This is a genomic window from Streptomyces sp. NPDC057486 (assembly GCF_042802415.1).
GTDB lineage: Bacteria > Actinomycetota > Actinomycetes > Streptomycetales > Streptomycetaceae > Streptomyces > Streptomyces yanii.
In genome coordinates this window covers 1-109,736 of the sequence record NZ_JBHVEE010000005.1, presented here as the reverse complement: position 1 = coordinate 109,736, position 109,736 = coordinate 1, and the positions used below count along the sequence as shown (strand labels likewise).

The window sequence follows — 109,736 nt, the reverse complement described above, 5'->3', positions numbered from 1 at the left end:
TCGGACTGGGAGGCGTGGCTGGAGCACCATCCGGACGTCAAGGAGCAGGTCCGGAAGGTGAAGTCGCGGCAGGGGCAGCTGTTCCACAAGGCGCCGTTCAAGCCGCTGGTGTCGTTCGCGTACATGTACGTCTACCGGCGGGGCTTCCTCGACGGGCGAGCGGGCTTCGACTTCGCGCTGGCGATGAGTTTCTACCGGTGGCAGATCGCCCTCAAATCCCGTGAGGGCAAGGTGGGGTGAGCCTCCCGCACCGTCTCCGGCGTCAGCGGGGCACGGCCTTCCGGCGGACCACGTCCTCATAGGTCCGCCGGAGGGTCTGTGCCACGGCCTTGATGGTGAAGTGCTCATTGACCAGCTGCCACGCAGCGTCCCCTGCTTCGGCGTTGGCCCTCGGCTCCAGGAGTTCGAGGATCGCCTGCGCGACCTTGTGGGCATTGGCCTCGTCCTCGCCGACCCGGCTGTCGATCACCCGGCCCGCCCCGGCCTCCGCCACATCGGGGCCCAGTCCGCAGGTACGGGTGATCACCACGGGCGTACCGACGGACATCGCTTCGAGGACCGAGACCCCGAGCGGTTCCTCGATCGACGGCAGTACGTACACATCGGCGCGCCGTCCGGCGGCGAGAACCTCTTGGTGGCCGAGCGGTCCCACATGGTCGAGCGACTCCAGCACTCCCAGTCTCGCGGCCAGTTCCAGCGTTCCGGGCAGTGCTCCGGTGTCCGGTCCTGCCAGTACGAACCGGGCATCCGGGTACTTCGCAAGGACTGCGGGCATCGCGGCGACGAAGTCCTCCGGGCGCTTGCGCTCCTGGATCCGGGCCAGGAAGAGCACCGTCGGCGGCTGCCTCGGGTCCCGGGCGGGCTTGCGCTTCTGCGGGCGCACGCCGTTGACCAGCCGTACCGTGCGGGTGAGCGGCACCGGGGCGGCCACGGCATTCACATCGAGGCGCTCCGTCTCGGTCAGGTGCAGCACCGCGTCGGCGCCGCGCAGCACCTTCCGGACCCCCAGCAGGTCGGTCAGCTGGGCGACGCGCTTCTCGGTCGGGTCCACCATGCCGTGTGTCTGGACGACCAGCGGGCGACGCAGGGCCAGCGCGAGGAGGGCGGCGGGCAGCGTCACCAGGTCGCGCATCAGATGGACATGGACGAGATCCGCCCCGCGCATCCTGCGCCGGGCGGCCAGCAGCAGCGCGCCCGATGTGATGCCACTGACCTCGAACATCGGCAGGAGGTGACGGGCCTGGAAGAGGTGGGCGGGCACGCCCTCGACCTCGCTCGGCAGCTCGCCGACGAAGCCGTCGCCGAGCGCCATGATCCGGGCGTCGTCGCCCTGGGCACGCTGGACCTTCGACAGGTTGAGCGCCACTCGGGTCGGACCGCCGAACGCATGGTCCGGAGTGTGCAGCGTGACGATGTGCAGGATCTTCACCAGAGTTCCCCTCGACCTCGGCCTACTCTTCACAGAGTAGTCATCCTGATTACCCCAAGTGGGTTGATTCGTTAGAGTGTTCACCGGTCCACGGAACGGGGGACGTATGACGTCCGTGCACGAGACGGCGCCGTCCGTACCGCTGCAGCGGGGTGGCGGTGGCCGGCGGATCCAGCCTCCGGCGAAGCCGATGTCCTGGGCGATGCTGTCGCGGGCACTGGCCGTGCCGCTCATCCTCGGCCTGGTCTGCTTCCTCCCCGCGGTGATCGCCGCCCAGCCGGGCACGGGCGTCCGCGACACCGCCTACTGGCTCCAGCTCGTCCTGACCTGCTATGCGGGTGCGCGGCTGGCCACGATGATCCTGTCCACCGGGCGGCGGCTGCTCCAGGGTGTCTTCTGGATGTTCGTGTACATCGCGATGGGGGTGGCTCCGTTCGCCCAGGCGGTCATCGGCCAGACGCCGACGCCGATGGTCGGGCCGCGGTCGGACCTGGTGACGGCGATCTCGCTGATCCTGGTGGGCTGCGCGGCGTTCGACCTCGGTGCGCTGCTGGCGTCCCGGCGACCGCTGCGCCGTCGCGCAGCGGTGCGCAGCGGGGGCGGCCCGGCCACCGCGCACCGGATCAGACTTCGGCTGCTGGTGCTGCTCGCGTTCGCCGCGAGCGGATACTACATCCTGAAGCTCGGCGGGCCCGCCATCTTCTTCACCAGCCGCCAGGAGATCAGCGCCACCGTCGCCGTCAGCTCGGTCGCTTCCCCGGAGTCGAACGTGGGCTCCGCCTTCCTCAAGGGCTTCGGCACGGTGCCCGCCCTGTTGGCGCTGCTGTTCTACACCCGTCGGCTGGTGACCTCGCGGCGGGCCCGACGCTCCCCCTCGACGGTTCTGGTCTGGCTGGGGCTCGCGATTCTCAACATCATCGTCAACAACCCGATCTCCAACGCCCGTTACTGGTTCCTGACGGTGCTGGTCTCGCTCCTCTTCACCGCGTTCCCGAGCAGCGCCGCGATGTACCGGTCGGTGCTGGCGACGGGGGTGATCGGGGCCCTGGTGCTGTTCCCGTACGCGGACCGCTTCCGGTACGACGACGCCGGGTACCGGCCGGTGCAGTCGTCGTCCGTCTTCGAACCGCTGGCGACGAAGGACTACGACCAGACGGTGATGTTCGCGAACACCATCTCCTGGGTCGACACCCGTGACCACACGTACGGGCGTCAACTGGTCGGCTCCGCACTGTTCTTCGTGCCGCGGGCGGTGTGGAGCGGCAAGCCGGAGGACACCGGCGTCCGGGTCGGCCAGTGGATGGGGATGAACATGACCAACCTCTCGGCGCCGCTGTGGACCGAGCTCTGGGTCGACTTCGGCGCGCCGGGGATGGTCGGCGGTCTCGCACTGATCGGGTACGCCGCCGCGCGCACCGACCGCCGTTACGCGCTGGCGGTCTCCCGGGACGGACCCGGCCCCGGAAGCGTCCTGGCCATCGCGGCGCCGCTGATCGCCGGGTACACATTCATCCTGCTCCGCGGACCGCTGCTGCAGTCCGTCGGGAAGCTGGCCATCGGAGCACTCTGCCTGCTGCTGGTCACGAGCTTCAGGGGCCGGGGCGGGCCGCGGACACGCTGACCGGAGGCTGCGCGGGTGCGGTGCGCCGGCGGAGCCCGGCCACCCGGATCCAGGTCGCCACCGCCTTGCAGACGGATCCCAGACACAGCCCCCAGGCAGCACCCGGCACGCCGCCGACCGCGTAGCCGCCCGCCAGGAACGCGACGGCAGCGAGCGAGAACACCACCTGGATGGCGAGAGTGGTCCGCGGGTCCAGCATCCGCAGCGCCAGCAGCCCGCAGGTGCCGACGGCCATCGCCGTGTACTGGCTGCCGGTCGCCGGCAGCAGTGCCGCCGCCGTGGGCCAGGTGTCACCGAGCAGATGGCGGCCCACACCGTCGGGCAGCAGCGCGAGCGCGGTGGCCCAGACCGCGGCGGTGGCGGCCAGGACCGCGGCCAGACCGGCGGTGGCGCGTATCCGGCGCCCCTCGGAGCCGAGCCGTCCGAGCAGGGGTGGGCCGAAGCTGGTGGCGGAGGTGAACAGCACGTTGAGCGGTCCGAAGAGCGTGGTCGCGCCACGCAGCGCGCCGACGACCAGGGGGTTGCCGAACACACCGAGCCCGAGAACGGAGAGCTGGCTGGTCGCGTTGCCCACGCCGAACTCGACCACGAACCGCCGACCGAGGTGTCCTCGCCGCATCAGGACCTTCAACCTCCGCTGCGTACCGGCGACGTGACGGTGCAGCAGGGCGGCGGAGAGCAGCAGCGCGGGCAGCGCGGACAGCCCCCAGACGGCGACGAGCCGTGCGGCCGGGGCGCCGTACGGCTGGACGGCCAGGGCGCCCAGCACACAGGCGAGCCGCAGCACGTCGCTCGCCAGCGCCAGGTGCGGCCGCTGCAGGGTGGAGAAGGCGTAGCGCATGGCGTCCTGTCCGAGCACGACGGGCAGGGCGAGCCCCAGGACCATCAGGGCGCGCGCGGTGTCCCCGGGCACGAACAGGCACACCGCGGCCAGCAGCGCGCCGAGGGCCGACGCGGCGAGGAGGGTGAAGTCGACCGCCGACCGGCAGGCGCCGCGCACCTCCTCGCCGGCGCCACGCCGCAGCACGAGCGGCTGTCCCGTGTAGGCGCCGGAGATGCCCAGCAGCACCGTGAAGACCAGATACACGGCCGAGAAGCGGGCGAAGTCGGCGACGGTGGAGAGCCGTGCGGCCGCCACCAGCACCAGGATGTTGGTGAGGGCCGCCACCCCTTGGTCCGCGACGGAGCTGACGACCGCGGTGCGTGCTCTCACCGACGCCCTGCGGAGGTGTCGAAGGCGCGCAGCCCCAGGGTTTCGGTGGGATCGCCGGTGTGTTCGGAGCCCTCGGGTCCACCGCGGCCGTCCTGGCCGTCCTGCCCCGGCCGGCCCCCGTCGGTGCGGCGCCTGCCGGACTTCTGGCGCGCCCTGCGCTCGAAGCGGCCACGCCCGGGATGCAGCAGGGTGCCGAGTACGGTGCCGCCCGCCGCGCCGATGATCTCGCGGATCCGTTCCAGGTCGCTGCGATGGACTTCGCGCGGGTCGCAGACCACCACGACGCCCTCGACTCGGTCGATCAGGGCGACGGCGTCGGCGTACGACAGCACGGGCGGCGCCAGCACGATGACCACCGAGCCGGGGCGGTCCCCCTCGGCGACGATGCGGCTGACGGGCGCCGAGGTCAACGCGCGCGGCACGTTGTCGATCCGGCGTCCGGCGATCAGGGTGAAGGCGCCGGAGCCGGGCACGTCCACGTTCGTACGACTGTCCGACGGCCAGGCGCGGTCGTCGCCCTCCGCGGCCCAGCGGGGCCTTCCCTGTACGGCGGGGCCGAGATCGCGGGCCAGGGACGGGGTACGGAGATCGGCCTCGACGAGGAGCACGTCACGGCCCATTTCGGCGAAGGCGGCTGCCAGGTTGACCGCGGCGGCGGTGGCCGCTTCGTTGTCGCCGCGCGGGGCTGTGACGAGGAGCCGTCGGCGCTGTTCGAACGACGGGTCGTAGGCGAGACGGAACGCCACCGCCCGGTATTCCTCGGCGAGCCTGCTGCCGCTTCGTCCGATGGCGAGCAGCGCCCCCTGGGAGCCGCGTTCCTTCGGCAGGGTGCCGAGCAGCGGGGCACCGAGCGAGCGGACCAGCTCCCGGGTGGAGCGAACCGCCGGGTCGAAGACGAGACGCACCCAGGACAGCAGCAGACCGAGCGCGAGTCCGACGACGCCGCCGAGCCCGAGCAGCAGGGGCAGTCCCGCCCCCGTGGGCTTCTCCGGTGCGACGGGCTTCTTGTTGAGATATCCGGGCGTGGTGTCCAGAGCGCGCAACTCCGATATTTTTCTGCTCAGTTCGGAGATCGCGACCACCAGGTTGGCTCGGGCGCTGGTCACGTCGTCACCGCTGGTCCCGGTCGACTCGCCCGCCAGCTTGTCGCGCTGTTCGGTGAGCGGCTTCAGCTGGGCGCGGTAGCCGTCGACCATATTGTCGATGCTGTTCTCGGTGCGCTCCCTGCGTATCTCCAGATAGGCGTCGGCGAGCGCCTCGGCCCGCTGCTTGGCCAGGGCGGGAGTGCGGGCGGTGTAGGAGAAGCGCAGCACGAGGGTGTTGGGCGGATTGGTGACCTGGAGACCGGCGAGCAGCTTCCCGACCTTCACCCGGTCGTCGCGCCGCACCAGGGTGTGAGCGGCAATGGTGCCCACCGCGTCGCTGACAGCGGTCTGCCGCTCGGAGCCGATGTTGATCCCCTTGTCGGCGGAGGCGCCGGTGGCGAAGGGGTCGGAGGTGGCGTTGCGGACGAACACCTCGCCGGTGGCCGTGTAGCTCGCCTCACTGCTGAGGGCGAGCCAGCCGCCGCCCAGCAGTCCGACGACCACGCCGACGGCGAGGAGTGCGCGGTAGCGCAGGAGTTGCCGGAACTGGTCGCGCAGCAGAGCGGGTTCGTCCTGCTCCTCCAGCGCGCGGATCGGATGCGTCATCGGCGTGGTCTCCCTTGTGGGTCTTCGAGGACCTCGGTGAGCAGGGCGTCGAACCGGGCGAGACCCGCTTCGCGGCTCAGGTGACGTGCGACGTACTCCGGCCCGCGGGCGCCCAATGCGTCAGCCTCCGCCGGTCCCTCGACGAGCTTGCGTATGGCTTCCAGCAGCGCGCCGGGATCCTCGGGAGCGACCAGGATCCCGGCGCCGGAGCGACGCACCTCCTGGGCGGTGCCGCCCTCGTCGGCCACCGAGGCGACGACAGGGCGGCCGGAGACGAAGTACGAGGTGAGTTTGGACGGCACGCTCATGTCGAGCACGGACGCGCGCTGTGTCACCGCGAGGACGTCCGCGGCGGCCAGGACATCGGTGAACTCGTCCGCACCGGCGGGCGGCAGGAAGTCGAGGTTGGACAGGCCGGCCGCGCGGGCGCGCAGTTCCTCGCGCTGATTGCCGTCACCCATCAGCGCGATGCGCACATCGGGGGCCAGTCGGGCCGCGTCGACGAGGACGTCGAGCCCCTGCTTGAGCCCCATGTTGCCGGAATGCAGCACCACCGGGGTGTCGGCGTGCCAGCCGAGCCGGGTCCGGGTCGCGGCGCGGTCGGCCGAAGGGCGCTGCACATGGCTCCAGTTGGGGACCAATCGGATGCGTCCCGGGTCGACGCCGTAGGCGGTGACCCGGGAGACGAAGCTCTCGTGGATGACGCCGACGAGGGAGGCTGAGCGGAGCGCGTACCGCTCGGCCCTCGCGGCGACGGCCGCCGCCCGGTCCCCGCCACGGATGCCGCTCTGCGCGGCGGCGGCGCCCATCAGGTCCTGTACGACGGGTATGTACGGGACCCGGTGGCGGCGGGCCAGCCTGGCGCCGATGACACCGCCGGCCAGGCTCGGCATCTGGGATACGACCGCGTCCGGCCGGGACCCGGGCGGTGCGAGCAGACCGTGCGCGAGCACGGTCGCCTCGAACGCGCCTCTGCGGAGGGCGGTCTGACGGGGCGGCACGTAGTTTCTCCGCCGGTGGACCAGCACCCCGGCGCGGCTCTCGGTAGTTCGCCAGACCCCCCGGTAATCGGCGTCCGTGCGCCAGGAAGGGTAGTGCGGCATGCCGGTGAGGACGTGGGTCTCCGCTCCGGACGCGGCCCAGTGCTCGGCGAGTTGTGCGGCGTACGGGCCGATTCCGGTCAGCTCCGGAGCATAGTTGGTCGACACCACGAGAAGCCTGCGGCGTGCGAACGGCTTGTCGCGATCAGCATGGGACATCGGACGATCACCTTCCCCCCGGTACAGCCTCTGTTCCCACGAGGGAACAACCCCAAAAGTGAGCTTATCCGTTCACGCGATGCGCAAGTGGTCTTCACAGTAAGGTCATTGCACCATCAGCACGGATACCGATATCCCGCAGGACCGGATGCCATGTCCGGATACCTGCGACCGGAACACGGACATCATGTTCACCGTGGGGGGAGAGAACGGATGGTGCACAGGGTCGGCTACGCGCCGGGGGTCTACGACCTGTTCCACGTAGGGCACCTGAACATCCTGCGGCATGCCCGCAGCCAGTGCGACTACCTCGTGGCGGGGGTCGTCTCGGACGAGATGGCCGCGCTCGCCAAGGGGCACAGGCCGGTGATCCCGCTGCCGGAGCGGCTGGAGATCGTCCGCAGTGTGCGCTATGTGGACGCAGCGTTCGTCGAGACCGTTCCCGACAAGGTCGAGACGTGGCAGCAGGTCAGGTTCGACGTCATTTTCAAGGGGGACGACTGGCGGGGCACGGAAAAGGGGGAACGACTCGAGCGCGACTTCGCCGAGGTCGGTGTGGAGGTGGTCTACTTCCCCTACACCGTGCACACGTCCAGCACCCAGCTGCGCCGGGCGCTGGACACCCTCGTCAGTCCGCCGCCCGGAGCGCTTTCAGCTCCCTGAACCACTTGACGAGGAACGCCACGAGGAACAGCGTGTGCACGACGGCGAGTGCGGCATAGCCGACACGGAACGCGGTCTCGTCGCCGTACAGCAGGAACACCAGGCAGAACACCCCGTAGTCGGCGGGGAGCAGCGCCACGGCCCGCACCCGGGACACCGGGGCCGGGGCCGTGGCACGGCCGGCCGGTGCGGGGCGGGCGGCCGCCTTGCCGAGCTGCTCGCGCAGCAGACCGGCGCAGAAGGTGAGCACCGCGACGAACAGGAAGCCCAGCGGCAGCAGCAGCCAGCCCTCGCCGGGCAGTTGCGCAAACCGGTGGAACGAGATCAGTACGGCGGTGTGTACGAGGATCAGCTTGGCGCAGTCCACGACATGGTCCAGCCACTCTCCGTCCGGCCCGCCACGTCCGGTCAGCCGGGCGAGCTGCCCGTCGGCCGAGTCGAAGGCAAAGCCGACGGCCAGCCCCGCGTACACGGCGAAGGCGAGCCCCCACGAGGGCCGGATCAGCGCCACCGACGCAACTGCGGTGAAAGTGAAGGCCGCGCTGACCAAGGTGACTTGATTGGGTGTCAGCCCGATCCGGTAAGCGCCTGCGGCAAGCACGCGTCCGGCCGGGCGGTTGACATACCGCGAGTAGAGCGACACACCCTTTGCGGTCTTTTGCGCGCCGCGCAATTCGCGCAGCACCGTGCCTGTGGATCCCATCCGCCCCCCAGCGTCCAGCCGTTCCCGCAGCGCCTGCGGAACACCGAAAGCGCTGCGGTCGGAGCCGCATCATGGCACGGAGAACCTCTTTCAGGTGAGCTCTCGCCCGGTCCCGGCCCGGCAGGCTGTCGGCTCAGGCGGGTGCTGACCTGCACTCCGGGTGGCCCCATCCGTTCGGATTCTTCGCGATCATATCCTTCGCCGCGTACGGCTTTCCGCAGTGGCAACGCCCGGCGAACTTGGCCCGGATGGTGCCCCCGGTGCGCGCGGGGCGTGCCGCGCCCGCCGTCTTCCTCTTCGCCGCCGCGCTGCTGCTCCGGCTCTCGGACGCCCTGGCCGGGGCGGGCGTCGGCAGCGGGGAACCGTGCGCCGTGCCGGCCGCCTGCTGCGTCACGGCGGCCTCGCTGGCCGCTTGGTCGGCAAGGGCGTTGAGCGGATCGCCGTCCACCTGATGGGCCGGCACATGGACGAGGCGGACGATCCGGCCGCTCAGCAATTCGTCGATGCGGACCACCAGCTCCTGGTTGGCCACGGGCTTGCCGGCCGAGGTCTTCCAGCCGTTCCGCTTCCACCCCGGCAGCCACTTCGTCACCGCGTTCATCGCGTACTGCGAGTCCATCCGGACCTCGGTCTCGACGGCGGGATCCGTGGCCTCCAGCAGCGACCGAAGTGCGGTGAGCTCGGCGACGTTGTTGGTCGCGGTGCCCAGCGGCCCCGCCTCCCAACGCTGCGGAGTCCCCTGCGCATCGGCCACGACCCATGCCCAGGCCGCAGGCCCCGGATTCCCCTTCGATGCCCCGTCACACGCGGCGATGATGCACTCGTTCATACCCCTGATCATGCCAGCGCGGATCCGGCCCACGACCCTATGGGCAGCCGGTAACGGAGCGTAACGGTTCGGAATGCGGTGACAGCCGGACGCTGGTTCTCTGAATGAGCCCGCTCTTCCCTACCGTCCTAGGAGTGACGATGAGCGTTGCAGGCGAAACCAGTGGCCGCGCCCAGGAGATGCGCGACAAGGCCCGGCATCTGACCGAGGCCGCGGAGCGCGCGACCGACCCGGAGCAGCGTCAGCGGCTCCAGGAGAAGGCGCGGAAGCTGCAGGAGCAGAGCGAGCAGCTCGGCAACATGGGCTCCGGCGACATGCGCCGGCCCAAGTAAGCAGCCGCACCGCGTGAACGGTCGGTGGCCTGCCTCTCTTCCATGAGTGAGTGGCAGGCCACCGGCCTCGCTTCCGTTCGGACACGGTTCAGACCCCGGCACTGCCGTGGCTGCGCGAAGAGCACGAATGCCGGCGGGCCCAGCGCCACCGCGGCGATCACGCCGTTGGACAGAACCTGGGCACGGCCCTCCAGCCGGCGCAGATCCTGGCGCGCGCGTGCAGCGCCTGCACGGCGGCGACACCGAGCGCGGCACCGGAGCCTCGGTGCTGGGGCGGCCCGGCGGCCTGTCGGTCGGCGTACCGGTTTTCGGCCCCTCCACGGGGAACGGATCCGGTGGGAACGGCTACCGGACGACGCACGCCACCGACCATACGGACGCGAGCAGTTGGCTGCTCGTCACCCCCGCATACAACCCGGGATCGGGTCCGCATCCCGGTACGCGTACCGCTGGGCCCGCACGGCAACCGGCTCCCCACCGAGGAGCGGACGCTCAGTCCATGACCGGCAGCGTGTAGCGGATCTTCTCCTTGGCCCGGCCGCCGAGACGGTCGTAGAACCGGATCGCTCCTTCGTTCCATGCGGGCGTCTGCCACTGCACCTCGGTGAGTCCCAGCTGCTGCGCCTCTGCCGCTACGGCATCCATGAGCAGCGCCCCGAGGCCCAGTCCCCGGTTGCCGTCACGGAGGAAGAGGCAGTCCATGTGAAGGTACTCGCGCCCCTCCCAGGTGGACAGTTCGGGCATGCAGGTCGCATACCCGACGACCTCTCCGTCGGCCCGCTCCGCCACGAGGCAGCGCAACCGCGGGTCCGGAGCGTCGAAGAGGAGCACCGCAAGCCGCTCGGCCAGGCCCGGGGACGGAGAGGCATCCTTCTCGTACGCGGCGTGCTCGACGGCTAGTTCGGCGATGCGCGGCAGATCGGCGGGGCGCGCGTGCCGTACGTGGGGAGCGCCGTTCATGGGATACCTCCGGTCAGGGTCAGGGCGGCTGTCCGATGGTGCGCCCATCGTCCAGGGCTGTCACCCGGCCGCCTCGCGCGGGTCGGGCACGGGCGCGAGGGTACCGACAGTCCTCGGACGCTCTGCGGACGACCGACGGGCGAGGGCATCATGCTGTCCATGACCTCGCACCCGTTGCTGGAGAAAACCGAGTTGTCCGCCCTGGAGCCGTATCTGGACCGTGTGGGGAAGGTCTTCACCGCGTTTCGCGAACAGGACTCGGGGTGTGTGTCCTACGGCGTACGGCTTGAGGACGGTGAGCGGTGGTTCGTCAAGGCGGCGGTCACGGAAACCGGCCGGCGGTCGCTCGACCGCGGGTGGGCCTTCCACCGGGCGGTACGCCACCCGGCGATCGTCCCGCAGCTCCACCGGATCACTGTGGGTGACAGGTGCGCGGTGGTGATGCCGTGGCATGAGGGCGAGGTGCTGTACGCGAGGCGCAATCGCTCCAGCCCCGACCGCGCCATCGCACGCTTCCGGGCGCTGCCGGTCACCCGGGTGCTCCACGCGTTCGAGCAGGTCCTGAGCGCTCATCTCGCCGTGGAGGACGCCGGTCAGGTGGCGGTCGACTTCTACGACGGTGCGTTGCTGTACGACTTCGCCCGGGACACGGTGCGCCTGATCGACCTCGACGAGTACCGGCCCGGCCCCTTTGTGCTGGCCGACGACCGGCTGCCGGGGTCACGGCGGTTCATGGCGCCCGAGGAATCCGTGCGGGGGGCACTCATCGACACGCGGACGACGGTGTTCACCCTGGGCCGTGCGGCTCGGCTTCTCCTGGACTCCGGGGACGATGAGCGGGCGTGGCGGGGCAGTCCGGCACAGCTGGCGGTGCTCGCGCGGGCCACCCGTAGGGATCCCGCAGAGCGGTTCGCGACGGTGCACCGGTTCGCCGCCGAATGGCGGACGGCACCCCATCCTGTGTCCTGAACCGGACGCCGATGAGTTTTCGGCGCTGAATGGGGCGCTATGGGCATACACACCCTTTCGGCAAGGAGACAGCGACGACCAGGAGGAAGTGGGCCACTACGGGAGCAGGCTCCGCGAAGGCTGCGAGGAAGGTCCTTGCGGGTGGCTCAACGACAGGTACGGCGTGTCATGGCAGGTCGTGCCGATCGTGCTCATCGACTGGATCGGCGACCCTGATCCCGTGAAGGCGAGCCGAGCCGCCGAAGCGATGATGACGATGAAGACGCTCGACATCGATGCACTTCAGAAGGTCCACGCCGGGGTTTGAGGGTCCACCGGGCGGTCGAGGCGTCGGGGTCTCCTCAGTGCTCGGTGACCGCGCGGGCCTGCGGTGATCCGAACACCTGGTGTCCGCCGCTGGCCAGCATGCGTACCTCACCGAGCTCGCTGATCTCCGCGCGGACGATTCCCGTCTCGTCCTCGTAGATGGGATAGCCGCCGGCCCCCTCTTTCGCGGTGCGCCGAACGATCACCGTGTCGTCCTCGACAGCGGACGCCTGAAATACCAGCTCATAACTTTCCGGGCAATCCATGGGTGGCTCCGGACCAGAATCGGCGGCTGCGAATGTCCTGCCTGCGTCTTCCATTGTCGCCCACAGCAGGGCGCCGTGCCTCAGGGCGACTCCGTCGTGGTCGAGAGTCGGCCTGCCGCCGAGACCTGGGGTGCCTCACCGCCGGTGGAGGACCGGACCGCTGATCGCCGGCTCAGGGTGCGGTGGCTCGCACCGCGATCACGGCGGCCCGGATCCCCGCGTCGTGCCGGACAGGCAGCACCGCGGAGTGCGCCTCGGTGGCAGGGGGCGGCCACATGCGCTGGATCCGGGCGGTGGTGGCCACCGCGGCAAGCCCGCCGTCTACGGTCGTGAAACGGTCAACGCCGCCTCCGCTTGCGCGAGCGTCGCCCGGTGACCGAAGAGTCCGGGCAGACCGCCGGAGTGCAGGAAGACGGTCCGCTGCCCGGGCAGCACGTCCCCGTCCTCGATCGCCGCGATCAGACCGGCCATCGCGCGTCCGGTGTAGATCGGGTCGAGCACGATGCCTTCGGTGCGGGCTGTCAGTGTCAGGGCGGCCATGGACTGCTCCGTCAGAGCGCCGTAGCCGTCGCCGACCTGGTCGAGCCGCATTCTCAGGCTGTCCGGCGCGCAGTCCGTACCGGACAGTCCGGAGACCAACGCGGACACGGTCCCGGCCGGGTCGGTGACGGCGCCGCAATGGACACCGATCACGCGGGCGGCGCCCAGTGGATCGACGAGGCCGGCCATCGTGCCACCCGAACCGACCGCTACGACGACGGTCTCCAGGTCGCGGGCCTGGGCGAGGAGTTCACGTCCGCACTCGACGTATCCGCGCGCGCCCAGCACGCTGGAACCGCCGAAGGGGATGACCGCCGGGACACCGCCCTGCCGTCGCAGCCCGGCGGCAACCTGCTGCGCGGTCGCGTCGAGTGCCCGGTCGCCGACGTCACCGGCCCATACGACCGTGGCGCCGAACAGACCGTCGAGTGCCAGGTTTCCGGATTCCGATGCCCCTGGTGCTCCCGCGAGTACGAGTACGACGTCGAGCCCCAGCCTGGCGCCGGCAGCGGCGGTCAAACGAGCGTGGTTGCTCTGTGGCGCACCCGTGGTCACCAGGACCGTGGCACCGTCGGCCAGGGCCGCGCCGCACGTCCACTCCAGCTTGCGTACCTTGTTGCCACCGCCACCGAGACCCGTGAGGTCGTCTCGTTTGATCCACAGGTCGTCCGCGCCGAGGCCGAGCGCACGGGCGAGCCGTGGCATCGGCTCGAGCGGGGTCGGCCACGTCCCGAACACGGCTCGCTGCGGTATGAAACTGTCCGGGGTCATGGCCACCGTCCTGCGTTCTGTGCCGTCGAATGTGTGCTCTGATCATGATGCCCGTCGCGGGGCTGCCCGCGCCTCACTGCAATGCGCGGGTCAGCACCCGGGTGAGCAGCCCTTCGAGCGAACGGCGGAGTGTCGCGGTGAAGCCGAGCCGCATGGATGCCGGGGCAGGGTCGGCTTCATGGGCGGTCGGCGCCGCGGGGGGCGGCTGCGCGTGTGGCCCTGCCGCACCCGCCACCATGGAGGTCGGCCGGGCGCACGGTCCAGGTCACCCGGGCAGCCGTCCCGTCCGTGTCCGGCTCTACCGCCGCTCGAGCGAGCCCCGGACGAATGCGGCCTGGCCGGCATGCTGCAGGTCGTCCGCGATGACGCTGATCAGCCGGACGCCGAGGGTGACCGGCGGCGACCAGGCCTCATCGACGATGCGGTCCAGGGACCTGGCGTCGAGCCCACGGATGAATTCGACGCTCCGCTCGTGGACCGCGTCGTGGTAACCGAGCAGCAGATCGGCCGAATCCACCTTCACGGACGCGACCTGTTTGCTGCTGTGCCCGTACCCGGTGGCTCCCCGCTCGAAAGGCAGGTCGAACCGGGAGGCCCAGTCCTGGGAGATCCAGACCTGCTCCACACCGAACGCGTCCGAGACATGGTCGTCCTGAATCCGGGTGAGGTGCCACACCAGCCATGTGATCGAGTTGGCGCCCTCGTCGAGCCGCACGTGCAGATCGTCGACGGACAGCCCCTCGACCGCCGAGTGCACCGATTCCTGGACTCGTGTGAACGCATCCGTCAAAAGGTCCGCGCTTTTCATGCGACCACCATCGCCGCTCCCCCACCCGGGCCCGGCCATCGACACGCCTCGACGAGCACCGCCGGTCCGGCGTCGGTCGTCCGGTCAGTGCCGTCCGCACCGGCGCCGCCGGCGCCGGGTCGTACACCCGCCTCCCCAGCGTGAATTCGCGCCCAGGAAGCCGATCCCGATGCCCAGCATCCAGGAGTCCTTGGCCAGCGGTACGCCGTTCTGCGTGGGTCGCAGGCTGCCGGACTCCCGCATTCCGGGGACCCGGAGGTACAGGCCGACCAGCCCGCCGGAGAACCCGGTCAGGGCGAGCCCGGCCAGTGGGGTCGAAACGAAGGGAGCGAGCAGTGTTCCGCCGACCGCGATCTCCGACCAGGCGAGCAGCCGGGTAAAGCGCCGTGCATCCAGCTTCTTCAGGAATGGATAGGCCACACAGGCCATGCCGTGCACGCCCGCGGCCGTCTCCTCGTCCGCTTTCAGTTTGCTCAACCCTGAGTTCAGGATGAACGCGCCGGTGGCAAGGCGCGGGGCCACATCGCGTGTTTCAACTTTCATGATCATGGGAGCCTCCGTCGATCAGCTACTCGGCCCCTCGTCGACCATAGCCAGAAGGCGGCACCGGCGCCTCACGGTGAGGTCCTCCCCCTCGGTGCCGGATCGCGCATGCCGCCGCTGCCCGGGCGCCCGCCGGTGCCGCACGGCCGCGTACCGCGCCTTCCGCCGTGCGCAGGAAAGCGGAGCCCCCGGGAGAACGACGTGTTCGCCGAGGCGAGTCGTTCGGGTCCGGGAGCTCCGCCAACCAGGGGGTACGTCATTTCGGGCCGTCGCGTGAGCCGGAGGCGCCTGCGCACCGGGACTTTGCGGCGAAGCCGCACGCCGGTGCGCAGCCGCGATCGACGCGTGCGGTCAGCCCGCGTTCTTGACGAACTCGGTGGTGTACGTCTTGTCGAGGTCGACCTTGGCGTTCTTCAGGTTCGGGTTGAAGGACTTCAGAACGCGCTCGACGGTGGCGGGGCCGTCCGCGGGCATGACGCCGTCCGTGGTGAACATGGGCAGCGTGCTCTTGATGGCCTGCGCGTAGAGAGCCGTGCCGCCGCCCTGCGCGTAGTCGGCGGGCATCTTGGCCGCGATTTCGTCGGCGCTGTGCGTCGACATCCACTTCAGCGTCTTGACGAAGGCGTTGGCCAGCTTCTGGACGGTTTCCTTGTGGCTGTTGACCCATTCGGTCTGCATGTAGAGGCTGGAGGAGGGGTAGAGCCCGCCGAGCGCCTGCTTGGAGCCTTCCGGGGTGCGCATGTCGATGAGGATCTTGCCGAGCTTCTTGTCCAGGATGGTGGCGACGGTCGGATCGGTGGTCATACCGCCCTGGATGGAGCCTTGCTGGAGGGCGGAGATGAAGGTCTGCCCCGCTCCCACCGCGACGGGTGAGAACTGATCCGTCTGGACACCGCTGCTGACGGCGAGGTACTTCGTCAGGAAGTCGGTCGAGGAGCCGATGCCCGTCACTCCGAGCTTCTTGCCCTTGAAGTCCTTCGCCGACTTGATCTCGCCCGCTGCCTGGTTGGAGACGATCTCGACTTCGCCGGGAGCCTGTGAGAACTGGACGACCGACTCGACCTGCTTGCCCTTCACCTGAAGGTCGAGGGTGTGGTCGTAGAAGCCGACGGTGCCCTGCACATCACCGGAGACCAGGGCCGTCTCGGCCTGGACGCCCGCGGGCTCGGTCAGAAGCTGGACCGACACCCCTTCGTCCTTGAAGTAGCCCAGGCGCTCGGTGAGCATCGCGGGCAGGTAGATGACCTTGTCGAGGCCGCCGACCATGATCTTGACCTTGACGTTCTTGTCGCCGGAGGCGGAGGTGGAGGTGGAGTTGTCGCCGCATGCGGTCAGCGTGGTCAGGGCGAGTGCGCCGGCGACGGCGGCGGCCGAGATCCGGGGGAATGTACGCAACTGGTTCACGTCCTTGTGAAGAAGCAATGGGATGTTCGGATGGCGTGCGGCGTCAGCGTGCGGAACCGGCGTCGGCAGGCTTCCAGCGGAAGAGCCGCTTCTCGAGGAAGGTCAACAGCCCCTCGGCCAGCAGCGCGACGATCGCGAGGATGACCATGGCGGCATAGACGCCGGCCGCGTTGAAGGTGCCCTGGGAAGCGGCGACCAGCAGCCCGAGACCCTTGGTGGCGCCGATGTACTCGCCGACGATGGCGCCGATGAGCGCGAAGCCGAAGCTCACGTGCAGGCTGGTGAAGATCCACGACGTGGCCGAGGGGATGACCACCTGGAAGGTGACCTGGCGGTTGCTGGCCCCCAGGATGCGGGAGTTGGCGACGAGGTTGCGGTCGACCTCCCTGGCGCCCTGGAAGGCGTTGAAGAAGACGGGGAAGAACACGAGGACGACCGCGGAGGCCACCTTCGAGGCGGGGCCGAGGCCGAACCAGATCAGAAAGATCGGGGCGAGCACGATGCGCGGCAGGGCATTGAGCACCTTGATGTACGGGCCCAGGACATCTGCGGCGAAGCGGATCCGGCCCAGCGCGATACCGAGCAGCACACCGGCGATCACACCGATGACCCAGCCGAGCAGCGCTTCGTAGAGCGTGTACCAGATCTGCTCCCACAGGGAGCCCTGGGCGGTGCCGTCGACGACCCAGGTGTGGATCTGGTCCCAGATCTTCGACGGCATGGAGAAGTTGAACGGGTCGATGACCGCGGTCCGGGCCAGCCACTCCCACAGCCCGATGACCGCGAGGAGCAGTGCGATCCGGCTGCCGAGCACCAGGAACCTGCGGTTGCGGCTGGCCCGCGCTCTGGCCTGGGTCCGCTCCGTCTTGGTCACGGCGGCGCTCGCGGTGATGGTTTCAGGCGACATGGAGAGCACCCCTCTCGCGGGTGATGCGAACCTCTTCGCCGAGCGAGGACCAGATCTCCCGGTAGATCTCGAGGAACCGGGGCTCCAGGCGCACCTGTTCGACCTTGCGCGGGCGGGGCAGGTCTATCTCGAAGACCTCCTTGACGGTGGCCGGTCCCGCAGTCATGACCACGACTTTGTCGGCCAGCGCTATGGACTCCTCCAGGTCATGGGTGACGAAGACGACGGAGGCGCCGGTCCCGGCCCACAACTCCAGCAGTTCGTCCGACATCAGGGCCCGGGTCTGCACATCGAGTGCGGAGAAGGGCTCGTCCATGAGCAGGATCTCGGGATCATTGACGAACGTGGCCGCCAGGGCGACACGCTTGCGCTGACCGCCGGACAACTGGTGGGGATAGCGGTCCTCGAAGGAGGACAGGCCGACCCGGGCGAGCCACTCCCGGGCGCGTTCCTTCGCCTCGGGCTTCGGCACGCCCCGGAAGCGGGGACCTGCCATCACGTTGGAGAGCACGGTGCGCCAGGGGAAGACCGCATCCTGCTGGAAGACGAAGCCGACCTTGTCGCCGATGCCGCGCACCGGCTCACCGGCCACCAGCACCTCGCCCTCGGTGGGCTCCTCCAGGCCGCTGACCAGGGTCAGCGTGGTCGACTTGCCGCATCCGGTCGGTCCCACCACGGCAACGAATTCACCGCGCCCAATGGTGAGGTCCAGATCTCGTACGGCGGTGTGGAGCGCCCCCGACGGAGTCCGGAACGCTTTGCTCGCGCCCCGCAGCTCGATGGCGGGGCTCGTTTCGCTGTTCATGAGGCGGGACGCTAGGTGCGCCCCGAGCGCGGCGGCACCCTTGCGCTCACAACTCCCGCTTCTGCCCATAACCTGCGGTTCTGCTCGTTCTGCTCACGCTCGCAGAACGAAAGCGCAACGAGGGCTAGTCAGAGGCGGCGGCGACGTTTACGTTGCGTTCACACAAGGCAAAACGGATCTTCGGGTTCCAGGCTGGCGGAAGGCAGAGGGCGAACACATGCGGATTCACTGGCCCCGCCGTGTCTTCGCGCAGGTCCTGCTCACTCAGGTGGCCATCACGACCGGGGTGGTCATGCTCGTCACCGGACTCCTCCTCGCCCCGCTCAGCCACCAGCTGGACGACCAGGCGATGCGTCAGGCCCTGTCCATCGCCCAGACCACTGCCGCCGAACCCGGACTGGTGCTCCACCTGACGAGCACCGAGCCCAGCCCCAGCGGTCCGGTGCAGGCCGAGGCGGAGCGGATCCGGCGGGCCACCGGTGCGCTCTACATCGTGGTCATGGACACCCGCGGGGTCCGCTGGTCACACACCGACACCCGACAGATCGGCAAGCACGTCTCCACCGATCCCAGCACGGCCCTGGCCGGCCGGGAGATCATGCAGATCGACGACGGAACCCTGGGCCGCTCCGCGCGCGCGAAGGTCCCCCTCCGCGACAGGAGCGGGACCATCGTCGGTGCCGTCTCGGTGGGCATTGCCTACGACAGCGTCCACGAGCGGCTGCTCGGAACCATTCCCGGACTTCTGCTCTACGCGGGGGCTGCGCTCGCCGCGGGTGTGCTGGCTGCCCTGGCCGTCTCGCGACGCCTGCAGCGCAGCACGCACGGACTGGCCTTCGGTGACATCTCGGCGCTGCTGGACGAGCGCGAGGCCATGCTGCACAGCATCCGCGAAGCGGTTCTCGCCGTCGATGCCCGGGGGCGGATCCGTCTGCTGAACGACGAGGCGCAGCGCCTGCTGGAGCTGAGCCAGGACGCCGTCGGACGCGTGCTGGGTGAGGTGCTGCCCCCGGGCCGTACGGCAGAGGTGCTGGCCGGGCAGGTCGACGGCGCGGACCTGCTCACCGTCTGCAGGGGACGCGTGCTGATCGCCAACCGCATGCCGACCGGTGACGGCGGCGCGGTGGTCACCCTGCGCGATCGCACCGAATTGGAGCTGCTCGGCCGCGAACTGGACTCCACGCACGGCCTTCTCGACGCGCTCCGCGCCCAGGACCACGAGCATGCCAACCGGCTCCACACCCTGCTCGGGCTGCTGGAACTCGGGAGGCACGACGCGGCGATGGAGTTCGTCGCGGAGGTGGCCCATGGGCACCGGGCATCGGCGGAGCAGGTCGCGGAACGCGTCAATGACCCTCTGCTGTCTTCGCTGCTGGTGGGCAAGTCGGCCATCGCCGCGGAGCGGGGCGCGTCGTTGCGCATCTCCCCCAGCACCCTGCTCCCCGACGTGGTGGTGGACCCGCGCGATCTGGTGACCGTGCTGGGCAACCTGATCGACAACGCACTGGACGTCGCTTCGCTCATCGAAGTGGAGCTCTTCGCGGAGGGCACCACAGCGGTCCTGCGGGTCAGCGACAACGGTCCTGGTGTAGCGCCCGATCTGCGCGAAAGGATTTTCACCGAGGGCTGGTCCACCAAGGAGTCCCCCTCGCATCGGGGCCGTGGGCTCGGCCTGGCACTGGTACGCCGGCTCGCGGAGCGTTACGGCGGCGTGGCCCGCGTCAGTGCCAGGGCCGGCGGTGGCGCGGTCTTCACCGTCGTCCTGCCCGAGACACTCGCCGTCCGGCAGCTGACCGAAGTGGGAGAGTTTCAATGATCGACGTCCTCGTGGTGGACGACGACTTCCGTGTGGCCGAGATCAACGCGGCGTACGTGGCCAAGGTGCCCGGCTTCCGCGTCGTCTCTCGCGCGCACACCGCCGCGCAGGCACTCTCCGTGCTGGAGCGCGAACATATCGACCTCATACTGCTCGATCACTATCTTCCGGACGAGACGGGACTGACGCTCGTACGGCGGCTTCGCCAACGCGGCCACACGGCAGACGTGATCATGGTGACGGCCGCTCGGGATGTCACGACTGTGCAGACCGCCATGCGCTACGGCGCCCTCCAGTACCTGGTCAAGCCGTTCAACTTCGGCGGTCTGCGGTCCAAGCTGGAGAGCTACGCCGCCCTGCGCCGCACTCTGGAAGGTGTGGGCAGCGGCCGGGGCGAGGCCGGGCAGGAGCAGGTCGACCAGATCTTCGGGGCACTTCGCACTCCGCAGGCCGTTGCGGCGGCGGGCCTGCCCAAGGGGCACTCCGCGCCCACCGCCGACGTCATCCGCCACGTCCTGTCGGCAGCCGACGAACCGCTGTCGGCACACGAGGTCGCCGTCCGCGCCGGATTGAGCCGCTCCACGGCCCAGCGATACCTCAAGTATCTGGAGAGCGCGGGTCGCATCAGCCTCAGTCTCAAGTACGGCGACACCGGCCGACCGGAACACCGCTACGCGTGGGCGGGGGCGAGCTGAGGACCGTGAGGTGCTGAGGCGTCCGGCACAGCACCATCAGCGGTGCTCGGGGCGGCTGCGGTGCCGGCGGAGATCACGCCGGCCGCTACCGGTCGGCCGAGGCGGTACCGGAGCCCCGTGACCGAGCCCGCCGGTCACGCGGGCAGGCGCGGCACGCTGTCGACCAGGCGACGTGTGTACGGGTGCGCGGGAGCGCCCAGCACCTGTCCGGTTTCGCCCTGTTCGACGATGTGGCCGCTTTCCAGGACGGCGGTGCGTTCGCACAGCGAGGCCACCACCGACAGGTCGTGGGAGACCATGACGAGAGTCAGACCCTGCTCCTGCTTCAACTCGTTCAGCAGGTCGACGACTTTGACGCGGGTCGTGACGTCGAGTGCGCTGACGGGTTCGTCGGCGAGCAGCACCCGCGGGTCGCACACGGTCGCGCGGGCAATCGCGATGCGCTGGCGCTGGCCGCCGGAGAACTCGTGCGGATAGCGCTCGGCGGCGTCGGCCGGGAGTCCGACCCGTTCCAGGGCTTCAGCCACCTTGGGCGCGGCCGTGCTCCGGCTGTCGATACCGAGGGAACGCAGTGGTTCGGACACGATGCTGCCGACGCGGCGACGCGGGTCCAGCGACGAGTACGGATCCTGGAAGACACACTGCACGCTGCGCCGGAAACGCCGCATCTGCTCGCGGTCGCGCGGTTTCAGCTCGGCGCCGTCGAACCGGACGGTGCCGGAGGTTGCCCGGGCGAGCCCGAGCAGCAGCCGCAGCAGAGTCGTCTTGCCCGCTCCCGATTCGCCGACGAGGGCGAGGCTGTGCCCGGTCTCGACGGTGAAGGAGATGTCCTCGACGACGGGCGCGGTGTGTCCGCGGTAGGCGAAGGAGACTCCGTCCAGCTCCAGTACGGGCGTCATCACGCGTTCCTCAGGTCAAGAGCCGATTCCAGCTGCCGCGCGCTCGACACCAGCGCCTTGGTGTACTCCTCACGCGGCTCCCGCACGATCGTGCGGACGTCGCCCTCCTCCACGGCGCGGCCGTCCTTCATCACCACGACGCGATCGGTCACCTTCGAGACGACCGCGAGGTCGTGGCTGACGAAGAGGACTGCCATCTCCCGTTCCCGTACGAGGGTGTCGAGCAGGTCGAGCATGTCGGACTGCACGGTGACGTCGAGCGCGGTGGTCGGCTCGTCCGCGATGAGCAGCTTCGGGTCGCATGCCAGTGCCATGGCGAGCGCGACGCGCTGCCGCTGCCCACCGGAGATTTCGTGCGGGAAGGCGCGCGCGATCCGGTCGGGCTGGGGCAGCCTCACCTGCTCCAGCGCGTCCACGACAGCCCGCTTCAGCTCGGCGCCCCTCAGCCCTCGCCTTCTGCCCAGCGGTTCGGCGATCTGCCTGCCGACACGCATCAGCGGATCGAGTGCGGTGAGCGGCTCCTGGAAGACGATGGCGGCGTCCCGGCCGCGTACGCCCGTGAGCTGCTTCTCGCTCGCGCCCACGATCTGGGTGCCGGCGAGTTCCACGCCGCCGCTGGCCGTCATGCCGTCGGGCAGCAGGCCGAGCACGGCGAGGGTGGTCAGCGACTTCCCGGAGCCCGACTCTCCGATGAGGCCGAGTCGTTCGCCGGGAGCGATGGTCAGCGAGAGGCCGTCGACGAGCGTGCGCCCGTCTGCCGTACGGATCCCGAGGTCGCGCACGTCGAGGATGTTCATGCGCGCCTCCGTCGGGCCGCCGGGTCGAGGGTGTCGCGCAGACCGTCGGCGATGAGGTTCACGCCGATGACGAGCAGGACGAGCAGGATGCCGGGGGCGAGCGCGCCGGCCGGGGCGGTGGTGAAGGTGGCCTGCGCCTCCTGGAGCATGCGGCCCCACGACGCGTTGGGCGGCGGCGCTCCCAGACCCAGGTAGGAGAGACCGGCCTCGGCCAGCACCGCGAGTCCGAACTGGAGGGCCAGGTTCACCACGAGCGTCGGCCAGATGTTGGGCAGCACATGCCCGGCCACGATTCGCGGCCACGAGGTGCCGGACGTGCGCGCGGCCGTGATGTAGTCCTGTGCCAGGACCCGCTTGACCAGGATCCGCACGAGCCGTCCCACGACCGCGCTCTGCGCGAGGCCGATCGCCAGCACGGCCGACCCCAGTGTGGCCGAGTGGGCGGCGACGATGAGCATCGCCAGCAGCAACGTCGGGAAGGCGATCAGGATGTCGAGGAACGCGGAGAGCGTGTCGTCCAGCCAGCCCTGGGCGAACGCGGCCAGCACCCCCAGCGTGACGCCGACCGCGGCCGCGATGAGGACGGAGCCCAGGCCGGCCTCGAAGGCGACGCGGGAGCCGGTCATCAGCTGGGTGAACAGATCACGGCCGAGCTTGTCGGTGCCCAGCAGATGTCCCGCGCCGGGGCCCGTGAGCCGTCCGCCGGACGTGTCGTCGGCGGCGTACGGGACCCAGAGGGCCGAGACCAGCGCCAGCAGAGCGATCAGGCCGGCCAGTACGCATCCGACGCTCAAGGTGTACGAGCGCTTCGTCGACCGCTTCGTCGACCGCTTCATCGAGCACCTCCCGAGAGCCTGCCCCGCAGCCGCGGATCGATGATCCGCTGCACGAAGTCGGCCGCGAAGCCGATGATCAGCACCGCGAGCGTCGAGACGAACAGCACGCCTTGGATCACCGGATAGTCGTGCTGCGCGATGCCGGTCGCGAGCAGGGAGCCGAGGCCGGGAAGCGCGTAGACCGACTCCACGACCACCGCGCCCAGCAGCGTGGACGCCAGCTCGATGCCGAGGATCGAGATCACCGGTACCGAGGCGTTGCGCAGCCCGTGCCGCCACATGGCCCGCCCGAACGACGAGCCCAGGGCTCGCGCGGTGCGCAGATAGTCGCTGTCCAGCACGTCGAGCGTGGCCGACCTGACGTAGCGGATCAGTGAGGCGCTCATCACGAGCGCGATGGTGATGACGGGCAGGGCGAGCGAGCGGACCGCCTCGACCGGCTGCGACCAGCCGTCCGGCGGGAAGCCACCTGCGGGGAGCCAGCCGGCGTTCAGCGCGAAGACGGCGATGAGGATCATCCCGAGCCAGAACACGGGTACGGCGATGCCCAGTTGGGAGACTCCGCTGAGCAGCGCGCCGTACCAGGTCCGGCGCCGGTACGCGGCGACGAAGCCGACCGGGACGGCGATGAGGACCGCCAGGACGAACGCCGTGAGCGTGAGCGGAACGGTGACGTTCAGCCGCGAACCGACCTCGGGCGCGACCGGCAGCGAGCTGACGAACGACGTACCGAGGTCACCGCTCGCCAACTGCCCGATCCAGTGGACGAACTGTTCGGGCAGCGGCTTGTCGGAGCCGATGGAGTGCCGCGCCGCCGCTATCTGCTCGGGGCCGGCGCCCACCGAGGTGAGCGCGTTGGCGGGGTCACCCGGCAGCAACCGCAGCAGCACGAACAGGACCACGCTCGCGAGCGCCAGCGACACCAGCAGGAAGGCGAGACGGCGCAGGAGATACCGCGCCATCAGCCCTTCTCGATGTCGTAGGCGAAGAACTGCGAGTTGAGGCCGTTGACCGGGTATCCCGAGACCTTGCTGCTCGCCACGACGATCTGCGGGTACAGGTACAGCCAGTCGCTGGCCGCGTCCTCGGCGGTCCTGCGGTTGACCTTCTTCAGCAGCTCGGTCTGCTCAGCCGTGCCGGAGGCCTGCTCGGCCTGCTCGACCCACTGCGTGACCTGCTTGTTGTCGTAGCCCCAGTAGAAGTCGGGGTTGCCGTACCAGACCAGGTCACGGTCGTTGACGTGTTCCTGGAGCGTGGCCGTGAAGTCGTGGTTCTTGTAGACCTTCGTGTACCACTCGTCCGGCGTGATCGTGTTGATCTTGACGGTGATGCCGACCTTGGCGAGCTGCGACTTGATGAAGGTCGCCGCGGTCGGGTGCGGGTCGTAGTTCGGGGTGTCGAGGGTGAAGGTGAATCCGTTCTGGTACCCGGCCTCGGCGAGCAGCTTCTTGGCGCGCGCCGTGTCGTAGCCGTTGACCTTGGTGAGGTCCTCGTACCAGGGGTCGGTGGGCGGCACCATCGAGCCGATGAGCTTGCCGTAGCCACCCCAGACCGACTCCAGCAGCTTCTTGTCGTCGATGGCCGCGGAGACGGCCTGGCGGACCTTGACGTCCGTGAACGGCTTGGCCTTGTCGTTGAACGCGAGCAGCAGCTTGGTCGTCGAGTTGCCGTCGTTGACCTTGTAGTTCTGGTTGTTCTTGAACTGGTCGAGGGCGTCGGGCGACTGCTCGCTCGTGACGACGTCCACGGCGTTGGTCAGGAGCGCGTTGTTGAGAGCGGTCGCTTCCTTGTAGTAGTGGAAGACGACCTGCTTGTTCCTGGCCGCGTCACCCCAGTAGTCGGCGAACCGGTCGAGGCTGAGAGCGGAGCCGCGGGTCCACTTGTTCAGCTTGTACGGGCCGGTGCCGTCCTCGCTCGTCTTGAGGCTCTTCGCGTCGGAGTTGATGATCCACACGTAGGAGAGGTTGTAGACGAAGGAGATCGACTTCTTCGACAGCCGGACCTTCACCGTGCGCGCGTCCGGTGTCTCGATGGACTTGATGACCTCGAGATTGCTCTTGCGCGCGGACTGCGAGTCCTTGGCGATCACCTTCTCCAGGCTGTACTTGACGTCCTGGCTGGTGAGCTCCTTGCCGCTGTGGAACTTCACGCCGTTGCGCAGGGTGAAGGTGTACGTGAGTCCGTCGCCACTGACCTTGTAGTCCTGGGCGAGCAGGTTCTCGACCTTGCCGTCGTCGGTGAGCTTGAACAACCCTTCGTACACATTGCCGTTGAGCGCCTCGGTGACGCCCTGACCGCCGCCGGCGGTGTTGTCGAGATTCTGCGGCTCGTAGAGCGAACCGATGTTGACCGTGGCGTTCTTGTCGTACGCCCCTCCGGCGGCGCCCCCGCCGCCGTTGGAGCCCCCGCCGCAGGCGGTGAGGGTCAGGGCGAGGGCAGCGGCGGTGGCGCCGCCGTACAGGGAGGTCTTCTTGATGCTCATGAGGAGTACGCGCTTTCGTGCTGCGATGCGGGAGTGCGGGGGTCGGTCAGTGCTGCGCGGGGAAGCCGTCGCGGAAGACGGGGCGCTTCTCGCCGGCCTCGACGGGCAGGTGGAAACGGTTCTGCCGCGGCGGCATCGGACAGTTGTACTGGTCGGAGAATCCGCAGGGCGGCACGAAGGCGCGGTTGAAGTCGAGAAGGACGCGGCCCTCGCCGATGTGGGTGACGAAGAGGAAGCGCCCGGCGCCGTACGTGGTGTCGCCGTTGGTGGGGTCGCCGAAGACGAGCAGCAGGGTCCCGTCGTCGTCGAAGGCGCTCAGCGTGTAGTCCCGGCCGTCCAGGGTGAGCACGATGTCTCCCGGCACGGCGAGGTCACGGGTACCACCGTTGTCCCGGATGTGCTCGAACCCCACCCGCCGGGCACCGGGCACCGGGGTGTACGAGGCCTCCAGCACCCAGGCCGGGTCGTACGGGAAGACGTCGGTGCGCTCGAAGTTCTGGATCGCGGGCGACTGCGCGTCCCAGAAGCGCAGGCCGTGCTCGGGGTCGCCGGTGACGAAGTCGGTGCGCTCGACTGTGGTGACGGTCACAGTCTCCGGCTGTCCGGCACGGGCCGCATCGAGGTCGGGGCGCTCACCGGCAGGGGCCCAGCGGGTCTCGACGAGAGCGAGGTTCCCCGCGGGCGAAGTGACCGAGCGGCGCCGCTCGGCGCGCCATGCCTCCCAGTCCGCGGCGGGGTCGGTCGGCTGATCCGGGACGGCGGCGTGGGACACGGCTTTACTCATTCACGTAGACGATCGTTGGCTGCCACACGTCGAATGTCACACTGTGTGAGGTTCAGCCCAAAGGACCTTCTTTATCTTCCATAAGGCGAACTAATGTCAAGTTGGACTACATAGTGAGACCGGGCCAGGAGGCGCAGGTCAGGCCCGGCCGTCGGCAGGCGGGCATCGAACCCGCATCGCCGCCGATGCCACAGCCACCCTCCAAGCCGACCCGATCGTCAGCGCGCACACACCGAGGGTGACCGGAGCCTCGCCCTCGTCGGTGCCGAACGCACCGACCGCCCGCCGCCCCCTCCGCGTCCGCCTCGACCGGCCCCCTTCCTCCCCGCGGCGCACCCAGATGCGACGCCACCCCCCTCCGGCGTTCCCGCCGGTGCGGAACGCTCCATCACCTGACGCACCATCAGGACGCTTGCTGCGCAACCTTCCGGAGGCAGGAGAGGGGTTGGTGCGCACACCCCCCGTGCGGGTGGGTCGGGAGCACAGGCGCAGGGGTAAGGGCGCAACGAGACGCGGCCCCGGGCCCGGGAAGCACGCCCCTCCCGAGGGGCGTCGGGCATGCCGTCACTGCCGGTACAAAGTCGGGCATACATCTCGCACAGCACGAACCATCCCCGCACGGGTCAGTGGACGCGTGGCAGCGTGCTCCGGCATGCGGCGTGCGGCCTGCCGGAGCACGCTGGATCTGAGGCTGCTTGTCCTCCCGACCGGCAGCCGGCCAGGAAAGGGGTGGCAGCCATGTTCGCGAGGCTGAGCACCTATCAGGGTTCACCCGTTCCTGCGGAGGGAGACCTGACCGCGAACTGGGAAGCGATTCTCGCGCAGATCCGGGAAGTTTCCGGCTTCCGGGGCGTGTACTACCTCGTCAACCGGGCCTCCGGGAAGGCCGCGTCCCTGACTCTGTGGGACGACGAGCAGGCCATGCAGGCCAGCGAGGACCGGGCCACCCGGCTCCGCGAGGAAGTCGCCCACAGGGAAGGCCAACGGGTTGTCTCGGTCGAGCGCTTCGAGGTGGGATTCGGCCACGTGGAGCCGTAGCGGCCGGCGGTCCGGATGTCGACCGCGCCGCACAGCCGCCGGGCCGGCACTCACGGGCGACGGCACGTGAAGGGTTGCACGAGCGCCTGGATCCGCGCCCGGTCGCGGCCGATTCGGGATCCGCTACTTCGCCGTCGCATCCGGGGAGCGACGCTGAGCCATTCGTGTTGTGATCGATGACGGAGGGGCAACGCTGTCGAGGACGGAGGAAATCATGGCTGCCAAGCTGCTAGCGCGAGACATCATGTCCAGTGGCGTGCAGTGCGTCGGTGCGCACCAGTCACTGTTGGACGTGGCGAAAATGATGCGCGATCTCAACGTCGGTTGCCTGCCCATCTGCGGCGACAACAACAGGCTCACCGGCTTGATCACCGACCGCGACATCGTCATCACGTGCTGCGCCGAGGGCGTCGACCCGGCGACCGTGCAGGCCGGGTCCCTCAGTGCCAAGGTCCACTGGATCGATGCCGCAGCGGATGCCTCCGAGGTTCTGACGACCATGGAGGAACATCAGATCAAGCGGCTGCCGGTGATCGACGTCCAGAGCGGCCACCGCCTGGTCGGCATGATCACGGAGGCCAATCTCGCGAAGAACCTGCGCGACGAACAGATCGCCGAGTTCGCGAGCCGCGTGTACGCGACCGCTTAGACCTCCGGCCGGTCCGCACACGGAGGCGATTCGCCGAACTTCGGAAGGAGATACCCCGAGGGTATTTCCCCAAGGTGCGCGTCCGCTCCGACGCATCGAGACGGCGGCGCGGCTGGGACAGACAGGTTGACGGCCACCGAGGGTCTGCTCGCGGTCCGTGGCAGTACATCCCCTGCTCAGTGGTAGGACTGTCCGAAGGTGGCGGCGGCGACCACGGAGCCGTCAGCGGCGAGCAGGTGGACGCCGGTGACCGGCGCCGCGCCGGCGGAGTAGGGCGCACCCCAGGCGCCGTAACCGTCCTTGCTGAGGGTGAAGGTACCGACCTGGACGGTGGAGCCGTCCGCCCGCTGAAGCTGGCACCGGACGGTGCCGGAGTGCCCGTCGGCCTTCACCGTCATGTACAGCCAGGGCGAGGCTCCGGTGTAGAGGAAAATCTGCCCGCGCGCTTCGCCCCTGTAGGTGAGTGGGGCGGTGAGCAGGTGCGACTGCACCGGAGAGACGATCGGCGCGACCGGAGCCGGACGGCCGACGGATGCGCCGAGCACCCAACCCCCGCCACCGACAAGGGCAAGGCCCGCCGCGGCTGCCGCTGCGGCGAGGGCGAAGCGCCGCCACCGTACGCGCCGGAGCGGCCGTCGCCCGGAAGACAGTCCCAGCCGGTCCATCACCCTGTCCTCGAAGCCGACCGGCGGTTCGCTTCCCGGGACAAGATCCAGCAGCGCGTCCGCCGTGGCCACCAGCTCGTGGACGTATTCGCGGCAGGCGGGACAGTGCTCCAGGTGGTCCATCGCCCCGGCCCGCTCCTTGGCGGGCAGAACGCCGAGCGCCAGCTCGGCACCGATCTCGCGGAGCTGCTCACAGGTGAATCCACGGGTTTCAGTCATCGTGGTCCGCCTGCTTGGTCGCGAGGGATGCGCGGAGCTTGCCCATGGCTGCCCTGATCCGGGTCTTGGCGGTACCGAGCGGGATCTTCTCGAAATCGGCGACCTGCTGAGCCGTCATCCCGTAGATGCCGGCCATCACCAACGCACGTGCCTGATCGCGCGGCAGCGCGGCAACCGCTCGATGCAGTTCCGCTGCGGTTTCGGCGGAGAGCGCCTGCCGCTCCGGCGTGCTGGTGACGGTCTCCATCATGTTCTCCAGGTCTGCGGGGTCGACTGGAGTGGCCTTGCGGGCGCGTACGGCGTCAATCGCAAGGTTATGCGCGATGGCCGCCAGCCAGGTGGGCACCGATCCCCGGCGCGGGTCGTAGACCTGAGCGTGTCGGCAGGCGCGCTCGAAGGTCTGCTGAGCGATGTCCTCGGCGAGCTGGACGTCTCCGACCACAGCGACGGCCACGCCGAAAACCCGGCGCTGGAACCGCCGAACGAAGGCCACGGCGATCTCGGGATCGCCGGTCATGAGGCCGGCCAGCAGCGCTTCGTCGGGCACCCGCTCCAGGGGAATGCCAATCCTGCGCATACTCCCTACGTAACACGAGCCCCCAGGGATTGCCTCCGCCCGACGGCCCTCGGCGCTGCCGAAGAACTGGGGCGGAACCCGGGTCGCCGGCCAGGTACCACAGCCTCCTGGCGCGAACACGCCGCGCCGGCCCACCCGGACCGGGCCGATCATGAACCCTTGGCCCGGCAGCACCGTAGGTAAGAAAGGCACGCTCCTACGAACGACAGTGGCCGACCGGTCCCAGGACCGGAAGGCTCGGCGGGCACCGGCAACGCCCCGGCGTGGCCCCGGTCCGCAGCCCCTGTCAGAAGCACGGCGGCGTCGGCCGCCTCGGACCCCTGGAGTCGTGATGACGTCTCGCACGACCCACCTCGCACTGCGTGGGACCGCAGCGTTCTGCGCCCTGGCCAACGCGGTGATCCACCTCTCGCTGGTTCCTTCCCACCTGAGGGAGATGCCCTACATCGGCATTCTGTTCCTGGTCGGCAGCGTGGTCATGCTCGCCGTCGCCGCAGCACTCGCCCTTCAGAGGCAACCGTTCGGCGCATGGCTGATCGGGGCAATCACCAGCATCGGCATGATCATCGGATTCCTGCTGTCCCGCACCGTCGGGCTGCCGGACTATCGCGAAGCCGGCTGGGAGCCGCCGTACGGCGTCCTGTCCTTGGTGGTGGAAGGCATCTTCGTTCTCACCTTTCTGGCCTGGCTCAGGGAGAGCGGCGCCGGGCGGGTTGCGGATCTGGGATCCCGGGAAGCTCCCCGTATGAAGGCTCCGCCTGCGCGGTTGCCGTAGACGGGACACAGCTCCGATCCGCCACCTCCGAGGCCTTCGTGGACTCCGCTCGCGTGCGAGAAGATGTTCATATTTCTTCCATTTTGCGAAGTTGTTACCTGCGCGGGTGGTGCGTCCCTGAACGCGGCCGTAGCGTCGATATCGGAACAACCCTTGCGAAGGGGCCAGCAGCACCGTCCGGCATCTGCTCCGGATCCGCAGATCGCGCCCCGGGGCGGACCAGGCGTACGGCTAAGGCCAGATGGGCTCGGAGAGAGACGGCTGGGAGCGGACATGCAGAGACACAAGCTGAAGGCAGCGGTATTGATCTGTGCCGCGGCGTCGCTCGCAACAGCGATCGCACCGGCATCCGCTTCCACAAAGACACGGTCACCCTCCGACGTCGTGATCGTCGACTGCTTCTCGCATCCTCAAGTACGCCCGAACGAGTTCTTGATCGCCTGCGGGGATGGCAACAGCATCCTCACCGGGCTCCGGTGGTCGGCCTGGAAACCCAATTTCGCCACGGGCCGCGGGCTCAACGTAGTGAACGACTGCCGGCCGTTCTGCGCCGCCGGCACGTTCCACTCCCATCCCGTGACCGTCAGGCTCGACCGCTCGGAGCCGCTGAAGAAGCATCCTCACCAGCGGCACTACACCCAGCTCCATCTCGTCTTCACCGACAGCAGGCCGTCGGGGATGCCGAGAACGGTGACATACCGACTCTGGACCTGACGGTTCTCCCGTCCCTTGGCCGGCCGTCCGCCGTGGCGCCTCTCGGACACGCCCCGAGGGGCGCCTCCCCTTTCCGCTCATCCGCGAACCCGTCGACCTCTGACGTCCCGGTCTCCTGCCTCGCACATCGCCCGCCCCGTTCATCGACCGACTCGGCATCATCGCAAGCGGCCGCCTGCCGTGTCAGTCGTCCTCCGGCCCAGCGATGTGGCGTCGCGGCTGGGGCAGCGCCGCGTCGAGGGCGGCGGCGAGTTCGGAAATCGTGGGCCTGGCAGCCGGATCGGGCCGCAGGCAGCTGTCGATGGCCGTGGCGAGATCACGCGGGAGGCGCCGGCGGGACCGGATGGGCCGAGCAGGTTCCTCAAGCTGCGGATACCAGTCGTCCTCGCCGCCCGTGTCGTCGCTGTCGTCGGTCCCGTCCGTGGTGACGCCGATGTCGAACGGCACGTGGCCTACGGCGACTTCGTACAGCGTTGCGCCGATGCCCCACACGTCGGCCGCGGCCGACAGCGGCCCGCCACGCGCCTGTTCGGGAGCCATGTAGCGGAAGGTGCCGATGCCCGGAGGTACGCTTCCGGGCGGTCGTGCGACGCTCAGGTCGAGCACTTTGGTGTGCCCGCAGTCGACGACGACATTGGCCGGCTTGAGGTCCAGGTGCAACAGGCCATGACCGTGGAGGTAGTGCATCGCGGAACACAGGTGCACGCCGAGAAGGGCCACGTCCGCGGCGGCCGGCCGGCGGCGCAACCGGCCGATGAGGTGGGCCAGCGTTTCGCCCGTCAGCGTTTCCATCACCACGAGCGGCTCGGGCGACTCGAAGGTCTCGTAAGCGCGGACCAGGTGCGGATGGGTGAATGTCCGGAGCCAACGACCCTCTCGCAGCAGCCGGTCGCGCAGCTGCTCCTCGTGGCGGTGGTCGGGGCGCAGGACCTTCACGACGCATCGGCAGTCCCGCTCCTCGCTCCAGGCGTCGTAGAGGTCGAGCCAGCCGGTCCGGGCCAGGTGCGCCAGGACCTCGTACCCCGGCGCGGGGATCGTTCCGGGCGCGAGGGGCGGAACCGGTCGGGACATGACGCGGCTCATGAGAGAACCTTCCGAGCGGGTGGGGAGACCGAGAGGGCCGGGACGGTCACTCCGTTCAGCCGGTGAAGCCGGGCGTAGGCCCCGTCGCGCAGGAGCAGGTCCTCGTGCGTGCCGCGTTCGACGACCCGGCCGCCGTCCAACACCACGGTGGAGGTGGCGTCGTGGGTGGTGATCAGATTGTGCGAGATGACGATGGTGGTCCGCCCGGCCATGAGTCGGCGCAGCGGCTCCATGATCCGGCGGCCCGACTGGGTGTCCAGGCCGGTGGTCGGTTCGTCCAGGATCAGTACGGGCGCGTCCCTGATCATCGCGCGGGCGATCGCGAGTCGCTGGGCCTGGCCGCCGGACAGCGTGCGGCCGCGCTGACCCACCACGGTGTCGTAACCCTCGGGAAGCAGCTGGATGAAGTCATGGGCGTCGGCGGCGCGCGCCGCCGCGACGATGTCCGCCTCTGCCGCGTCCGGGCGGCCGTAGGCGATGTTCTCCCGTACGGTGCCGTGGAACACGAGCGTCTCCTGCAGTACCACCGCGACGTTCTCGCGCAGCTCGGACAGCTGCAGGTCCCTGAGGTCGGTGCCGTCGAGGAGGACTGACCCCTGATCCGGATCGTAGAAGCGCAGTTGCAGTTTCCCGACCGTGGATTTTCCGGCACCGCTCGCACCGACCAGCGCCAGCGTCGTGCCGGGCGTCACATGGAACGACACATCGGACAGCGCCCACCGGGACGTACCCGGATAGCGGAAGGAGACGCCCCGGAATTCGATGTCGCCCCGTGCCCGCCCGACCCTCCGGGCATCGGCGGCTTCGACGACTTGGGGGCGCTGGTCGAGCAACTCGATGATCCGCTCGGCGGAGGCGGACGCCGCGTAAAACGTGTTGGTGAGGTGGGACAGACCGCGGATCGGACTGTAGAGGCTGCTCAGCAGCGCGAGGAAGACCAGCAGCCCGCCCAGCGTGAGCTGCCCCTGGGCCAGCTTCCATGTGCCCAGGCCCATGACGGCCAGCGCGCCGGTCAGTTCGATGACCTCGACGATGGGGCTGTAGACAGCATGGATGCGTGCCGAGGCCATCGCCGCGCGGAACTTTCCCACGCTCTCACGTGCGAACCGGTCTTCCTCGGTCTCCTGCCGGTTGTACGCCTGCACCAGCGCGATGTTGCCGAGCGACTCCTCGGCGATCGCGCTGATCGAACCGCTGCGCCGCCGCCACTCCCGCGATGCGGCCTTGATCAGCCGGGAGAAGCGGCGGGCCGCGCACCAGAAAAGCGGCACGATGACGAGCGCGAGGATGGTCAGATCCCACCTCAGGTAGAACAGCAGCCCCAGGAAGACGCCCAGCCGGATCACGTAGTAGAGGCCGTCCGCCACCCCCGAGAGCAGAAACGTCTCGACCGCGTCGACATCGCCCGTGATACGCGACAGCACGTCCCCCAGCCGCCGTCGTTCGAAGAACCCGAGCGAGAGGCCCTGGACGTGCCGGAACACATCCGACCGCAGGGCCAGCAGGAAGCGCTCGCTGACCCAGGTGGACGTCACGTCGTCGGCGAACCCCAGAACGCCGGAGCCGATGACGAGTCCTGTGTATGCCAGGGCGATCCAGAGAAAGGGACGCAGATCGCGCGGAACGAGGACGTCGTCCACCACGATCTTGAAGAGCCAGATCTCGGCCGCGTCGACGACGGGTCCGATCACGCTGAAGACGAGTATCGGAATGAGGAAGCGCCGGCCACCGCGTGTGCAGGGCCAGAAGCGACGGAACGCGTCACGCGGGGCGACCGGCGGCGCGGCGGCGACGACCGCGTCGGGATCATCGGCCACCGCCAGCAGCCGCCGCAGAACATGGAGCGAGACACGTCTCATGGACGCGTTCCTCAAGATCGTCGGCTGAACGGTCCAGGAGCCCCGGCCCGCTCAGCCGTCCTGTGCAGTCACCAGTGGTGACCGTGGTGGGAGTGACGACGATGGCGACCGTGATCCCTTCCGTGGTCGTCGAATCCGTGATCGTCGAATCCGTGGTCGTCGAAGTTCCTCGACGTCATGTCCCTCTTGTCGTTACGGTATTTCGCGGGGATGAGGTGACTGAAGATCGCCATGAGCTTCCCTCCTGAAGAGGCTTCCAGACGGGATACGCTCCAGAGCGCTTGCGGGATTGCCTTGTTCCAGATTTTCCTGCCCGGATCCGCCTGCCGTTCTCGCATGGACGGATACCGAGGTCCGTTGCCGTCGCCATGGCCACGTACCCCGGTCGCACCGCTCCCGGGCCCCATCGACAACGGAACTCCGGCGACCCCGACGGCGCGTCGACCCGGCTGCTGTTCGCGTACGGGCACCGCCGCCTTCGCGACGCGAAGGAAGCCGCGCTCGACCTCGCGCTGACGGAGCGCCAGATCGGTGCCCGCACCGCGATCCAGGTTCTGGGGCAGCTCCACGGCCACTTCGCCCCAAGCATGCTCGCCGCCCGTTTCGTCGCGATCGAGGACGCTTGCCGGAGGGATGAGCTCGCCGCCCACCACGCCGAGGTGATTCGAGGCGGACGTCCGTCGATTGCTCCGGGAGCGCTCCCCCGTCGGGACGGTTCTCCGGACTCCGGCCGAGCACCGATGCCTTCGTCCGGTGGAAAGGCCCCGCCGACCTGTGATCAGGCGGCCGGTGGCATGAGCTGCGACCTTTCGCCCGGCCCGCCGTCGGTCAGAAGCCGGGGGTGCTGTCGTCGCGGCAGGTGACGTCGGGCCGCGTGTTCACCGACCACATGTGCGTGCACTGCGGACACTGAAGGTGAACGACCGGCCCCTTGGTGGATATCAAGTAGCGCCAGTGATCAGCGCAGTTACGGCGGTCTGCGCAGGTCCCGCAATGGCGGGCGTCGTCGCAGACGGGGCAGGCCATCCAGGCACGGCGGGCCACGTCCGCCTGTGGGTCAATGGGCAGCCTCACGGCCCGGCTCCTTTCCCGGCAGGACACCGGCAGCCACCAGCAGGTCGTAGGTGCGCTGCTGCTCGGCGTCCAGGCCCGAGTAGAGCAGTGCGTACGCCTCGTCCTCGCCCTGGAGAACGGCGACCGGGTCCCAGTCGGGCCCGAGTGCGGCCATGACCTCGGCCCGACGCCGGGCTTCGTCCGAGGTCAGATCGATCGTGAAGGGTATGAGATCGGTGGGATCTTCCTTGTTCATGGCGATACTTCCGATGCGCTGATGGAATCCCACATGTACCAGGCGACCACAGCAACGGGGAAGGGTGACCTAAGTTGCTCTGGGGCGACGTAGCGCCCGGCCCATCGGCGAGGAACCCTCGGATCGGCCGACAGAGGTGGGGCGTTGCGGGCGCCGGAGCCCCGATGACCGACCCGGTCCACGTACAGCACTGTGACGCACTTCATGGCGCGCCTCACGGAATGGACTGCGACCCGGCCCTGGAGAGGTGGGGCCGACGGGCCGGGTCCGCCGGGGTGCTGTCACGTCGTGGCCCGGCGGTCAAGGCCCTCGGCACGGCGCCCGGCCGCGCACCGAGTGCGGAGCCCGGGACCGGCGCCTGCCCCACCCGCCGACACCCCTCCCCGAGGCAGCCCCGCGTACGGCGCCGTCCGGCAAAGCCCTACTAGACTTTCGCGACCGCATTCCCACCGGGGCCGGGCGGCCGCAGCCCACTCAAGGGGTGCGGCGCATGCCAACGCCATCACGGCTAAGAGCTTGCATATGCAAGGAATATGTAACTATCTTGACGCTTATGCAATCCTACACAATCGGGCAGGCGGCCCGTCTGTTGGGCGTGAGCCCGGACACCGCGCGGCGGTGGGCGGATGCAGGCCGGGTGGCCACGCATCGGGACAAGAGTGGACGCCGGCTCATCGACGGCAGGGATCTGGCCGCCTTCTCGATCGAGGTCGCCAGGACCGGTGGTGGCGAGGAGGACGCCTCGTACACCTCTGTCCGCAACGCCTTTCCAGGCATCGTCACCGCCGTCAAGCTCGGCGATGTCGCGGCCCAGGTGGAGATCCAGGCCGGGCCGCACCGGCTGGTCTCGTTGCTGACCCGGGAGGCCGTGGAGGAACTGGGCCTGGAGGTCGGCGTGGAGGCCACCGCCCGCGTGAAGTCGACCAGCGTGCACATCGACCGCACCTGAGCGGACACGTACGGACGGCGGCCGGAGGCCACGCGTCCACCGGGTGGGAGCGCGCCCGGCAGTGCGTCGACGGTGACGAGGTCACCGTGCGGCGCCGCGCCGGCTGCGGCGGACGAAAGGCCGGCACCCGCTCGAGCCCTCCCGGTCGTACAGGGCCATGCGGTCCGCCTGGCCCTGCGGGACGCCACCGGCGTGCGCTTCACGGAGCTTTCGCCGACCCGCGACCGGGTGTGGCCGGCCCCGGATGCGGTGGGCGTGGCGGCTGCGCGTCAGCCGAGAGCGAGCAGCCCCTCATGGAACTGTCGAAGCCCCACCGGGTTCGCCTCGCCGGTGTCACGTCCACGCCGTGTAGCCGCCGTCCACGCGTATCGCGCTGATGCCGCTGATGTGCCGGGCGCCGCAGCGGTCCTGTGGCAGCACGAGCTGCGGGCCGGCCCCGTCGAGCGGGGTGTCGTCGACGCTGGCCGCGAGCAGGACGGACGCACGGCCGAAGTCGGGGTCGATCTCCGCCCAGGACAGGACGGCGTGGTGGCCGTCCGCGCCCGTCACGGCGATCAGGAAGCGCAGGCGGTCCTTGCGTCGGGTGGGGTCGAAGGCGGGGCCGGCATCGGACAGGACATCGTGCAGCAGCGGACCTGCGAAGCAATGGTGCTGGATTCCGCTGGTGGCGCACTCGAAGCTCACCTGTACCCGGTGCTGGGGCCAGGCGAGCAGGTCGGGCACCGACAGCCGGGCCGGCCGCGCGAGGTCGCCGGACAGGGCGACCTCTGCCACCGGGTCGACGGCCGGAAGGGAACGACTCACGGGCTACCACCTCCCGGATGTCGATACCCGGGCAGCAGTCCCGTATAAACGCACATGCCCACCATCATCTCCAGACAGTCCAGCTCATGCGATGACACAGAAGACTTCCAGCTTGCATCTGCGGCAGTATGATCTGCACATGCACCTACCGGGTCGGGGAAGCAGCCGCCTCGATGCGAGCGTCGGCACACCGCGGCGCCGGGTCGGGGCGGACCCTTGCAGGCCGAGCGTGACGAGCTGGGCCGACGGATGATCCACAGGCCGGAACCGGCTTCCTGCGCCCGGGAGTTGCACCGCGCCGAGCGGACGGACAACGGAACCTCGGAGAGGTGTCGGCGCGGGTGGGGATCCAGCCCGGGCCGTTCCGGGTGGTGTCCGTCCTCAACCGGGACCCGGATGAGGAACTGGCGCCGGAGCCTGATGCTCCGGCGGTTGCCGTGATCAAGTCGACCCGATGGGTCGTCGAGAGGCCGCGGAAGAGTCCGACGGACTCTTCCGGAAGAAACCAGAGGGAGTAGACCCCGTGATGACCCGTTCCGCACGCCGGACCCGCCGGACCCTGCAGATGGCCGGAGCAGGCGCCGCTGCGCTGCTGGCACTGAGCGCCTGCTCCTCGTCCGACAACTCCTCGGCCGAGCCGGACTCCTCGGCGTCCGCGGACTCGTCGAAGAAGCTCTCCGGCACGGTGACCGTCTTCGCCGCCGCCTCGCTCAAGGAGAGCTTCACGACCCTGGGCAAGGGGTTCGAGAAGACCCATCCGGGTACGAAGGTCACCTTCAACTTCGGCGGCAGCGACACCCTCGCCGCCAGCATCACCGGCGGCGCCCCGGCCGACGTCTTCGCCGCCGCCAGCCCGAAGACGATGGCGATCGTCACCGACGCGAAGGACGCGGTCGGCACGCCGTCCACCTTCGTGCGCAACCAGCTGGAGATCGCGACCCTGCCGGGCAACCCCGACAAGGTCTCCTCCCTCAAGGACCTCACCAAGTCCGGCCTCAAGGTCGTGCTGTGCGACAAGACGGTGCCGTGCGGGGCGGCCGCGCAGAAGGCGCTGGAGGCCAGCAGGCTCGAGCTCACCCCGGTCTCGTACGAGCAGGACGTCAAGAGCGCCCTGACCAAGGTGGAACTGAAGGAGGCGGACGCCGCCGTGGTCTACAGGACCGATGTGAAGGCGGCGGGTGACAGGGTGGAGGGCGTGGAGTTCCCCGAGTCCACCGGGGCCATCAACGACTACCCGATCACGCTGCTCAAGGACGCGCCCAACGCCGACGCGGCGAAGGCGTTCATCGCGCTGGTGCAGTCCGCCGAGGGCCAGAAGGTCCTGACGGCGGCCGGGTTCCTCAAGCCGTGACCGCGCTGGACAGGTCCGGCGCCGCGGACGAGCTCCTCGCGGGTGGCAAGGCCCGCAGGGGCGGGCCGCGGCGCCGGCGCGTGCGGGCGGACGCCCGGGGCAGGGTGCCTCTGCCTCTTCTGCTGCCCGCGCTCGTCGGCCTGGCGTTTCTGTTGCTGCCACTGATCGCCCTTCTCGTACGGGCTCCCTGGCGCAGCCTGCCGGACCAGCTGACCAGCACGGAGGTGTGGCAGGCCCTTCAGTTGTCCCTGGTGTGCGCGACCGCTGCGACCGCGGTGAGCCTGGTGCTGGGCGTGCCGCTGGCCTGGCTTCTCGCGCGCACGGACTTCCCGGGGCGCGGTTTCGTACGGGCCCTGGTGACGCTGCCGCTCGTCCTGCCGCCCGTGGTGGGTGGTGTGGCACTGCTGCTGGCGCTGGGGCGCAACGGTGTCGTGGGGCAGTGGCTGGACTCGGCCTTCGGGATCACGCTGCCGTTCACGACGGCGGGAGTGGTTGTCGCGGAGGCATTCGTGGCGATGCCGTTTCTCGTCATCAGCGTGGAGGGCACCCTACGGGCGGCCGATCCCCGGTACGAGGAGGCCGCCACCACGCTGGGCGCCTCCCGCTTCACCGCGTTCCGCCGGGTCACCCTGCCGCTTGTCGCGCCGGGCATCGCAGCGGGTGCCGTGCTGGCATGGGCCCGCGCGCTCGGCGAGTTCGGCGCGACGATCACCTTCGCGGGCAACTTTCCCGGCCGTACGCAGACCATGCCGCTGGCCGTCTACCTCGCCCTCCAGAACGACCCGGCCGCCGCCATCGCGCTGAGCCTGGTCCTGCTCGCCGTGTCGATCGCGGTCCTGGCCGGACTGCGGGACCGTTGGATGACGGCCTCATGACCCGAACCGCCCGTGAGCCGCTCGCAGTCCGCCCGGAATCGCCGAGGCGCCGGACCGCCGGCGCTTCGATTCCTGTTCCCCCACCGCGCAACCGCTGGACGAACCCCTCATGACGGACATCGATGACGCCACGGGCAGCCTCCCCACCACGGACGCGTCCGCCGCGGGCCTGGACGCCCGTCTGGTCGTCAACCACGGCGCCTTCCACCTCGACGTGGCGCTGACGGCCGCGCCCGGCGACGTCGTGGCCCTCCTCGGGCCCAACGGCGCGGGCAAGACCACCGCCCTGCGCGCGCTCGCAGGTCTCACCCCACTCACCGGCGGTCATCTGCGTCTCGACGGCGTCGCACTGGACCGTACGCCGCCCGAGTCCCGTCCGGTCGGCGTCGTCTTCCAGGACTACCTGCTCTTCCCGCACCTCTCCGCCCTCGACAACATCGCATTCGGCCCCCGCTGTCAGGGCGCGTCCAAGGCAGAGGCACGCGCACAGGCCGCCGAGTGGCTGGACCGCATGGGCCTCGCCGACCACGCCGGCGCCAAACCCCGCCGGCTCTCCGGCGGCCAGGCCCAGCGCGTCGCCCTCGCCCGCGCTCTGGCCACCCACCCCCGCCTGCTGCTGCTCGACGAACCACTGGCCGCGCTCGACGCCCGCACCCGCCTCGATGTACGCGCCCAACTCCGCCGCCACCTCGCCGACTTCGAGGCAGTCGCCGTGCTGGTCACGCACGATCCGCTGGACGCCATGGTGCTGGCCGACCGGCTGGTCGTCATCGAGCACGGCCGGGTCGTCCAGGAGGGCACCCCTTCCGACATCGCCCGCCGTCCACGTACCGACTACATCGCCCAACTGGTCGGCCTGAACCTCTACAAGGGACTGGCCGAGGGGCACACCGTGCAGCTCGACCCGGGCCCGGCGATCACCACCACCGAGGATCTCACCGGCCCCGCCTTCGTCGCGTTCCCGCCCGGCGCAGTCACCCTCCATCGCGACCGGCCCACCGGGTCCAGCGCCCGCAATCTGTGGCACTGCGAGGTCACCGGACTCGAAACGCACGGCGACCAGATCCGCGCGGACCTCACCGGCGAGCTCCCCCTCGCTGCCGACCTGACCACGGTCGCCGCAGCCGAACTCGACCTCCATCCGGGAGCCCCGGTCTGGGCCGCGGTCAAGGCCGCACAGACGCACGCATACCCAGCCTGACGCAGCGCTCGTCCCAGCCGAGGCCGGGATCCCCGAACGCCGGGGATTCAAGGCCCGGCACATCCGTGACTTTCGGGCAGCCCCGACCTGCCGGGCACTCCGCCGCCCGCCACCGGCGCCGCCCCGTCCCGGATCGGGCCCACGCCACTCGTATGCAGTAGGGCGAGAGCCGTGTGCAGCTCATCGCCGTCGTATCGGGCCGGATCGTGCATGAGGAATGAAATCGGGCGGCGAGTGCTCCGCTCTCCCGACGCCGGGCCTCTGGCAGCGAGGACCCCCGGGCGCCGCCGAGAGTCGCAGCCGCGCCGACGTGATCGAGTTCGAGTGGCAGCCCGACGGTGAGCAGCAGAGACTGGGCAGCGGTTTGGGAACTGGACAACAGATCCCGACCTCGGAATTCCGGATTGCTCGCTCCGGCCATCGAAAAGCGCGAGTGTCGGGGCGCCGACCATCGTGACCGATGGCGCTCGAATGTTTCTCAAGGAGCTCGCATGGAGGAGAAATCCGTCGACGTCCTGACGCCCGGGTCGGATGAATCTGCGATCGACGAGCGCAGGTGCACCGGCCCGAGTACCGGCATCGAGACGAACCTCGCCGAATTGCTGGCTGACGTCATGGGCGTCGAGAGAGTTTCGGTCGACAGCCATTTCTTCGATGAACTCGGCGCCAACTCGTTGGTGATGGCTCATTTCTGCGCACGGGTCAGGAAAAGGACGGACCTCCCCTCGGCGTCGATGAAGGACATCTACCGGCACCCCACGATCCGAAGCCTGGCGACGGAAATCGCGGACGCCGCACCCACCCCTGCCGAGCCGCAGGTCCCGGTGTCGACCGAGGTGGTTCCCCCTGCCGGAACGGTCCGGTACGTCCTCTGTGGAACGCTGCAGTTCCTGCTTTTCCTGGGATATTCCTTCCTCGCCGGACTTTTTGCCGACCGAGGCTATGCATGGGTCTCCTCCGGCTCGGATGTGATCGGCATCTACCTGCGATCGTTCGTCTTCGGTGGCGTCGGCTTCGTCGGCCTGTGCACCTTCCCGATCGTGGCCAAATGGCTCCTCATCGGCCGGTGGAAATCACGCGAGTTCCCGGTCTGGGGTCTGACGTATCTGCGCTTCTGGACCGTCAAGGTGCTGATCCACGCCAATCCGATGATTTTCTTCGTCGGCAATCCCCTGTACGTGCTCTACCTGCGTGCCCTGGGCGCGCGGATCGGCAAGGGAGTCACGATCCTCTCCCGCAACGTTCCGGTCTGCACCGACCTGCTGACGATCGGCGCCGGCACGGTGATCCGCAAAGACTCGTTCTTCCTCTGCTACCGGGCACACGCCGGCCGTATCCGGACCGGCAGGGTCAACCTCGGCCGGGACGTGTTCATCGGCGAGAAGACCGTGCTCGACATCGACACGTCGATGGGCGACGGCGCACAACTCGGCCACACGTCCACGCTGTACAGCGGCCAGGTGGTCCCGGACGGCCAGCGCCGGCACGGATCACCGGCACAGCTCACGGAGCACGACTACCTGAGGATCGGGCCGGCCAAGTGCGGCACGCTGCGTCGGGCCGGCTTCGGTCTCCTCACCGTGCTTCAGCTGTTCTTCCTCTACGTGCCGCTGGCTGTCGGGGGCGCGTACATGCTGGTGACCCTGGTTCCGGCGCTGCACAACCGGCTGGGCCCGGGTGTTCTGGGGTTCACCTCGCCGGATCTCTACATCGACGCGCTGATCCTTTCCTTCGTGCTGTTCTTCGGCTTCGTCGTCGTGGGCCTTGCCGTCCTGTTCACCGTTCCGCGCCTGCTGAACCTGGCCGTCAAACCGGGCAAGGTCTATCCGCTGTACGGGTTTCACTACTCGGTACACCGGGCCATCGGGCGCATGACCAACATCAAGTTCTTCACCTGGCTGTTCGGGGACAGCTCCTACATCGTCCCCTATTTGCGCGGCCTCGGATACGACTTGTCCCGGGTCGAGCAGACCGGGTCGAACTTCGGCACGGAAGTGCAGCACGAGTCCCCGTATCTGTGCTCCGTCGGCAGTGGAACGATGGTCGCCGACGGGCTCTCCGTCATCAACGCCGATTTCTCGAGCACGTCCTTCCGGGTGTCCCGGGCCTCGATCGGGGCACACAACTTCCTCGGGAACAACATCGCCTATCCCTCAGGGGCCAAGACGGGCGAGAACTGCCTCCTCGCGACGAAGGTGATGGTTCCGCTCGACGGCGAGGTGCGGGAGGGGGTGGGCCTGCTCGGCTCGCCGTGCTTCGAGATTCCCCGGTCGGTCGAGCGCGACTCCCGGTTCGACCATCTCCGGGCCGGTGACGAGTTGCGCCGCAACCTCGCCGCAAAGAACCGCTACAACATACGCTCGATGATCCTCTTCCTGCTCGTGCGGTGGCTGCATTTCTTCGTGCTCACGATGCTCGGGCTGGCGAACGCCGATCTGTACGATTCCTACGGGCATGTACTGATCCCCGTGTTCCTGGTCTTCAGCCTTGGGTTCACCGCGGTCTACTTCGTACTGGTGGAGCGCGGTATCGCGGCATTCCGCGCGCTGCGACCGCAGTTGTGTTCCATCTACGACCCGTACTTCTGGTGGCACGAGCGCCTCTGGAAGGTGCCTGACAAGTACCTCGACGTCTTCAACGGCACCCCTTTCAAGAACGTGATCTGGCGGATGCTGGGGGTTCGGCTCGGCAGCAGGGTCTTCGACGACGGCTGCTACCTGACGGAGCGGACGCTCACCACCATCGGAAGCGACTGCACGCTCAATGCCGGAAGCAAGATCCAGTGCCACTCGCAGGAGGACGGCACCTTCAAGTCCGATCGCAGCACCATCGGCGCCGGCTGCACCCTCGGTGTGGGAGCCCACGTCCACTACGGCGTGACGATGGGCGACGGCGCGGAGCTCGCCCCGGACTCCTTTCTCATGAAAGGCGAGGAAGTCCCCCAGCACGCACGCTGGGGAGGAAATCCCGCCACGGAAATGCGAGATGCCCCCTATCAGCCCGAGGCACTGACGCAGAAGGTGTAGCAGCGCCGCCCTTGTCGGCGCCGAACAGCACGGTGGCGACGGTGAACGGAGAGGGACGACCAGATGGGAATGCACGTGCAGGCCGACCGGGAGTTCTGGCGCGCTGTGCTCGTCGCCGGTGAATTCACCGCAATACCGCGGTGGACGCTCAATCCGATGACGGGCGTCGGCGAACACGAGGCGACGATCCCGGACGACGTCGTGGCAGCGTTGGGCCGGCTGGCCGAGAACCTGGCGATGCCACTCGACTCGGTACTGCTGGCCGCGCACGCCAAGGTGCTCGCCGCGCTGTCCGGCGAGCACGAGGTCGCGACCGGTTACGTCACGGCGGAAGGCAGCCGTCCGCTGCCCTGCCGACTGACGACCGAACCCCCCTCGTGGCGGACACTGCTGCTGGACACCCATCGAGTCGCGTCAGATCTGCTGGCGCACAAGGACTTTCCGGTCGATGAGCTCAGGCGCGAACTGGACCTGGCCGAACGGTCGATGGAGACCGTGTTCGATCCGCACGGCTCGGGCGGCGAACTCGCCGATGACACCGTGCTGTGGGTGGGATTCTCGCAACGCCGCGGTCGGCTCGCACTGCGGCTGCGGTACCGGACCGACGCGCTCGACGCGGACTGCGCCGTCAGGATCGCCGCATACCACCTCACCGCGCTCGCACTGATCTCCGCCGATCCGGACGCCGAACACGAGCGGCAGAGCCTGCTCTCCGCCGACGAACTCCGCTTCCAGATCGAGGCGCTCGCCGGTCCGCGCCGGGAGCTCCCGGACCACCGGTTCCACGAGTTGTTCGAGCAGCGGGTGGCGGCACACCCGGACGCCGTCGCGGCGACCCACGGAGAGCGGCAGCTGACGTATCGGGAACTGAACGCGCGTGCCAACCGGCTGGCACGGGCCCTGCTGGCGCGGGGGCTTCGCCCCGAGGGTGTCGTCGCGGTGGTGACCGAGCGCAACCTGGACTGGATGGCCGCCGTGCTCGCGGTCTTCAAGGCCGGCGGCGTGTACCTGCCCATCGAGCCGCATTTCCCGGCCGATCGCCTCGCAACCATGCTCTCCCGCGCCGCATGCGAGCTCGTGCTGACCGAACCCGGCAGCACTTCCACGCTCGACCGGGCCCTCGAATCGCTGTCCGGGGTCCAGAAGCTCCTCGTCGGCGCAGCCTACGAGGAGAACCATGCCGACGACGATCTGGGCCTCCGCGTCGCACCGGACCAGCTCGCCTACATCTATTTCACCTCGGGGTCCACCGGGGAGCCCAAGGGCGCGATGTGCGAGCACGCGGGCATGCTCAACCACCTCTACGCCAAGATCGACGACCTGGGGATCGGCGAGGGACAGGTGGTCGCCCAGACCGCACCCCAGTGCTTCGACATCTCGCTGTGGCAACTGGTGTCCGGGCTCCTGGTCGGGGGCCGGACCCTGCTGGTGGAGCAGGAGGTGATCCTGGACGTCCGACGGTTCGTCGACAAGATCGTTGACGGCCGGGTCGCCGTCCTCCAGGTCGTACCCTCCTACCTGGACGTCGTCGTGTCGTATCTGACGCAGCACCCCCGCGAGCTGCCGGACCTGCGGTGCGTGTCGGTCACCGGCGAGGCGCTGAAGAAGGAGCTCACGCAGCGCTGGTTCGCCGCCCAGGCCGGAATCAAGCTGGTCAACGCCTACGGACTGACCGAGACGTCGGACGACACCAACCACGAGGTCATGGACCGCGTGCCCGACGGGGACCGCGTCCTGCTGGGTCCCGCGGTCAACAACGTGCACGTCTATGTCGTCGACGAGCACCTGACCCCGGTGCCGCTCGGCGCCCCCGGTCTGATCGTCTTCTCCGGCGTCTGCGTGGGCCGCGGATACGTCAACGACCCCGAGCGCACCCGGCAGGCCTACCTGGCCGATCCGCACCGTGCGGGCGCCCGGCTCTACCGGGGCGGCGACTACGGCCGCTGGCAGCCCGAGGGCAAGCTGGAGTTCCTCGGCCGCCGGGACACGCAGGTAAAGATTCGTGGCTTCCGGATCGAGATCGGCGAGATCGAGAACACCCTGTTGCGGGTGCCTGGTGTGCGCGACGGTGCAGTGGTGGTCACCGAGCGGGCCGACCAGAGCAAGCACCTGGTGGCGTTCTATTCCGGTCGGCGGCCACTCGAGGAAGACGTCCTGCTGGACCGGCTCGGTGAATCGCTGCCCGATTACATGGTCCCGTCGGCCTTCCACTGGCGGGAAAGTCTGCCCCTGACGGCCAACAGCAAGATCGACAGGAAGACCTTGCAGGCGCTCGCCGGAGAACTCGGCCTCGTCCAGGACGAGTACCGCGCACCGAACACGCCGACCGAACAGCAGCTCGCGGCCGCGTGGGCGAAGGTACTCGGCATCCCCCAGAACCAGATCGGACGGCGGGACCACTTCTTCGACCGTGGCGGCACATCGCTGTCGGCAGTGAAGCTGGCCATCACCCTGGACCGTGCGGTGTCCCTCAAGGACGTCACCCGTCACCCCGTCCTGGCCGATCTGGCCGGGCTGGTCGACGGCAGGTCCGCGCTGCGCTCCGGGCACTCCGGGCTGATTCAGTCACTGTCGGAATCGGACGGTACGCGGACCGCTGCCCTGGTGTGCTTCCCCTACGCCGGCGGCAACGCGGTGAACTTCCAGCCGATGGCCGGGGCTCTGCCGAGCGGCGGGCCGGCGGTCTACGCGGTCGAGCCGCCCGGTCACGACATGGCCGCCGGGAGCGAGCCGTTCGCGCCGATGGCACAGGTGGTCGAGCAGGTCGTCGTCGAGATCATCCGGCGTGGCCTGACCAGGGTCCTGCTCTGGGGCCACTCCTCGGGCGCCGCGTCGGCCGTGGAGACGGCCAGGAAACTGCAGGAGCGCGGGGTGGACGTCCAGCGGGTGTTCCTCGGCGCGCAGCTGCTCGGCAACGCCGCCGACCGGCGCGCCGGCATCACAGAGCTGACCGGGCGCAGCGACGCCGAGATCACCGGCATGCTGAGCGCGGGCGGCGGTTACCCCGAGCTCGGTGAGCTGGATGCACAGCACGCCGAGCGCATCGGTGCCGCCTACCGGCACGACTGCCTGTCCGCACACCGCTATTTCGCCGACGTCCTGGACAACCCGCCGGTGCCGAAGTTGTCCGCGCCGGTCACCGTGGTCGTTGCCGCCGACGATCCGAGCACCGCGGAGTACCCACGTCGCCATCGCGACTGGCAGCTCCTCGCCGATCAGGTCGACCTGCACGAACTCGCCGACGGCGGCCACTACTTCCTGCGTACCCGTCCTGCCGAAGCGGCACAGGCCGTGCTGCGCGCCGCCGAACTGCTCACTTCTCCGTGACCGGCAACTGAAAGGAACCGAGATGTCTTCCATATCCACGGCGTCGCCGCTCGACGTCGAACTCGGAACCGGCAAACCTCCTCTCCTCCGGGCCGAGGCCACCGGCGACGCGCCGAGCTGGGCGGCCGAGCACCGGGACGCGCTGCGCGCTGTCGTCGCCGAGCACGGTTCGGTCCTGGTCCGCGGCCTCGGGCTGCGCGACGTGGACGGGACCGGCGCCGTCTTCTCGGGACTGGCCACCGGTCTGATGACCGAGAAGGAGGTCTTCTCGCCCCGACGGACCTACTCCGACCGCGTGTACTCCTCATCGAAGTGGCCGTCGAACCAGCCGATGTGCATGCACCACGAACTGAGCTACACGCTCGAGTTCCCCGGCCTGATGATGTTCGCCTGCCTCGGCGCGCCCACCGCCGGCGGGGCAACCGCGGTGGCCGACTCACCGACCGTGCTCGATGCGCTGCCCGCCGACCTGACCGAGCGGTTCGAGCGGGAGGGCTGGCTGCTCACCCGCAGCTACAACGACGAGATCGGGGCCTCCGTCGCCGAGGCGTTCGGCACCGCGGACCGTGGCACCGTCGAGAGCTACTGCCGTGCCAACGCAATCACGTTCGAGTGGCAGCCCGACGGCGGACTGCGCACCAGACAGCGCCGCAGCGCCGTGGTGCGTCACCCGGTCACCGGCCGACGCTGCTGGTTCAACCAGATCGCGTTCCTCAACGAGTGGACGATGGCCCCCGAGGTGCGCGAGTACCTGGTCGACGTCTACGGCGCCGACGGGCTGCCGTTCAACACCCGCTTCGGCAACGGCGACCCGATCGGCGAGGACGTCGTGCAGCTGCTCAACAGCGTGTACGAGGCCAACACCGCACGCGAGCCGTGGCAGACCGGCGACCTGATGCTCGTCGACAATGTCCGCACCGCGCACAGCAGGGAGCCCTTCGAAGGACCGCGCGAGGTGCTCGTCGCCATGGCCGACCCGATACGTCTGGCCGACTGCTCGCCGACCGTCGAGGTGACCGCGGGATGACCACCATCGGTTCCACCGCCATGAAGTCCGCAATGTCCGCTCCGGTCACCGTGCCCCCGTTCGCCGTGATCTCCGGTGCCCAGGTCCAGCGCGCGCTGCACGGGCGCGAGAAACAGATCGTGGAGTTGGTCGAGGCCACCTACCGGGTGCACGGCGCCGGTGATTCGGTGAACCCGCCGTCGTACTTCCTGCGCTTCCCCGACCGCCCGTCCTCACGGATCATCGCGCTGCCCGCCTCGATCGGCGGCGAGGTGGGGGTGGACGGCCTGAAATGGATCTCCAGCTTTCCGGAGAACGTGACGGCCGGCATCCCGAGGGCCTCCGCCGTGCTGATCCTCAACGACCACGACACCGGCTACCCGTTCGCCTGCCTGGAAAGCTCGATCATCAGCGCCACCAGGACGGCCGCGTCGGCGGCGTCGGCGGCCGACTGGCTCAGCCGCAACCGGCCGCGACCGACGCGTGTCGGGTTCGTCGGGGTGGGCCTGATCGCCCGTTACATCCACACCTTCCTGGCCGGCACCGGCTGGTCGTTCGACGAGATCGGTGTGCACGACCTGTCCGCCGACAGCGCGGCGGGCTTCCGGTGCTACCTGGAGCAGTCGGGGACCACCGGCCGGATCACCGTGCACGACAGCGCCGAGCAGTTGATCCGACACAGCGACCTGGTGGTCTTCGCCACCGTCGCCGGCCGGCCGCATGTCAGCGACCTGTCATGGTTCGCACACCATCCGCTGGTGCTGCACGTGTCGCTGCGCGACCTCGCGCCGGAGATCCTGCTCGCCTCGACCAACATCGTCGATGACATCGAGCACTGTCTGAAAGCCGACACCTCGCCGCATCTGGCGGAGCAGCTCACCGGCAACCGGGAGTTCCTGCACGGCACGTTGGACGACGTGATGGCCGGGCGCGTGACAGTGCCGGCGGACCGGCCGGTGGTGTTCTCGCCCTTCGGCCTCGGGGTGCTCGACCTCGCAGTGGGCAAAGACGTCTACGACGAAGTGGTCCGCCGCGGCGAGTTGCACGTCGTCGACGACTTCTTCCACGAACTGAGCCGCTACGGATGAGTCGGCCCGGAGCCCGGGAGGCCTGTCCAGAACCCATCCCAGGAGAGATCGCCGGTCAAGTCGCCGCAGGTCAGGGCGTACGAGACAGCGACCGCTGACGCAGGGCCCCGTCCGGCCCGGTTGGGCAGTGGCTCCCGCCAGCAAGACCGAGAAGCCCGCCCACGGTCGGATGGACGTTCCGGAAGTGCTCTGCTCCAGACAGAGGAGACCATCGTGCCCGTCGTATCCGTTCCCTACGCCTTCAACGAAGAGGAGCTCTATGTCGACCTTCGGTCGATCTTCGGGCACTCGCTCTTCCTGAAGTGTGAGGGCTTCAACTTCGCCGGCTCGATCAAGTTGAAGGCCGCGACCGAGATGGTGGAGGCCGCTGAGCGGGATGGAGTCCTGACGCCGGAATCGATCCTGGTCGAGTCCTCGTCCGGAAACCTCGGCGTGGCACTGAGCATGATCGCGGCAAGCAAGGGCTACCGGTTCCTGTGCGTGACAGACGCCCGCGGCAACCTGTCGACCAGGATGATGATGGAGGCGTTGGGCAGCCAGGTGCACATGATCGCCGGGCAGGAGGCCAACGGCGGCTTTCTCGGCGCGCGGATCGAGTACATCCGTGCGCTGTGCGCCTCCGACGATCGGTACGTGTGGCTCAGTCAGTACACCAATCCGAGCAACTGGAAGGCGCACTACCGCAGGACGGCACCGGAGATCGCCCGCCAGTTCCCGCGGCTGGACGTACTGTTCGTCGGGGCCGGCACCACGGGCACCCTGATGGGCTGCGCGCGGTACTTCCGGGAGTGGCACCGGCCGGTGCGGATCATCGCAGTGGACAGCGTCGGCTCGGTGTCCTTCGGCGGTTCGCCGGGCCGCCGGATGATTCCCGGCCTGGGGATGAGCATGCGCCCACCGCTGCTCGACGAGTCCTACGTGGATGAGGTGATACGTGTCGAGGAGGCGGACACCGTTCGTACCTGCCATCGTCTGGCACGGCGCGGATTCCTGTTCGGCGGCTCCACCGGCACGGTGGTCAGCGGCGCAACGGACTGGTTGGCCCGGCATGACGCCCCCGATCTCACCGCCGTAGCCGTCGGCCCGGATCTCGGCGAGCGGTACCTCGACACCATTTACCAGACCAACTGGCTGGAGGATCTCTACGGCGAGGACGTGCTCGACTCCGACGAGGTGGCCGCCGGTTCCTGGGCCGCCTCCACCGCGCCACCGACACGGTGAGGCCCGTCAGCTGGACCTGCAGACCGGCGACCTCCATGGCCACCGGCGCGATCAGTACCGAGTGACTGCCGTCGGTGGGGCCTGATGGTCGTCGGCGCGAGTGCGATCCCGGCCGACGGTGTCCCGCCATGGGGGCTGGAACCTGTTCCGCACGCTCCATTCCGACGCGTGCGGGACAGGCGTCGGCCAACTGGGCATTTTCAGCCCGGGTAGGGGTCGTAGCAGTCGAGAGCCGGGTTGTAGAGGACGTTCCACGTATCAGCGCCGATGATTCCGTCCTTGGCCAGGCCGTGACACCCCTGGATCCACTTGATCTTGGTGAGCGTCCGACTGCCGAGGGTGCCGTCAACGGTCAGTTTGGGCACACCGCCCCAGACATTCGACAGGCACTGGGCCTGCTTCACGGCCACTCCCGTGTTGCCGTACTGCAGGGCCGGCCGGTAGGTCGACGAGGTGTAGGCGCACTCTCCGGGCACGGCACTCGCCGATGGTGCGCTGATGCCCAGAACTCCGGCCGCGAGCGCAGCGGCGCTCAGAATGGGGGCGATCCGGCGTTTCATGGCGATTCCTCTCAGTAGCCCCACACCCAGCAGATGTCGCTCCGGGTGACGGATCGTGACTGCAGGGACATCGATTTTCCCATGTCGGGAGCGCCCGGTCGAAACTTCGGCCGACAGCCCGGGCAACCGGTAACCGATCGGCCCAGCCCGCTTGACCCAAGGCTGTCCGGATTCTTCATCACCGGCCGGTACCCCGCCACCGATCCGGAGCCCGGGCCCTGCCCGGCCGCCCTGACCACCGCACCCGACGCAGGCACACCCGCGGCGTCGACCGATCGCGGGACAGCCCCACCCGCGACGGACGACCCCGCATTCGATATCCGATCACCCTGACGGCCCCGCCAGTGGCGAGCTATAGATGTGATCAATCGACTTTATGGATATCAAGACTTGGACACTATAGGGGCTGCTCGTGCATGGTTGATTCCGTCAGCCCGTCGGGTCGGCAACCACCGAAGGGACTGACTGTGCACCGCAGGAAATCGGGTCCCGGCCTACACCCCAGGACCGGACGGTGTCGCAGCAAGCAACGCGTACGCCGTCGCCGTACTGGGCGTGAGGACTTCGTCGTCTGCGGTCACTCCGTGCGCGGAGCCGTGACCGCCCCGGCCGGGGGAACACGACCCCAGCACCACGCCGGTGATCGCCTGCGGGCTGCGGCACGCGGACGCCGCGACGGCCCGCGCCGTGGCCGATCGGACACCCACCCTGCACGGCTGGATGTTCGACACCGCGATGGGAGCCATCGAGACGATCGATGACGTCGCGGCCGCGACATGACCCACCACCCCACCGAACTCGTCGGCCACTCCTCGAGGCCGGTACCGCAGAAAGGAATCCTTCCCATGACACACGCCCAGTTCGACCCCACCGCACGCCAGATCCTCGCCGCCACCGCCGTCGAGGCCAAGACCCGCAAGGACCTGACCTGGCAGCAGATCGCTGATGCCGCAGGCCTGTCGGTCGCCTTCGTCACCGCGGCGGTGCTCGGCCAGCACGCCCTGCCGGAGACGGCCGCCCATGCCGTCGCGGAGCTGCTGGACCTGGATGCCGACGCAGTGATGCTGCTGCAGACCATCCCGACCCGTGGGTCGATCCCCGGCGGGGTTCCGACCGACCCGACCATCTACCGGTTCTACGAGATGCTCCAGGTCTACGGCACGACCCTCAAGGCCCTGGTCCACGAGCAATTCGGGGACGGCATCATCAGCGCGATCAACTTCAAGCTCGACGTGAAGAAGGTCGCCGACCCCGAGGGCGGCGAGCGCGCCGTCATCACGCTGGACGGCAAGTACCTCCCGACCAAGCCCTTCTGACAGTCCGCCCATCGACCGTGGCGGGCCGGAGCGCGACACGGTCCCTCCGGCCCGCCCCCTCTCCCTCTTCCCCCGGGACACCGCCTGTCGCCAGGCGCCCCCTTTCCACCGGAGGCCTCAGCATGGACTTCGCCCAGCGCACCATCGACATCGCCCGCCAGAACGTCGAAGAGGGCGGACGCCCCTTCGCCACCGTCATCGTCAAGGACGGCGAGATCCTCGCCGAGAGCCCCAACAAAGTCGCCCAGACCTCCGACCCCACCGCACACGCGGAAATCCTCGCCATCCGCGAGGCCTGCAGGAAGCTCGGCACGGAGCACCTGGTCGGCACCACCATCTATGTGCTCGCGCACCCCTGCCCCATGTGCCTGGGTTCGCTGTACTACTGCTCCCCCGACGAGGTCGTCTTCCTCACCACCCGCGACGCCTACGAGCCGCACTACGTGGACGACCGCAAGTACTTCGAACTCGACACCTTCTACGCCGAGTTCGCCAAGGACTACACCGAGCGCCGCCTGCCGATGCGCCACGAGCCGCAGGACGCGGCCGTCGAGGTCTACCAGCTGTGGCAGAAGCACAACGGCGGCAATCGGCGTGTCACCGGGGCACCGACCGCCGCGTAGTGGCCCGGATGAGGGCGAGTGCCTCGGTGCCGGAAGCGGCCTCTTCGAGCACGGTGGCGGCGCGCAGGTGGGGGGGCCAAGGGGAGCTCACACCGATGAGCCACTCGCCCTCGGCGGTTCCGGTGGCCGCCGACCCGAGTGGGTCGAGGAAGCCGTCGAGCGTTTCGATCCATGCGGGGCCAATGCCGCGGCCGCGCTCGCCGGCCCCCACACCGGGTGGGTGCGGCAGTCGGTCGGTCGGCAATCCGCCTACTTCAAACACCTTCTTGGGCGCGGGAATCAGTCCCAGAGCGTGCCAAATATCGCATGTCGGGCGGAGCCCCTGAACACCTCGCTGGAGCCCTGGCAAGGGCCCCGCGGCAGCCCCATGTTGCCCGCGCGCACAGCGGTCTCCCTAACTATGGTCCCCCACCACATACGCCCCTGACCTGGCCCTTCCTACGGTGTGGCGACACGGAAACGTCCCCGCAACCGTCCGGAAGTGGTATCCATGGCTGCCTCGGCATCCGCCCCACCGACCACCCGCTCGCTCAAGCGCATCGTCGCCGCGAGTCTCATCGGCACCACCATCGAGTGGTACGACTTCTTTCTCTACGGGTCAGCAGCCGCGCTGGTCTTCAACAAGCTGTTCTTCCCCGACTCCGAACCGCTCGTCGGAACGCTCCTCTCCTTCCTCACCTACGCGGTCGGCTTCGCCGCCCGGCCGCTCGGCGCCCTGGTCTTCGGGCACTACGGCGACCGGCTCGGCCGCAAGAAACTGCTGGTGCTGAGTCTGCTGCTGATGGGAGGCGCGACCTTCGCCATCGGGCTGCTGCCCACGCATGCCACCGTCGGCGCCGCCGCCCCCGTGCTGCTCACGGTGCTGCGTCTGGTGCAGGGCTTCGCCCTCGGTGGTGAGTGGGGCGGCGCCGTGCTGCTGGTGTCGGAGCACGGGGATGCGAAGCGGCGCGGTTTCTGGGCCTCCTGGCCGCAGACCGGGGCGCCGGCAGGGCAGTTGCTCGCCACCGGGGTGCTCTCCGCGCTCACCGCCCTGATGTCGGACTCGGCCTTCGGGGCGTGGGGCTGGCGCATCCCGTTCCTGCTCTCCGGTGTGCTGGTGGTCGTCGGCTTGTGGATTCGTCTCTCTGTCGATGAATCGCCGGTGTTCAAGGCGGCGTTGGCGCAGGCCGAGGGGCGCAAGGCGGCCGCGGCGGGTGCCGAGAAGATGCCGCTCGTCGCCGTGCTGCGGCACCACTGGCGGGATGTGCTCATCGCCATGGGCGCCAGGATGGCGGAGAACATCAGCTACTACGTGATCACCGCGTTCATCCTCGTCTACGCGGTGACGGCCGCCGACCTGAGCAAGCAGACGGCGCTGAACGCCGTGCTCATCGCCTCCGCCATCCACTTCGCGGTCATCCCGGTGTGGGGCGCGCTGTCGGACCGGATCGGCCGCAAGCCCGTGTATCTGGTCGGTGCGGTCGGTGTGGGGCTGTGGATGTTCCCGTTCTTCGCACTGATCGACAGCCGCAGCTTCGGCGGTCTGCTGATCGCCGTCACCGTCGGCCTCATCTTCCACGGGGCGATGTACGCACCGCAGGCAGCCTTCTTCTCGGAGATGTTCGCGACCCGGATGCGGTACTCGGGTGCGTCGATCGGTGCGCAGTTCGCATCGGTCGCGGCGGGTGCTCCGGCGCCGCTCATCGCCACCGCGCTGCTCGCGGACTACAAGAGCTCGACACCGATCTCGCTGTACGTCATCGCCGCGGCGCTCATCACGGTGCTGGCGGTCGTGTGCGCCAAGGAGACCCGGCACCGGGATCTCTCGGACATCGAGGCGACGCCGGAGCCGGACGCGCCCGCGGCGCTGCCCGCCGATGCCCGTACCGCCTGAGTTCCGGTGGCCGTACGGGCCGGTTTCCCGGCCCGTACGGCCACGGTGCGTGTACTACCGCGTCACGGCTGGACCGTCGGCTCGAACCAGGTCGGTTCATCGGTCAGGGACTGCTTGATCCGGAAGAGGCCGAACTCGTTCAACGGTGGCAGGGCGTCGAGCGGGAACCAGTCCACCTCCAGGGACTCGTCGTCATTGACGCGCGCCTGACCGCCGGTCGCCCTGCAGCGGAAGGTGATGTCCAGGAACTGGCACCGGTCGCCATTGGCGTACTGCACGGGGTTCAGCGCCTGGGTGAGCACCACCCGCTCCGCCACACAGTGCACGGCGGTCTCCTCGTACACCTCACGCACCGCCGTCGTCGCGGGCTGCTCCCCCGGTTCGCAGATGCCGCCGATGAGCGCCCACTTGCCGGTGTCGGAACGTCTGCCGAGCAGAACCCTGCCCTCGTCGTCGAAGACCACGGCGCTGACGCCCGGCAGCAGGAGCAGCTGTGTGCCCGCCGTGGCACGGATCTCACGGATGAAGTCAGGAATTGCCATGCGCCGACCTTACGTGGCCCACGCCACCGTTCAGCGTCCTCGGCGCGCCCGTACCGACCTGACGGTCACCCAGCCCAGTCCCGCTGCGGCGATCAGCACGAGCAGCCCTTCGGGGAGCGTGCCCAGCCGGGTCGCGGGGGTCAGCGAGGAGCGCAGCGGCACCTTGTCCACCAGCGCGTCCGGGGTGAACATCTTCGTCTTCTGGACGATCGTCCCGTCCGGGCGGATGATCGCGCTGACGCCGCTGGTGACGGGGACGACGACGGACCGGCTGTGTTCCACGGCCCGCACCCGGCTCATGGCCAGCTGCTGGTACGTCATCTCGCTGCGGCCGAAGGTGGCGTTGTTGCTGGGGACCGCGATCAGCTGGCCGCCGTGCTCGACCGTGTCGCGTACGGCGTCGTCGAACGCGGCCTCGTAGCAGGTCACGAGCCCCACCTTGGTGCCCGCGAGGTCGAACACGCCGACCTTCTTGCCCGGTCCGAAGTCGCGCTGGACCCGGTCGACGTCGGAGCTGAAGATGCGTGCGAACGAACGCATCGGCATGTATTCGCCGAACGGCTGGACATGGCGCTTGTCGTACGTGGCGACGGGGCCGCCCGAAGGGTCCCACTGGATGAGGGTGTTGCGCAGCTTGCCGGTGTCGGGCTCGATGACCGCGCCGACCACGGTGGGGGCGTTGATCGCCTTCACCGCTTCGTCGATGACGATCCGCGCGTCGGCATTGCGGTAGGGGTCGAGATCGGAGGAGTTCTCGGGCCACAGGACGAAGTCGGGCTGCGGTACCTTGCCCGCCTTCACCTCGCGGGCGAGCTGTTCGGTGCGGTGTGCGTGGTTGTCGAGAACGGCGCGGCGCTGGGCGTTGAAGTCGAGTCCGAGGCGCGGCACATTGCCCTGGATCGCGGCGACGGTCGCGGTTCCGTCCTCCGCCGAGTCGTCGACGAGCGGGCGCGCGGCCAGCGCCGCGGCCAGGGGTACGAGAACGGTCGCGGTCGCGGCGGCGACCGCGGCGCGGGGAATACGACCGGTGCTGCGGTATGCGCGGAAGGAACGCACCGCTTCGAACAACCCGAAGCCGCACAGCACCACCGCGAACGAGAGCAGCGGCGTGCCGCCCACCGCCGCGAGCGGCAGGAACACGCCGTCCGCCTGCCCGAAGGCGATCTTGCCCCAGGGGAACCCGCCGAACGGCACCCGGGCCCGGACCGCCTCGTCCAGGGCCCAGACGGCGGCGGCCCAGACCGGCCACCAGGCGAGCCGGGACACGGCGGCGACCCCGATGCAGCCCACGGCGACGAACAGCGCTTCGGCGGTGGCGAGGGCCAGCCACGGCACCGGACCGACCTCCTCGCCCGTCCAGTGCAGCAGCGGCAGCATGAAGCCGAGCCCGGCGAGCAGGCCGAGGCCGAATCCGGCGCGCAGCCGGCGGCCGTGCAGGACCCAGCCGAGCAGTGCGAAACCGGGCAGAACCAGCCACCACAGCGGTCGGGGCGGGAAGCTCAGATACAGCAGCGCACCCGACAGCACGGCCGCGGCCGGCCGTGCGAGCCGCGGCAGGAACCGTCTCCCCCGCGGCTGAGTGGCGGAGGACTGCGGGTTGTCGACTGGGCTGATGGTGGCGCTCACCTGGCGGAGTCTACGGTGGTGAGGCAAGCGCGGGGCAGCCCCGGGGCGGGGACGGAATGCATTCGGAATGCTTCCTGCCGGATCGTTCCTGCGCTTTACCTCCACAAACCCGCAGCACTCCCGTTACCGTGTGCGCCAGTCCCCCGCCGACCGGCCGGATCCGGCCGTCGTGGACGGGACGGTCACAGTTCGGGGGGTCGGACGCGATGACTGCACGGGCGGGCCGGTACGGGGCTCGGGAACGCGGCAACGCGTCCGATGCCGCCGGAGCCGTGATCCTCGCCGCCTGCGCGATCTGGTCCTTGATCAGCGCGGCCGGGCGGGAGACGAGGCCGGAGGGTGTGCTGCTGGCGCTGCTGGCAGTCGCCGCAGGATTCGCCTGCGGCCGGATCTGCGGCACGCTGCTGCCGGTGGCCACCGCGGCGGTCGCAGGCGTCGCCGCCCTCGTCCTGGCGCTCGTCTGGCGCGGTGGCATGCCGGGCGCCACCGCCGCCGGCGATGTCGCGCCCGGTCACACCGGGGCGGCGGCCGCGCTGCTGGTGCTGGCCGCGGGCGCCGCCTGCTGTGCGGCCGCGGCGGCCCGCCGGGCACCGGTGCGTCTCGCGCTGCGACTGCTCGCGCTCGGCGCCGCCTGCGCCGCGTCGGCCCTGCACTCGGTGGCCGGGTTCGCCATGGCACTCGGAGTGCTGCTCAGTTCGTTGGCCGCGGTCAGGATGCGTCGAAGACTGCTCGGTCTGACCGGGCTGGCGCTGGTCACGGCGCTGGTCGTCGGTACGTCATGGGCGGTGGCCGAGGATGCGCTGCCCGACGGGCTGATGGTCTCCCTGGAGGGGCAGCTCACCCGGAACCGGGTGCTGCTCTGGCAGGACGCTGTGGATCTCGCCGAGGATCATCCGCTGCTGGGCATCGGGCCCGACCGGTTCGCCGAACTCAGCCCCACCGCCCAGCAGACCGTGCGGTCGGACGGGAAGCCCCACTCGGCGCCGCTGCAGCAGGCCGCCGAGCAGGGGATCGTGGGGCTGGCGCTGCTGGGGGCGGCGTTCGGCTGGCTGCTGTACGTGCTGTGGCGCTCACCCCGCGGCACGGCGGTCGTGCTGACGGCGGGCTCCGCGCTCACCGCATTGGCGGCGCTGGCCAGTGTCGGGAACGTGCTGAGCTTCACGCCGGTGACGGTGGGCGTGGGGCTGCTCGCGGGGCTGGCCTCGGCCCGGCAGCCGATCGGGGACGGCACGGCGGACACATCCCGTACGGACGGTGCCGAGGATGCGGACCGTGCCGCGTGCGGCACGGGGACCGCGGCCGGACGCCGTCCGCGGGTCGGTCGCACCCCCCTCTGACGGGCAGGACACCGCTTGCCGCTCAGGTCCCGGCAGTTGCGTCGGCCGTCGGCAGGTGGAGCCGTTCGCGGATGAACCGTACGCCCTCTTCCGCATCGTCCACCGTCACGGTGAACGTCCGGCCGTCGCCGAGCCTGAGCACCAGGCCCTCTCCCCTGCGGACCACCACGGCCGTCCCCTGCTCGGGGCGCCACCGGTAGCCCCAGCCGCCCCAATGGCGGGGGGTGATCCGGGGGACGAAGTCCGCCCCGACCACATGGGTGAGCAGGATCCGGCGGCGCGGCAGACCCATGTGTCCGCAGCGGACCTCCAGAGCGTCTCCGTCGACCCGCACGGCCACACTCACAAAGGCGAGCGTCCCGAACAGCATGAGCAGTCCGGCCGCCACGCAGCCGATCACCGACATCAGCAGGGGGGCGATGCCGGAGGTCCAGTTGGAGCTCACGGCGAGCTCGATACCCAGTGCCGTGCACGCCGCACCGGCTGCGGCGAGCATCCACTGCGCCTTGTTGGTGGCCCGGCCGGTCCAGACGGCGGGAGCCGCCTCGGCACCGGTCTCGCTCGGTTTCCGGGGGTGGTCCCTCATGCCAGCAGGGTACTCAGAATCCGGGCATCCGGGATGGGCCCAACGGCCCTCGCCGAGTCGACGACGGCTCAGTGGGCGGGGCTGACGGCGGCCAGCAGCCGCCCCTCGGCGTAGGTCAGGGCGGCTGCCGGAAGCTCGGCGTCACGGCCGCTCAGGAGCACGGTGAGGGAGGTGGCCGGTTCGGCCGAGGGGGCGGGTGCGACGCCGATCCGGCGCAGCGCCTGGGCGGCGACGGCCCCTGCGGAGCCGTGCAGTGCTACGGGCGGCCGGCCGGGCTGCTGCACGGCGGCACGGATCCGTTCGGCGACCAGTTCGTAATGGGTGCAGCCGAGAACGACGGCCCGTACGCCCGTTGGAGTGAGCGCGGCGGCTGCGGCGACGGCACGGTCGATCGCGGCTTCGTCCGCGTTCTGCACAGCGTCCGCGAGACCGGGGCAGGGGACCTCGGTGACGTCGACGGAGCCGGCGAATTCCCGGATGAGTCCGCGCTGGTACGGACTGCCCGTCGTGGCGGGGGTCGCCCAGATGGCGACGGGTCCGCCACCGGCCGCGGCCGGCTTGATCGCGGGGACGGTGCCGATGACGGGCAGCGTGGGTTCCAGCGCGGCACGGAGCGTCGGCAGGGCGTGCACGGAGGCGGTGTTGCAGGCGACGATCAGCGCGTCGGGCCGGTGGGCGGCGGCCGCGCGGGCCACGGCCAGCGCGTGCACGGTCAGGTCCTGCGGCGTCCGCGGACCCCAGGGCATGCTTTCGGGGTCGGAGGAGAGCACCAGATCGGCGTCGGGCCTCAGCCGACGTACCGCGGCGGCCGCCGGGAGCAGGCCGATTCCTGAGTCCATGAGCGCGATCTTCACCCGGTCACCATAGTCGACCGCCCTTGCGGTCTCGTCGGAGTGGGGCAGACTGCGGCAAATGAGCGCCGTTGCCTGGATCGCCGTGGGTTCGCTGGCCGCATGGGTGTGGCTGCTGCTGGGACAGGGGTTCTTCTGGCGGACCGACCAGCGGCTGCCTCGGCGTGCGGTGCCGGACCGCTGGCCGTCGGTCGCGATCGTCGTGCCCGCGCGTGACGAAGCCGACATGCTGCCGGTGAGTCTGCCGTCGCTGCAGGCGCAGGACTATCCGGGGGCAGCGGAGATCTTCCTGGTCGACGACTGCAGCAAGGACGGCACCGGTGATCTCGCCCGTGCGCTGTCCGTGCGGTACGGCGGGCTGCCGGTGACGGTGGTGTCTCCCGGGGAGCCGGAGTCCGGCTGGACGGGCAAGCTCTGGGCCGTACGGCACGGGATCGCGCTCGCGCGGGCCCGGGAGCCGGCGCCGGAATTTCTGCTGCTCACGGACGCGGACATCGCGCACGAGCCGGACAGTCTGCGGGAGCTGGTGGCCGCCGCCTGTTCCGGCGGGTTCGATCTGGTCTCGCAGATGGCCCGGCTGCGGGTGGCGAGTGTCTGGGAGCGCCTTGTCGTGCCGGCGTTCGTGTACTTCTTCTCGCAGCTCTATCCGTTCCGGTGGGTGAACCGTGCGAAGGCACGGACCGCGGCCGCGGCGGGCGGCTGTGTTCTGCTGCGGACCGGGGCCGTCGAGCGGGCGCGGGTTCCGGAGTCCATCCGGCAGGCGGTCATCGACGACGTGTCGCTGGCGCGTGCGGTGAAGCGCAGCGGCGGACGGATCTGGCTGGGGCTCGCGGAGCGGGTGGACAGCGTGCGGCCGTATCCCCGGCTGGCGGATCTGTGGCGGATGGTCTCGCGCAGCGCGTACGCACAGTTGCGGCACAGCACGGTTCTGCTCATCGGTACGGTGCTGGGTCTCGCGCTCGTCTATCTCGCCCCGCCGGTCACGCTGGCGGCAGGGCTGCTGGGCGGCGACCGGCCGGCGGCGTGGGCCGGTGGCGCGGCGTGGGCGGTGATGGCGGGGACGTACATGCCGATGCTCGGCTACTACCGGCAGTCGATGTGGCTCGCGCCGTTGCTGCCGTTCACCGCCGTGCTGTACCTGCTGATGACGGTGGACTCGGCCGTGCAGCACCACCGCGGCCGCGGCGCGGCCTGGAAGGGGCGTACCTACGCCCGTCCCGAGGCCGCACCGGACCGATGAGCGGAGGGAACACCGGACCGTCCGCAGTGGCGGGACCCGGACGGACCGGGGGTCATTTACGGCCGGGTGTCCAGTTCATCCCCCACCCATAGGCGTAGTCGATGGTGCGCTGCGGACTCACCCCGCGTTCGGGTACGAGATAGCGGGCTTCGCGCTGCACGGTGAGGTCTCCCCCATTGTTGGTGATGAGTGCGAGTGCGCAGACGGTGGAGGGAACGGTGCATTCGTCGAGCGAGAAGTCGATCGCGGCGCCGTGCTGCGGCTGCAGGGTGACGGTCGCATGCAGATCGGCGAAACTCCGGGCGCCTTCATAGATGGTGACGAAGATCAGGACTCGGCGGAGCCGGTCCTTGTGGTCGAGGTTGATGGTCAGGTTCTCGCCGGTGGAGACGGCGCCGGTGCGGTCGTCCCCGTCGAGATGGATATACGGGGGCTGCCCGAGAGCGCCGAAGGCGTTTCCGAGCGCCTGCACGACTCCCTTCCTGCCATCGGCCAGTTCGTAGAGGGCACAGAGGTCAAGGTCGAGATCCGCGTGGTTGGCGATGGCCCTGCCGAGTTTGCTGCCCCAGCTCTTGAACTGTTTGCGCACCTCCCAGTTGAGATTGACGCGCATGACTCCCGACGTGCCGCCCTGTTTGGCGAGGGAGACGGACGGGGTGTCCTTGGTGAGCGTCACCTTGGAGAGCCGGACGGGCTGGGGGGACGACGGTACGGGCGGCGCGGCAGGGGGCACCTGGGGTGCCGACGGAGCGGCGGCCGGGGGCTGCGCGTGCGGGGGATGCCGGGGCGGTGACGGCAGATCAACTCGTGTTGCCGCTTGGGGTCGTTGAGACTGAAGGGGCTGGTGCGATTGCTGATGCCGTTGGGGTTGTTGCGGCTCGTCGACGGAAATGCCGAAGTCCGTGGCGAGGCCTTCGAGACCGCTGCTGTATCCCTGCCCCACGGCCCGGAATTTCCAGGTGCCCTGCCGACGGTAGAGCTCGCCGAGAATGAATGCGGTCTCCACCGTCGCGTCCGCGCTGTCGAAGCGCGCGATCTCAGCGCCGTTCGAGATGTCCATGATCCGTACGTACAGGGCCTCCACGCGCCCGAAGCTCCCACCGTCCGCGGAGGCGGCCAGGACGATGCGCTCGATGACGGGCTCCACTCGCGCCAGATCCACCGCGAGGCTGTCCGTGACACTGCCGGCGGCGTTCCGTTTGCCCTCATGACGTACCGCGCCGGAGCCGTGCACCGGCTGGTTGTAAAAGACGAAGTCCGCGTCGCTGCGCACCTTTCCCGACACGAGAAGGAGCGCCGATGCATCGACGTCCGGCGTCCCCGGGACGTTACGCCACCCCAATTCGACCCGCACGGCCTGGGCCGCCACTGGAACATTGGCTCCTTTTAGCATGGTCATGCTCGCCCCCATCACGAGTCCGGCTACCCGAAGACTTTTCCGTGCCAACCTAATCCGCACCCTGCCACGGGGCCCACAGTCGCGCCGGGTCCCGTCCGGCGATCTGCCGGTAACCCCCCGCGAACTCGCCCTATACACGATTACAACGCGTCTCGGCGCCCCTTTTTTCCCAAGTTCGCTCGCATTGGGGATCGCGGTTCACTCACATCTCGTAAACCAACCCTCTTATCGGGCTCCCCAACCAGCACATCGTGGGCTTAACTTAGGTGCCATGACCTCCCCCCGCTCCACCTACGGCGGCGGCTACTACGCCGCACCGTCGTTCCCCGACACTCCGATCTACGACTCCCTCGTCGCGGAGCGCGGTACGCCCCAGATTGCGCCGATCCGAGTGCCGGCCGCGTACGACACCGGAAACAGCTACCTGCCGGCGCTCCCGTCGGCTCTGCCGGCGCTTCCCGCGGCGCCTTCCCAGCCGAACCCGTCGTACGGCTACCCGCAGCAGCCGGCCGCATCGCAGCAGAACTACGCGCCGATGCAGCCGGCTCATCTGCAGCACGCTCCCGCGCCGTACATCCCGCAGCAGCCGACCGGCATGCGGGGCGGCTACCAGACGCCTCAGCCCCAGCAGCAGCGCCCGGCGCCGGGCACGGGGTACGAGTCGATGCGCCCGGCGTCGCCGCGGCCCGTCCCCGCGCCCTCTCCGTACGAGGACCCGTACAACCGCCCGTACCAGAGCCGGGGGTACTGAGCCGCTGCGCACGGCCGCGGTCCGTCCCCGGGCCCGATCCGAAGGACGGGCCCGGGGGACTGGCAGGATGGGGGCATGCGTCCTCCCGTACTGCGCGCCGTACACATCCATCCGGTCAAGTCGCTGGCCGGATACGCGCCCGGTGAGGCCGCCGTCGAGCCATGGGGACTCGACGGCGACCGCCGGTGGATGCTGGTCGACACCGCGGGCCGGGCCGTCACGCAGCGGCAGCAGCCGCGCATGGCGCTGGTCTCCGCCGTGCCGCTGCCCGGGGGCGGCATCGGTCTGTCCGCGCCGGGGAGCGCGCCGCTGGCCGTCGAGGTGCCCGAGCCCGGACGCACCGTCCCCGTGACGCTGCACCGGTCCGCCATCGAGGTGGTGGAGGCTGCGGCCGCCGCCCACACCTGGTTCAGCGAGCGCCTGGGCACGGAGGTCCGGCTCGTCCATCTCGACGCGCCCGCGACCCGCCGCCTCATCAATCCCGCGTACGCGCGCCCCGGTGAGACCGTCGGATTCGCCGACGGCTACCCGCTGCTCCTGACCTCCAGCGCCTCGCTGGACGCCTTGAACTCACTCATCGCGCAAGGCGACCACGCGGACGAGGGCCCGCTGCCGATGAACCGTTTCCGGCCGAATGTCGTCGTGGACGGCACGGCGCCGTGGGCGGAGGACGGCTGGGACGGGATCACCATCGGCGACGTCCCGTTCCGCGTGGTCAAACCCTGTGACCGCTGTGTCATCACCACCACCGACCAGAACACGGCGGAGCGCGGCAAGGAGCCGCTGCGTACGCTCGCGCGCCACCGCCGTACCGGGCAGGACCTGTTGTTCGGCCAGTATCTGATTCCGGACGGGACCGGAATCATCCGGGTCGGGGACCTGGTTCGGATTCTCGGCTGACGACCCGGCCGGGGGAACTCGCGGGACCGGTCCGCGCGTTGGACGGGGTGAAGTAGCTCTCTCTTCGTCTGCTCGGCGCGCGGGCTGTGCCGTATCGGGATATGACGGATGCGGAAGGGGGTGCAGGACTGTGCGAGCAGTATCGGGAGTATGGCGTTGGCGGCACAATCCCCTGCGCCGCGCCACTGACCGGCGCGAGGCGTGGGTGGCTCTGGTGGCGCTGCTGTTGATGACGGTGGCGGCGCCTGCGCTCGGGTGGCTGTGCGGTTCGCTCACGGACGACGTCCTGCAGGAGTCGGTACGGCTCCAGCAGGCGCAGCGGCATGCCACGACGGCGGTTGTGGTGCGCGCGGCGTCGGGGCCGCCGCGTCTGGTCTCCGACCCCGAGGTCTCCTCGGAGCGCACGACGCAGACGTCGGTGGTGGCGCGCTGGAAGGCCCCGGACGGCACCCCCCGCAGCGGAAGGGTCGCGACCTTTTCGAAGATCACCGATCCCGGAACCAGGGTGCGGATCTGGACCGATTCGGACGGCCGCCCGGCGCTGCGCCCGATGGATGCCCCCACGGCCCACACCCATGCGGCACTGGCCGGATTCGGGGTGATGCTGCTGGGCATCGCACTGATCGAGGGCGGGCGGCGCCTGATCGTATGGCGCATGGTGCAACGGCGGTATGCGCGGCTCGACCGGGCGTGGGCCGAGGCCGGTCCGGACTGGGGCAGGACCGGCACCGGCAGCTGATGAGCTGGGATCCCGTCAACTCCCGCCCTCCGCGCGCGCTACGGTGGACCGGTCCGCTCACCTCTTCGGCGGGCGGACCCGTGACGACCCCTGCCGCAAGGCCGGCCGCACGGGCATCGGACACGCACGAGGTGGGGGCACAACAGCGCCATGGCACAGGGCACGGTCCAGGTGACGCACACCGGCACATCGCGGTGGCGGCGCCGCACTGGCGAATACGCCTCCCTCACCGCAGCCCTTGAGGCCGCGGCGGACGGTGATGTCCTCACCGTCGCGCCGGGCACCTACCGGGAGAATCTCGTCCTGCACCGCGCGGTGACCCTGCGCGGTCCGGAGGGCTCCGTCGGCTCCGTCCGGATCGCACCGGTCGACGGCGTACCGCTGACGGTGCGTTCCTCCGCCGTCGTCCAGGATCTGCATGTGGAGGGCCAGGACTCGGCGGCCCCCGCACTGCTCGTCGAGGACGGCGCCCCGGAGCTGGCGGATCTGCGGATCGTGACGCGGTCGGCGGCCGGGATAGAGGTGCGCGGTGCGGCCCGGCCGACCGTGCGCCGCTGCACGGTCGACAATCCGGCCGGGGTCGGCATTGCCGTGCTGGACGGTGCGGGCGGGGTGTTCGAGGAGTGCGAGATCGTGTCGGCCGGGCAGTCCGGGGTCTCGGTGCGCGACGGTGCGCATCCGCGGCTGGAACGCTGCCGGATCCATCACTCCTCGGGCGCCGGACTGAGCATCACCGGTGAGGGCAGCGGGCTGGAGGCCGTCGGCTGCGAGGTGTACGAGATCAAGGGCAGCGGCATTCAGGTCACCGCCCGCGCCTCCGCGCACCTCACCGACTGCACGGTGCACCGCACTTCGGCGGACGGGGTCACGCTCGACACGGACGCGGTGCTGACGCTCGCCGACTGCGACATCCATGACATCCCGGAGAACGCGGTGGATCTGCGCTCCCGTTCGGTCCTCACCCTGACCCGTTCCACGGTCCGCCGCTTCGGCCGCAACGGCCTGTCGGTGTGGGACCCGGGCACCCGGGTCGACGCCAACCAGTGCGAGATCCACGACAGTACGGGCGACTACCCGGCGGTCTGGGTGAGCGACGGCGCGACCGTGATACTGGACTCCTGCCGGGTCCACGACGTGCCGGACGCGATCTTCGTTCTCGACCGGGGCTCGCGCGCCGATGTCGTCGACAGCGATCTCACCCAGGTCCGCAACACGGCGGTGTCGGTGAGCGACGGGGCGACCGCACAACTCGACGACTGCCGGATCCGGGAGGCGTCCACCGGCGCCTGGTTCCGCGACCACGGCAGCGGCGGCACATTGAACAACTGCACCATCGACACGGCACAGACCGGGGTCATCGTCACCAAGGGCGCCGACCCGACCATCGAGCGCTGCACGGTCACTTCACCCGCCGAGGCCGGTTTCTACGTCTCCGCCGAGGGACGTGGCACCTTCGACAGCTGCCGGGTCACCGGCAGTGACGGATACGGCTTCCATGTCATGGACGGCTGCCGTTCGACGCTGACCCGGTGCCGTACCGAGCGGTGCGCGCGCGGCGGCTACGAGTTCGCCGAGGGCGGCTCGCACGGCGACGGGCAGGGAACGGGCCCGGTCGTCGAGGACTGCACCAGCGACGAGAGCGCACTGCGCACCGCCACTCCCCCACCACCCACGGTACTGACGGCGGCCCAGTCGGCCCCCGGGCTGCTCGGTGCGGTGCCCACGCAGCGCCCGGCCGTGACCGCCGCCGTCGAGGCCCCCGCCGAGCCGATGCGGACCTCGGGCGCCGTTCTCGGTGAACTGGACGCGCTGGTCGGCCTGGACAGCGTCAAGCGCGAGGTGCGTGCACTCACCGACATGATCGAGGTGGGCCGCCGTCGCCTGGAGGCGGGGCTGAAGGCCGCGTCGGTGCGACGTCATCTCGTCTTCACCGGCTCCCCCGGCACCGGCAAGACGACCGTGGCCCGCCTGTACGGCGAGATCCTGGCCTCGCTCGGGGTGCTGGAGCGGGGGCATCTCGTCGAGGTGTCCCGGGTCGATCTGGTCGGCGAGCACATCGGCTCGACCGCCATCCGTACCCAGGAGGCGTTCGAGCGGGCGCGCGGCGGGGTGCTGTTCGTCGACGAGGCGTACGCACTGTCGCCCGAGGACTCCGGCCGGGACTTCGGCCGGGAGGCGATCGACACGCTCGTGAAGCTGATGGAGGACCACCGGGACGCGGTGGTCGTGATCGTCGCCGGCTACACCCACGAAATGGAGCGGTTCCTCACCGTCAACCCCGGCGTGGCATCCCGTTTCTCACGGACCATCACCTTCAGCGACTACGAGCCCACCGAACTGCTGAGGATCGTCGAACAGCAGGCCGAGGAGCACGAGTACAGCCTCGCCGAGGGCACCGGGGAGGCGCTGCTGAAGTATTTCACCGAGCTGCCCAAGGGCCCGGCGTTCGGCAATGGCCGGACCGCCCGCCAGACCTTCGAGTCGATGGTCGAGCGGCATGCCGGCCGGGTCGCCCAGCTCGCCGAACCGAGCACGGACGACCTCACCCTGCTCTACCCGGAGGACCTGCCGGAACTGCCCTGAGAGCCTGTCGGGCGACCTTCGATCGCCACCCGATCAGAGGTCACCCGACAGGCTCCGGGTCTCCCCGGAGCCCCCGTCGGTCTGGCGGGGCAGCACCGGCTCGAGCCGGACGAGCAGCGCCGCCCGTTCCTCGGCGAAGACCGGGTCGGCCTGGTAGTCCGAGTGGCCCAGCACCGGTTCGGGCAGCGGGTGCTCCGGCGTGCGCCCGTAGACCAGCGGGTCCCGCAGAGGCCCCCGGTCCACCTCGGGCCCGGCACCCACGTCGAGCCGGACCTGCCCACCGATCGGGTCGGTGGCCCGCCACAGGTTGCGCCAGCAGTGCACGGACCGGTGCAGTCCATCCAGCGGTCCTGGACCGAAGTAGGCCGGGAACCAGCGCCCGTACAGCCGCTCGATCGGCGAACCGTAGGTGAGCAGCGCAACCCGCTTCCGGGCCTCGGCGGGCAGCTGCCAGACGGCGGACGCCGCGAGGACGCTCCCCTGGGAGTGCCCGGAGATGACGAGCCTGCCGCGGGTGCGGCCGGTCCAGCCGGACATCCGGGAGGCCAGGTCGGGGACGGCGCGCTCGGCGTAGCAGGGGGGCGCGAAGGGGTGGGCTGCGCGCGGCCAGAACGTGCCGACGTCCCAGAGGATGCCGATGGTGCGCCGGGTGGAGGCGTCCCGGTAGGCACGTCGGCCACAGGTCACAAAGACGATGGACCCGAAGCCGATCATCCAGGAGCCGGTCGACTGGGCGGCTTCCGCGACCGACTCGATGAACGGGCCGGCACCGTCCAGGGCCAGCCCCGGCACCTCCCCGCTCACCCACGCCCCGGCGACCGCCCCCGCGCCGAGCAGCAGGGTGGCGCCGGATACCAGTCCGAGGAGCCAGGGCGCGGAGTCGGTGAGCCCGGCCAGGGCCCGGGTCCTGGCGATCTGCCGGGTGCGGGCGGCGTCCGGCCGCTTCTCCCCGTACTCCTTGTCGACCTCGGGTTCCATGGCGCGGGCGGCGCGCCAGGTGCGTACGCCCAGCACGACGGCGGGAATCAGCAGCAGGGCCAGGAGTACCGGGATGACCGAGGCCTGCCAGCTCAGCAGGACCGGCGGCCCGTCGATGAGGGAGCTCCGGCCCATGCCGGGAGTGCCCGGTCCGTCGAGCCAGTCGGCAACGCGCTGGGCCACCCCGCCGGTCATGACGCCGCCGAGAGCACAGGCGAGCATCGCGACCGCGGGGCCGCCGAGTCCGTACATGACCGTACGGGGCTCGGGCGTCCTGCGGTACAGGCCGAGCGCGACTGCCGCGAGGGCCACCACGAGCATGCCCTGGCCGACGGTGAGGACACGGAAGGTGATGTCACCGGGGAGCGTGCCGGCGGAGGCCCAGTCGGGACGGGACCAGGCCGCGTACACCGTCGTGACGACGAGCAGGGTGAGGGCGGTGCCGGGCAGCCAGCTGATGACGGCGCCGTCGAGCCGGTTGTCGAGCCGCCGCTCGCTGCGACCACGGCGGCAGACCACCCAGAGCACGACGAGCGTGCCCAGCACGAGCATCGCCTCGATCAGCCGCCCCAGGAACTCGGGTACGGGACCGGTGACGGCGCGGTCGTGACGGGCCGCGGCGCCCGCGACGGAGGCCGCCACGGTCAGGAACCCGGCGGCGGTGTGCGCGGCCCGCAACCGGGCGACGAGCCGTCGGCCGTACCAGAAGCCGGGGCGGCCGAGGGCGGGTCGGACGACGGGCGTTTCGGCGGCAGGGCCCTCGGTCGTGGGGGTGGCCTCGGTCCCGTCGTCGAGGACGTCGTCATCCGGTTCCGCGCCGCCGAGCGGGCGCTGCGACTCGTAGGCGCTCCAGGTGCGGTTGGACAGGAACCAGAGCAGTCCCACCAGCAGGGTGGGCACCAGAGCCGCCAGCGCGAGCCGCCGACCCGGCTGCGACCACCAGCCGTCCTGCGCCGTCGACAGGAAGCCGAGCCAGGACCGTTGGTTCGAGCACTCCGGTACACCCGCGCACTGCCAGGCCACCAGATCCAGGGCGACCTCGCACGCCGCGGCCGTCAGCAGGACGGTCAGGCTGAGGGCGACGAGGCGCACGAGAACGCCGTACAGCCGGACCGCGCGGGTGCGGCCCTTGGCTGTGGGCCGCATCCAGTGGGCCAGGTTGACGACCATGAACGGGAGCAGCAGCAGCCACAGCGCGCGCGAGCCGTTGCCGGAGGTGAGATTGGACCAGCAGTACGCCTCCTCGATGGGCCGGTCCCGGTACCGCTCCGGATGCCGCTCGGCGTCGATGTCCCCCGAGCGCCGGAATACGGCGGCTGTCGCATCACCGGTGACCCGGGCGACGCGCGGATCCCGGAGCATCGACTGGGGGGTGGCTCCGCCGACGCCATGGACCAGGAGTTCCAGCGCGGCCTCCGTGCTGTGCGGGGCCTCGGTGACAGGGGGCACGTGGATGACTCGCTCTCTTGCTGTCGCGGCGTTCCGGCCCGCGTACTGATGCGTAGTCACCAGAATCCCGGAACCTCGGCCGAGCCGGTACCCGGATCACCGAATCTCCCCAGTGCGGCGCCGAACGGAGCTGCGTGGCAGGATGAGCCCGTCCGACAGACTGTTGAACCGACAGGCTGCTGTACGGACACCAGAGGGAAGGACCGGACCCGGCGTTGAGCGAGAATCAGAATCTCCTCGCGGAGCAGCGGCGTGCACTGATCCTCGACGAGGTGCGCCGGCGTGGCGGGGTCAGGGTCAACGAGCTGACCCGCAAGCTGAGCGTCTCCGACATGACCGTGCGCCGGGACCTGGACGCGCTGGCCCGTCAGGGTGTCATCGAGAAGGTGCACGGCGGCGCTGTGCCGGTCGTCGAGGCGAGTACGCACGAGCCCGGTTTCGAGGCCAAGTCGACGCTGGAGCTGACCGCCAAGGAGGACATCGCGCGGGCCGCCGCGGCGATGGCCGTTCCCGGCAGTGCGATCGCGCTCTCCGGTGGTACGACGACGTATGCGCTGGCCCAGCACCTGCTGGACGTACCGGAGTTGACGGTGGTGACGAACTCGGTGCGGGTCGCCGATGTGTTCCATGCCGCGCAGCGGTCGACGGCGACGGGCGGCCCGCGGGCCGGGGCCGCCACGGTGGTGCTCACCGGTGGGGTGCGGACTCCGTCCGACTCTCTGGTCGGCCCGGTCGCCGATCAGGCGATCGCTTCGCTCCACTTCGATGTGCTGTTCCTCGGGGTGCACGGGATCTCGGTCGAGGCCGGGCTCTCGACACCGAATCTGGCGGAGGCCGAGACCAATCGGCGCTTCGTGCAGTCGGCACGGCGGGTGGTGGTGGTCGCCGATCACACCAAGTGGGGCACGGTGGGCCTGAGTTCGTTCGCGACGCTGGAGCAGGTGGACACCTTCATCACGGATTCCGGTCTGTCCGCGGGCGCCCGCGAGGAGATCGAGGAACATCTGCCGGGCCTGGTGGTGGCGGGCCAGACCGCGGCCGACCTCTCCGAGAGCTGAGGGAACGGGGATCCCGAGGGCGAGCCAGAGGTTCCGCTCGGCTCGCGCCGTGGCCGGGACGTCCTAGGATCCTGCTGTGGCCGTATTCCGGATCGAGCGATTCACCCCCCTCCCCGCCGCCGAGTCCTGGCGCCGGGTGACCGACTGGGAACGGCACTGCGCACACGTCCCGCTGACCCGGATCACCGTCCCGACCGGGCTGCCCACCAGGATCGGGACCGTCTTCGTGGCCCGCACGGGTGTGGGCCCGCTGGCGTTCGACGATCCGATGGAAGTGGTGCGCTGGATGCCGCCGGTGACCGGGCGGGCCGGGCTCTGCCGACTGGAGAAGCGCGGTTCGGTGGTGCTGGGCCGGGCGTCGATCGATGTGTATCCGACGGATTCCGGGTCCCATGTCGTGTGGGTGGAGGAACTCCGAATCCGGCTGCTGCCGCAATGGGGCGATCCGCTGATCGCGGGAACGGGCCGCCGGCTGTTCGGCCGGGTGCTGGACGGTCTGCTCGACGGCACGGTGCGGCCGTAACGACCTGAGCCACTCTCCGTCGTGCACCGGGCCCCAACTCCCGTGGTGCGCGGTCGCCGCCCCGGCGGTGCAGCCGACGCGGCTGCCGGGCACCGTGCCTCCGGACCTGCGCCCGATGTGACCGTCACACGATCGATTCGTTTGTCGGTACGACGGTTATCGCCAACGGCTCGGAAGGCACCGATCCCATGCCGATCCACCCATCCCGGCATCGCTCCACCCGCAGCAGCGAACGCCCCGGCGTCCAGCAGGCCGAAGCCGCGCTCGTGGAACACTACCCACGTCTCGTCCGGCTCGCCTACCTCGTTCTGCCGCCGTCGCTCGGTCGGCACCGACGGGTCCTCGCCGCCCATGCGGCCGTCCAGCGCGCCCTGCCCACCCGGCGCACCGCCACCGCGGGACCTCCCGAACCGCTCCGGACCCGGGTCCCGGCACAGGGGCGGGGCGTACCGTCCCCGAGGCATCTCGCCGCGGCGCACGTCGCTTCCTCCGCATACGCCTGGGTGCGGCTGCGGGTGCTGCGTGCCGCGCTGGCGTACGGGCGGCGGCCCCGCTGGTGGCCCGCGCGGATCCCGGCGCCGGCTTCGCTGCGCCCCGCGCTCCCCTTCGTCCGGGGGCTGCGCCTCTTCCCGCGCGCCGGTGGCGCGGAGGAACTGGCCCTGGACCGGACACTGTCCACGGTGTCCGCCACCGTGCGGGCGGCGTTCGCGCTGCGGCTGCTGGAGGAGCTGACCGATCTCGAGGCGACGGTGCTGCTCGCCCGGGCGGGGGCGAGCGATGCGGTGGGCGCGGTACGTGCGGCCGGACGACTGGGGTCCGCCGACCGGCCGCGGACCGAATCGTTGCTGCGCTCCGCCGAGTTCGACCCGTGCACGCTCCAGACCCGCCCCAGCGATCTGTTGCGGCGCAGGCAACGGCTGCGGGCGGTGGCCTCCGCCGCCGCGCTGTGCGTGATGGCGGGCGGTCTGGTCGTCCTGGCCGCGGAGAACGGTCCGGGCGGCCCGCAGGACGGTCCCGCGCGGGCTGGGTCCGCCGCCGTCGATCCGGCGGCGCTGCTGCGTACGGCTGCCACGGAATGGGCGGACACCTCGCGCGTCGACTTCACCGCGTGGCCGGCCCGCGGGGACCGTACCCGGGACCGGGATCTGCTCGGCCGGGCGCTGCGTACCTGGGGGCACACGCCGCGCACCGTCCACGTCTCCACGTCGCCCGGGACGCTCTCCGTACCGCCCGCCGAGCCGCCCCGGCTGCTGTACGCGGGCGAGGTGGACGGTGCGGCCGTGGTGCTGTTCCACGACGGCGGCGTACGCGTGGTGCGTTACGCGGAGCCGCTGACCGGAGCCGGGGCGACCGCGCTCGACTTCGCCCGGACCGACGACGCGGACGTGACGACGGGGGCAGCCGTCGTGGTCAGTCGCAGGGGGGACGGGGCCCGGTTCCTCCTCGCCCCGTGGGTCTCGGAGACCACCACGCGCGATCTGCTGGCGCCGAACGCTCCGGCGCGGTCGCTGACGGTGGGCCGCGACGGTGTCACCGCACCGGTATCGAGCCCCTCGCCGGGCGGCAGTTGTGGCTCCTGGCCGGTGATGCAGCTGCGCTCCTCGGAGCGCATCGCCGAGAACCACGCCTTCCTCCTCACCGATCTGGGCGATCTCGCTCCGGTCCATCTCACGTACACACCGCTGCCCGGCAAAGGGGCACCGCCGCGCGGGCCGCGCGAGGCGACGGGTGGTCCGGCCCTGCTGAGCTGGGCACGTACGGTGTGCTCGCTGCGGGCACTGCGGGGCAGCGGGGTCCGTGCCGTCAACAATTGGGCCTTTGCCCGGCAGCCTCTGCCGGAGGGCGGGACACCCGCGGACTGGGTGTGCACCCGGGCCGACACCTGGCAGGGGCCCGGCCGGGTGCTGGTCCAGTTCCTGCAGCCCGCCGCGTCGCTCAACGCCCCTGGAGCGGTGGTGGCCGACCGGCCCGATACGGCGCTGTGCAGCCGGTTCGGGCAGCACGTTCTGGCGGGCACGCACTGGAGAGCGCCGTCCGGCCGGTGGTACGTGCTGGCGGCGGGCAGCCGGGCCGTGACCCGGATCGAGGTGACGGGCACCGTGCGCGGGTCGGCGGACGGTACGACGCTGGCGGTACCGGCACCGCAGGACGCGCAGCTGGAGCTGAAGGCCCGGCTGCGCGAGGGCGGGACGCTGTCCGTGGTGCGCTGAGAACAGCGGAACGGGGAGGGGAGGGCCGGGAGAAGCCGTTCGGCGTCTTCCGCCGGGTCGGTGCGGCGGTCCGGTGCGAGACTCGGCCGCGTGACCGAATTCTCCGGCTCCGCGCCCTACGCCGACTCCGACCACGGCTCCGGCTCTCCCGGTGGTACGCAGCTGCGCTGTCTGGTGACCGGGGCCACCGGCTACATCGGCGGCAGGCTGGTGCCCGCGCTGCTCGAAGCCGGCCACCGGGTCCGCTGTCTGGCCCGCACCCCGCGCAAACTGCGCGACTACCCGTGGGCGGACCGGGTCGAGGTGGTGCAGGGCGATGTCGCCGATGCCGCATCGGTGCGGGCGGCGCTGACGGACATGGACGTGGCGTACTACCTGGTCCATGCCCTCGGATCCGGGCGTGGCTTCGAGCAGACGGACCGCCGGTCGGCCCGGATCTTCGGCGAGCAGGCCCGGACGGCCGGGCTCCGCCGGATCGTCTACCTCGGCGGCCTCACCCCGGCCGGGGTGCCGGATCGCGAACTGTCACCGCATCTGCGCTCACGGGCCGAGGTCGGGCGGATCCTGCTGGACTCCGGGGTGCCGACGGCAGTGCTGCGGGCCGCCGTCGTCATCGGGTCGGGTTCGGCGTCCTTCGAGATCCTGCGCCATCTGACGGAGCGGCTCCCGGTGATGGTCACGCCGAGCTGGGTGCGTACCTCGATCCAGCCGGTGGCGGTACGGGACGTGGTGCGGTACCTCGTCGGCTCCGCCTCGCTCCCGGCGGACGTGAACCGCACCTTCGACATCGGCGGCCCGGACGTGATGACCTACCGCGACATGATGCAGCGGTACGCGCGGGTCGCCGGGCTGCCGCACCGGGTGATCCTTCCCGTCCCCGTCCTCACACCGGGGCTGTCCAGCCGCTGGATCGGTCTGGTCACGCCCGTACCGCGGTCCATCGCCCGTCCGCTGGCGGAGTCGCTGCGCAACGAGGTCGTCTGCCGCGAGCGGGACATCACCCGTTACGTGCCCGATCCCCCGGGTGGCCCGATCGACTTCGACCAGGCCCTGCGGCTGGCACTGCAACGGATCAAGGACGCCAGGGTGGACACCCGGTGGTCGTCCGCCGCGGTACCCGGTGCGCCCAGCGATCCGCTGCCGACCGACCCCGACTGGTCGGGCGGCAGCCTCTACCGCGACGAGCGCGAGCTGACCGTACCCGTGGCGCCGGATGCGCTCTGGCGGGTGATCGAGGGCATCGGCGGGGAGAACGGCTGGTACTCGTTCCCGCTCGCCTGGGCGGTACGGGGGTGGCTCGACCGGTTCGTCGGAGGCGTGGGGCTGCGGCGCGGACGACGGGACGCACAACGGCTGCGGGTGGGCGACTCGCTGGACTTCTGGCGGGTGGAGGAGATCGTTCCGGGTCGGTTGCTACGGCTGCGTGCGGAGATGCGGCTGCCCGGTCCCGCGTGGCTGGAGCTGTCGGTCGGCCGGGACGAGGAGGGGCGGACCGTGTACGGACAGCGGGCCCTGTTCCATCCCCGCGGGCTGCTCGGCCACGCCTACTGGTGGAGTGTGTGGCCGTTCCATTCGGTGGTCTTCGGCGGCATGGCACGTAACATCACGGCGGCAGCCCGGGCAGCACCGCAGCGGATCACGCCCCGACGTCCGCACAACTGAAGACATCTGACGATGCGACAGATATGGTACCGGTCACCGCGGACCGGGTGCGTCCGACGCCGATCGCACGGGAGGTGCGCCCCATGGCACGTCGGCTCCGCTCCGTGGACCTCGGCTTCGTCCGGACCGCCCCGCTACGGCTGGTCTTCGCCGCCGAGGCGTCAGCGGCTCCCGCGGTGGTGTACCGGGCGCTCGCCGAGGAAGTCGACGGCTGGCCCGGCTGGTTCACCGCGGTGACGGCCGCCCGGTCCACCGGGTCGGGCGCGGGCCGTGAGATCCGGCTCAGGGGCGGCACGGTGTTCCACGAGACGATCGTCGCGAAGGAGCCCGGCGAGCGGTACGCGTACCGGGTCGACGAGACCAACGCACCCGCCCTGCAGGCCCTGTTGGAGGAGTGGCAGCTCACCCCCACGGCGACCGGGACGCGCGTGCAGTGGACCTTCGCCGCCGACGGCCCCGCGGCGTTCCGGTTCGTCCTGCGACTGGGCCGACCGGCACTGGGCCGGGCGTTCAGGGACGCGGTGCACAATCTCGACGAGCGGCTGGCCGCAGCCTCCGCCTGAGAGCGGGGCGGTCACTCCCCCACGTCGCCGTCGACGGCCTCGTGTACCAGGTCGGCCTGCCCGTGGTGATGTCCGGGCCTCAGCAGGGCCAGTTACCGGTGGCCAGGAAGCGTCGGATCGTCGCGGCGTACGGGGCGATGTCCAGACCCTGTTCCGCGAGCCAGTCGTCGGAGTAGTACTTGTCGAGGTAGCGGTCTCCCGGGTCGCAGAGCAGGGTGACGATGCTGCCGGTGCGGCCCTGGTCCACCATTTCGGCGACGATTTTGAACGCGCTCCACAGCCCGGTGCCGGTGGAGCCACCCGCCTTCCGGCCGATGGCCTGTTCCAGGGCGCGCACAGCGGCGACGCTGGCCGCGTCCGGCACCTTCATCATCCGGTCGATGGCGCCGGGCACGAAGCTCGGTTCCATCCGGGGCCGGCCGATCCCCTCGATGCGTGAACCGCAGTCGCTGGTGGCGAGGGCATTGTGGTCGGTCCAGCCGTCGAAGAAACAGGAGTTCTCCGGGTCGGGCACACAGATCCGGGTGTCGTACTGCATGTAGTGCACATAGCGGGCGATGGTCGCAGAGGTGCCGCCCGTCCCGGCGGTGGCGACGATCCAGGTGGGCTCCGGATAGCGCTCCAGCCGCAGCTGCTGGTAGATCGACTCGGCGATGTTGTTGTTGCCGCGCCAGTCGGTGGCCCGCTCGGCGTAGGTGAACTGGTCCATGTAGTGGCCCCCGGAGTCGGCGGCGAGCCTGGCGGACTCCTCGTACAGCTTCTGGGCGTCGTCGACGAAGTGGCACTGGCCGCCGTGGAATTCGATCAGCCGGCACTTCTCGGGGCTGGTGGTGCGGGGCATCACCGCGATGAACGGCACCCCGATCAGCTTCGCGAAGTACGCCTCCGAGACGGCCGTCGAACCGCTGGACGCCTCGATCACCGGCCTGCCCGGCCGGATCCAGCCGTTGCAGAGCCCGTAGAGGAAGAGCGAGCGGGCCAGCCGGTGCTTGAGGCTGCCCGTGGGGTGCGTCGACTCGTCCTTGAGGTAGAGATCGATCCCCCAGGCCTCGGGCAGCGGGAAGCGCAGCAGATGCGTGTCGGCGGAGCGGTTGGCGTCGGCCTGGACCTTGCGGACGGCCTCCTTCAGCCAGGCCCTGTAGTCATGGTCGGTGCGGTCGATGTCGACGGTTGCCGTGACATCGCCGTCGGGCCTGCGCTCAATGGTGTTCATCAGCACGCTCCTGCTCGTCGTGACCGGACTTGCGGGCCACCGGCCCCCACATCCCACGATAGGCCCCCCACCTGCACAAACTTTGACTTTGGGGATCCATAGCACTGCCTTGGTGAGGGGAGGCGCGGGACAACCGCGGCACGCCGTGGCGCATTCGCGACCTGCTGCCTCGCCGAGACCTGGTGCGCACGCGGCCGTGTGGGCAGACTGACCGCCAGAAGCGTAACGAAGGGGGCGAACCAGTCATGAAGGAACCGGAGTTCAGCGCGACAGGGGTACGGATCGAGCGGTGGGCCCGGTCACTCACCAGGGCCGGCCAAGTGATCGTCAAGGACGGCCGGGTGGCCCTGCTGACCAGCTACGGGCGGGAGATCGACAGCGCCCCGGCGGGGGCGGTGCGTGCGCGCAGGCCATGGTTCGCCGGAGTCGACTCGACGGTGGCGCGGGTCAACGGGACGTGGTACCGGCTGACCATGGGGCAGCGCGACCGCGGGCCGGCCCGCGCGGGGGCGTCGCGGCGTTTCCTGGAGGCGCTGCGCAGCGCGGGCGCCCGGCCGGGCGGAGAAGCGGGGCCGGCCGAGCGGGGCTGACGGTGCGCCACGACCGGGTCACCGCGAGTTGCGGAGCCCTGACCCCTGAGTGACATTGGAATCGCGTCACTCATGGTTTACCGGCGGTGACACTGTGATCCAGCCCGCCGGACCAGGAACGACAGAAGGCCACCCGCCGACTCCGTTCCGTCGTCTTCTTCCGGACCTATTTCGGGGAGTCGCAGCCGTGATCAGCGAGCCAAGCAGGCACTGCACGGTGGAGCTCCAGGCCCTGCCGTCGCGGATCGGTCAGGTCCGCAGAATCATCTCGGCGCAATTGCGCTACTGGCATCTCGACCCTCTGATCGACCAGGCAGCGCTCGGCGTCACGGAGCTTCTGACCAATGTCCACCGGCATGCACAGCCGGACAAGACGTGCACCGTCGAGATAGAGCTGCTGCTCGAACGTCTGACGGTCTCCGTCCACGACCACGACCCGCGGCTGCCGACCGTGCGCGCTGCCGATGCCTCCAGCACCTCGGGGCGCGGACTCGCGATGATCGCCGCAGTCAGCGAGAGCTGGGGTTTCCGACCGTGGGGCCGGGCCGGGAAGGTCGTCTGGTTCACGCTGCCGGCCCCGTCCCCGACGGTGACTCTGCCGCCGAACTCGTTGTACGGGGCGACGACCGACGGCCCGTTCGGCGCCGTGACCACCGCGTCTCCCCTGGAGGCCGTGGCGCACACCGACGCCCGGTCCGCCGTGGTCGGTTAGGGCCTGATTCGAAAGACGGTCCCTGGACTCAGCGAGGAGCGGGGCGCCCGTCGGCGCCCCGCTCCTCGCTGCCCGCGTTCAGTCGGCCGCGATGGCACGGAGCACGTCCAGGCGCGCCGCACGCCGAGCCGGTCGCCAACCGGCCAGCGCCCCTGCGATGATCCCCACCAGCGCGATCACCAGCAGCCGCGTGGGCGGCAGCGCGAAGGCGAACGGGGTGTCGCCCGCACCTTCGGACGCCTTCACGAGCACCCAGCCGAGGAAGCCGCCGAGCAGCAGACCGCCTGCTGTGCCGAACGCGGCGACCAGGACGGATTCCCAGCGGACCATGGTCCGCAGCTGACTCCTGGTCTGTCCGACGGCCCGCAACAGGCCCAGTTCCCTGGTGCGTTCATGGATGGCCAGGGTGAGGGTGTTGGCGATCCCGAGCAGGGCGATCAGTACGGCGAGTGCCAGCAGCGCGTAGACCAGCGTGAGCATCATGTCGATGGGGCCGGCCGAGGACCGCGCGTACTCACCGCGCGTCTGCACGTCCGGACTGCCGTACGCCGCAGCGGTCTTCTCGACCGCCGCCTTTCCGTCGGCGGTCGACACCCCGTCCTTGAACGACACGGCGATGAGCCTGTCGGAGTCCTGTGCGCGGTGCGGCGCCCAGGCCTGCCGGGTGATGACGTAGGTGCCCGCCAGTTCCGACCGGTCGTAGACCGCGCGGACGGTGAAGGTCTGCTGCTTGCCGTCGGTGAAGGTGAGCCGGGCCGTGGAGCCGGTGTGCAGACCGCGCGCGGCTGCCTCCGCGCCGGAGACGGCGATGCCGTTCGGACCCAGTGCGTTCATGGATCCGCGGACCGGGCCGAGGTCGAAGACCCTGGCGAGCGCGGCGGGGTCGGTGACGGTCAGGGCGCGTCCCGCGCCGTTGACCTCCGCGACGCCCCTGCCGAGGCCGACCGCGGTGGACACTTCCGGCAGTCGGCCGACGGCGGGCGCGAGTGCGGGGCTGAGACCGCTGCCACCGGCGCCGAACGCGGGTGCGCTGATGGCGACATCACCGGCGAAGGACCGGTCCACGGTCTGGTTCATGGTCGCCTTCAGCGAGGCGCCGAAAACGCTGAAGAGCGAGACGACCGCGACGCCGATCATCAGCGCGGTCGCGGTGGCGGCGGTCCGCTTGGGGCTGCGCAGAGCGTTGCGCCTGGCCAGTGCGCCGGTGACACCACGCAGCCGGTCGATCGGAGCGCCGAGGATCCGTACGGCGTATGTGGAGGCGGCCGGGCCGAGCACCACGAAGGCGGCGAGCGCCAGGACCGCACCGGTGGCCGACGGCCAGACCGACGGATGGGCAAAGACGCCGATCAGGACGGCGCCCAAGGCCGCGAGCAGCAGCAGGACACCGGTGACGGCTCGGGTCCCGGAGGCCGCCGAGTCGTCGACGGCGGTCTCGCGCAGGGCCGCGAGCGGTGCGGTGCGCCCCGCGTGGACGGAGGGCATGAGGGCCGAGCCGAGACAGACGAGTACGCCGACGGCAAGCGGAAGCAGCATCGAGATCCCGCTGATCACGAGCGCACCGTCGGGGAACGGGAAGCCGACGGCCGGGAAGAGCGCCTGTAGTCCGGCGGCGATCCCGATGCCCCCGGCCAGTCCGGCGGCGGAGGCGAGCACGCCGACCGCGGTCGCCTCGACGAGGGTCGAGCCCAGGATCTGACGGCGGGACGCGCCGAGGGCGCGCAGCAGGGCGTTCTCCCGGGTGCGCTGCGCGACGACGATCGCGAACGTGTTGTGGATGGAGAAGGTGGCGACCAGCAGGACGATCCCGGAGAACACCAGCAACAACGTGGTGAAGAGGCTGAGGAACGCACCGGAGATCATGCTCTGGTTCTCGGCTGCGGAGGCCTGTCCGGTGATGGCCTCCGTGCCGGCGGGCAGCACGGGCGTCAGCGCGTCGACGAGTTCCTGCTGGCTGGTGCCGGGGGCGGCGCGCACCTGGATGCTCGACGCCTCGCCGGGCTTCGGGGTCAGGTACTTCTCGGCATCGGCCAGCGTCATCCCGGTGTAGGTGACCTGGCCCATGCCGTCCTCACCGCCGAAGGTGGCCAGGCCGACGACGGTGACGCGCACCGGGTCGGGGGTGCGCAGTACGGTCGTGTCGCCGATCTTCAGCCCTCCCCTGGCGGCGGTGCCGCGGTTGACGACGACTTCGCCGGACCGGGACGGGGCACGTCCTTCGGCGAGCTTGTAAGGGTTGAGCTTCGGGTCCTGGATCCAGTTGCCGGCGACGGTGGGCGGCCCCTGGCCGCCGATGGGTTTGTCGTCGGCGCCGATCAGTTGCCCGGCGCCCTGGATGTCGGGGGCTGCGGCGGCGACGCCCGGCGTCTGCTCGATCGTCTTCACGAGAGTGGTGCTCACCGGCTGCCGGGTGCCCTGCCCTTCACCGGACACGGTCACCACATTCGTACTGCGGACGACGGCATCCGTACCACCGGCGGCGTTCGCGAACATCGTGTCGAAGCTGGCGCGCAGGGTGTCGCCCATGACGAGCGTGCCCGTGAGGAAGGCGACGCCGAGCAGGACGGCGGTGAACATGCCTGCGAAACGACGCCTGTGGGCACGGAGCGAGGAAACGCTGAGGCGCACCGAGGCGCGAGCGCCGGTCATGGCGTCACCGCCGTTGCACCCGGCGACGGGTCGAAGGCCTTGAGCCGGTCGAGCACGCGCTCCGCGGTGGGGTCCTGCATGCGGTCGACGAGGCGCCCGTCCGCGAGAAAGACGACCTCGTCCGCGTGGGCCGCGGCGACCGGGTCATGGGTGACCATGACGACCGTACGGGAGGTCCGGCGTACGGTGCGGCCGAGGAGCCGCAGCACCTCCTGTCCGGCCCGGGAGTCGAGGTTGCCCGTCGGTTCGTCGGCGAAGACGACGTCGGGGGTACCCGCGAAGGCGCGGGCCACGGCGACGCGCTGCTGCTGCCCGCCGGAGAGTTCGCTGGGCCGGTGGTGCAGCCGGTCCCGCAATCCCACGGTGTCGATGAGCGCGTCGATCCACTCCCGGTCGCTGCGCTCCCCCGCGAGGTCGATGGGGAGGGTGATGTTCTCGGCGACGGTGAGGGTCGGGATGAGGTTGAAGGCCTGGAAGACGAAGCCGATGCGCTGTCGGCGCAGCAGGGTGAGCCTGCGGTCGTCGAGCGTGCTGAGGTCCGTGTCGCCGATGAGTGCGGAGCCGGAGGTGAGCGTGTCGAGTCCTGCGGCGCAGTGCATCAGAGTGGATTTTCCGGAGCCGGAGGGTCCCATGATCGCGGTGAAGCGGCCGGCCGGGAAGTCGACGCTCACCCCGTCCAGGGCCCTGACCTCGGTGTCGCCCGCGCCGTAGACCTTCACGGCGTCGACGACGCGGGCGGCGGCGACGACGCCGCTGCGGATGGTCGTGGTCATGCCGCACCTCGCCGGCCGGCACCGCCGAACTGCTCGTCCAGGACGGAGAGCCGGCGCCAGTACTCGTCCTCGTCGATCTCGCCCGCGGCGAAGCGGCGGCCGAGCAGCGTGATGGGCGACTGTTCGCCGAGGGCGGCGGGGTCGCTGTGCGCGGCGCGCAGGCCCCAGGGACCGCGTCGGCCGCCTCGCCACACGGTACGGCGCAGGACGGTGACGACCGTGAGGGCGACGGCCGCCCAGACCAGCGGGAAGAGGAGGATCCACGGCCCGGGTCCGCCGGAATGGGCCAGGGTGTTCATCTCGGTCAGCTCCCTCGGTTCAGAGTTCTCGGTCGGCGTTCTTCCGACGTCTCCGAGCCTGGCCCCGGGAGGGGGTCCGAGTCGTCGTACGGCCAGCGGCAGCTCACGTACCCCCGCGGGAGTATGCGGCGGTCCCGCGGCTGCTCCCGTTGGCCGGCCAACATTCCCGGTCTCTGTACCTACTGGTATGTGCAGTGAGCTTCATGAGCACCTCGGATCGTCTGATCGAAGCCGCCCGGAAGCTCCTGTGGGAGCGCGGCCATGCGGGCACGAGCCCGAAGGTCATCCAGCAGCAGGCAGGCGCGGGCCAAGGCAGCATGTACCACCACTTCACGGGCAGGCCCGACCTGGCGCCGGCGGCCATCCGCCGCACGGCCGCGGCGATGCGGGCCACCGCCGACCAGGTGCTGGCGGCCGGGGATCGGCGTACGAGCGGATCCCCGCTCATCCTCTGCGCGAGCGTGACGTACTGCGCGGCTGCCCGGTCGGCCGGCTGACGACGGACCCGGATGTCATGGCCGGCGACGAGCTGCGCGCCCCGGTCGACGAGACGATCGGCCGGCTGCGCGGACGGCTCACCGGGATCGTCCAGGAGGGCCTGGACCAGGGCGAGTTCGACGGGGCGCCGGTGCCCGACGAGATCGCGGCAACCGTGGTCGCGACGGTGCAGGGCGGCCATGTGCCGGCCCGCGCCTCGCGCTCGACGGCGGCCTTCGACGCGGGCGTCAGGGGACTGCTCTCCCTGCCGGTTCCACGAACCGGCTCCGCTTCCCCTGCCTGCCCCTCTCTCACGCGCCGCTACTGCCTGAGGAGTACAACAGCCACCGCTCCAACCTCTGTGTGCGGGACATGTACCGGCTCAACCGCCTCCGGTCCCGCCACATATACGCTGGTGCCGACGCTCGTCTGCGGGTGAGGATGCCGCCATGGACAACACGCATCTCACACACATCACGGCTCCGGAGGGCGTCACCCCGGGAGTCGGGTACACCCACGTCGTCACCGGCTCCGGCCGACTCGTCGCCGTGTCCGGGCAGGTGGCACTCGACGCGAACGGCCACGTCGTGGGAGCGGGTGATGCCGCCGTGCAGGCACGGCAGGTGTTCGAGAACCTGCGTCGTTGTCTCGCGCCGCCGGTGCGTCCTTCGACGACGTCGTCAAGCTCACCTACTACGTGACCGACATCGCTCATCTGCCCGCCGTCCGCACGGTACGCGACGCGTACATCGACTCCGAACGCCTGCCCGCAAGCACCGCCGTCCAGGTCGCTGCGCTGTTCCGCCCCGAACTGCTGCTGGAGGTCGAGGCGTTCGCTCTCGTCCCCGAGGCCGCGCGGTTTCGGCGCCGGACCTCACCCGCCGGATCAGGCGAGTGCCGCCAGCGGATCGTCGAGGACGGGCTGCCAAGCCAGTTCAGCAGCGCCGACGAGGCTGTTGTGGTCGAGGGTGCACGGCAGGATCGGCACGCTGCCGCTGCGACCCCAGAGGCTGCGGTCGGCGACCACCGCGCGCAGTCGCTCCGGGTCTGCGTCGAGCAGTGCGCGGTGCAGCCCGCCGAGGATGATGCGGTCCGGGTTGAGGATGTTGACCAGGCCGGCCAGGCCGAGGCCGAGCCGGTCGATGAGCTCCTCGGCCGCGTTCCGTACCGCCGCGTCCTCGTACTCGGTGCGCAGCAGGTCGCTCGCCTGCTTGAGCAGGGATTCCTCGGGGCCCGGTTCCCGGCGGGCGGCGGTCAGGAAAGCGAGCGGGTCGGTTTCGACGTCGAGGCATCCGCGCCCGCCGCAGTGGCAGGGACGCCCTTCCGGGTTCACGGTGAGATGGCCGACCTCCAGGGCCAGACCCGAACTGCCGGTGTGCAGGCGGCCGTCCAGGACAAGTGCACCGCCGACGCCGCGGTGACCCGTGGCCACGCAGAGCAGGTGCTGGGCCCCGCGGCCTGCACCGTGCCGGTGTTCGGCGAGCGCGGCGAGGTTGACGTCGTTGCCGGTGAGCGCGGGGCCGGGGATGCCCGCTTCCCGTACGCACGTGGCGAAGATCTCGCGGACCGGAGCGCCTGCCGGCCAGGCGATGTGCAGCGGGTTGAGCGCGGTGCCCTCCGGTTCGGCCACGGCGGAGGGGACGGCGAGTCCCGCGCCGACGCAGCGCAGTCCGCTGTCGTGCAGCAACCGGGCACATGCGTCGACGACTTCGCCCACGACCTGTGCCGGGTCCGATGTGACCGTGACACAGCCCGGGGCGGTGGCGACGAGCCGCCCACCGAGCCCGACCAGCGCGGCACGGAACCCGTCGGCATGCACCTGTGCGGCGATGGCGACCGGACCGGACTCCCGGACGGCCAGCCGGTGCGAGGGGCGGCCCTGTGAGCCCGCTGCGGAACCGGGGCTCGAGTCGACGCGGATGAGGCCGAGTGCCTCCAGCTCCGCGGCGACCGCGCCGGCGGTCGCGCGGGTGACGCCGAGCTCCGAGGTGAGCACGGCGCGGGTGGGCGCGCGTCCGGTGTGGACCAGCTCCAGCGCGGGCCCGAGCGCGCTCCGGCCCCTCTCCAACTTCGTCCGGGTGGTGGTCCCCTTGCCGTTCATGGGGCCGAGTCTCCCATGATCCGGAGCCGCTGCCGACGCCCCGGTGGCCGACTTCTGCCCGCTTCGGTCACGGAGGCCGCCCTGCGCGGCCGGGTCGGATGCAGCCGCCCACTCCGGCGGGAGACCGTCTTGCGTCTGTTGTCCGTGGGACCCTATGCTGAGTTTGTGCCGCAACTAAACAAACTGCGGACGGCCCTACCGGGGGGACCGGGCGGAGACACCGCCCCACCCTCGTCAGCCCGCCTCCGTACCGCACTGACCGTGTTCTTCGCCCTCGACGGTTTCCTCTTCGCCGGCTGGGTGGTCCGCATCCCGGCGATCAAGCACCAGACCGGCGCCTCCGCCTCCACCCTCGGCCTCGCACTGCTCGGCGTCTCCGCCGGGGCGGTCATCACCATGATGCTCGCCGGGGGACTCTGCCGACGATTCGGCAGCCACCCCGTGACCGTGGTGTGCGGAGTACTCCTCTCACTCGCCATCGCCCTGCCCGCGCAGACGCATTCGGCGCTCGCGCTCGGTTCGGTGCTGCTGGTCTTCGGCGCGGCATACGGCGCGATGAACGTGGCGATCAACAGCGCAGCGGTCGATCTCGTCGCCGGCCTGCGGCGCCCCGTGATGCCCAGCTTCCACGCCGCGTTCAGCCTCGGCGGCATGCTCGGCGCCGGCCTCGGCGGACTGGTCGCCGGCGGGCTCTCCCCCGCCACCCATCTCTTCATCCTCACCGGGGTCGGACTCCTCGTCACCGCCGCCGCCGGACCGACCCTGCTGCGGCACCGGGCTCCCCGGACCGTATCCGTGGCCGACCGCGCCGAGGAGCCGCGCCGGATGACCGGGCGCACCCGCAAGGTGGTGCTGCTGTTCGGCGTGATCGCGCTCTGCACCGCGTACGGGGAAGGCGCACTGGCCGACTGGAGCGCGCTCCACCTGGAACAGGACCTGCATGCCCGCCCGGGCATCGCCGCAGCCGGATACTCCCTGTTCGCCCTGGCCATGACCGCGGGCCGGCTCACCGGCACCGCGCTGCTGGAACGACTCGGGCAGACCCGCACGCTCGTCGCGGGCGGCGCCACCGGTGCGGCCGGCATGCTCCTCGGCTCGCTCGCCCCGACGACCTGGCTCGCCCTGCTCGGCTTCGCCGTCGCCGGTCTCGGGCTGGCCAACATCTTCCCCGTCGCCGTCGGCCGGGCCGGCGAGCTGGCCGGTCCGAGCGGAGTGGCCGCCGCGTCGACGATCGGCTACGGCGGGATGCTGCTGGGGCCGCCCGCGATCGGGTTCCTGGCCGACTGGTTCTCGCTGCCCGTCGCTCTGACGACGGTGGCGGTGCTGGCGGGCGCGGCATCCGTGCTGGGCCATGCGGCTCGCCATGCGGTGACCCGCGCCTGATCGACGTACGCAGGTCTCACGTACTGATGCCCGATTGAGTAGGTGTACTCAGGCAGGTGCCGCTCCCCGGTCGCACCATGGAAGTGTCACCGTCCACAGGGAGCAGGCCATGAACAGACCGGTCATGAACAAGCAGCACCTCCGCGCCCTCGCACGACTGACCTTCGGCAACCCCGCCTCGCTGATCTACCTCGGCGTGGTTCTGGCGACAGCGGTGTTCGTCGCCGTGGACACCCTGTTCGTCCCGCACGAGGACGCGTCGTTCGCGGGTGTGTGGCTGTTCCTGCTCGCGGCGCCGACGGTGTTCGTGTTCTTCGTCGGCAGCACGCTGTGGGGAGCGGACGCCGCCGGTCCGGCCTGGTTCGTCTATCTCGCCCTCGTCGTGTCCGTCCTGGTGCAGGCGCTCGCCCTCGGTTGGTTCGTAAGGCTGGTGCGCCGTGGCGGCCGGTCCCGTTCCACCCGTCCCCAGGGCGCCTGAGCCGCTGTCACAATCTCGACCATGGAAAGCATGGAGACGACGGGAATCGCCGACCACATCAGGTCGCTCGCCGACGCGGGACACCTGCTGGCCGCCGCGGCGGAACAGACGGGGCCCGGCGCACCGGTGCCGACCTGTCCCGGCTGGCAGGTGCGCGATCTGCTCCGGCACACCGGCATGGTGCACCGCTGGGCGACCGCGTATGTCATCGAGGGCCACACCGCGTACCACCCCGACGGCGGGGAGCCCGATCTGGACGGGGGCGCGCTGCTCGACTGGTTCCGCGAGGGGCACGGCGGGCTGGTGGCCGCGTTGGCAGGCGCCCCCGCCGATCTGGAGTGCTGGACGTTTCTGCCCGCGCCGTCCCCGCTTGCGTTCTGGGCCCGACGGCAGGCGCACGAAACAACGATTCACCGGGTGGACGCCGAGTCCGCGCGCGGCGGTCCCCTGTCACCGGTGGCGGCCGGTCTTGCGCTGGACGGCATCGACGAGCTGCTGCGCGGGCTCCACGCCCGTCCGAAGAGCCGGGTGCGCACCGACGTCCCGCGTACGCTGCGGGTGCACGCCGCGGACATGGACACCGCATGGACCGTGCGCCTCTCGGCGGAGCCGCCGCAGGCCGTCCGCACCACGGGGGCAGGCAAGCCCGAAGACGGTTCCGCGGACTGCGAGTTGAACGGAACGGCCGAGGACCTCTATCTCACGCTCTGGAACCGGAAGCCGCTCACGACGGTGGCGGTATCGGGCGACCGGGGGCTCGCACGCCTGTGGTGCGAGAACTCCGGGATCACCTGGTCCTGACCGGCGTACGGGCAGCCGCGGACCGCCCCCGCCCTGGTCCGCGCCGCACTCAGCCGGTCGCGCCGTTCAGCATCCGGGCGAGCACCGAGCGCTGCAACGGCTTCACCTCGGCATGGCGCGCCCGGCCCTTCGCCGTCAGCTCGACCCGGACGCCTCGGCGGTCCTCGCTGCACATCCCGCGGCAGACGAGATCGTCCTTCTCCAGCCGCGCGACCAGGCGCGACAGCGCACTCTGGCTGAGGTGGACCCGGGACGCCAGCTCCTGGACGCGATAGGCGGCGCCGCCGTCCTCCGACGCACCCTCCGCGAGGACGTCGAGCACCTCGAAGTCACTGGCGCCGAGGCCGTACCGATGCAGCTCGCGATCAAGTTCGCACAACGTCCTGGCGTGCAGCGCGAGGATGTCCCGCCATTCGTCGACGAGCACGTGCTCGGGCTTGTTCGCGGCCATGTCCGCACGTTAGCAGAGAAAAGGCCGATTGTTGCATCGGAATTAAATGCACTTGCATTCAATGCATATGCATGTACTGTCCTCGCCATGACCACTCCGCTCAACGTCCCTGATTCCCATGCGCGCTGGAGCCCGCGGTTGTGGGGCACCCTGCTCGTGCTCTGCGCCGCGATGTTCCTGGACGCGCTCGACGTCTCCATGGTCGGCGTCGCTCTGCCGTCCATCGCCGACGATCTCGGTCTGACCACCTCGACCCTGCAGTGGATCGTCAGCGGCTACATCCTCGGCTACGGCGGACTGCTGCTCCTCGGAGGACGTGCGGCCGACCTCCTCGGCCGACGCCAGGTCTTCCTGATCGCCCTCGGCGTCTTCGCCCTCGCCTCGCTGCTCGGTGGATTCGTCGACTCCGGACCGCTCCTGATCGCCAGCCGCTTCATCAAGGGGCTGAGCGCCGCATTCACCGCACCGGCCGGGCTCTCCATCATCACCACGACCTTCAAGGAGGGACCGCAGCGCAACCGCGCCCTGTCCATCTACACCACCTGCGCGGCCACCGGCTTCTCGATGGGCCTGGTGCTGTCGGGGCTCCTCACCCAGCTGTCCTGGCGCTGGACCATGCTGCTGCCCGCCCCCATCGCACTGCTCGCCCTGGTCGCAGGTCTGAAGCTGATCCCGCACAGCGACCGCGAGAACACCCACCGCGGGTACGACCTGCCGGGCGCCGTCACCGGCACGGCTTCCATGCTCCTGCTGGTATTCACCGTCGTGCAGGCCCCTGAGGCCGGCTGGGCGTCCGCCCGCACGCTGCTCTCGTTCCTCGCCGTCGCCGCCCTGCTCTCCGTCTTCGTCACCATCGAACGGCGTACCGCGAACCCGCTGATCCGTCTCGGCGTACTCCGTTCCGGCAGCCAGGTCAGGGCCCAGCTCGGCGCGGCAGCGTTCTTCGGCAGCTATGTCGGCTTCCAGTTCCTGGTCACCCAGTACATGCAGTCGCTCCTCGGCTGGTCCGCGCTTGAGACCGCGCTGGCCTTCCTGCCCGCCGGTGTGCTGGTCGCACTGTCGTCCACGAAGATCGGCGATGTCGTGGACCGGTTCGGGACGCCGCGCGTGATCGCCGCCGGTTTCACCTTCCTCGTCGTGGGCTACGCGCTCTTCCTGCGGATCACCCTCGCTCCGTCGTACGCGGCGGTCATCCTGCCGTCCATGCTGCTGCTCGGGGCGGCGTGCGCGCTGACCTTCCCGTCGCTCAACATCCAGGCCACCAACGGAGTGGACGACGAGGAGCAGGGCATGGTCTCCGGCCTTCTGAACACCTCGATCCAGGTCGGCGGGGCGATCTTCCTGGCCGTCGTCACCGCGGTGATCACGGCGCACGGCAGCGGCGACGGCTCCCCCCAGGCGGTCCTCGACAGCTACCGCCCCGGCCTGCTGGTGGTGACGGTGATCGCGTTCATCGGACTGCTGATCACCCTGACCGGCGTGCGCCGCAGCCGGCCCGCTCAGCACACGGTGCTGGTCGCCTCGTCCGCCGGTGACCGGGCGGCCGCGGAGGCGGCAGCCGCCGAGAAGGTGGCGGTCCGGGACTGACCGGCCGGTCCGCCGCCCCGATGCCCAACCGGCGCGGGGAAACGGGGCAGTGGGCGGCGAGGCATCCTTGCCCGCAGCCCACCGCCCCTGTGACACTTCCGACATGGGGCGACGAAGTCAGGAAGAGCGCGACGCAATGACCGTCGAGATCGTCTTCGCCCTGGTCAGCGGGGCTGCTCTGGCCGCGGCCGCGTTCGTCGCCGTCGCCGCGACCACCGTCTTCCTCGATCTGTCGCGCGCGGCGGAGCGAGTGGTGCTCCTGAGCGGGGCCGTCGTCTCGGCCGTCGTCTTCGTCGCCCGCCTCGTCGATGTGTTGTGGGGATTTCCCCGCTCAAGGCGCGATCGCCCGATGGTCACGCGCCGCCCGCAGGCTCCGTCTCAGCCGAGCCAGCCGGGACGCACGAGGCCCGACTCATAGGCGTGCACCACCAGTTGGGCCCGGTCGCGTGCGCCCAGCTTCACCATGGCGCGACTGACATGGGTCTTGGCGGTGAGCGGGCTGACGACCAGTCGGCGGGCGATCTCCTCGTTGGACAGACCGATGCCGACCAGCGCCATCACCTCCCTTTCCCGTTCGGTCAGTTCACCCAGGCCGGCCGCGGCCGCGGGCTCCTTGGAACGGGCCGCGAACTCGGCGATCAGGCGGCGCGTCACCCCCGGCGAGAGCAGGGCGTCACCGGCCACCACGGCCCGTACCGCCCGCAGAAGCTCCTCCGGTTCGGTGTCCTTGACCAGAAAACCCGAGGCGCCGGACCGGATCGCCTCGAAGACGTACTCGTCGAGCTCGAAGGTGGTGAGCATGACCACCTTGACGTCGTTCAGCTCCGGGTCGCCGGTGATGGTGCGGGTCGCGGCGAGACCGTCGAGATGCGGCATGCGGATGTCCATCAGCACGGTATCCGGGCGCAGTTCGCGCACCAGCCGCACGGCTTCCGCCCCGTCGGCGGCCTCGCCCGCCACCTCGATGTCCGGCTGGGCGTCCAACAGGGCGCGAAATCCTGCGCGGACCAGCAGCTGGTCGTCGGCGAGCAGTACGCGGATCACGGTCTCTCCTCCGTCGTGTCGTGCACAGTGTCCATGGTCGACGCGGAGTCCCCGCTCGATGCCGGGTCCCCGTTCGACGCCGAGTGCAGGGGAAGCTCGGCCCGCACCCGGAAACCGCCGTCGGCCCGGGGGCCCGCCTCGATCGTGCCGCCCAGTGCGGCGGCCCGCTCCCGCATGCCGGCCAGCCCGTTGCCGCTGCCGCCCTCCTCGCTGCCGGCGGCGGGGCCGTCGTCGTCGATACGGAGCCGTACGCGGCCGGTCCCGTAGCCGATCCGGACCCGTGCGGTGCGCGAGCCCGAATGCCGCACGACGTTCGTCAGCGCCTCCTGCACTATCCGGAAGGCGGCCAGGTCCGTACCGGGCGGGACGGCGCCGCGTACGCCTTCCGTCTCCACCGTGACGGCCAGCCCGGCGCTCGCCGCCTGGTCGGCGAGCTCGGGCAGCCGGTCGAGCCCGGGGGCCGGGGCCCTTGGGGCGTCCCCCGGGGTACGGAGTGTGTCGAGGACCTGACGGACCTCGCCGAGCGCCTCCTTGCTGGCCGCCTTGATCGTGGTGAGGGCATTCCGGGCCTGCTCCGGGTCGGAGTCGAGCAGCGCGAGTCCGACGCCTGCCTGGACATTGATGACGGAGATGCTGTGGGCGAGCACGTCATGGAGCTCCCGGGCCATCCGGAGCCGCTCCTCGTCGGCCCGTCGCTTCTCGGCGGCCGCCCGTTGGGCACGCTGGGTGGCCCACTGCTCGCGGCGTACGCGTACGAACTCCGCTGCCGCGACGATCGCCACCACCCAGGCGGCGACGCCCAGTTCCTGCCCCCAGGGCGCAGCCGAGTCGCCGCTCGGCGGCAGCCAGCGGTAGAGCCAGTGCGTCATCAGCAGGTGGCCCAGCCACACCATTCCCACGGCCGCCCAGGCCGCCCGCCGGTGCCCTGCGACAACCGCGCTGAAGCAGCCGACGGCGACCGCGAGGAAAACCGGGCCGTACGGATACCCGGCGCCCAGATAGACCGTGGCCGCGGCCGCACTGACGAAGACCGCCAGGACGGGGTGACGGTGGCGCAGCAGCAGCACGGCGACGGCGATGAAGAGCAGCACCCGGGCGAAGAGGTCCAACGGGGCGCGTTCATCGAGCTGGCCGCGGGCCGCGACGGAAGAGCCGATCATGACAAGGGCGCCGAGGAGGACGGTGGATGGCCAGGGCAGCCGGGCGGCGGACCGCTCGCGCATCCCCGTCAGCCAGTGCGGCGGCCCGTCGTGTCCCCAGGGGCCCCAAGGCCCCCGGGGGCCTCCTGGGGCCGCGTGCACCCAGGGCTGCCGCTGTGGCGGTCCACCCTGCCCCGAGGGGGGAGCGCCGCTTCCGTGTGAGCGCTGCTCTTCCATATCGGCAACGCTAGACCGCGGGCCTCGACGGCGGCGTCAGCCGGGCGAGGTGATCACACGTACTCCCCGTGGAGTAGCCCGGCCGGCGCAGGCGGGATATCGAGCCGGGCCGACGGGCGGACAGTACGGGCGGGCGGGCTCGGAGGAGCTCAGGCACCGGCGCTGTCGGTGGCTGTGCGGTCGGCCCGGTCGTCGAGCAGTCCGACGTTACGGGCCAGGTCGGCGACCGCCTGCCTGAAGAAGGCCTCCCGAGCTTCGACGATCCGGTTGAACTGGCCGAAGATCTCGAAGGAGATCAGCCCGATGAGCTGCGACCAGGCGGCCACGAGAGCGGGGGCGACCGCCGGGGGGAGATCGGGCGCGAGGTCGGCGGCCATCCGCTCGGCCTCGGGCCGCAGCTCGGGGGCGAGAGGCGGCACGGCGAGGCCGTCCGTGCGGTGGGCGTCTTCGACGATCCCGATGAGAACGAGGCCGATGCGGGAGGCGGGGCCGACGGTCGCCTGAGGTGCCGTGTAACCGGGCACGGGCGAGCCGTAGATCAGGGCGTACTCATGGGGGTGGGCGAGGGCCCACTCGCGTACGGCGCAGGCGACCGCGATCCAGCGGGCGAGATGGGCGGCGGGTGCGGGTGGGACGTCGCACGAGGCCCGGTGAGCGGTCTCGGCGGCCTCGCCCACGGCGTCGTACGCATCGACGATCAGGGCCGTGAGCAGCTCGTCGCGGCTGGGGAAGTAGCGGTACAGCGCGGACGAGACCATGCCCAGCTCACGCGCGACGGCGCGCAGGGAGAGTTTCGCGGCGCCTTCGGCTGCGAGTTGCTTCCTCGCCTCGTCCTTGATGGCCGCGGTGACTTCGATACGGGCCCGTTCCCTGGCTCCTCGGATGGTGCTCATGGAGCTCAGTCTGCCACGAGTTGGAGCACCGACCAACAAAGAGAGCACTGCTCTTGCCTTTGAGCGCCAACCCCGTGCACACTGATCTCGAGCGAGAGCAGTGCTCACACTTTCCGACGAGGGGAATCTCATGTCCGTGCATGTTCAGAAGCCCGGCTGGTTCACGGTCAACGTCCTCAACCGCACCGTCGCCTGGATCACCCGGCGCGGCATCAGCGTCTGGGGATCGAGGGTCCTGGCCGTCCGCGGCCGCAGGAGCGGCGAGTGGCGCCGCACCCCGGTCAACCTCCTGACCGTGGACGGGCAGCAGTATCTCGTCGCGCCGCGCGGCCATGTCCAGTGGACGCACAACATGCGGGCTGCCGGCGGCGGTGAACTCCACCTCGGCAAGAAGACCGACATCTTCACCGCCGTCGAGATCGCCGACGACGAGAAGCCGGAACTGCTGCGGGCCTACCTCAAGCGCTGGAAGGCGGAGGTAGGGGTGTTCTTCGGCGGCGTCGGGCCGGATTCGTCCGTCGAGGAGCTGCGCCGCATCGCCCCCGACCACCCCGTCTTCCGGATCACGATCACATCCTGACCCGGACCGGCACCGAACTTCCTGCGCCCATGTCGGGCAAGGGCCGACGGCCTCGACAGATCGCCCGCCACAGACGTCGCGGCCGGGCCTGTGGCAACCACAGGGGATCGACGGGTTCGCCTCCGCAACGCTGTCTGTCGATGCATCAACCGACGCATGGGACGGCGAGGCCCGGGCCACCCGCCGGGACGGGACCGCCACCGTCCATCGGCCCGGACTCCGGCCCACCGACCTCCTGGTCCGGTCGGCAGGGTGAGCGCCGGGAAACCTGCTAACGATCCATCGCCGACAGGGCCCGCTGCGCCAGCGGGTGGGTACGGACCAGCTCGGCCAGCGAGGTCGTCCCGCGGGTGACCCCGGCGAACGCCTTCCAGGCCGGGCGGAACCCGGTCAGCACCGCATGCAGAATTCCCGGGCGGCGCTCGAACAGCTTCAGCATGCGCCGACCGACCCCCATCTCCACGCCCAGCCCGGCCTTGATGGCGAAGGCGTAGTTGAGCGCCTGGCGGCGGGCGTCCACCGCGTCGTGCGATTCCGCGATCCGGACCGCCCACTCACCGGCGAGCCGACCGGAACGCAGTGCGAACGAGATGCCCTCGCGGGTCCACGGCTCCAGCAGCCCCGCCGCGTCGCCGCAGACGAGCACCCGCCCGCGCGACAGCGGCGAGTCGTCGCTGCGGCAGCGGGTGAGATGGCCGGAGGAGATCTTCGGCTCGAACCCGGCGAGACCGAGCCGGGCGATGAAGTCCTCCAGATACCGCTTGGTCCCTGCGCCGTCACCACGCGCCGAGATCACCCCGACGGTCAGGGTGTCGCCCTTCGGGAACACCCACCCGTAACTGCCGGGCATCGGACCCCAGTCGATGAGCACCCTCCCGGCCCAGTCCTCCGCGACGGTGGCCGGGACCGGGATCTCCGACTCCAGGCCCAGGTCCACCTGGTCGAGCTTGACCCCGACATGGGCTCCTATGCGTCCCGCGCTGCCGTCGGCGCCGACGACCGCGCGGGCCAGGACGGTCTCGCCGCCGGCGAGCACCACGGCGACCGTGCGCCGGTCCGGGACCGAGGCGCCGTGCTGCTCGACCCGGGTCACCGATGCCCCCGTGCGGAGTTCGGCGCCCGCCTTCTGCGCCTCCTCGACCAGACCCGCGTCGAACTCGGGCCGGTTGATGAGCCCGAAGAGCATCCGCCTGGAGCGGCGGGTCCGCGCCAGCCTGCCGTTGAGCGAGAACGTCACCGCATGGATCCTGTCCTGCAGGGGCAGTTCGAATCCGGGTGGCAGCGCATCACGGGAGTAGCCGATGATGCCGCCGCCACAGGTCTTGTAGCGGGGCAGCTCCGCCTTCTCCAGCAGCAACACCCGCCGCCCGGCGACCGCCGCCGCATATGCCGCGGAGGCTCCGGCCGGTCCGGCGCCGACTACGACGACATCCCACACGGACGACTCTTCAAGCTCACGTCCGGCGTCTGCGTTCTCGCTGCTCACGATGTGCTTCTGCTCCCGATCCCGACCAGTGGCCCAAGCTGCTCACGGCATCCTACGGCGCGTTGCGACCGGTCCCCGCTGTGGGAGGATCGACCGTGCGTTCGCCATACATGCAGCGCCGCACCCACGGCGTTCATGCAGACGGATTCGTACACATAACGTCGCACCCACGAGGAGCGTGCCCATGACCGCCCATCCGATTTCCGAGACCATTGCCTCGCTGATGCCCCGTGCCAAGGCGGAGCTGACCGAGCTGGTGGCCTTCCAGTCGGTGGCGGATCCCGCGCAGTTCCCGAAGAGCGAGTGCGAGGCGGCCGCAGCCTGGGTCGCCGACGCACTGCGCGCCGAGGACTTCCAGGACGTCGCCCTGCTCGACACCCCCGACGGCACCCAGTCGGTCTACGGCTTCCTGCCCGGCCCGGCCGGCGCCCCGACCGTACTGCTCTACGCGCACTACGACGTACAGCCGCCGCTCGACGAGTCGGCCTGGATCTCCCCGCCGTTCGAGCTGACGGAGCGCGAGGGCCGCTGGTTCGGCCGCGGCGCGGCCGACTGCAAGGGCGGCTTCATCATGCATCTCCTCGCCCTGCGCGCTCTCAAGGCGAACGGCGGCGTCCCGGTCTCCGTCAAGGTGATTGCCGAGGGTTCCGAGGAGCAGGGCACCGGCGGCCTGGAGCGGTACGCCGAGGCGCACCCCGAGCTGCTGGCCGCCGACACCATCGTCATCGGCGACACCGGCAACTTCCGGGTCGGTCTGCCGACGGTCACCGCGACACTGCGCGGCATGACGATGCTGCGGGTCACCCTCGACACCCTCGAAGGGAACCTGCACTCCGGGCAGTTCGGCGGCGCAGCCCCCGACGCGCTGGCCGCGATGATCCAGCTGCTGGCGTCGCTGCGTGCCGAGGACGGCACCACGACCGTCGACGGGCTCACCACGGACGCCGAGTGGGACGGGCTGCAGTATCCGGAGTCCGACTTCCGCAAGGACGCGAAGGTCCTCGACGGTGTGGAGCTGATCGGCACGGGTACCGTCGCCGACCGCATCTGGGCGCGGCCCGCCGTCACCGTCATCGGGATCGACTGCCCGCCGGTGGTCGGCGCGACGCCGTCGCTGCAGGCAAGTGCGCGGGCGCAGATCAGCCTGCGGGTGCCGCCGGGCCGGGACGCGGCCGAGGCGACGAAGCTGCTGACCGCCCATCTGAAGGCGCACGCCCCGTGGGGGGCGAGGGTCTCGGTGGAGCAGGTCGGCCAGGGGCAGGCGTTCCGCGCGGACACCTCCAGCCCGGCGTACACGTCGATGGCGCAGGCCATGGAAGCCGCGTACCCCGGCGAGAAGATGCAGACGTCCGGGATGGGCGGCTCGATCCCGCTCTGCAACACGCTCGCCGCGCTCTACCCGGAGGCGGAGATCCTGCTGATCGGCCTGAGCGAGCCGGAGGCGCAGATCCACGCGGTGAACGAGAGCGTGTCGCCCGAGGAGCTGGAGCGGCTGTCGGTCGCCGAGGCACTGTTCCTGCAGAACTACGCGGAGTCCAAGCAGGCCTGACGTCGCATCACCTGCTCCGGGGCGGACGCACCTCTCGAACGCGAGGGGGGACGGTCGCCCCGGAATCCGGATCCCGGCCCGCACGCGCACGGCCCGCGGGCCTTCCGGGCTACGCGCTGAGCGAAGCTCGCCCAGAGCGTAGAGCCGTGCGGCGGACGAACGGGGCTGCGTACGTTCGCCACATGGATCTCGTAGAGGTGCTCCCCCAGCTGCACATGTTCCGCTTCCCTGTCGGCCAGGCGTATCTCTGGCGCGACGACGCGGACCTGACCCTGATCGATGCAGGCGACATCGATGCGGCGACCGGCATCGAGGACGCCGTGCACGGCCTCGGCCTGGACCCGGCCGGGATCAGCAGGATCATCATCACCCACGGCCACCGCGACCATTACGGCGCCGCTCAGGAGCTCGCCGACCGGTACGGGGCCGAAATCCTGGCCCACCGTCTCGACGCCCCGGCAATCCGTGGCGAGGAACGGGTTCCCGATCCCGTACTGCTCGACTGGGAACGTCCGCTGTACGAGCGTGCGCTGACCGTTCCCGCGGCCCCGCCGACCCGGGTCGACCGTGAACTGACCGACGGCGACGAACTCCCCTTCGGCGGCGGGGCGCGCGTGGTCCACTCCCCCGGGCACACACCCGGGTCACTCGCCATCCATCTGCCGCACCATGATGTGCTGTTCACAGGCGACTGCGTGGCCGGGGTCGGCCAAGTGATGCTGGGTGTCTTCAACACGGACCGGGCCGAGGCACTGGCCTCGTTCCGGCGGCTGGCGGCGCTGGCCCCGTCCACGGTCTGCTTCGGGCACGGTGATCCCCTCACTGTCGACGCCGCCGCCGTGCTGCGGTCGTCAGCCGACCGGGACTCCGGCCTCCAGGTTGAGCACGGTTGACCGCTCGCGGGCCCGTAGCGCCCATCGGAGCCGCTCGTACCGGTTCGGCGGCAGCATCGTTGCGGCCTCCGCCTCGGTGACGAACCGCCAGCCGCGCAGTTCGGAGCCGGGCAGCAGCAGCCGTTCGGCGTCCCGGCCGTGCAGCAGTCCGCCGTCGAAGAGCAGCCTCAGCCCTCCGTACCCGGGCGGGTGCGGAGGCTCCCAGTCGACGACGAGGAGGTTCGGGATCCGGTCGAGCTGAATCCCGATCTCCTCGGCCACTTCCCGTATCCCGGCCTGTGCCGGTGCCTCGCCGGGCTCCACCACTCCGCCGGGAAATTCCCAGCCGGGCTTGTAGGTGGGGTCGACGAGCAGGACCCGGTCGTGTTCGTCGAAGAGCAGCACCCCCGCGGCGAGGGTCTCCGAGGTCGGTGCGGGCGTCTGCACGATCTCGCACACGCCGGCGGCCCCGGTGCGTACGGCGTCGGCGATGCGCTCGGCGGTCTCGTACGGGGTCAGCGCGCTGGTGTCGATGGTGTGCGCGTCCGCTGAGATCCAGCCGAGCGCTGTCCGGTAGGGCTCGATGTGTTCGTACGCCCACTGCCGTACCCGTTCGCCTGCTTCCGGGTCGTCCGGTACTTCCTCACGGTCGGCGATCCGCTGCCGCAGGATCGTTTCCTCAGGTGAGAGCAGTACATGACGCACGGGAATGCGTCTGGAGGCGAGCCCTCCGAATATCTCGTCGCGGTACTCCTGTCGCAGCAGCGTCATCGGCACCACGAGCACCCCGGGCACCTCGGCGAGCAGAGCGGCAGCCGTGTCCACCACCAGCCGCCGCCAGATCGGCAGGTCCTGGTAGTCGGTCACCTCGGCAAGCCTCTTCTGGGGCAGCAGGTACCGCAGTCCCCCGCCGATCAGTTCGGGGTCGTAGAAGGTGCTGTTCGGGATCAGATCGATCAGTTCGCGCGCGGCGCTCGTCTTGCCCGCGCCGAACGCACCGTTGATCCAGACGATCACGGTTCCCCCTCTTTCGTAGCCCTCTGTGGCTTGCCCGCAACACCCTGCCGCGAAAACCCGGCTGCGGCGATGTTGTTGCGCAAAAGCAGGTACCGGACGCCCGTCGGCAGGCGTCCCACCGTACGAGTCGGGCACGCGAGCGGCCGTAACGGGGACGGCGGGGCGTCGTTGGAGCCGACGAGGCAAGGGGGTGCACTGTGCAGCGCACAGTACTGGAGCGGTTTCCCGCGGGAGGTCCGCGAGGCAGCTGGCCCGCGGAGGAGTTCGCGGCTGCGCGCCGGGGCGAGGGTATGGCGGCCGAGGTCGTGATGGACCTGGAGGAGGACGCCTTCCTGGTGGTCGTACCGTCGCAGGCGGCGGACCGGGGCCGGTGACCCCGCCCCGCGCCCGCCGCCACGGCCTGCGGCCGGAATCCGGCCGTCGTGTCAGAGCCTGCCGGTGACCTTGAGGGGGGAGACCCGCACGACAACCCGCTGACCGTCGTTCTTCGACGCCGGATTGAAGGTTGCGTAGTCCTGACCGGTGTACTTGTGCGCCAGCTCGTTCAACAGCTCGTGGGTGCTGTCGGGCGTGACGGTTGCGGTACCGCGGATCTCCGCATAGGTGTACGGGTTCTCGGGCGGGCTGATCAGCAGGGTGACGCGCGGGTCGCGGGCAGCGTTCTTGCCCTGCAGCCGGTCCACGGTCGTGGAGAACAGCAGGTCGTCTCCGTCGCGCGTGATCCAGACAACGGTCAGATGCGGCCGCCCGTCCGGCAGGACGGTGGCTACGGTGGCGAAGGCCTTCGAGTCGTCGAGGTACTTCTTCAAATCGTCGGAGAGCTCGGCTGCCACAGTCGGAATCCTTCGTTCGAAGTGGAGGTCGGGGGTCGTGGGTGGTTCGGCACCCCGGGAGTTCATCGGGGTCAACTCCCTTCACCACAAAAGAAATTCCGGCAGCGACCTGTTCACGCGTCGCTGCGCGGGTGTCTCGCGACGGCCTCGGGCCGCTGGTAGACCCGCTCCGGGCGAAGCCGTCCTCGTGCACCTGCTGATGCACTACCCGCCCAAGGTCGCGCTGTCGAAGCCGATCAACTCACTCAGGGGAGGCCCGACCGCACCATTCGTCCCCGGACCGGTGATCACAAACTCTGGTCGGGCAGGCACCGGCAGGTACCTCGAGGACCCTCGCCGCCGACCAGGGGTCATCGGCCGAAGGACGGGGCAACCGGACCACGGCCCTTACCCCTGATCCTCGGGAACCACACATCCGGACCAGCCAGATGCGCGCACACCGGCATCACGCGCCACCCTGGAACCATGTCGACTCCACCGATCATCGTTCACGCCCCCACACCGTCCGGCGCCAGGCTCGTGACCGTCCATATCAACGGTCGCGACGAACAGCTCGGGCTGGCACACAGCGACCGCGACATCATTGTGTTTCTCGCCGACGCCGGCATGGCGGACCCTGAGCGGGCCCTCGACACCCCGGCCCTGGTGGAATGGCAGGGCGCCGCAGCGCACCAGTACGAGGCCACCTGATTCAGGGCGTGTCTCCCCGCCAGTCCCACTTCAGCGAATCGTCCGCCCTCGGCCCGTACTCCGACCTGCCACCCGGGCCGTGCATGCCGATCTCGGTGATCAGTGCGGCCCCGTCGGCGAGTGCCACCTCCGACCAGCCCGTCACGTCGAGGAGCAACCCGTCGAGCGGGCCGCCGACCAGCTCGCGGTATGCACGCCCGGGCTGCGGGCCCGGATCAGGATCGTCGTGGTCGGCGCCGTACACCCGCCGTCGCATGATTTCGTCCATGCGGGCAGCATCGCAGCCGCCACTGACATGGCCCACGCCTCACGGCACTGCGCCGCTCCGGACCGCGGCGAAGGGAATCCACGTCGACGTCCACCAGCCCGGGTCGTCGTCCTCCTGGGCGATACCGAGGCCCCGCGCAGTGGCGCGGTCCTGTGCGGTCAGGTCCCGGGTCTCCGGGCATGCGGATCCAAGGTCCTTCTCGACATGACATCACCTGAGAGGGAGCGCAAGCTAGGAGAGGCAGACCGGGTGGCACCTTGGCGGCCAATCAGGCGCAGAGAACTGGGCATTGGGCTCCTTGCCAGGGGCTTTGCCACTCTGAACCAGTGCCGATCCGAGGAGTGAATCATGACTGCCACACGCCTGCTTGCTCGGCTCAGCCCGGCGCTCGTTGTCGCCACTCTCGCGTTCTCGCCGGCCGCTTTCGCCGCCCAGGCCTCAGCCGTACCGAGTTCTGCAGCGCTGGAGGCCGCACGCTATCCAGACCAGGACGGCTACCAGCAGGGTTACCGAGATGGTTACCGAGATGGCTTCAGAGCCGGGTATACGGACGGTAGGGACAGCTGCCGGGTTGAGACAGGCCTACAGCTGCATCAACAGCAACTACGACTGTTCCCCAGCCTCCGCACCCAGGGCTACGCGGATGGCTACGACAGTGGATACACCGGTGGCTTCAGCCGGGCCGAGGATCGGTACTGCTAGGGCGTGTGCCGGAAGTCCCGCCGTCCGCCCGAAGGGCGGGCCCGGCGGCGTCCGGTGCGTGCGATCGCAAGGCGGAGGGGCGTCCTCGTACCGGACGTACTCGGGCGAGCCCGACAACGCAGCGAGCGAGCGTGCCAGGTCGAGCCACTGATGCCTGCCGAACCGCGGACATCCCGTCGCCGAGGTATCCGGGCTGTCGTCCCCCGGCCCGCCGACCCGATGGGGTCGCTGCCCCTGCCGGTCGGAGCGTCAGTTACTGAGGGCCAGCCTGATACCGAAGATTCCGATGACGGTGCCGGTGATTCGGTCAAGCAGGCGGCGAGCCCGGGGCGTGCGGAGCCAGCTGTGCAGGATGCGAGCGAAGCCGATGAGGACGGCGGACCAGAGCAGACCGATGAGGATGTGCACGGTGGTGAGCAGGAGGCCCATGGTGAAGTGGCCGGTGCCTGGGGGGATGAACTGGGGCAGGACAGCGACGTAGAAGGCGCCCATTTTCGGGTTCAGGAGGTTGGTGAGCGTTCCCTGCCGCCAGCCGCCGCCGACCGAGTCCGCGCCGGCGGCCAGAACGGAATCGTCCATGTCCGGCGTGGGCAGACCCCGGAAGGTGTCCCGGAGCATGCGTGCCCCCATCCAGATCAGGTAGGCGGCGCCGATCCAGCGCAACGCGGTGTAGGCGAGGTGAGAGGCCGTGAGGAGCGCGGTCACTCCGAGGGAGGTGAACGCACCCCACACCAGGGTGCCGGTCTGGATTCCGAGGACGACGCCCCAGGCTCTCCTGCGCCGGCCAAGGGCCGACGTGCGCAGGATCAGCGCCGTGTCGAGGCCAGGAGTCAGAGTGAGGAGCCCTACAACCAGGGCGAAGGACCACAGGGCGGTGCTTATTGCCATGGAATGCCAGCCTACCCCGGCAGATCGCCTGCCTTCCTTGCGGGTCCGGTGGATCTTGCGCCGTTCCGCTTCTGCTCCTGAGAGGACGCCCCTCCGCCTTGCGATACACCGCATCTGACGCCGCACGCTGATCCACCAGGGATGCCGGGACAGCCCTTAGGCCGTCGCGTAGAGCTGGGTGATGGCATCGACCAGGTCGCCCAGGCCGTTGGGGTGGTGGTCGTGCCACCACGCGAGTCTGACGGGGATGCGGGGGCCGTCCTTGATGGGCCGGTACGTCACGCCAGGGCGCAGGTGATGGTGCGCGGTGGCCTCGGCTGTGGTTCCCACGCCGCGCCCGGCGGCGATGGCGTCGAGCCAGCTGTCGACATCGGTGGATTCGATGAACTGGGGTGAACGGTCGGCGCCGTTCCAGAGCTGGCTGCTGGTGGTCCCGACCCGCGGATCGATGATCACGGTGCGGTCGGCGATCTCGGCCATGCTCAGCCGGCGCCGGCGCGACCACTGCGGGTCGTCGGAGGCGAAGGCGACCAGCCGGCGTTCCAGCCCTACCACGAGGGAGTCGAATCGCTTCTCATCGACCGGTCTTCGTACGATCGCCACATCGCACAGGCCCTCGGCCAGGCCTGCGGTGGGCGAGTTGTGCCGGACCAGCTCCAGCTCGATGGCATCGTGGCGCCGAGCCCAGTCCCTTTGCAGGCGCGCGGTGTGCCGCCCGAGAGCCGCCCACGCATATCCCAGCCGCAGGACGCCGTGGCGCGAAGTCAGGAACTCGGTGAACCTCTCTGCCTCGGACAGCACCCTCCGCGCATGAGGCAGGACCTGTTGTCCGGTCATGGTGAGTTCGCATCCTCGCGGCACCCGCCGCAGGAGCCTGTCCCCGACGGTCTTCTCCAGGCCCGCGATCGTGCGTGAGACCGCCGCCTGCGAGACGTACAACTGCGCGGCGGCATCGGTGAACGACCCCGCTTCAGCGGCGGTGACGAAGAACCGCAGCTCTCGAAGACTCCAATCCATAACCCAAGCGTATGGCAAGACCACAACATGCAATAGGTTATGCAGTGCGGTGAGCCCACCATGGGCGTATGGACACCCTTGAGACCACGGATCGCACGCACAACGCACCGGCCGGCGGCGAGCAGCTCTCCGCCGCGACGGCGACCTCGCGTCAGCGTGGTGCCGGCATCGTGATGATGCTCACCAGCTCGGCGTCGAACCAGGCCGGCGCCGCCCTGGGTGCGTTGGCGTTCCCGGCGATCGGTCCGGTCGGCGTGGTCGCGGTCCGTCAATTCGTCACCGCAATCGTCCTGACGCCGATCGTGCGCCCGAACCTCCGTGGCCTGCGCAAGGACCAGTGGTGGCCGATCCTCGGTCTGGTGGTCGTGTTCAGTGTGATGAACCTCAGCCTGTATGCCGCGATCGACCGAATCGGGCTCGGCCTGGCCGTCACCCTCGAGTTCCTCGGCCCGCTCACCGTCGCCATCGCAAGCTCACGACGTGTGCTCGACATCGCCTGCGCCGCCCTGGCCGGTGTCGGCGTGGTGGTGCTGACCAACCCCGGCCCCACTGCCGACATCATCGGGATCACCCTGGCGCTGCTCGCCGCGACGGCGTGGGGCTCCTACATCCTGCTCAACCGCACCCTCGGCCAGCGTCTTCCCGGCCTGCAGGGAACCGCCGTGGCCGGGCTCGTCACCGCTGCCGCCTGGACCCCGATCGCCGTGACCTGGTTCGCCTTCCACGCCCCCACCGCCGCAGCAATCGCCCTCTCTGTCGCCTGCGGACTGATGTCCTCGATCGTGCCCTACGTCGCCGACCTGCTCGCCCTGCGCCGAGTACCCGCCCGGATGTTCGGCACCTTCGCCAGCATCAACCCCGTCTGGGCGGCCCTGGCCGGCTGGGGCCTGCTCCGGCAAGCCCTCGACCTCAACGAATGGATCGGCATCGGGATGATCGTCATCAGCAACGTCGTGGTCTCCGCACGGGGATTCACCTCGCCCGGGGAACGGGTGCGAGCTGCGGCGCTCCGGGACATCGCGGACTGACCGTGGCTGACAGCAGCCCGGCGGGTCGCGGAACGTGGGGCGTTTCGTCGCCGGCATGTGGCCGGGGCCCGCAGAACAGGGCCCGGCCGACGAGTCGCACGACCATGGCATGGGCGTACAGGCCGTCGTCGCCGGGCAGGGCGGGCTGTGCCGGGTGACAGGTGTGGTGGGTTTCGACGCCGATCTCATCGCCGTCGCGCGGCCCGCCCTCAAACCTGGGTGTGATCACCCGGTTCAACGGCGGTCCGCGGGCGGAGGTAACTGATCAGCTCTTCTTCGCGGGGCTTTCGACACCGATCCACTTGAGTCGCCTGCCGCGGTTGTTCGCCTCGATCGAGAGCGGCTGCGTCAGCGGTGTTCCGCTCTCGATGGCTTTCTGTACGAAGTCGCCGAGCTCCCCGAGGGTCAGTTCCTGTCCGTTTTTGGTGGGCTCTTGGGATATCCATGTGGGTGGCATGAACCGATCCTTCCCCAGGTGCGGCCGAGAATCACCAGCATCTGCCGGGCGACCCCGCCGTGTCGGGGGATTGCGCGGCAGGGCACTTCTGTGGCGCTCGGGTGCGGGCTGCCGAGGTCGGACCTATCCCTTACTCGATCCCAAGGTGAGCCCCGCAATGAAGTGCCGCTGCAGCAGCAGGAAGACCACGAGCGTCGGCAGGGCGACGATCACCGAGCCCGCGGCGAGGAGGTTGTAGTCCGTGAAGAACTGGCCCCTGAGGTTGTTCCTCCTGGCGGTTCGTCACCGAGCAGCCACCTCAGCTGCCTGACCTGCATTCCGATCGATTCCGACCCGTTCCGATCCGGGGTAGATCGACAGTCAATGCAGGGATTCTCAAGGCTCCCCAATCGCTCCCCACGCGAAGATTCTCCCCAGATGGACAGCCGCCGCGCGGACGAGGACGACGATCCCGGCGAGCAGATGCGTGCCCACGAAACGTTGGAGCGCACTGTTGAGGCGTGCGGTGAAGTTGACTGGGACATCATCGACGACCTGATTCGCCGCCAGAACGAGCGAGACGCCCTCAAGTCCAAGCGTGAGAAGATCAAAGGGCGCCTTGAAGCCGCTTACGGCAAGCTAAGCGCGGCAAGCGGCACGCCTAGCAGCGAGCCTTCGAAGCTCTGAGCATGGGGAGCCCTGTCGCCGGGCAACCGCCTGCCCTCCCGCGGGGAGGATCGGGAGGGCGGCAGGCCCCGCCCGCAGGGGGTCCAAACGGGCAGGGCCTGAGCGGGGGAACTGCCTGGGGGCGAGTCCCGGCCGCGTGATCAACGATCCACCTGAACCGACCACAGAGCTAAAGGCATGGCGGAGATTCCTCCGCTAGGCGGGTGAGGGTGCACGAATCTCAAAGGAGACCGTCTTCCTCGGCTGCCCCGCCTCGGGTTCCAGCTCGGAGTACTGCCACCTGTAGAACGACTCGTGCTCCAGGCGGCCCTCGGCTGTCAGGAAAACAGCTTCGAGCCTGTTGCCGACGCCGCCATCCCGGAAGTGACAAGCGACAACAGCCCACCCGGTCACCGGGAACACAGCCTCCTCCTCCACCCAGCGCTCGTTGGTCCCCTGCTTGTGAGCGTTGATCCGAGCGCGAACGGTCCAGCCGGGCTGTGCAGTTGTCATTGAGAGAATCTCGTTGCGGAAGTGGTCGTCATCAGTCACGGAATGCACCTTCGTCAGCAGGAGCTCAGCGTCCTCAATGGAGCGGGTGTTCACAGGCCGATGTCCTCTGATGCGGCATCGGTCCACTTGTCAGCCTCGCGAATGTAGCCCCAGAACACCGGCGAGTTCTCCGCATGTCCAGATTGGGCACGGATCTTCTCTCCGCGCTTGCCTGCCTTGCGACTGGTGGTGATGAACCCGGCTCGCATCGAGTGACCAGTGAGTCGGACGGCGACTCCGGCGCGGGTCGAGCTGGAGATGGCCGTGAAGAAGGCCGTGCTGCATCCGGAGCCGGAGGACGGCTGATGCACGTCCGCCCCTCCCCCGGGCGCTGTTCCGGGTGAGGGGCGGTCTCGTAGCTGCGCCCAGCCATAGGCGCGAATGGGATGAGCCCACGGTAGCGGGGCGGTATGACAACCGGGTCGGCCCGCCGTGACGGGGGTGACACGGCGGGCCACGGTCAGTGTGGCAGGGACGGGTGACCTGTGGCAGCGGGCGAAGTTCGCGGAGGTCCGGGAAAGACTTAGAATCGAACTTATGTCCGATAACCCGTCGCGCCTGGTCATGCTGCGCTTCCTCAGGAGAGTGCAGGAGCAGCAGCTCGCCCAGACCGACCGGTGGATCGCCGACGAGGAACGGCGAGAGACTGAGCGGCAGCAGGGCGAGGAGCGGCGGCCGCCCACTCCGGACTGGGTCGTCGAGCTCGGCATCGGAGTGGGCTCCCAGCCCATCGAGGTGCACGCCGGCGACTGCTACGCCATCGGGAAGCGGCGCCGTGCCATCAGCCAGGAGCAGGCCCTTGCCGCACTCGCCGAAGGCATCCGGGCATGCGCGCACTGCCGACCAGACACCGCGCTCGGGGTGCTGTGACCTCGGAAGAGGCACCCTTGAGGCATGACGAATGCGCCGATAATCGTTCATCGGCCGCCCGCGTCGGGCGGCCGGCGTGTCACCGCGTATGACCACATCCTCGGACTCGCTCACGACGATCACGACCTGATCGAGTTCCTGCGCCGGGCCGGACTCCCGGACGCGGAGACACTGATCGACGACCCGCAGATGGTCGAGTGGCGCGGCGGCCGGGCTCACCGGTACGAAGCGGCGTGACGCGAGCACCACGATCGCGTGAAAGAGCGAAGCCGCGGGGTTCGGGGTGCTGTGAGCAGCAGCGCGGCGCAGCCTGGAGACATGAACGCCCCGGTAGTCGTACACCACCCGTCTTCAGCAGGCGGTCGGGCGGTCACCATCAACGGCGAGATCGCTGGCCTCGCCCGCGACGACAGCGACCTCATCGAATTCCTCCGGCGGGCTGGCCTCTACGACTGTGAGTATGCCCTCGACAACCCGAACTGGGTCGAGTGGCGCGGTGGGCAGGCCCACCACTACGAAGCGCCCCAATGAGGCCTTCCTCGCAGATCAACAGACGCGCCTACCGGATCCCGCCAGGGCGGCGCCGGGCCTGAGCTTCGCCAGCAAGTATCCGCCGCTTATGTTCCCAGAGCTGCTTTCGCTCTTCGCGTGTCAGATCGTCGGACAGCCGACCGATCTCATCCCAAGCGGCTGACCTCGCCGCCCTCGCGGCACGCCAGTCACTGCGCTTCACCGCCGCGTCCAGCTCGGCCATGCGCTCCAGCAGCGGCTTCCTGGCAGCCTTCTGCCTCTTTGTGAACCGGGTTGGTTTTGCCGACGCCGCCTGTCGCACCTCCCAGGTAGGTCCGCCCGTCAGCAGATGCACCCGCGGGCGACCTCGATGTGTCACGTCGGTTCCCCCTCGGGCTGAAGCCTCGCAGCTTGCTCGGAATCGTGCGCTCGAAGGGCCTGGGAAATGGCGCCCACGCTGGGGTTCTTACCCTTGTTCGCGCCTTCGGCGATGCGCAGGTGCGGCTGGATCTGCCGAATCGTGAAGCCGCGGTCGCGGAGGGCGACAGCCTGGACGGTCAGCGTCTCGGTCATGACAGGCCTGCGGCCACCGACGCGACCACGCTTGCGGGCGGCCTCAAGACCGTTCTTCGTCTTCCTCACAATGTCCCGGCGGCGGTCCTCGGCAAGGGCCAGGGCAAGGTCAAGGATGAGGGAGCGTTCCGTGTGCTCGCCGGCTCCGATACCTTCGAGCACCTTCACGGCGATGCCGCGCTCGAAGAGGTCGTTGAGGACAATCAGACCCTCAAGGAGGTTGCGGCCGAGCCGGTCAACTTCCTGCACGCAGAGCATGTCACCCTCGCGCACGTACTCGACCGCGGCCATAAGCACGGGCCGTTCCTCGGTGCTCAGCTTGCCGCTGATCTTCTCTTCGAAGACCTTGATGCAGATCGCTTCCAACGCATCGTGCTGCCGCTGGGTGTTCTGCTTGTCGGTGCTGACTCGGACGAGGCCAACTAAGGCCACAGGACTCCCCTTCGTTCATCAAACGCCTCTAGTACCTATCTGAACAGTATCAGATAGATGAACGGGTTGATGAACAACTGCGCGCCAGAATCGGGGGGTTCGACGTCACCACGTTCAAGTTCAAGTTCACGTTCCGACCGATTGATGAACAGCTATCGGACCGCGCGGAAGATTTCAGCGGGTAGGACCGTGACCTGGGCGCTGAAATCTTCCGTGCAGCGGTTCGTGCGGTTTAGGCGCACAGGTTGTTTCGATACCTGGTGGCCGCGACGGTCTGTTGGCTCCTGGCCGTGGGGTGGGTCAGCGCTTGACGCGATTACGGACAGCCAGGACAGCCAGGCCTAGAAGGACAGGCTCGGTTACGCGGGACGCCATCTCGATGTAGGTGCCAGTGGTGGTCAGGTCCTGGCCGGAGGAGCGGAACACCACGGAGTTGAGCGTGACGTTCAGGGCATCCTCGAAGCGCTCGCCGGTGAACCTCTCCCCCGTGGGGTTCTGAGGATCAGCCTTTTCTATCTGAAAAGTGACCTTGCCACCGCCGGGCGGCACAGTGCCGGTCGCTTCCTGCTTCGGGGAATCCTGAGGGATCCCGAAGCCCATCAACAGCACGATGGTGACGAGCACGGCGGCGGCGAGCCAGCCCAGGGCCCGGGAGGCGCGCAGGCCGTAGCCGGACAGCGCCCAGCAAGCGGTCAGAAGGCTTCGCTCGCTTCGGGGGATGTCGTCGGCGTGGCGGCGCATCTCCATCTCCCCGTAATAGAAGTCGGCGGCCCCAGGCTCATGCTTGCCATCCTCGAACGCTTTGCGCAGCGCGCGGTACACCGGCGCCAGTTGCAACGGCCCGACGCGCCCGGCGCCGAACACTGCCACGTTCCAGCCCCGGGCCGCCGATGGCTCGCTCGCGCGCCAGTGGTGTTCTTCGGCGAGGGTGCGGCGCTGGGTGAACCACACCGGGCGCCAGCCCCGCCAATGCACTGCGGGCGGGACCGTGTCGAAGATGCAGGCGCCCTCCAGTCGCAGCTGGTCCAGGTGCACGGTTCCGGTGAACAGGCATCCCGCGAGGTCGACGTCGGCGAGGACCAGATGAGCCGCGTCCACCCCACGCAGCGAGGCCATCCGCACCGTGGCGTCAGGCGCACCGGCAAAAGCCTGTTCGTCCACCAGCTGCCCGCTGGGGAGCATGAAGGGGTCGGCCTCCGCAGCTACCGTGAGCGGGTATTCGAAGACCGCGTGGGCGAGGTCCACCGTGGTAAAGCGCAGGCGCAGCACGGCCGTTGACGACCAGCGAGTCCGTCGACACTCCAGGCGGCGCGTGGCGAATGAGAGAGTTGCCGGGCCGCTGAACACTGCCCCGGACAACTGCACCCGCCCAGTGCACACCAACGGTCCAAGGCTGACCGGCCGCTCGAAGGTCGCTTGTTCGAACCGGGCGTCGCCCTGGAAGGCTGCCGCCCCAAACCAGGCGTTGCGCTGGAAGGTCGCCGACCCGAACCCGGCGCCGCCCTGGAAGAAGGCCGCCCCGAACCCGGCGCTGCCCTGGAAGGTCGCCGACCTGAACCAGGCGTTGCGCTGGAAGGTCGCCGACCCGACCGGGCGTTGCCCTTAAAGGTCGCTGAGTCGAACCCTGCGTTGCCCTGGAAGAAGGCCGCCCCGAACCCGGCGTTGCCCTGGAAGGTCGCCGACCCGAACCAGGCGTTGCCCTGGAAAATCGCCGACCCGAACCCGGCGCCGCCCTTAAAGGTCGCCGACCCGAACCAGGCGTTGCCCTGGAAGGTCGCTGAACGGAACCGAGCGTTGTTCTGGAAGGTGGCCGACTCGAACCGGGTGTCGCCGAGGCAGGGATGTCCGGTGGCTGGGTCGCGGAGGGCGTCGAGGAGGGCATCGAGAAGGGGTTCGGTGAAGGGGGTGCCGCGGTGGTCGATGTTGGTGCCGGGGGTCAGGCCGGCCAGGTAGGCGTTGCGATCGGCGTCGGCCAGGTGGGCGAGACATGCGGAGTGCCCGGGGACGTGTATACCGCGGCAGCCGACGGGGTCCTCTGGTGTGGTGCCGTGGCCACAGTGCGGCCACTGCGGAGGAGTTGGGGACGGCTCGGGGCTCGGGTGTGGCATACCCGAAGGACGATCGAGCGAGGCTGGCTGGTTGCCGGTTCTACCTCCGAGGGCGCAGCACTGAAATCTTCCGAGCGGTCCGACGGCAACCGATTCAGCGGGGAGAGTGTCAGATGACTGTACTTAAGGGAACGTTATGCACTACTGCGCCCAAGAGGGCGATAGAGTCCACGCCCCCTTGACCAACGCCCTAGCGCGAACACGAACACTGGCTGCGGGGGCAGCGACAGGAGGCTTACATTGCCCTCCTCGCCGAGTGGGACAGGGCTCTGCTCACGCTAGTGGCTCGGCTCACATCGTCGACTGGGTAATCGACATGCGGTCTGGCATCCGTCTTCTCGAACGTCGGTCAACGTCTCGGTGAAGGCTGAAGCCTCTGGCCCCGCACATGGTTCTCTG

112 protein-coding genes and 5 pseudogenes (1 of these 117 running past the window's edge) are annotated in these 109,736 nt (G+C 69.9%); 58 read left to right on the top strand and 59 right to left on the bottom strand.

What is annotated here, in order from left to right; all coding sequences use genetic code 11:
- Positions 1-240, top strand: the 3' portion of a protein-coding gene (locus ACFU6I_RS04760; RefSeq protein WP_327248018.1) for a glycosyltransferase family 2 protein. Its footprint begins 588 nt before the window's first position; only the last 240 of its 828 coding nucleotides appear in the window; its start codon lies off the left edge, out of view; it ends in the stop codon at positions 238-240.
- A gap of 22 nt (positions 241-262) precedes the next feature.
- Here the strand turns inward: ACFU6I_RS04760 and ACFU6I_RS04755 are convergent, their stop codons facing one another.
- Positions 263-1,429 carry a glycosyltransferase gene (locus tag ACFU6I_RS04755; RefSeq protein WP_384361544.1) on the bottom strand — a complete coding sequence of 389 codons (1,167 nt, stop codon included), beginning with the start codon at positions 1,427-1,429 and terminating at the stop codon, positions 263-265.
- Positions 1,430-1,535: 106 nt separating this feature from the next.
- Between ACFU6I_RS04755 and ACFU6I_RS04750 the strand changes: the two genes are divergently transcribed.
- On the top strand, positions 1,536-3,050 hold the full coding sequence (locus ACFU6I_RS04750) for a hypothetical protein (RefSeq protein ID WP_384361541.1): 1,515 nt from the start codon (positions 1,536-1,538) through the stop codon (positions 3,048-3,050).
- Here the strand turns inward: ACFU6I_RS04750 and ACFU6I_RS04745 are convergent.
- The 3 genes from ACFU6I_RS04745 to ACFU6I_RS04735 are packed head-to-tail and all read right to left on the bottom strand — an operon-like array spanning position 3,019 to position 7,213.
- A complete protein-coding gene (locus tag ACFU6I_RS04745) occupies positions 3,019-4,263 on the bottom strand; it encodes a hypothetical protein (RefSeq protein ID WP_384361538.1) in 1,245 nt (414 codons plus the stop codon). The genes ACFU6I_RS04750 and ACFU6I_RS04745 overlap by 32 nt on opposite strands.
- The gene (locus tag ACFU6I_RS04740) at positions 4,260-5,954 is read right to left on the bottom strand and encodes a lipopolysaccharide biosynthesis protein (RefSeq protein ID WP_384361536.1); all 1,695 of its coding nucleotides are present in this window, start codon (positions 5,952-5,954) and stop codon (positions 4,260-4,262) included. Before ACFU6I_RS04740 ends, ACFU6I_RS04745 begins: the two co-directional genes overlap by 4 nt.
- Entirely contained in the window at positions 5,951-7,213 is a 1,263-nt protein-coding gene (locus ACFU6I_RS04735; protein WP_384361533.1) for a glycosyltransferase, read from the bottom strand. Before ACFU6I_RS04735 ends, ACFU6I_RS04740 begins: the two co-directional genes overlap by 4 nt.
- Positions 7,214-7,426: 213 nt before the next feature.
- Here ACFU6I_RS04735 and ACFU6I_RS04730 point away from each other — a divergent pair, with 213 nt between their 5' ends.
- On the top strand, positions 7,427-7,876 hold the full coding sequence (locus tag ACFU6I_RS04730) for an adenylyltransferase/cytidyltransferase family protein (protein ID WP_384361531.1): 450 nt from the start codon (positions 7,427-7,429) through the stop codon (positions 7,874-7,876).
- Here the strand turns inward: ACFU6I_RS04730 and ACFU6I_RS04725 are convergent.
- Both ACFU6I_RS04725 and ACFU6I_RS04720 read right to left on the bottom strand, forming a co-directional pair.
- Positions 7,842-8,579, bottom strand: a complete 738-nt coding sequence (locus ACFU6I_RS04725) for a CDP-alcohol phosphatidyltransferase family protein (protein WP_384361528.1) — start codon at positions 8,577-8,579, stop codon at positions 7,842-7,844. The genes ACFU6I_RS04730 and ACFU6I_RS04725 overlap by 35 nt on opposite strands.
- Positions 8,580-8,712: 133 nt before the next feature.
- Positions 8,713-9,408, bottom strand: a complete 696-nt coding sequence (locus tag ACFU6I_RS04720; RefSeq protein WP_384361525.1) for a ribonuclease H — start codon at positions 9,406-9,408, stop codon at positions 8,713-8,715.
- Positions 9,409-9,548: 140 nt separating this feature from the next.
- On the opposite strand from ACFU6I_RS04720, the gene ACFU6I_RS04715 reads away from it, so the two are divergent.
- Both ACFU6I_RS04715 and ACFU6I_RS04710 read left to right on the top strand, forming a co-directional pair.
- On the top strand, positions 9,549-9,740 hold the full coding sequence (locus ACFU6I_RS04715) for a DUF6381 family protein (protein ID WP_327248010.1): 192 nt from the start codon (positions 9,549-9,551) through the stop codon (positions 9,738-9,740).
- A gap of 217 nt (positions 9,741-9,957) precedes the next feature.
- Entirely contained in the window at positions 9,958-10,257 is a 300-nt protein-coding gene (locus tag ACFU6I_RS04710; protein ID WP_384361522.1) for a hypothetical protein, read from the top strand.
- Here the strand turns inward: ACFU6I_RS04710 and ACFU6I_RS04705 are convergent.
- Positions 10,233-10,700 (bottom strand): GNAT family N-acetyltransferase, encoded by a 468-nt coding sequence (locus ACFU6I_RS04705; RefSeq protein ID WP_384361520.1) that lies wholly within the window; start codon positions 10,698-10,700, stop codon positions 10,233-10,235. The genes ACFU6I_RS04710 and ACFU6I_RS04705 overlap by 25 nt on opposite strands.
- Positions 10,701-10,859: 159 nt before the next feature.
- Here ACFU6I_RS04705 and ACFU6I_RS04700 point away from each other — a divergent pair, with 159 nt between their 5' ends.
- The 3 genes and pseudogenes from ACFU6I_RS04700 to ACFU6I_RS04690 all read left to right on the top strand — a co-directional run bounded on the left by ACFU6I_RS04700 (position 10,860) and on the right by ACFU6I_RS04690 (position 11,976).
- Positions 10,860-11,669 carry a serine/threonine protein kinase gene (locus tag ACFU6I_RS04700; RefSeq protein ID WP_384361517.1) on the top strand — a complete coding sequence of 270 codons (810 nt, stop codon included), beginning with the start codon at positions 10,860-10,862 and terminating at the stop codon, positions 11,667-11,669.
- Positions 11,596-11,838: pseudogene (locus ACFU6I_RS04695) on the top strand (VOC family protein); the annotation flags it as partial. The gene ACFU6I_RS04700 and the pseudogene ACFU6I_RS04695, both read left to right, overlap by 74 nt.
- 9 nt (positions 11,839-11,847) lie before the next feature.
- Positions 11,848-11,976, top strand: a complete 129-nt coding sequence (locus ACFU6I_RS04690) for a hypothetical protein (protein WP_384361631.1) — start codon at positions 11,848-11,850, stop codon at positions 11,974-11,976.
- A gap of 34 nt (positions 11,977-12,010) precedes the next feature.
- On the opposite strand, the gene ACFU6I_RS04685 is transcribed toward ACFU6I_RS04690, so the two are convergent.
- The 8 genes from ACFU6I_RS04685 to ACFU6I_RS04650 all read right to left on the bottom strand — a co-directional run bounded on the left by ACFU6I_RS04685 (position 12,011) and on the right by ACFU6I_RS04650 (position 18,019).
- Positions 12,011-12,241: a DUF6296 family protein gene (locus ACFU6I_RS04685; protein ID WP_384361514.1), complete on the bottom strand. Its 231-nt coding sequence runs from the start codon at positions 12,239-12,241 to the stop codon at positions 12,011-12,013.
- 172 nt (positions 12,242-12,413) lie between these two features.
- On the bottom strand, positions 12,414-12,545 hold the full coding sequence (locus ACFU6I_RS04680; RefSeq protein ID WP_384361511.1) for a hypothetical protein: 132 nt from the start codon (positions 12,543-12,545) through the stop codon (positions 12,414-12,416).
- 17 nt (positions 12,546-12,562) lie between these two features.
- Complete coding sequence (locus ACFU6I_RS04675; protein ID WP_384361508.1) at positions 12,563-13,552, bottom strand: D-cysteine desulfhydrase family protein; 990 nt, start codon at positions 13,550-13,552, stop codon at positions 12,563-12,565.
- A gap of 298 nt (positions 13,553-13,850) precedes the next feature.
- The gene (locus ACFU6I_RS04670; protein ID WP_384361506.1) at positions 13,851-14,360 is read right to left on the bottom strand and encodes a DUF664 domain-containing protein; all 510 of its coding nucleotides are present in this window, start codon (positions 14,358-14,360) and stop codon (positions 13,851-13,853) included.
- An 84-nt stretch (positions 14,361-14,444) separates the two neighbouring features.
- Positions 14,445-14,909: a hypothetical protein gene (locus ACFU6I_RS04665; protein WP_384361504.1), complete on the bottom strand. Its 465-nt coding sequence runs from the start codon at positions 14,907-14,909 to the stop codon at positions 14,445-14,447.
- Positions 14,910-15,254: 345 nt separating this feature from the next.
- On the bottom strand, positions 15,255-16,298 hold the full coding sequence (locus ACFU6I_RS04660) for an ABC transporter substrate-binding protein (protein WP_384361501.1): 1,044 nt from the start codon (positions 16,296-16,298) through the stop codon (positions 15,255-15,257).
- 52 nt (positions 16,299-16,350) lie between these two features.
- Positions 16,351-17,214, bottom strand: coding sequence for an ABC transporter permease (locus ACFU6I_RS04655; RefSeq protein WP_384361499.1), 864 nt, complete (start codon positions 17,212-17,214; stop codon positions 16,351-16,353).
- Complete coding sequence (locus ACFU6I_RS04650) at positions 17,204-18,019, bottom strand: ABC transporter ATP-binding protein (RefSeq protein ID WP_037693453.1); 816 nt, start codon at positions 18,017-18,019, stop codon at positions 17,204-17,206. The genes ACFU6I_RS04655 and ACFU6I_RS04650 overlap by 11 nt, the downstream gene beginning before the upstream one ends.
- 217 nt (positions 18,020-18,236) lie before the next feature.
- Between ACFU6I_RS04650 and ACFU6I_RS04645 the strand changes: the two genes are divergently transcribed.
- Positions 18,237-19,835, top strand: a complete 1,599-nt coding sequence (locus tag ACFU6I_RS04645; protein ID WP_384361496.1) for an ATP-binding protein — start codon at positions 18,237-18,239, stop codon at positions 19,833-19,835.
- Positions 19,832-20,530, top strand: coding sequence for a response regulator (locus tag ACFU6I_RS04640; protein WP_384361494.1), 699 nt, complete (start codon positions 19,832-19,834; stop codon positions 20,528-20,530). Before ACFU6I_RS04645 ends, ACFU6I_RS04640 begins: the two co-directional genes overlap by 4 nt.
- A 134-nt stretch (positions 20,531-20,664) precedes the next feature.
- Here ACFU6I_RS04640 and ACFU6I_RS04635 read toward each other — a convergent pair whose 3' ends face one another.
- From ACFU6I_RS04635 to ACFU6I_RS04610, 6 genes are read right to left on the bottom strand one after another with little or no spacing between them, the layout of a single operon-like run.
- The gene (locus ACFU6I_RS04635; protein ID WP_384361492.1) at positions 20,665-21,429 is read right to left on the bottom strand and encodes an ABC transporter ATP-binding protein; all 765 of its coding nucleotides are present in this window, start codon (positions 21,427-21,429) and stop codon (positions 20,665-20,667) included.
- Positions 21,429-22,226 carry an ATP-binding cassette domain-containing protein gene (locus ACFU6I_RS04630; RefSeq protein WP_384361489.1) on the bottom strand — a complete coding sequence of 266 codons (798 nt, stop codon included), beginning with the start codon at positions 22,224-22,226 and terminating at the stop codon, positions 21,429-21,431. The genes ACFU6I_RS04635 and ACFU6I_RS04630 overlap by 1 nt, the downstream gene beginning before the upstream one ends.
- The gene (locus ACFU6I_RS04625; RefSeq protein ID WP_384361486.1) at positions 22,223-23,062 is read right to left on the bottom strand and encodes an ABC transporter permease; all 840 of its coding nucleotides are present in this window, start codon (positions 23,060-23,062) and stop codon (positions 22,223-22,225) included. Before ACFU6I_RS04625 ends, ACFU6I_RS04630 begins: the two co-directional genes overlap by 4 nt.
- Positions 23,059-24,024: an ABC transporter permease gene (locus tag ACFU6I_RS04620; protein WP_384361483.1), complete on the bottom strand. Its 966-nt coding sequence runs from the start codon at positions 24,022-24,024 to the stop codon at positions 23,059-23,061. Before ACFU6I_RS04620 ends, ACFU6I_RS04625 begins: the two co-directional genes overlap by 4 nt.
- On the bottom strand, positions 24,024-25,544 hold the full coding sequence (locus tag ACFU6I_RS04615) for an ABC transporter substrate-binding protein (RefSeq protein WP_384361480.1): 1,521 nt from the start codon (positions 25,542-25,544) through the stop codon (positions 24,024-24,026). The genes ACFU6I_RS04620 and ACFU6I_RS04615 overlap by 1 nt, the downstream gene beginning before the upstream one ends.
- Before the next feature lie 46 nt (positions 25,545-25,590).
- A complete protein-coding gene (locus tag ACFU6I_RS04610; RefSeq protein ID WP_345510780.1) occupies positions 25,591-26,328 on the bottom strand; it encodes a DUF1684 domain-containing protein in 738 nt (245 codons plus the stop codon).
- 738 nt (positions 26,329-27,066) lie between these two features.
- Here ACFU6I_RS04610 and ACFU6I_RS04605 point away from each other — a divergent pair.
- A complete protein-coding gene (locus ACFU6I_RS04605) occupies positions 27,067-27,366 on the top strand; it encodes a hypothetical protein (RefSeq protein ID WP_384361477.1) in 300 nt (99 codons plus the stop codon).
- A 214-nt stretch (positions 27,367-27,580) separates the two neighbouring features.
- Positions 27,581-28,015, top strand: a complete 435-nt coding sequence (locus ACFU6I_RS04600; RefSeq protein WP_384361474.1) for a CBS domain-containing protein — start codon at positions 27,581-27,583, stop codon at positions 28,013-28,015.
- 176 nt (positions 28,016-28,191) lie between these two features.
- On the opposite strand, the gene ACFU6I_RS04595 is transcribed toward ACFU6I_RS04600, so the two are convergent.
- Both ACFU6I_RS04595 and ACFU6I_RS04590 read right to left on the bottom strand, forming a co-directional pair.
- The gene (locus ACFU6I_RS04595; protein ID WP_384361471.1) at positions 28,192-28,899 is read right to left on the bottom strand and encodes a hypothetical protein; all 708 of its coding nucleotides are present in this window, start codon (positions 28,897-28,899) and stop codon (positions 28,192-28,194) included.
- The gene (locus tag ACFU6I_RS04590) at positions 28,892-29,476 is read right to left on the bottom strand and encodes an RNA polymerase sigma factor (protein WP_384361468.1); all 585 of its coding nucleotides are present in this window, start codon (positions 29,474-29,476) and stop codon (positions 28,892-28,894) included. The genes ACFU6I_RS04595 and ACFU6I_RS04590 overlap by 8 nt, the downstream gene beginning before the upstream one ends.
- A gap of 331 nt (positions 29,477-29,807) precedes the next feature.
- Here ACFU6I_RS04590 and ACFU6I_RS04585 point away from each other — a divergent pair, with 331 nt between their 5' ends.
- Positions 29,808-30,251 (top strand): hypothetical protein, encoded by a 444-nt coding sequence (locus ACFU6I_RS04585; protein WP_384361466.1) that lies wholly within the window; start codon positions 29,808-29,810, stop codon positions 30,249-30,251.
- Between the two features lie 273 nt (positions 30,252-30,524).
- Positions 30,525-30,965 carry a hypothetical protein gene (locus tag ACFU6I_RS04580; RefSeq protein ID WP_384361463.1) on the top strand — a complete coding sequence of 147 codons (441 nt, stop codon included), beginning with the start codon at positions 30,525-30,527 and terminating at the stop codon, positions 30,963-30,965.
- Between the two features lie 183 nt (positions 30,966-31,148).
- On the opposite strand, the gene ACFU6I_RS04575 is transcribed toward ACFU6I_RS04580, so the two are convergent.
- From ACFU6I_RS04575 to ACFU6I_RS04555, 5 genes are all read right to left on the bottom strand, one after another.
- On the bottom strand, positions 31,149-32,048 hold the full coding sequence (locus ACFU6I_RS04575; RefSeq protein ID WP_384361460.1) for a serine/threonine-protein kinase: 900 nt from the start codon (positions 32,046-32,048) through the stop codon (positions 31,149-31,151).
- Complete coding sequence (locus ACFU6I_RS04570; RefSeq protein ID WP_384361457.1) at positions 32,045-33,907, bottom strand: ABC transporter ATP-binding protein; 1,863 nt, start codon at positions 33,905-33,907, stop codon at positions 32,045-32,047. Before ACFU6I_RS04570 ends, ACFU6I_RS04575 begins: the two co-directional genes overlap by 4 nt.
- 68 nt (positions 33,908-33,975) lie before the next feature.
- Entirely contained in the window at positions 33,976-34,557 is a 582-nt protein-coding gene (locus tag ACFU6I_RS04565) for a hypothetical protein (RefSeq protein ID WP_384361454.1), read from the bottom strand.
- A 178-nt stretch (positions 34,558-34,735) separates the two neighbouring features.
- The gene (locus ACFU6I_RS04560) at positions 34,736-34,981 is read right to left on the bottom strand and encodes a hypothetical protein (protein WP_345510769.1); all 246 of its coding nucleotides are present in this window, start codon (positions 34,979-34,981) and stop codon (positions 34,736-34,738) included.
- Positions 34,965-35,216 carry a DUF6400 family protein gene (locus ACFU6I_RS04555; protein ID WP_384361451.1) on the bottom strand — a complete coding sequence of 84 codons (252 nt, stop codon included), beginning with the start codon at positions 35,214-35,216 and terminating at the stop codon, positions 34,965-34,967. The genes ACFU6I_RS04560 and ACFU6I_RS04555 overlap by 17 nt, the downstream gene beginning before the upstream one ends.
- Before the next feature lie 553 nt (positions 35,217-35,769).
- Between ACFU6I_RS04555 and ACFU6I_RS04550 the strand changes: the two genes are divergently transcribed.
- On the top strand, positions 35,770-36,165 hold the full coding sequence (locus tag ACFU6I_RS04550) for a molybdopterin-binding protein (protein WP_384361448.1): 396 nt from the start codon (positions 35,770-35,772) through the stop codon (positions 36,163-36,165).
- Positions 36,166-36,498: 333 nt separating this feature from the next.
- On the opposite strand, the gene ACFU6I_RS04545 is transcribed toward ACFU6I_RS04550, so the two are convergent.
- A complete protein-coding gene (locus ACFU6I_RS04545; RefSeq protein WP_384361445.1) occupies positions 36,499-36,969 on the bottom strand; it encodes a molybdopterin-dependent oxidoreductase in 471 nt (156 codons plus the stop codon).
- A 526-nt stretch (positions 36,970-37,495) separates the two neighbouring features.
- Here ACFU6I_RS04545 and modA point away from each other — a divergent pair.
- From modA to sbnA, 8 genes are all read left to right on the top strand, one after another.
- Entirely contained in the window at positions 37,496-38,320 is an 825-nt protein-coding gene (gene modA, locus ACFU6I_RS04540) for a molybdate ABC transporter substrate-binding protein (RefSeq protein ID WP_384361442.1), read from the top strand.
- Positions 38,317-39,195, top strand: coding sequence for a molybdate ABC transporter permease subunit (modB, locus tag ACFU6I_RS04535; protein WP_384361439.1), 879 nt, complete (start codon positions 38,317-38,319; stop codon positions 39,193-39,195). Before modA ends, modB begins: the two co-directional genes overlap by 4 nt.
- Before the next feature lie 109 nt (positions 39,196-39,304).
- Positions 39,305-40,396: an ABC transporter ATP-binding protein gene (locus ACFU6I_RS04530; RefSeq protein WP_384361436.1), complete on the top strand. Its 1,092-nt coding sequence runs from the start codon at positions 39,305-39,307 to the stop codon at positions 40,394-40,396.
- A 491-nt stretch (positions 40,397-40,887) separates the two neighbouring features.
- Positions 40,888-43,422, top strand: a complete 2,535-nt coding sequence (locus ACFU6I_RS04525) for a Pls/PosA family non-ribosomal peptide synthetase (RefSeq protein WP_384361433.1) — start codon at positions 40,888-40,890, stop codon at positions 43,420-43,422.
- A 63-nt stretch (positions 43,423-43,485) separates the two neighbouring features.
- Positions 43,486-46,749 (top strand): amino acid adenylation domain-containing protein, encoded by a 3,264-nt coding sequence (locus tag ACFU6I_RS04520; protein ID WP_384361430.1) that lies wholly within the window; start codon positions 43,486-43,488, stop codon positions 46,747-46,749.
- A 22-nt stretch (positions 46,750-46,771) separates the two neighbouring features.
- The gene (locus ACFU6I_RS04515; RefSeq protein ID WP_384361427.1) at positions 46,772-47,776 is read left to right on the top strand and encodes a TauD/TfdA family dioxygenase; all 1,005 of its coding nucleotides are present in this window, start codon (positions 46,772-46,774) and stop codon (positions 47,774-47,776) included.
- Complete coding sequence (gene sbnB, locus ACFU6I_RS04510) at positions 47,773-48,843, top strand: 2,3-diaminopropionate biosynthesis protein SbnB (protein WP_384361424.1); 1,071 nt, start codon at positions 47,773-47,775, stop codon at positions 48,841-48,843. The genes ACFU6I_RS04515 and sbnB overlap by 4 nt, the downstream gene beginning before the upstream one ends.
- Positions 48,844-49,056: 213 nt before the next feature.
- Positions 49,057-50,064: a 2,3-diaminopropionate biosynthesis protein SbnA gene (sbnA, locus tag ACFU6I_RS04505; protein ID WP_384361422.1), complete on the top strand. Its 1,008-nt coding sequence runs from the start codon at positions 49,057-49,059 to the stop codon at positions 50,062-50,064.
- 200 nt (positions 50,065-50,264) lie between these two features.
- Here the strand turns inward: sbnA and ACFU6I_RS04500 are convergent, their stop codons facing one another.
- Positions 50,265-50,624, bottom strand: a complete 360-nt coding sequence (locus tag ACFU6I_RS04500) for a peptidoglycan-binding protein (RefSeq protein ID WP_384361419.1) — start codon at positions 50,622-50,624, stop codon at positions 50,265-50,267.
- A gap of 639 nt (positions 50,625-51,263) precedes the next feature.
- Here ACFU6I_RS04500 and ACFU6I_RS04495 point away from each other — a divergent pair.
- The 3 genes from ACFU6I_RS04495 (at position 51,264) to ACFU6I_RS04485 (ending at position 52,563) form a co-directional block, all read left to right on the top strand.
- A complete protein-coding gene (locus tag ACFU6I_RS04495; RefSeq protein WP_384361416.1) occupies positions 51,264-51,404 on the top strand; it encodes a hypothetical protein in 141 nt (46 codons plus the stop codon).
- 65 nt (positions 51,405-51,469) lie between these two features.
- A complete protein-coding gene (gene cynS / locus ACFU6I_RS04490; RefSeq protein WP_384361413.1) occupies positions 51,470-51,940 on the top strand; it encodes a cyanase in 471 nt (156 codons plus the stop codon).
- A gap of 122 nt (positions 51,941-52,062) precedes the next feature.
- Positions 52,063-52,563 (top strand): nucleoside deaminase, encoded by a 501-nt coding sequence (locus tag ACFU6I_RS04485; protein ID WP_384361411.1) that lies wholly within the window; start codon positions 52,063-52,065, stop codon positions 52,561-52,563.
- Here ACFU6I_RS04485 and ACFU6I_RS04480 read toward each other — a convergent pair.
- Positions 52,538-52,807, bottom strand: a complete 270-nt coding sequence (locus ACFU6I_RS04480) for a hypothetical protein (protein WP_384361408.1) — start codon at positions 52,805-52,807, stop codon at positions 52,538-52,540. The genes ACFU6I_RS04485 and ACFU6I_RS04480 overlap by 26 nt on opposite strands.
- Before the next feature lie 246 nt (positions 52,808-53,053).
- Here ACFU6I_RS04480 and ACFU6I_RS04475 point away from each other — a divergent pair, with 246 nt between their 5' ends.
- The gene (locus tag ACFU6I_RS04475) at positions 53,054-54,436 is read left to right on the top strand and encodes an MFS transporter (protein ID WP_384361405.1); all 1,383 of its coding nucleotides are present in this window, start codon (positions 53,054-53,056) and stop codon (positions 54,434-54,436) included.
- Between the two features lie 62 nt (positions 54,437-54,498).
- Here the strand turns inward: ACFU6I_RS04475 and ACFU6I_RS04470 are convergent, their stop codons facing one another.
- Together ACFU6I_RS04470 and lnt are read right to left on the bottom strand one after the other, a co-directional pair.
- On the bottom strand, positions 54,499-54,978 hold the full coding sequence (locus ACFU6I_RS04470; RefSeq protein WP_327247960.1) for an NUDIX domain-containing protein: 480 nt from the start codon (positions 54,976-54,978) through the stop codon (positions 54,499-54,501).
- Positions 54,979-55,008: 30 nt separating this feature from the next.
- On the bottom strand, positions 55,009-56,604 hold the full coding sequence (lnt, locus tag ACFU6I_RS04465; protein ID WP_384361402.1) for an apolipoprotein N-acyltransferase: 1,596 nt from the start codon (positions 56,602-56,604) through the stop codon (positions 55,009-55,011).
- Between the two features lie 206 nt (positions 56,605-56,810).
- Between lnt and ACFU6I_RS04460 the strand changes: the two genes are divergently transcribed.
- Positions 56,811-57,941 carry an O-antigen ligase family protein gene (locus ACFU6I_RS04460; protein ID WP_384361399.1) on the top strand — a complete coding sequence of 377 codons (1,131 nt, stop codon included), beginning with the start codon at positions 56,811-56,813 and terminating at the stop codon, positions 57,939-57,941.
- Between the two features lie 22 nt (positions 57,942-57,963).
- On the opposite strand, the gene ACFU6I_RS04455 is transcribed toward ACFU6I_RS04460, so the two are convergent.
- Entirely contained in the window at positions 57,964-58,527 is a 564-nt protein-coding gene (locus ACFU6I_RS04455) for a hypothetical protein (RefSeq protein ID WP_384361396.1), read from the bottom strand.
- 68 nt (positions 58,528-58,595) lie between these two features.
- Complete coding sequence (locus ACFU6I_RS04450; RefSeq protein ID WP_384361393.1) at positions 58,596-59,381, bottom strand: glutamate racemase; 786 nt, start codon at positions 59,379-59,381, stop codon at positions 58,596-58,598.
- Between the two features lie 58 nt (positions 59,382-59,439).
- Between ACFU6I_RS04450 and ACFU6I_RS04445 the strand changes: the two genes are divergently transcribed.
- Complete coding sequence (locus ACFU6I_RS04445) at positions 59,440-60,618, top strand: glycosyltransferase (protein ID WP_384361390.1); 1,179 nt, start codon at positions 59,440-59,442, stop codon at positions 60,616-60,618.
- Positions 60,619-60,670: 52 nt separating this feature from the next.
- On the opposite strand, the gene ACFU6I_RS04440 is transcribed toward ACFU6I_RS04445, so the two are convergent.
- Positions 60,671-62,029, bottom strand: coding sequence for a TerD family protein (locus ACFU6I_RS04440; protein WP_384361387.1), 1,359 nt, complete (start codon positions 62,027-62,029; stop codon positions 60,671-60,673).
- Positions 62,030-62,288: 259 nt separating this feature from the next.
- On the opposite strand from ACFU6I_RS04440, the gene ACFU6I_RS04435 reads away from it, so the two are divergent.
- From ACFU6I_RS04435 to ACFU6I_RS04420, 4 genes are all read left to right on the top strand, one after another.
- Positions 62,289-62,768 carry a DUF6643 family protein gene (locus ACFU6I_RS04435; RefSeq protein ID WP_384361384.1) on the top strand — a complete coding sequence of 160 codons (480 nt, stop codon included), beginning with the start codon at positions 62,289-62,291 and terminating at the stop codon, positions 62,766-62,768.
- A 75-nt stretch (positions 62,769-62,843) separates the two neighbouring features.
- Positions 62,844-63,668: an MOSC domain-containing protein gene (locus ACFU6I_RS04430; protein WP_384361381.1), complete on the top strand. Its 825-nt coding sequence runs from the start codon at positions 62,844-62,846 to the stop codon at positions 63,666-63,668.
- A 130-nt stretch (positions 63,669-63,798) separates the two neighbouring features.
- The gene (locus ACFU6I_RS04425; protein WP_384361378.1) at positions 63,799-64,407 is read left to right on the top strand and encodes a hypothetical protein; all 609 of its coding nucleotides are present in this window, start codon (positions 63,799-63,801) and stop codon (positions 64,405-64,407) included.
- Positions 64,408-64,557: 150 nt separating this feature from the next.
- Entirely contained in the window at positions 64,558-66,990 is a 2,433-nt protein-coding gene (locus ACFU6I_RS04420; RefSeq protein WP_384361375.1) for a right-handed parallel beta-helix repeat-containing protein, read from the top strand.
- 33 nt (positions 66,991-67,023) lie between these two features.
- Here ACFU6I_RS04420 and ACFU6I_RS04415 read toward each other — a convergent pair whose 3' ends face one another.
- Entirely contained in the window at positions 67,024-69,330 is a 2,307-nt protein-coding gene (locus tag ACFU6I_RS04415) for a hypothetical protein (RefSeq protein WP_384361622.1), read from the bottom strand.
- A 302-nt stretch (positions 69,331-69,632) separates the two neighbouring features.
- Between ACFU6I_RS04415 and ACFU6I_RS04410 the strand changes: the two genes are divergently transcribed.
- From ACFU6I_RS04410 to ACFU6I_RS04390, 5 genes are all read left to right on the top strand, one after another.
- Complete coding sequence (locus ACFU6I_RS04410; protein ID WP_345510738.1) at positions 69,633-70,475, top strand: DeoR/GlpR family DNA-binding transcription regulator; 843 nt, start codon at positions 69,633-69,635, stop codon at positions 70,473-70,475.
- Between the two features lie 76 nt (positions 70,476-70,551).
- Positions 70,552-70,998 (top strand): SRPBCC family protein, encoded by a 447-nt coding sequence (locus ACFU6I_RS04405; RefSeq protein ID WP_384361371.1) that lies wholly within the window; start codon positions 70,552-70,554, stop codon positions 70,996-70,998.
- A 188-nt stretch (positions 70,999-71,186) separates the two neighbouring features.
- A complete protein-coding gene (locus ACFU6I_RS04400; protein WP_384361368.1) occupies positions 71,187-73,208 on the top strand; it encodes a hypothetical protein in 2,022 nt (673 codons plus the stop codon).
- A gap of 174 nt (positions 73,209-73,382) precedes the next feature.
- A complete protein-coding gene (locus ACFU6I_RS04395; protein ID WP_384361619.1) occupies positions 73,383-74,870 on the top strand; it encodes an SDR family oxidoreductase in 1,488 nt (495 codons plus the stop codon).
- Between the two features lie 83 nt (positions 74,871-74,953).
- Positions 74,954-75,433 (top strand): SRPBCC family protein, encoded by a 480-nt coding sequence (locus ACFU6I_RS04390; protein ID WP_384361365.1) that lies wholly within the window; start codon positions 74,954-74,956, stop codon positions 75,431-75,433.
- A 79-nt stretch (positions 75,434-75,512) separates the two neighbouring features.
- On the opposite strand, the gene ACFU6I_RS04385 is transcribed toward ACFU6I_RS04390, so the two are convergent.
- Positions 75,513-76,646 carry a PLP-dependent cysteine synthase family protein gene (locus ACFU6I_RS04385; RefSeq protein ID WP_384361362.1) on the bottom strand — a complete coding sequence of 378 codons (1,134 nt, stop codon included), beginning with the start codon at positions 76,644-76,646 and terminating at the stop codon, positions 75,513-75,515.
- A 245-nt stretch (positions 76,647-76,891) separates the two neighbouring features.
- On the opposite strand from ACFU6I_RS04385, the gene ACFU6I_RS04380 reads away from it, so the two are divergent.
- Positions 76,892-77,236 carry a hypothetical protein gene (locus ACFU6I_RS04380; protein ID WP_384361359.1) on the top strand — a complete coding sequence of 115 codons (345 nt, stop codon included), beginning with the start codon at positions 76,892-76,894 and terminating at the stop codon, positions 77,234-77,236.
- A gap of 187 nt (positions 77,237-77,423) precedes the next feature.
- Positions 77,424-77,948 (top strand): ATP-binding protein, encoded by a 525-nt coding sequence (locus tag ACFU6I_RS04375; RefSeq protein WP_384361356.1) that lies wholly within the window; start codon positions 77,424-77,426, stop codon positions 77,946-77,948.
- 78 nt (positions 77,949-78,026) lie between these two features.
- On the opposite strand, the gene ACFU6I_RS04370 is transcribed toward ACFU6I_RS04375, so the two are convergent.
- From ACFU6I_RS04370 to ACFU6I_RS04360, 3 genes are read right to left on the bottom strand one after another with little or no spacing between them, the layout of a single operon-like run.
- Positions 78,027-80,597 carry an ABC transporter permease gene (locus ACFU6I_RS04370; protein WP_384361353.1) on the bottom strand — a complete coding sequence of 857 codons (2,571 nt, stop codon included), beginning with the start codon at positions 80,595-80,597 and terminating at the stop codon, positions 78,027-78,029.
- The gene (locus ACFU6I_RS04365) at positions 80,594-81,370 is read right to left on the bottom strand and encodes an ABC transporter ATP-binding protein (protein WP_384361350.1); all 777 of its coding nucleotides are present in this window, start codon (positions 81,368-81,370) and stop codon (positions 80,594-80,596) included. Before ACFU6I_RS04365 ends, ACFU6I_RS04370 begins: the two co-directional genes overlap by 4 nt.
- A complete protein-coding gene (locus ACFU6I_RS04360) occupies positions 81,367-81,669 on the bottom strand; it encodes an SHOCT domain-containing protein (protein WP_384361347.1) in 303 nt (100 codons plus the stop codon). The genes ACFU6I_RS04365 and ACFU6I_RS04360 overlap by 4 nt, the downstream gene beginning before the upstream one ends.
- A 203-nt stretch (positions 81,670-81,872) precedes the next feature.
- Here ACFU6I_RS04360 and ACFU6I_RS04355 point away from each other — a divergent pair.
- Together ACFU6I_RS04355 and ACFU6I_RS04350 are read left to right on the top strand one after the other, a co-directional pair.
- Positions 81,873-82,423 (top strand): annotated as a pseudogene (locus ACFU6I_RS04355) (TetR/AcrR family transcriptional regulator); the annotation flags it as partial.
- A 172-nt stretch (positions 82,424-82,595) separates the two neighbouring features.
- Positions 82,596-82,993: pseudogene (locus ACFU6I_RS04350) on the top strand (RidA family protein); the annotation flags it as partial.
- 39 nt (positions 82,994-83,032) lie between these two features.
- Here the strand turns inward: ACFU6I_RS04350 and ACFU6I_RS04345 are convergent.
- Positions 83,033-84,247, bottom strand: coding sequence for an ROK family protein (locus ACFU6I_RS04345; protein ID WP_384361344.1), 1,215 nt, complete (start codon positions 84,245-84,247; stop codon positions 83,033-83,035).
- Positions 84,248-84,412: 165 nt separating this feature from the next.
- Between ACFU6I_RS04345 and ACFU6I_RS04340 the strand changes: the two genes are divergently transcribed.
- The 3 genes from ACFU6I_RS04340 (at position 84,413) to ACFU6I_RS04330 (ending at position 86,909) form a co-directional block, all read left to right on the top strand.
- Positions 84,413-85,630, top strand: coding sequence for an MFS transporter (locus ACFU6I_RS04340; protein ID WP_384361341.1), 1,218 nt, complete (start codon positions 84,413-84,415; stop codon positions 85,628-85,630).
- Positions 85,631-85,739: 109 nt separating this feature from the next.
- Positions 85,740-86,108, top strand: a complete 369-nt coding sequence (locus ACFU6I_RS04335) for an SCO4225 family membrane protein (RefSeq protein WP_384361338.1) — start codon at positions 85,740-85,742, stop codon at positions 86,106-86,108.
- 30 nt (positions 86,109-86,138) lie between these two features.
- Positions 86,139-86,909 carry a maleylpyruvate isomerase family mycothiol-dependent enzyme gene (locus ACFU6I_RS04330; RefSeq protein WP_384361335.1) on the top strand — a complete coding sequence of 257 codons (771 nt, stop codon included), beginning with the start codon at positions 86,139-86,141 and terminating at the stop codon, positions 86,907-86,909.
- A gap of 49 nt (positions 86,910-86,958) precedes the next feature.
- Here ACFU6I_RS04330 and ACFU6I_RS04325 read toward each other — a convergent pair whose 3' ends face one another.
- Positions 86,959-87,360 (bottom strand): MarR family winged helix-turn-helix transcriptional regulator, encoded by a 402-nt coding sequence (locus ACFU6I_RS04325; protein ID WP_384039872.1) that lies wholly within the window; start codon positions 87,358-87,360, stop codon positions 86,959-86,961.
- Positions 87,361-87,447: 87 nt separating this feature from the next.
- Between ACFU6I_RS04325 and ACFU6I_RS04320 the strand changes: the two genes are divergently transcribed.
- Together ACFU6I_RS04320 and ACFU6I_RS04315 are read left to right on the top strand one after the other, a co-directional pair.
- Positions 87,448-88,947 carry an MFS transporter gene (locus ACFU6I_RS04320; protein ID WP_384361332.1) on the top strand — a complete coding sequence of 500 codons (1,500 nt, stop codon included), beginning with the start codon at positions 87,448-87,450 and terminating at the stop codon, positions 88,945-88,947.
- 103 nt (positions 88,948-89,050) lie between these two features.
- Positions 89,051-89,365 (top strand): DUF6332 family protein, encoded by a 315-nt coding sequence (locus tag ACFU6I_RS04315; protein ID WP_384361329.1) that lies wholly within the window; start codon positions 89,051-89,053, stop codon positions 89,363-89,365.
- Here the strand turns inward: ACFU6I_RS04315 and ACFU6I_RS04310 are convergent.
- From ACFU6I_RS04310 to ACFU6I_RS04300, 3 genes are all read right to left on the bottom strand, one after another.
- Entirely contained in the window at positions 89,326-89,991 is a 666-nt protein-coding gene (locus ACFU6I_RS04310) for a response regulator (RefSeq protein ID WP_384361326.1), read from the bottom strand. The genes ACFU6I_RS04315 and ACFU6I_RS04310 overlap by 40 nt on opposite strands.
- Entirely contained in the window at positions 89,988-91,367 is a 1,380-nt protein-coding gene (locus tag ACFU6I_RS04305; RefSeq protein ID WP_384361323.1) for a sensor histidine kinase, read from the bottom strand. The genes ACFU6I_RS04310 and ACFU6I_RS04305 overlap by 4 nt, the downstream gene beginning before the upstream one ends.
- A gap of 149 nt (positions 91,368-91,516) precedes the next feature.
- Complete coding sequence (locus ACFU6I_RS04300) at positions 91,517-92,260, bottom strand: TetR/AcrR family transcriptional regulator (protein WP_384361320.1); 744 nt, start codon at positions 92,258-92,260, stop codon at positions 91,517-91,519.
- A gap of 130 nt (positions 92,261-92,390) precedes the next feature.
- Here ACFU6I_RS04300 and ACFU6I_RS04295 point away from each other — a divergent pair, with 130 nt between their 5' ends.
- Positions 92,391-92,840 carry a nitroreductase family deazaflavin-dependent oxidoreductase gene (locus tag ACFU6I_RS04295; RefSeq protein ID WP_384361317.1) on the top strand — a complete coding sequence of 150 codons (450 nt, stop codon included), beginning with the start codon at positions 92,391-92,393 and terminating at the stop codon, positions 92,838-92,840.
- A gap of 271 nt (positions 92,841-93,111) precedes the next feature.
- Here the strand turns inward: ACFU6I_RS04295 and ACFU6I_RS04290 are convergent, their stop codons facing one another.
- A complete protein-coding gene (locus ACFU6I_RS04290) occupies positions 93,112-94,326 on the bottom strand; it encodes a geranylgeranyl reductase family protein (RefSeq protein ID WP_327247867.1) in 1,215 nt (404 codons plus the stop codon).
- Positions 94,327-94,510: 184 nt separating this feature from the next.
- Between ACFU6I_RS04290 and ACFU6I_RS04285 the strand changes: the two genes are divergently transcribed.
- Together ACFU6I_RS04285 and ACFU6I_RS04280 are read left to right on the top strand one after the other, a co-directional pair.
- A complete protein-coding gene (locus tag ACFU6I_RS04285; RefSeq protein WP_384361313.1) occupies positions 94,511-95,875 on the top strand; it encodes a dipeptidase in 1,365 nt (454 codons plus the stop codon).
- Positions 95,876-96,057: 182 nt separating this feature from the next.
- The gene (locus ACFU6I_RS04280; RefSeq protein WP_384361310.1) at positions 96,058-96,768 is read left to right on the top strand and encodes an MBL fold metallo-hydrolase; all 711 of its coding nucleotides are present in this window, start codon (positions 96,058-96,060) and stop codon (positions 96,766-96,768) included.
- Here the strand turns inward: ACFU6I_RS04280 and ACFU6I_RS04275 are convergent.
- The gene (locus ACFU6I_RS04275; protein ID WP_384361307.1) at positions 96,727-97,764 is read right to left on the bottom strand and encodes an NUDIX domain-containing protein; all 1,038 of its coding nucleotides are present in this window, start codon (positions 97,762-97,764) and stop codon (positions 96,727-96,729) included. The two genes, ACFU6I_RS04280 and ACFU6I_RS04275, sit on opposite strands and share 42 nt — an antisense overlap.
- Before the next feature lie 197 nt (positions 97,765-97,961).
- Here ACFU6I_RS04275 and ACFU6I_RS04270 point away from each other — a divergent pair, with 197 nt between their 5' ends.
- Positions 97,962-98,138 (top strand): hypothetical protein, encoded by a 177-nt coding sequence (locus ACFU6I_RS04270; RefSeq protein ID WP_345510710.1) that lies wholly within the window; start codon positions 97,962-97,964, stop codon positions 98,136-98,138.
- A 51-nt stretch (positions 98,139-98,189) separates the two neighbouring features.
- Here ACFU6I_RS04270 and ACFU6I_RS04265 read toward each other — a convergent pair whose 3' ends face one another.
- Complete coding sequence (locus ACFU6I_RS04265) at positions 98,190-98,597, bottom strand: PPOX class F420-dependent oxidoreductase (protein WP_384361304.1); 408 nt, start codon at positions 98,595-98,597, stop codon at positions 98,190-98,192.
- A 465-nt stretch (positions 98,598-99,062) separates the two neighbouring features.
- Here ACFU6I_RS04265 and ACFU6I_RS04260 point away from each other — a divergent pair, with 465 nt between their 5' ends.
- Positions 99,063-99,287: a hypothetical protein gene (locus ACFU6I_RS04260; protein ID WP_266988743.1), complete on the top strand. Its 225-nt coding sequence runs from the start codon at positions 99,063-99,065 to the stop codon at positions 99,285-99,287.
- A 1-nt stretch (position 99,288) separates the two neighbouring features.
- Here the strand turns inward: ACFU6I_RS04260 and ACFU6I_RS04255 are convergent, their stop codons facing one another.
- From ACFU6I_RS04255 to ACFU6I_RS04245, 3 genes are all read right to left on the bottom strand, one after another.
- Positions 99,289-99,555, bottom strand: a complete 267-nt coding sequence (locus ACFU6I_RS04255; RefSeq protein ID WP_266988742.1) for a hypothetical protein — start codon at positions 99,553-99,555, stop codon at positions 99,289-99,291.
- A gap of 951 nt (positions 99,556-100,506) precedes the next feature.
- Positions 100,507-101,145 carry a LysE family translocator gene (locus tag ACFU6I_RS04250; RefSeq protein ID WP_384361301.1) on the bottom strand — a complete coding sequence of 213 codons (639 nt, stop codon included), beginning with the start codon at positions 101,143-101,145 and terminating at the stop codon, positions 100,507-100,509.
- Between the two features lie 156 nt (positions 101,146-101,301).
- Positions 101,302-102,162 carry a LysR family transcriptional regulator gene (locus ACFU6I_RS04245; protein WP_384361298.1) on the bottom strand — a complete coding sequence of 287 codons (861 nt, stop codon included), beginning with the start codon at positions 102,160-102,162 and terminating at the stop codon, positions 101,302-101,304.
- 68 nt (positions 102,163-102,230) lie between these two features.
- Between ACFU6I_RS04245 and ACFU6I_RS04240 the strand changes: the two genes are divergently transcribed.
- Entirely contained in the window at positions 102,231-103,190 is a 960-nt protein-coding gene (locus tag ACFU6I_RS04240) for a DMT family transporter (RefSeq protein ID WP_384361295.1), read from the top strand.
- 265 nt (positions 103,191-103,455) lie between these two features.
- On the opposite strand, the gene ACFU6I_RS04235 is transcribed toward ACFU6I_RS04240, so the two are convergent.
- Together ACFU6I_RS04235 and ACFU6I_RS04230 are read right to left on the bottom strand one after the other, a co-directional pair.
- A complete protein-coding gene (locus ACFU6I_RS04235; protein WP_384361293.1) occupies positions 103,456-103,647 on the bottom strand; it encodes a hypothetical protein in 192 nt (63 codons plus the stop codon).
- A 123-nt stretch (positions 103,648-103,770) separates the two neighbouring features.
- Positions 103,771-103,926, bottom strand: a pseudogene (locus ACFU6I_RS04230) (carbohydrate ABC transporter permease); the annotation flags it as partial.
- 138 nt (positions 103,927-104,064) lie between these two features.
- Between ACFU6I_RS04230 and ACFU6I_RS04225 the strand changes: the two are divergent.
- The gene (locus ACFU6I_RS04225; protein ID WP_384361290.1) at positions 104,065-104,313 is read left to right on the top strand and encodes a hypothetical protein; all 249 of its coding nucleotides are present in this window, start codon (positions 104,065-104,067) and stop codon (positions 104,311-104,313) included.
- A gap of 195 nt (positions 104,314-104,508) precedes the next feature.
- Here ACFU6I_RS04225 and ACFU6I_RS04220 read toward each other — a convergent pair whose 3' ends face one another.
- Positions 104,509-104,844, bottom strand: coding sequence for a hypothetical protein (locus ACFU6I_RS04220; protein ID WP_384361287.1), 336 nt, complete (start codon positions 104,842-104,844; stop codon positions 104,509-104,511).
- A gap of 50 nt (positions 104,845-104,894) precedes the next feature.
- The gene (locus tag ACFU6I_RS04215; protein ID WP_384361284.1) at positions 104,895-105,155 is read right to left on the bottom strand and encodes a hypothetical protein; all 261 of its coding nucleotides are present in this window, start codon (positions 105,153-105,155) and stop codon (positions 104,895-104,897) included.
- 226 nt (positions 105,156-105,381) lie between these two features.
- On the opposite strand from ACFU6I_RS04215, the gene ACFU6I_RS04210 reads away from it, so the two are divergent.
- The 3 genes from ACFU6I_RS04210 (at position 105,382) to ACFU6I_RS04200 (ending at position 106,245) form a co-directional block, all read left to right on the top strand.
- On the top strand, positions 105,382-105,714 hold the full coding sequence (locus ACFU6I_RS04210) for a DUF6233 domain-containing protein (RefSeq protein WP_384361281.1): 333 nt from the start codon (positions 105,382-105,384) through the stop codon (positions 105,712-105,714).
- 24 nt (positions 105,715-105,738) lie between these two features.
- Entirely contained in the window at positions 105,739-105,951 is a 213-nt protein-coding gene (locus ACFU6I_RS04205; protein ID WP_384361278.1) for a hypothetical protein, read from the top strand.
- A gap of 81 nt (positions 105,952-106,032) precedes the next feature.
- Positions 106,033-106,245 (top strand): hypothetical protein, encoded by a 213-nt coding sequence (locus ACFU6I_RS04200; protein WP_384361275.1) that lies wholly within the window; start codon positions 106,033-106,035, stop codon positions 106,243-106,245.
- Positions 106,246-106,599: 354 nt separating this feature from the next.
- Here ACFU6I_RS04200 and ACFU6I_RS04195 read toward each other — a convergent pair whose 3' ends face one another.
- A complete protein-coding gene (locus ACFU6I_RS04195) occupies positions 106,600-107,229 on the bottom strand; it encodes a recombinase family protein (RefSeq protein ID WP_384361272.1) in 630 nt (209 codons plus the stop codon).
- Between the two features lie 300 nt (positions 107,230-107,529).
- Positions 107,530-108,498 carry a hypothetical protein gene (locus tag ACFU6I_RS04190; RefSeq protein WP_384361269.1) on the bottom strand — a complete coding sequence of 323 codons (969 nt, stop codon included), beginning with the start codon at positions 108,496-108,498 and terminating at the stop codon, positions 107,530-107,532.
- 196 nt (positions 108,499-108,694) lie between these two features.
- Here ACFU6I_RS04190 and ACFU6I_RS04185 point away from each other — a divergent pair, with 196 nt between their 5' ends.
- Positions 108,695-108,835, top strand: coding sequence for a hypothetical protein (locus ACFU6I_RS04185; protein ID WP_384361628.1), 141 nt, complete (start codon positions 108,695-108,697; stop codon positions 108,833-108,835).
- Between the two features lie 160 nt (positions 108,836-108,995).
- Here ACFU6I_RS04185 and ACFU6I_RS04180 read toward each other — a convergent pair.
- Positions 108,996-109,337, bottom strand: a pseudogene (locus ACFU6I_RS04180) (pentapeptide repeat-containing protein); the annotation flags it as partial.
- Positions 109,338-109,736: the final 399 nt, after the last annotated feature.

Bases quoted from the DNA above. Each gene is read 5' to 3' on its own strand.
- ACFU6I_RS04750 (WP_384361541.1), top strand. From the start codon at position 1,536: ATGACGTCCGTGCACGAGACGGCGCCGTCCGTACCGCTGCAGCGGGGT.
- modA (WP_384361442.1), top strand. From the start codon at position 37,496: ATGACCCGTTCCGCACGCCGGACCCGCCGGACCCTGCAGATGGCCGGA.
- ACFU6I_RS04630 (WP_384361489.1), bottom strand. From the start codon at position 22,226: ATGAACATCCTCGACGTGCGCGACCTCGGGATCCGTACGGCAGACGGG.
- ACFU6I_RS04645 (WP_384361496.1), top strand. From the start codon at position 18,237: ATGCGGATTCACTGGCCCCGCCGTGTCTTCGCGCAGGTCCTGCTCACT.
- ACFU6I_RS04705 (WP_384361520.1), bottom strand. From the start codon at position 10,700: ATGAACGGCGCTCCCCACGTACGGCACGCGCGCCCCGCCGATCTGCCG.
- ACFU6I_RS04615 (WP_384361480.1), bottom strand. From the start codon at position 25,544: ATGAGCATCAAGAAGACCTCCCTGTACGGCGGCGCCACCGCCGCTGCC.
- ACFU6I_RS04235 (WP_384361293.1), bottom strand. From the start codon at position 103,647: ATGCCACCCACATGGATATCCCAAGAGCCCACCAAAAACGGACAGGAA.
- ACFU6I_RS04550 (WP_384361448.1), top strand. From the start codon at position 35,770: ATGCAATCCTACACAATCGGGCAGGCGGCCCGTCTGTTGGGCGTGAGC.
- ACFU6I_RS04570 (WP_384361457.1), bottom strand. From the start codon at position 33,907: ATGAGACGTGTCTCGCTCCATGTTCTGCGGCGGCTGCTGGCGGTGGCC.
- ACFU6I_RS04330 (WP_384361335.1), top strand. From the start codon at position 86,139: ATGGAGACGACGGGAATCGCCGACCACATCAGGTCGCTCGCCGACGCG.
- ACFU6I_RS04370 (WP_384361353.1), bottom strand. From the start codon at position 80,597: ATGACCGGCGCTCGCGCCTCGGTGCGCCTCAGCGTTTCCTCGCTCCGT.
- ACFU6I_RS04595 (WP_384361471.1), bottom strand. From the start codon at position 28,899: ATGACTGAAACCCGTGGATTCACCTGTGAGCAGCTCCGCGAGATCGGT.
- ACFU6I_RS04590 (WP_384361468.1), bottom strand. From the start codon at position 29,476: ATGCGCAGGATTGGCATTCCCCTGGAGCGGGTGCCCGACGAAGCGCTG.
- ACFU6I_RS04255 (WP_266988742.1), bottom strand. From the start codon at position 99,555: ATGGACGAAATCATGCGACGGCGGGTGTACGGCGCCGACCACGACGAT.
- ACFU6I_RS04320 (WP_384361332.1), top strand. From the start codon at position 87,448: ATGACCACTCCGCTCAACGTCCCTGATTCCCATGCGCGCTGGAGCCCG.
- ACFU6I_RS04735 (WP_384361533.1), bottom strand. From the start codon at position 7,213: ATGTCCCATGCTGATCGCGACAAGCCGTTCGCACGCCGCAGGCTTCTC.
- ACFU6I_RS04585 (WP_384361466.1), top strand. From the start codon at position 29,808: ATGACGTCTCGCACGACCCACCTCGCACTGCGTGGGACCGCAGCGTTC.
- ACFU6I_RS04360 (WP_384361347.1), bottom strand. From the start codon at position 81,669: ATGAACACCCTGGCCCATTCCGGCGGACCCGGGCCGTGGATCCTCCTC.
- ACFU6I_RS04575 (WP_384361460.1), bottom strand. From the start codon at position 32,048: ATGAGCCGCGTCATGTCCCGACCGGTTCCGCCCCTCGCGCCCGGAACG.
- ACFU6I_RS04525 (WP_384361433.1), top strand. From the start codon at position 40,888: ATGGAGGAGAAATCCGTCGACGTCCTGACGCCCGGGTCGGATGAATCT.
- ACFU6I_RS04305 (WP_384361323.1), bottom strand. From the start codon at position 91,367: ATGGAAGAGCAGCGCTCACACGGAAGCGGCGCTCCCCCCTCGGGGCAG.
- ACFU6I_RS04675 (WP_384361508.1), bottom strand. From the start codon at position 13,552: ATGACCCCGGACAGTTTCATACCGCAGCGAGCCGTGTTCGGGACGTGG.
- ACFU6I_RS04280 (WP_384361310.1), top strand. From the start codon at position 96,058: ATGGATCTCGTAGAGGTGCTCCCCCAGCTGCACATGTTCCGCTTCCCT.
- ACFU6I_RS04515 (WP_384361427.1), top strand. From the start codon at position 46,772: ATGTCTTCCATATCCACGGCGTCGCCGCTCGACGTCGAACTCGGAACC.
- ACFU6I_RS04475 (WP_384361405.1), top strand. From the start codon at position 53,054: ATGGCTGCCTCGGCATCCGCCCCACCGACCACCCGCTCGCTCAAGCGC.
- ACFU6I_RS04345 (WP_384361344.1), bottom strand. From the start codon at position 84,247: ATGAACGGCAAGGGGACCACCACCCGGACGAAGTTGGAGAGGGGCCGG.
- ACFU6I_RS04455 (WP_384361396.1), bottom strand. From the start codon at position 58,527: ATGAGGGACCACCCCCGGAAACCGAGCGAGACCGGTGCCGAGGCGGCT.
- ACFU6I_RS04200 (WP_384361275.1), top strand. From the start codon at position 106,033: ATGAACGCCCCGGTAGTCGTACACCACCCGTCTTCAGCAGGCGGTCGG.
- ACFU6I_RS04420 (WP_384361375.1), top strand. From the start codon at position 64,558: ATGGCACAGGGCACGGTCCAGGTGACGCACACCGGCACATCGCGGTGG.
- ACFU6I_RS04600 (WP_384361474.1), top strand. From the start codon at position 27,581: ATGGCTGCCAAGCTGCTAGCGCGAGACATCATGTCCAGTGGCGTGCAG.
- ACFU6I_RS04445 (WP_384361390.1), top strand. From the start codon at position 59,440: ATGAGCGCCGTTGCCTGGATCGCCGTGGGTTCGCTGGCCGCATGGGTG.
- ACFU6I_RS04210 (WP_384361281.1), top strand. From the start codon at position 105,382: ATGTCCGATAACCCGTCGCGCCTGGTCATGCTGCGCTTCCTCAGGAGA.
- ACFU6I_RS04300 (WP_384361320.1), bottom strand. From the start codon at position 92,260: ATGAGCACCATCCGAGGAGCCAGGGAACGGGCCCGTATCGAAGTCACC.
- ACFU6I_RS04435 (WP_384361384.1), top strand. From the start codon at position 62,289: ATGACCTCCCCCCGCTCCACCTACGGCGGCGGCTACTACGCCGCACCG.
- ACFU6I_RS04400 (WP_384361368.1), top strand. From the start codon at position 71,187: ATGCCGATCCACCCATCCCGGCATCGCTCCACCCGCAGCAGCGAACGC.
- ACFU6I_RS04315 (WP_384361329.1), top strand. From the start codon at position 89,051: ATGGGGCGACGAAGTCAGGAAGAGCGCGACGCAATGACCGTCGAGATC.
- ACFU6I_RS04740 (WP_384361536.1), bottom strand. From the start codon at position 5,954: ATGACGCATCCGATCCGCGCGCTGGAGGAGCAGGACGAACCCGCTCTG.
- ACFU6I_RS04325 (WP_384039872.1), bottom strand. From the start codon at position 87,360: ATGGCCGCGAACAAGCCCGAGCACGTGCTCGTCGACGAATGGCGGGAC.
- ACFU6I_RS04385 (WP_384361362.1), bottom strand. From the start codon at position 76,646: ATGAACACCATTGAGCGCAGGCCCGACGGCGATGTCACGGCAACCGTC.
- ACFU6I_RS04605 (WP_384361477.1), top strand. From the start codon at position 27,067: ATGTTCGCGAGGCTGAGCACCTATCAGGGTTCACCCGTTCCTGCGGAG.
- ACFU6I_RS04715 (WP_327248010.1), top strand. From the start codon at position 9,549: ATGAGCGTTGCAGGCGAAACCAGTGGCCGCGCCCAGGAGATGCGCGAC.
- ACFU6I_RS04625 (WP_384361486.1), bottom strand. From the start codon at position 23,062: ATGAAGCGGTCGACGAAGCGGTCGACGAAGCGCTCGTACACCTTGAGC.
- ACFU6I_RS04620 (WP_384361483.1), bottom strand. From the start codon at position 24,024: ATGGCGCGGTATCTCCTGCGCCGTCTCGCCTTCCTGCTGGTGTCGCTG.
- ACFU6I_RS04380 (WP_384361359.1), top strand. From the start codon at position 76,892: ATGAAGGAACCGGAGTTCAGCGCGACAGGGGTACGGATCGAGCGGTGG.
- ACFU6I_RS04460 (WP_384361399.1), top strand. From the start codon at position 56,811: ATGACTGCACGGGCGGGCCGGTACGGGGCTCGGGAACGCGGCAACGCG.
- sbnB (WP_384361424.1), top strand. From the start codon at position 47,773: ATGACCACCATCGGTTCCACCGCCATGAAGTCCGCAATGTCCGCTCCG.
- ACFU6I_RS04205 (WP_384361278.1), top strand. From the start codon at position 105,739: ATGACGAATGCGCCGATAATCGTTCATCGGCCGCCCGCGTCGGGCGGC.
- ACFU6I_RS04530 (WP_384361436.1), top strand. From the start codon at position 39,305: ATGACGGACATCGATGACGCCACGGGCAGCCTCCCCACCACGGACGCG.
- ACFU6I_RS04415 (WP_384361622.1), bottom strand. From the start codon at position 69,330: ATGCTCCGGGATCCGCGCGTCGCCCGGGTCACCGGTGATGCGACAGCC.
- ACFU6I_RS04730 (WP_384361531.1), top strand. From the start codon at position 7,427: ATGGTGCACAGGGTCGGCTACGCGCCGGGGGTCTACGACCTGTTCCAC.
- ACFU6I_RS04335 (WP_384361338.1), top strand. From the start codon at position 85,740: ATGAACAGACCGGTCATGAACAAGCAGCACCTCCGCGCCCTCGCACGA.
- ACFU6I_RS04580 (WP_384361463.1), top strand. From the start codon at position 30,525: ATGCAGAGACACAAGCTGAAGGCAGCGGTATTGATCTGTGCCGCGGCG.
- ACFU6I_RS04470 (WP_327247960.1), bottom strand. From the start codon at position 54,978: ATGGCAATTCCTGACTTCATCCGTGAGATCCGTGCCACGGCGGGCACA.
- ACFU6I_RS04670 (WP_384361506.1), bottom strand. From the start codon at position 14,360: ATGAAAAGCGCGGACCTTTTGACGGATGCGTTCACACGAGTCCAGGAA.
- ACFU6I_RS04485 (WP_384361411.1), top strand. From the start codon at position 52,063: ATGGACTTCGCCCAGCGCACCATCGACATCGCCCGCCAGAACGTCGAA.
- ACFU6I_RS04700 (WP_384361517.1), top strand. From the start codon at position 10,860: ATGACCTCGCACCCGTTGCTGGAGAAAACCGAGTTGTCCGCCCTGGAG.
- ACFU6I_RS04440 (WP_384361387.1), bottom strand. From the start codon at position 62,029: ATGGGGGCGAGCATGACCATGCTAAAAGGAGCCAATGTTCCAGTGGCG.
- cynS (WP_384361413.1), top strand. From the start codon at position 51,470: ATGACACACGCCCAGTTCGACCCCACCGCACGCCAGATCCTCGCCGCC.
- ACFU6I_RS04655 (WP_384361499.1), bottom strand. From the start codon at position 17,214: ATGTCGCCTGAAACCATCACCGCGAGCGCCGCCGTGACCAAGACGGAG.
- ACFU6I_RS04720 (WP_384361525.1), bottom strand. From the start codon at position 9,408: ATGAACGAGTGCATCATCGCCGCGTGTGACGGGGCATCGAAGGGGAAT.
- ACFU6I_RS04430 (WP_384361381.1), top strand. From the start codon at position 62,844: ATGCGTCCTCCCGTACTGCGCGCCGTACACATCCATCCGGTCAAGTCG.
- ACFU6I_RS04725 (WP_384361528.1), bottom strand. From the start codon at position 8,579: ATGGGATCCACAGGCACGGTGCTGCGCGAATTGCGCGGCGCGCAAAAG.
- ACFU6I_RS04240 (WP_384361295.1), top strand. From the start codon at position 102,231: ATGGACACCCTTGAGACCACGGATCGCACGCACAACGCACCGGCCGGC.
- ACFU6I_RS04260 (WP_266988743.1), top strand. From the start codon at position 99,063: ATGTCGACTCCACCGATCATCGTTCACGCCCCCACACCGTCCGGCGCC.
- ACFU6I_RS04225 (WP_384361290.1), top strand. From the start codon at position 104,065: ATGGACAGCCGCCGCGCGGACGAGGACGACGATCCCGGCGAGCAGATG.
- ACFU6I_RS04635 (WP_384361492.1), bottom strand. From the start codon at position 21,429: ATGACGCCCGTACTGGAGCTGGACGGAGTCTCCTTCGCCTACCGCGGA.
- ACFU6I_RS04500 (WP_384361419.1), bottom strand. From the start codon at position 50,624: ATGAAACGCCGGATCGCCCCCATTCTGAGCGCCGCTGCGCTCGCGGCC.
- ACFU6I_RS04365 (WP_384361350.1), bottom strand. From the start codon at position 81,370: ATGACCACGACCATCCGCAGCGGCGTCGTCGCCGCCGCCCGCGTCGTC.
- ACFU6I_RS04665 (WP_384361504.1), bottom strand. From the start codon at position 14,909: ATGATCATGAAAGTTGAAACACGCGATGTGGCCCCGCGCCTTGCCACC.
- ACFU6I_RS04650 (WP_037693453.1), bottom strand. From the start codon at position 18,019: ATGAACAGCGAAACGAGCCCCGCCATCGAGCTGCGGGGCGCGAGCAAA.
- ACFU6I_RS04245 (WP_384361298.1), bottom strand. From the start codon at position 102,162: ATGGATTGGAGTCTTCGAGAGCTGCGGTTCTTCGTCACCGCCGCTGAA.
- ACFU6I_RS04610 (WP_345510780.1), bottom strand. From the start codon at position 26,328: ATGAGTAAAGCCGTGTCCCACGCCGCCGTCCCGGATCAGCCGACCGAC.
- ACFU6I_RS04520 (WP_384361430.1), top strand. From the start codon at position 43,486: ATGGGAATGCACGTGCAGGCCGACCGGGAGTTCTGGCGCGCTGTGCTC.
- ACFU6I_RS04285 (WP_384361313.1), top strand. From the start codon at position 94,511: ATGACCGCCCATCCGATTTCCGAGACCATTGCCTCGCTGATGCCCCGT.
- ACFU6I_RS04685 (WP_384361514.1), bottom strand. From the start codon at position 12,241: ATGGATTGCCCGGAAAGTTATGAGCTGGTATTTCAGGCGTCCGCTGTC.
- ACFU6I_RS04250 (WP_384361301.1), bottom strand. From the start codon at position 101,145: ATGGCAATAAGCACCGCCCTGTGGTCCTTCGCCCTGGTTGTAGGGCTC.
- ACFU6I_RS04390 (WP_384361365.1), top strand. From the start codon at position 74,954: ATGGCACGTCGGCTCCGCTCCGTGGACCTCGGCTTCGTCCGGACCGCC.
- ACFU6I_RS04295 (WP_384361317.1), top strand. From the start codon at position 92,391: ATGTCCGTGCATGTTCAGAAGCCCGGCTGGTTCACGGTCAACGTCCTC.
- ACFU6I_RS04555 (WP_384361451.1), bottom strand. From the start codon at position 35,216: ATGAACAAGGAAGATCCCACCGATCTCATACCCTTCACGATCGATCTG.
- ACFU6I_RS04640 (WP_384361494.1), top strand. From the start codon at position 19,832: ATGATCGACGTCCTCGTGGTGGACGACGACTTCCGTGTGGCCGAGATC.